104 protein-coding genes, 1 tRNA gene, 1 pseudogene and 1 riboswitch (2 of these 107 running past the window's edge) are annotated in these 113424 nt (G+C 66.0%); of the genes and pseudogenes, 41 read left to right on the top strand and 65 right to left on the bottom strand.

What is annotated here, in order from left to right; genetic code table 11:
- Positions 1 to 631, top strand: partial view of a phosphotransferase gene (locus ACETK3_RS00770; protein WP_373992354.1) — the 3' portion only. The gene continues 764 nt to the left of window position 1, outside the view; the window shows 631 of its 1395 coding nt (coding positions 765-1395); its start codon lies off the left edge, out of view; its stop codon occupies positions 629 to 631.
- 92 nt (positions 632 to 723) lie between these two features.
- Here ACETK3_RS00770 and ACETK3_RS00765 read toward each other — a convergent pair whose 3' ends face one another.
- The 3 genes from ACETK3_RS00765 to ACETK3_RS00755 form a co-directional block, all read right to left on the bottom strand.
- Positions 724 to 4248, bottom strand: a complete 3525-nt coding sequence (locus ACETK3_RS00765) for a UvrD-helicase domain-containing protein (RefSeq protein ID WP_373992353.1) — start codon at positions 4246 to 4248, stop codon at positions 724 to 726.
- Positions 4245 to 7463: an ATP-dependent helicase gene (locus tag ACETK3_RS00760; protein WP_373992352.1), complete on the bottom strand. Its 3219-nt coding sequence runs from the start codon at positions 7461 to 7463 to the stop codon at positions 4245 to 4247. Before ACETK3_RS00760 ends, ACETK3_RS00765 begins: the two co-directional genes overlap by 4 nt.
- Positions 7464 to 7624: 161 nt before the next feature.
- Entirely contained in the window at positions 7625 to 8041 is a 417-nt protein-coding gene (locus tag ACETK3_RS00755) for an MGMT family protein (protein WP_373992351.1), read from the bottom strand.
- A 63-nt stretch (positions 8042 to 8104) separates the two neighbouring features.
- Here ACETK3_RS00755 and ACETK3_RS00750 point away from each other — a divergent pair, with 63 nt between their 5' ends.
- From ACETK3_RS00750 to ACETK3_RS00735, 4 genes are all read left to right on the top strand, one after another.
- Entirely contained in the window at positions 8105 to 8815 is a 711-nt protein-coding gene (locus ACETK3_RS00750) for a 3'-5' exonuclease (RefSeq protein WP_373992350.1), read from the top strand.
- A gap of 325 nt (positions 8816 to 9140) precedes the next feature.
- The gene (locus ACETK3_RS00745) at positions 9141 to 10091 is read left to right on the top strand and encodes an ABC transporter substrate-binding protein (protein ID WP_236798953.1); all 951 of its coding nucleotides are present in this window, start codon (positions 9141 to 9143) and stop codon (positions 10089 to 10091) included.
- Positions 10092 to 10124: 33 nt separating this feature from the next.
- Positions 10125 to 10889, top strand: coding sequence for an amino acid ABC transporter permease (locus tag ACETK3_RS00740; protein WP_236820124.1), 765 nt, complete (start codon positions 10125 to 10127; stop codon positions 10887 to 10889).
- Positions 10886 to 11623, top strand: a complete 738-nt coding sequence (locus ACETK3_RS00735) for an amino acid ABC transporter ATP-binding protein (RefSeq protein WP_236820125.1) — start codon at positions 10886 to 10888, stop codon at positions 11621 to 11623. The genes ACETK3_RS00740 and ACETK3_RS00735 overlap by 4 nt, the downstream gene beginning before the upstream one ends.
- Positions 11624 to 11784: 161 nt before the next feature.
- On the opposite strand, the gene hemL is transcribed toward ACETK3_RS00735, so the two are convergent.
- From hemL to hemE, 10 genes are all read right to left on the bottom strand, one after another.
- Positions 11785 to 13116, bottom strand: a complete 1332-nt coding sequence (gene hemL, locus ACETK3_RS00730; protein ID WP_237428543.1) for a glutamate-1-semialdehyde 2,1-aminomutase — start codon at positions 13114 to 13116, stop codon at positions 11785 to 11787.
- A 68-nt stretch (positions 13117 to 13184) separates the two neighbouring features.
- The gene (locus ACETK3_RS00725) at positions 13185 to 14276 is read right to left on the bottom strand and encodes an LLM class flavin-dependent oxidoreductase (protein ID WP_237428544.1); all 1092 of its coding nucleotides are present in this window, start codon (positions 14274 to 14276) and stop codon (positions 13185 to 13187) included.
- On the bottom strand, positions 14273 to 15256 hold the full coding sequence (gene hemB / locus ACETK3_RS00720) for a porphobilinogen synthase (protein WP_236798958.1): 984 nt from the start codon (positions 15254 to 15256) through the stop codon (positions 14273 to 14275). Before hemB ends, ACETK3_RS00725 begins: the two co-directional genes overlap by 4 nt.
- Positions 15257 to 15315: 59 nt before the next feature.
- Positions 15316 to 16197 carry a uroporphyrinogen-III synthase gene (locus tag ACETK3_RS00715; RefSeq protein WP_237428545.1) on the bottom strand — a complete coding sequence of 294 codons (882 nt, stop codon included), beginning with the start codon at positions 16195 to 16197 and terminating at the stop codon, positions 15316 to 15318.
- Between the two features lie 7 nt (positions 16198 to 16204).
- Positions 16205 to 17203, bottom strand: coding sequence for a hydroxymethylbilane synthase (gene hemC, locus ACETK3_RS00710; RefSeq protein WP_237428546.1), 999 nt, complete (start codon positions 17201 to 17203; stop codon positions 16205 to 16207).
- On the bottom strand, positions 17200 to 18441 hold the full coding sequence (locus tag ACETK3_RS00705; RefSeq protein WP_237428547.1) for a ferrochelatase: 1242 nt from the start codon (positions 18439 to 18441) through the stop codon (positions 17200 to 17202). The genes hemC and ACETK3_RS00705 overlap by 4 nt, the downstream gene beginning before the upstream one ends.
- On the bottom strand, positions 18438 to 19139 hold the full coding sequence (hemQ, locus tag ACETK3_RS00700; protein ID WP_237428548.1) for a hydrogen peroxide-dependent heme synthase: 702 nt from the start codon (positions 19137 to 19139) through the stop codon (positions 18438 to 18440). Before hemQ ends, ACETK3_RS00705 begins: the two co-directional genes overlap by 4 nt.
- A gap of 113 nt (positions 19140 to 19252) precedes the next feature.
- Positions 19253 to 20323: a hypothetical protein gene (locus ACETK3_RS00695; RefSeq protein ID WP_237428549.1), complete on the bottom strand. Its 1071-nt coding sequence runs from the start codon at positions 20321 to 20323 to the stop codon at positions 19253 to 19255.
- 105 nt (positions 20324 to 20428) lie between these two features.
- The gene (gene hemG, locus ACETK3_RS00690) at positions 20429 to 21934 is read right to left on the bottom strand and encodes a protoporphyrinogen oxidase (protein ID WP_237428550.1); all 1506 of its coding nucleotides are present in this window, start codon (positions 21932 to 21934) and stop codon (positions 20429 to 20431) included.
- A gap of 4 nt (positions 21935 to 21938) precedes the next feature.
- Entirely contained in the window at positions 21939 to 23033 is a 1095-nt protein-coding gene (gene hemE, locus ACETK3_RS00685) for a uroporphyrinogen decarboxylase (protein ID WP_142133236.1), read from the bottom strand.
- A gap of 158 nt (positions 23034 to 23191) precedes the next feature.
- Between hemE and ACETK3_RS00680 the strand changes: the two genes are divergently transcribed.
- The gene (locus tag ACETK3_RS00680; protein ID WP_237428552.1) at positions 23192 to 24526 is read left to right on the top strand and encodes a glutamyl-tRNA reductase; all 1335 of its coding nucleotides are present in this window, start codon (positions 23192 to 23194) and stop codon (positions 24524 to 24526) included.
- An 83-nt stretch (positions 24527 to 24609) separates the two neighbouring features.
- Here ACETK3_RS00680 and moeB read toward each other — a convergent pair whose 3' ends face one another.
- Positions 24610 to 25809 (bottom strand): molybdopterin-synthase adenylyltransferase MoeB, encoded by a 1200-nt coding sequence (gene moeB, locus ACETK3_RS00675; RefSeq protein WP_236798966.1) that lies wholly within the window; start codon positions 25807 to 25809, stop codon positions 24610 to 24612.
- A gap of 84 nt (positions 25810 to 25893) precedes the next feature.
- Between moeB and ACETK3_RS00670 the strand changes: the two genes are divergently transcribed.
- The 3 genes from ACETK3_RS00670 (at position 25894) to ACETK3_RS00660 (ending at position 27171) form a co-directional block, all read left to right on the top strand.
- Positions 25894 to 26559: a TetR/AcrR family transcriptional regulator gene (locus ACETK3_RS00670; protein WP_236798967.1), complete on the top strand. Its 666-nt coding sequence runs from the start codon at positions 25894 to 25896 to the stop codon at positions 26557 to 26559.
- 61 nt (positions 26560 to 26620) lie between these two features.
- Complete coding sequence (locus tag ACETK3_RS00665; protein WP_142133232.1) at positions 26621 to 26845, top strand: DUF3107 domain-containing protein; 225 nt, start codon at positions 26621 to 26623, stop codon at positions 26843 to 26845.
- A 23-nt stretch (positions 26846 to 26868) separates the two neighbouring features.
- Positions 26869 to 27171 (top strand): hypothetical protein, encoded by a 303-nt coding sequence (locus ACETK3_RS00660; RefSeq protein WP_237428553.1) that lies wholly within the window; start codon positions 26869 to 26871, stop codon positions 27169 to 27171.
- A gap of 67 nt (positions 27172 to 27238) precedes the next feature.
- On the opposite strand, the gene ACETK3_RS00655 is transcribed toward ACETK3_RS00660, so the two are convergent.
- From ACETK3_RS00655 to thiO, 3 genes are all read right to left on the bottom strand, one after another.
- On the bottom strand, positions 27239 to 28054 hold the full coding sequence (locus tag ACETK3_RS00655; protein ID WP_272912518.1) for a thiazole synthase: 816 nt from the start codon (positions 28052 to 28054) through the stop codon (positions 27239 to 27241).
- A 4-nt stretch (positions 28055 to 28058) separates the two neighbouring features.
- On the bottom strand, positions 28059 to 28295 hold the full coding sequence (gene thiS / locus ACETK3_RS00650) for a sulfur carrier protein ThiS (protein WP_236798969.1): 237 nt from the start codon (positions 28293 to 28295) through the stop codon (positions 28059 to 28061).
- A complete protein-coding gene (gene thiO, locus ACETK3_RS00645) occupies positions 28292 to 29620 on the bottom strand; it encodes a glycine oxidase ThiO (RefSeq protein ID WP_237428554.1) in 1329 nt (442 codons plus the stop codon). Before thiO ends, thiS begins: the two co-directional genes overlap by 4 nt.
- A riboswitch (TPP riboswitch) is annotated at positions 29613 to 29732 on the bottom strand. Its footprint overlaps the gene before it by 8 nt.
- A 27-nt stretch (positions 29733 to 29759) precedes the next feature.
- Between thiO and thiE the strand changes: the two genes are divergently transcribed.
- The 4 genes from thiE (at position 29760) to ACETK3_RS00625 (ending at position 34887) form a co-directional block, all read left to right on the top strand.
- A complete protein-coding gene (thiE, locus tag ACETK3_RS00640; protein WP_237428555.1) occupies positions 29760 to 30509 on the top strand; it encodes a thiamine phosphate synthase in 750 nt (249 codons plus the stop codon).
- 39 nt (positions 30510 to 30548) lie between these two features.
- Positions 30549 to 32030 (top strand): RNB domain-containing ribonuclease, encoded by a 1482-nt coding sequence (locus tag ACETK3_RS00635; RefSeq protein ID WP_237428556.1) that lies wholly within the window; start codon positions 30549 to 30551, stop codon positions 32028 to 32030.
- 293 nt (positions 32031 to 32323) lie between these two features.
- A complete protein-coding gene (locus ACETK3_RS00630) occupies positions 32324 to 34006 on the top strand; it encodes a DEAD/DEAH box helicase (protein ID WP_237428557.1) in 1683 nt (560 codons plus the stop codon).
- Between the two features lie 8 nt (positions 34007 to 34014).
- Positions 34015 to 34887 (top strand): site-specific DNA-methyltransferase, encoded by an 873-nt coding sequence (locus ACETK3_RS00625; protein ID WP_237428558.1) that lies wholly within the window; start codon positions 34015 to 34017, stop codon positions 34885 to 34887.
- Positions 34888 to 34893: 6 nt separating this feature from the next.
- On the opposite strand, the gene ACETK3_RS00620 is transcribed toward ACETK3_RS00625, so the two are convergent.
- Positions 34894 to 35742 (bottom strand): PHP domain-containing protein, encoded by an 849-nt coding sequence (locus tag ACETK3_RS00620; RefSeq protein ID WP_237428559.1) that lies wholly within the window; start codon positions 35740 to 35742, stop codon positions 34894 to 34896.
- Positions 35743 to 35822: 80 nt separating this feature from the next.
- On the opposite strand from ACETK3_RS00620, the gene ACETK3_RS00615 reads away from it, so the two are divergent.
- Entirely contained in the window at positions 35823 to 37397 is a 1575-nt protein-coding gene (locus tag ACETK3_RS00615; RefSeq protein WP_237428560.1) for an aminopeptidase P family protein, read from the top strand.
- Positions 37398 to 37493: 96 nt separating this feature from the next.
- Here ACETK3_RS00615 and ACETK3_RS00610 read toward each other — a convergent pair whose 3' ends face one another.
- On the bottom strand, positions 37494 to 38459 hold the full coding sequence (locus ACETK3_RS00610; RefSeq protein ID WP_237428561.1) for a general stress protein: 966 nt from the start codon (positions 38457 to 38459) through the stop codon (positions 37494 to 37496).
- Positions 38460 to 38536: 77 nt separating this feature from the next.
- Between ACETK3_RS00610 and ACETK3_RS00605 the strand changes: the two genes are divergently transcribed.
- From ACETK3_RS00605 to ACETK3_RS00595, 3 genes are read left to right on the top strand one after another with little or no spacing between them, the layout of a single operon-like run.
- Positions 38537 to 39820: a magnesium transporter MgtE N-terminal domain-containing protein gene (locus ACETK3_RS00605; RefSeq protein ID WP_236798978.1), complete on the top strand. Its 1284-nt coding sequence runs from the start codon at positions 38537 to 38539 to the stop codon at positions 39818 to 39820.
- Complete coding sequence (locus tag ACETK3_RS00600; protein ID WP_236798979.1) at positions 39804 to 40496, top strand: DUF1003 domain-containing protein; 693 nt, start codon at positions 39804 to 39806, stop codon at positions 40494 to 40496. Before ACETK3_RS00605 ends, ACETK3_RS00600 begins: the two co-directional genes overlap by 17 nt.
- A 58-nt stretch (positions 40497 to 40554) precedes the next feature.
- Complete coding sequence (locus ACETK3_RS00595) at positions 40555 to 41712, top strand: Mrp/NBP35 family ATP-binding protein (protein WP_237428562.1); 1158 nt, start codon at positions 40555 to 40557, stop codon at positions 41710 to 41712.
- A 61-nt stretch (positions 41713 to 41773) separates the two neighbouring features.
- Here ACETK3_RS00595 and ACETK3_RS00590 read toward each other — a convergent pair whose 3' ends face one another.
- The 3 genes from ACETK3_RS00590 to sigE form a co-directional block, all read right to left on the bottom strand.
- Positions 41774 to 42178, bottom strand: coding sequence for a Sec-independent protein translocase TatB (locus ACETK3_RS00590; protein ID WP_237428563.1), 405 nt, complete (start codon positions 42176 to 42178; stop codon positions 41774 to 41776).
- 69 nt (positions 42179 to 42247) lie between these two features.
- On the bottom strand, positions 42248 to 43147 hold the full coding sequence (locus ACETK3_RS00585; RefSeq protein WP_373992349.1) for an anti-sigma factor: 900 nt from the start codon (positions 43145 to 43147) through the stop codon (positions 42248 to 42250).
- Positions 43148 to 43154: 7 nt separating this feature from the next.
- The gene (sigE, locus tag ACETK3_RS00580; RefSeq protein WP_237428565.1) at positions 43155 to 43769 is read right to left on the bottom strand and encodes an RNA polymerase sigma factor SigE; all 615 of its coding nucleotides are present in this window, start codon (positions 43767 to 43769) and stop codon (positions 43155 to 43157) included.
- 227 nt (positions 43770 to 43996) lie between these two features.
- Here sigE and ACETK3_RS00575 point away from each other — a divergent pair, with 227 nt between their 5' ends.
- The gene (locus ACETK3_RS00575) at positions 43997 to 44629 is read left to right on the top strand and encodes an O-methyltransferase (protein WP_237428566.1); all 633 of its coding nucleotides are present in this window, start codon (positions 43997 to 43999) and stop codon (positions 44627 to 44629) included.
- Between the two features lie 60 nt (positions 44630 to 44689).
- Here ACETK3_RS00575 and ACETK3_RS00570 read toward each other — a convergent pair whose 3' ends face one another.
- The 4 genes from ACETK3_RS00570 to ACETK3_RS00555 all read right to left on the bottom strand — a co-directional run bounded on the left by ACETK3_RS00570 (position 44690) and on the right by ACETK3_RS00555 (position 47643).
- Positions 44690 to 44857 carry a DUF3117 domain-containing protein gene (locus ACETK3_RS00570; protein WP_009357720.1) on the bottom strand — a complete coding sequence of 56 codons (168 nt, stop codon included), beginning with the start codon at positions 44855 to 44857 and terminating at the stop codon, positions 44690 to 44692.
- Between the two features lie 233 nt (positions 44858 to 45090).
- The gene (locus ACETK3_RS00565; protein ID WP_373992348.1) at positions 45091 to 46347 is read right to left on the bottom strand and encodes a hypothetical protein; all 1257 of its coding nucleotides are present in this window, start codon (positions 46345 to 46347) and stop codon (positions 45091 to 45093) included.
- Positions 46344 to 46817 (bottom strand): DivIVA domain-containing protein, encoded by a 474-nt coding sequence (locus ACETK3_RS00560; protein ID WP_306967658.1) that lies wholly within the window; start codon positions 46815 to 46817, stop codon positions 46344 to 46346. The genes ACETK3_RS00565 and ACETK3_RS00560 overlap by 4 nt, the downstream gene beginning before the upstream one ends.
- A gap of 43 nt (positions 46818 to 46860) precedes the next feature.
- Entirely contained in the window at positions 46861 to 47643 is a 783-nt protein-coding gene (locus ACETK3_RS00555) for a TIGR00730 family Rossman fold protein (RefSeq protein WP_236798987.1), read from the bottom strand.
- Positions 47644 to 47747: 104 nt separating this feature from the next.
- Here ACETK3_RS00555 and ACETK3_RS00550 point away from each other — a divergent pair, with 104 nt between their 5' ends.
- From ACETK3_RS00550 to ACETK3_RS00535, 4 genes are all read left to right on the top strand, one after another.
- On the top strand, positions 47748 to 48503 hold the full coding sequence (locus ACETK3_RS00550) for an amino acid ABC transporter ATP-binding protein (RefSeq protein ID WP_236798988.1): 756 nt from the start codon (positions 47748 to 47750) through the stop codon (positions 48501 to 48503).
- A gap of 70 nt (positions 48504 to 48573) precedes the next feature.
- Positions 48574 to 49461, top strand: coding sequence for a glutamate ABC transporter substrate-binding protein (locus tag ACETK3_RS00545; RefSeq protein WP_236798989.1), 888 nt, complete (start codon positions 48574 to 48576; stop codon positions 49459 to 49461).
- An 81-nt stretch (positions 49462 to 49542) separates the two neighbouring features.
- The gene (locus ACETK3_RS00540; RefSeq protein WP_236798990.1) at positions 49543 to 50193 is read left to right on the top strand and encodes an amino acid ABC transporter permease; all 651 of its coding nucleotides are present in this window, start codon (positions 49543 to 49545) and stop codon (positions 50191 to 50193) included.
- Positions 50190 to 51029 carry an amino acid ABC transporter permease gene (locus ACETK3_RS00535; protein WP_306967663.1) on the top strand — a complete coding sequence of 280 codons (840 nt, stop codon included), beginning with the start codon at positions 50190 to 50192 and terminating at the stop codon, positions 51027 to 51029. The genes ACETK3_RS00540 and ACETK3_RS00535 overlap by 4 nt, the downstream gene beginning before the upstream one ends.
- A 73-nt stretch (positions 51030 to 51102) precedes the next feature.
- On the opposite strand, the gene dapE is transcribed toward ACETK3_RS00535, so the two are convergent.
- Positions 51103 to 52239: a succinyl-diaminopimelate desuccinylase gene (gene dapE, locus ACETK3_RS00530; RefSeq protein ID WP_306967665.1), complete on the bottom strand. Its 1137-nt coding sequence runs from the start codon at positions 52237 to 52239 to the stop codon at positions 51103 to 51105.
- Positions 52240 to 52290: 51 nt separating this feature from the next.
- Between dapE and dapD the strand changes: the two genes are divergently transcribed.
- Positions 52291 to 53319, top strand: coding sequence for a 2,3,4,5-tetrahydropyridine-2,6-dicarboxylate N-succinyltransferase (dapD, locus tag ACETK3_RS00525; protein WP_306967666.1), 1029 nt, complete (start codon positions 52291 to 52293; stop codon positions 53317 to 53319).
- A 7-nt stretch (positions 53320 to 53326) separates the two neighbouring features.
- Positions 53327 to 54199 (top strand): hypothetical protein, encoded by an 873-nt coding sequence (locus ACETK3_RS00520; protein WP_306967667.1) that lies wholly within the window; start codon positions 53327 to 53329, stop codon positions 54197 to 54199.
- A 28-nt stretch (positions 54200 to 54227) separates the two neighbouring features.
- Here ACETK3_RS00520 and ACETK3_RS00515 read toward each other — a convergent pair whose 3' ends face one another.
- Together ACETK3_RS00515 and ACETK3_RS00510 are read right to left on the bottom strand one after the other, a co-directional pair.
- Positions 54228 to 54839, bottom strand: coding sequence for a hypothetical protein (locus ACETK3_RS00515; protein ID WP_236798995.1), 612 nt, complete (start codon positions 54837 to 54839; stop codon positions 54228 to 54230).
- Positions 54840 to 54942: 103 nt separating this feature from the next.
- Entirely contained in the window at positions 54943 to 55551 is a 609-nt protein-coding gene (locus ACETK3_RS00510) for a TetR/AcrR family transcriptional regulator (RefSeq protein ID WP_306967669.1), read from the bottom strand.
- A 99-nt stretch (positions 55552 to 55650) separates the two neighbouring features.
- On the opposite strand from ACETK3_RS00510, the gene galE reads away from it, so the two are divergent.
- Positions 55651 to 56664, top strand: coding sequence for a UDP-glucose 4-epimerase GalE (gene galE / locus ACETK3_RS00505; RefSeq protein ID WP_236798997.1), 1014 nt, complete (start codon positions 55651 to 55653; stop codon positions 56662 to 56664).
- 193 nt (positions 56665 to 56857) lie between these two features.
- Here the strand turns inward: galE and ACETK3_RS00500 are convergent, their stop codons facing one another.
- The 3 genes from ACETK3_RS00500 to fdxA form a co-directional block, all read right to left on the bottom strand.
- Positions 56858 to 58144: a citrate synthase gene (locus tag ACETK3_RS00500; protein ID WP_056334606.1), complete on the bottom strand. Its 1287-nt coding sequence runs from the start codon at positions 58142 to 58144 to the stop codon at positions 56858 to 56860.
- 225 nt (positions 58145 to 58369) lie between these two features.
- Complete coding sequence (dapC, locus tag ACETK3_RS00495; RefSeq protein ID WP_306967671.1) at positions 58370 to 59530, bottom strand: succinyldiaminopimelate transaminase; 1161 nt, start codon at positions 59528 to 59530, stop codon at positions 58370 to 58372.
- A 14-nt stretch (positions 59531 to 59544) separates the two neighbouring features.
- Positions 59545 to 59871, bottom strand: a complete 327-nt coding sequence (gene fdxA / locus ACETK3_RS00490) for a ferredoxin (RefSeq protein WP_013601705.1) — start codon at positions 59869 to 59871, stop codon at positions 59545 to 59547.
- 137 nt (positions 59872 to 60008) lie between these two features.
- Between fdxA and ACETK3_RS00485 the strand changes: the two genes are divergently transcribed.
- On the top strand, positions 60009 to 60251 hold the full coding sequence (locus tag ACETK3_RS00485) for a hypothetical protein (RefSeq protein WP_236798998.1): 243 nt from the start codon (positions 60009 to 60011) through the stop codon (positions 60249 to 60251).
- A gap of 79 nt (positions 60252 to 60330) precedes the next feature.
- Here ACETK3_RS00485 and typA read toward each other — a convergent pair whose 3' ends face one another.
- Positions 60331 to 62259 (bottom strand): translational GTPase TypA, encoded by a 1929-nt coding sequence (gene typA, locus ACETK3_RS00480; protein ID WP_373992347.1) that lies wholly within the window; start codon positions 62257 to 62259, stop codon positions 60331 to 60333.
- Positions 62260 to 62491: 232 nt separating this feature from the next.
- Between typA and ACETK3_RS00475 the strand changes: the two genes are divergently transcribed.
- Entirely contained in the window at positions 62492 to 63427 is a 936-nt protein-coding gene (locus ACETK3_RS00475) for an SGNH/GDSL hydrolase family protein (protein ID WP_237428573.1), read from the top strand.
- Between the two features lie 61 nt (positions 63428 to 63488).
- Here the strand turns inward: ACETK3_RS00475 and ACETK3_RS00470 are convergent, their stop codons facing one another.
- The 5 genes from ACETK3_RS00470 to ACETK3_RS00450 all read right to left on the bottom strand — a co-directional run bounded on the left by ACETK3_RS00470 (position 63489) and on the right by ACETK3_RS00450 (position 70935).
- Positions 63489 to 65195 (bottom strand): ABC transporter ATP-binding protein, encoded by a 1707-nt coding sequence (locus tag ACETK3_RS00470; protein ID WP_306967675.1) that lies wholly within the window; start codon positions 65193 to 65195, stop codon positions 63489 to 63491.
- Positions 65196 to 65206: 11 nt separating this feature from the next.
- Positions 65207 to 66151 carry an ABC transporter permease gene (locus ACETK3_RS00465; RefSeq protein ID WP_236820136.1) on the bottom strand — a complete coding sequence of 315 codons (945 nt, stop codon included), beginning with the start codon at positions 66149 to 66151 and terminating at the stop codon, positions 65207 to 65209.
- Positions 66141 to 67073 (bottom strand): ABC transporter permease, encoded by a 933-nt coding sequence (locus ACETK3_RS00460; RefSeq protein WP_373992346.1) that lies wholly within the window; start codon positions 67071 to 67073, stop codon positions 66141 to 66143. The genes ACETK3_RS00465 and ACETK3_RS00460 overlap by 11 nt, the downstream gene beginning before the upstream one ends.
- Positions 67074 to 67199: 126 nt before the next feature.
- Positions 67200 to 68888, bottom strand: a complete 1689-nt coding sequence (locus tag ACETK3_RS00455) for an ABC transporter substrate-binding protein (protein WP_236799004.1) — start codon at positions 68886 to 68888, stop codon at positions 67200 to 67202.
- Positions 68889 to 69162: 274 nt separating this feature from the next.
- On the bottom strand, positions 69163 to 70935 hold the full coding sequence (locus ACETK3_RS00450) for an ABC transporter family substrate-binding protein (protein ID WP_237428575.1): 1773 nt from the start codon (positions 70933 to 70935) through the stop codon (positions 69163 to 69165).
- 153 nt (positions 70936 to 71088) lie between these two features.
- On the opposite strand from ACETK3_RS00450, the gene ACETK3_RS00445 reads away from it, so the two are divergent.
- Both ACETK3_RS00445 and ACETK3_RS00440 read left to right on the top strand, forming a co-directional pair.
- Positions 71089 to 71514, top strand: a complete 426-nt coding sequence (locus ACETK3_RS00445) for a DUF3788 family protein (protein WP_237428576.1) — start codon at positions 71089 to 71091, stop codon at positions 71512 to 71514.
- Positions 71515 to 71637: 123 nt separating this feature from the next.
- A complete protein-coding gene (locus tag ACETK3_RS00440; protein WP_373992345.1) occupies positions 71638 to 72417 on the top strand; it encodes an alpha/beta fold hydrolase in 780 nt (259 codons plus the stop codon).
- A 294-nt stretch (positions 72418 to 72711) separates the two neighbouring features.
- Here the strand turns inward: ACETK3_RS00440 and ychF are convergent, their stop codons facing one another.
- Entirely contained in the window at positions 72712 to 73797 is a 1086-nt protein-coding gene (gene ychF, locus ACETK3_RS00435) for a redox-regulated ATPase YchF (protein ID WP_236799007.1), read from the bottom strand.
- 90 nt (positions 73798 to 73887) lie between these two features.
- Here ychF and ACETK3_RS00430 point away from each other — a divergent pair, with 90 nt between their 5' ends.
- The gene (locus ACETK3_RS00430) at positions 73888 to 75114 is read left to right on the top strand and encodes a DNA recombination protein RmuC (protein ID WP_373992344.1); all 1227 of its coding nucleotides are present in this window, start codon (positions 73888 to 73890) and stop codon (positions 75112 to 75114) included.
- 89 nt (positions 75115 to 75203) lie between these two features.
- On the opposite strand, the gene ACETK3_RS00425 is transcribed toward ACETK3_RS00430, so the two are convergent.
- Together ACETK3_RS00425 and ACETK3_RS00420 are read right to left on the bottom strand one after the other, a co-directional pair.
- Positions 75204 to 76283: a 4-hydroxy-3-methylbut-2-enyl diphosphate reductase gene (locus tag ACETK3_RS00425; RefSeq protein ID WP_237428578.1), complete on the bottom strand. Its 1080-nt coding sequence runs from the start codon at positions 76281 to 76283 to the stop codon at positions 75204 to 75206.
- A gap of 9 nt (positions 76284 to 76292) precedes the next feature.
- Complete coding sequence (locus ACETK3_RS00420; protein WP_373992343.1) at positions 76293 to 77144, bottom strand: hypothetical protein; 852 nt, start codon at positions 77142 to 77144, stop codon at positions 76293 to 76295.
- A gap of 160 nt (positions 77145 to 77304) precedes the next feature.
- On the opposite strand from ACETK3_RS00420, the gene xseA reads away from it, so the two are divergent.
- Together xseA and ACETK3_RS00410 are read left to right on the top strand one after the other, a co-directional pair.
- Positions 77305 to 78675, top strand: a complete 1371-nt coding sequence (gene xseA, locus ACETK3_RS00415) for an exodeoxyribonuclease VII large subunit (protein WP_373992342.1) — start codon at positions 77305 to 77307, stop codon at positions 78673 to 78675.
- The gene (locus ACETK3_RS00410) at positions 78672 to 78890 is read left to right on the top strand and encodes an exodeoxyribonuclease VII small subunit (RefSeq protein ID WP_236799012.1); all 219 of its coding nucleotides are present in this window, start codon (positions 78672 to 78674) and stop codon (positions 78888 to 78890) included. Before xseA ends, ACETK3_RS00410 begins: the two co-directional genes overlap by 4 nt.
- 102 nt (positions 78891 to 78992) lie before the next feature.
- On the opposite strand, the gene ACETK3_RS00405 is transcribed toward ACETK3_RS00410, so the two are convergent.
- The 6 genes from ACETK3_RS00405 to ACETK3_RS00380 form a co-directional block, all read right to left on the bottom strand.
- Positions 78993 to 79847, bottom strand: a complete 855-nt coding sequence (locus ACETK3_RS00405) for a polyphosphate kinase 2 family protein (protein WP_373992341.1) — start codon at positions 79845 to 79847, stop codon at positions 78993 to 78995.
- A gap of 49 nt (positions 79848 to 79896) precedes the next feature.
- Positions 79897 to 81117: a pyridoxal phosphate-dependent aminotransferase gene (locus tag ACETK3_RS00400; RefSeq protein ID WP_373992340.1), complete on the bottom strand. Its 1221-nt coding sequence runs from the start codon at positions 81115 to 81117 to the stop codon at positions 79897 to 79899.
- Between the two features lie 137 nt (positions 81118 to 81254).
- Positions 81255 to 82217 (bottom strand): ABC transporter substrate-binding protein, encoded by a 963-nt coding sequence (locus tag ACETK3_RS00395; protein ID WP_236799015.1) that lies wholly within the window; start codon positions 82215 to 82217, stop codon positions 81255 to 81257.
- Positions 82214 to 82960, bottom strand: coding sequence for an ABC transporter permease (locus tag ACETK3_RS00390; protein ID WP_237428582.1), 747 nt, complete (start codon positions 82958 to 82960; stop codon positions 82214 to 82216). Before ACETK3_RS00390 ends, ACETK3_RS00395 begins: the two co-directional genes overlap by 4 nt.
- Positions 82957 to 83679: an ABC transporter permease gene (locus ACETK3_RS00385; RefSeq protein ID WP_237428583.1), complete on the bottom strand. Its 723-nt coding sequence runs from the start codon at positions 83677 to 83679 to the stop codon at positions 82957 to 82959. Before ACETK3_RS00385 ends, ACETK3_RS00390 begins: the two co-directional genes overlap by 4 nt.
- A complete protein-coding gene (locus ACETK3_RS00380) occupies positions 83679 to 84779 on the bottom strand; it encodes an ABC transporter ATP-binding protein (protein ID WP_373992339.1) in 1101 nt (366 codons plus the stop codon). The genes ACETK3_RS00385 and ACETK3_RS00380 overlap by 1 nt, the downstream gene beginning before the upstream one ends.
- Before the next feature lie 235 nt (positions 84780 to 85014).
- On the opposite strand from ACETK3_RS00380, the gene ACETK3_RS00375 reads away from it, so the two are divergent.
- A complete protein-coding gene (locus ACETK3_RS00375; RefSeq protein ID WP_373992338.1) occupies positions 85015 to 86037 on the top strand; it encodes a pirin family protein in 1023 nt (340 codons plus the stop codon).
- 17 nt (positions 86038 to 86054) lie between these two features.
- Here ACETK3_RS00375 and ACETK3_RS00370 read toward each other — a convergent pair whose 3' ends face one another.
- Both ACETK3_RS00370 and ACETK3_RS00365 read right to left on the bottom strand, forming a co-directional pair.
- Positions 86055 to 87035, bottom strand: a complete 981-nt coding sequence (locus tag ACETK3_RS00370) for an N-acetylglucosamine kinase (RefSeq protein WP_373992337.1) — start codon at positions 87033 to 87035, stop codon at positions 86055 to 86057.
- A 93-nt stretch (positions 87036 to 87128) separates the two neighbouring features.
- Positions 87129 to 88103, bottom strand: coding sequence for a LysR family transcriptional regulator (locus ACETK3_RS00365; RefSeq protein WP_237428586.1), 975 nt, complete (start codon positions 88101 to 88103; stop codon positions 87129 to 87131).
- Positions 88104 to 88201: 98 nt separating this feature from the next.
- Here ACETK3_RS00365 and ACETK3_RS00360 point away from each other — a divergent pair, with 98 nt between their 5' ends.
- Together ACETK3_RS00360 and ACETK3_RS00355 are read left to right on the top strand one after the other, a co-directional pair.
- Complete coding sequence (locus ACETK3_RS00360) at positions 88202 to 89440, top strand: MFS transporter (protein ID WP_373992336.1); 1239 nt, start codon at positions 88202 to 88204, stop codon at positions 89438 to 89440.
- Between the two features lie 142 nt (positions 89441 to 89582).
- Positions 89583 to 90086 (top strand): Lrp/AsnC family transcriptional regulator, encoded by a 504-nt coding sequence (locus tag ACETK3_RS00355; RefSeq protein WP_373992335.1) that lies wholly within the window; start codon positions 89583 to 89585, stop codon positions 90084 to 90086.
- A 30-nt stretch (positions 90087 to 90116) separates the two neighbouring features.
- Here the strand turns inward: ACETK3_RS00355 and ACETK3_RS00350 are convergent, their stop codons facing one another.
- Positions 90117 to 91361: an MFS transporter gene (locus ACETK3_RS00350; protein WP_373992334.1), complete on the bottom strand. Its 1245-nt coding sequence runs from the start codon at positions 91359 to 91361 to the stop codon at positions 90117 to 90119.
- Positions 91362 to 91530: 169 nt separating this feature from the next.
- On the opposite strand from ACETK3_RS00350, the gene ACETK3_RS00345 reads away from it, so the two are divergent.
- Together ACETK3_RS00345 and corA are read left to right on the top strand one after the other, a co-directional pair.
- The gene (locus ACETK3_RS00345; protein WP_236799024.1) at positions 91531 to 92025 is read left to right on the top strand and encodes an Lrp/AsnC family transcriptional regulator; all 495 of its coding nucleotides are present in this window, start codon (positions 91531 to 91533) and stop codon (positions 92023 to 92025) included.
- Positions 92026 to 93021, top strand: a complete 996-nt coding sequence (gene corA / locus ACETK3_RS00340) for a magnesium/cobalt transporter CorA (RefSeq protein ID WP_236799025.1) — start codon at positions 92026 to 92028, stop codon at positions 93019 to 93021. It abuts the gene before it with no gap.
- Here corA and ACETK3_RS00335 read toward each other — a convergent pair.
- The 6 genes from ACETK3_RS00335 to galU all read right to left on the bottom strand — a co-directional run bounded on the left by ACETK3_RS00335 (position 92999) and on the right by galU (position 96885).
- Positions 92999 to 93754, bottom strand: a complete 756-nt coding sequence (locus tag ACETK3_RS00335; RefSeq protein WP_373992333.1) for a Pr6Pr family membrane protein — start codon at positions 93752 to 93754, stop codon at positions 92999 to 93001. The genes corA and ACETK3_RS00335 overlap by 23 nt on opposite strands.
- Before the next feature lie 101 nt (positions 93755 to 93855).
- On the bottom strand, positions 93856 to 94008 hold the full coding sequence (locus ACETK3_RS00330; RefSeq protein ID WP_236799027.1) for a hypothetical protein: 153 nt from the start codon (positions 94006 to 94008) through the stop codon (positions 93856 to 93858).
- A gap of 123 nt (positions 94009 to 94131) precedes the next feature.
- Positions 94132 to 94204, bottom strand: a tRNA-Ala gene (locus ACETK3_RS00325).
- 133 nt (positions 94205 to 94337) lie between these two features.
- Positions 94338 to 95249, bottom strand: a complete 912-nt coding sequence (locus ACETK3_RS00320) for a hypothetical protein (protein WP_373992418.1) — start codon at positions 95247 to 95249, stop codon at positions 94338 to 94340.
- A 105-nt stretch (positions 95250 to 95354) separates the two neighbouring features.
- Entirely contained in the window at positions 95355 to 95975 is a 621-nt protein-coding gene (locus tag ACETK3_RS00315; RefSeq protein WP_373992332.1) for a GNAT family N-acetyltransferase, read from the bottom strand.
- A 4-nt stretch (positions 95976 to 95979) separates the two neighbouring features.
- Positions 95980 to 96885, bottom strand: a complete 906-nt coding sequence (gene galU, locus ACETK3_RS00310; protein WP_237428593.1) for a UTP--glucose-1-phosphate uridylyltransferase GalU — start codon at positions 96883 to 96885, stop codon at positions 95980 to 95982.
- Between the two features lie 103 nt (positions 96886 to 96988).
- On the opposite strand from galU, the gene ACETK3_RS00305 reads away from it, so the two are divergent.
- The 3 genes from ACETK3_RS00305 (at position 96989) to ACETK3_RS00295 (ending at position 98849) form a co-directional block, all read left to right on the top strand.
- Positions 96989 to 97609 (top strand): 5-formyltetrahydrofolate cyclo-ligase, encoded by a 621-nt coding sequence (locus tag ACETK3_RS00305; protein WP_306967704.1) that lies wholly within the window; start codon positions 96989 to 96991, stop codon positions 97607 to 97609.
- Positions 97610 to 97720: 111 nt separating this feature from the next.
- Positions 97721 to 98005 (top strand): FmdB family zinc ribbon protein, encoded by a 285-nt coding sequence (locus tag ACETK3_RS00300; RefSeq protein WP_306967707.1) that lies wholly within the window; start codon positions 97721 to 97723, stop codon positions 98003 to 98005.
- A gap of 115 nt (positions 98006 to 98120) precedes the next feature.
- Positions 98121 to 98849, top strand: a complete 729-nt coding sequence (locus tag ACETK3_RS00295; protein ID WP_237428594.1) for an RcpC/CpaB family pilus assembly protein — start codon at positions 98121 to 98123, stop codon at positions 98847 to 98849.
- 102 nt (positions 98850 to 98951) lie between these two features.
- Here ACETK3_RS00295 and ACETK3_RS00290 read toward each other — a convergent pair whose 3' ends face one another.
- The 7 genes from ACETK3_RS00290 to ACETK3_RS00260 all read right to left on the bottom strand — a co-directional run bounded on the left by ACETK3_RS00290 (position 98952) and on the right by ACETK3_RS00260 (position 109973).
- Entirely contained in the window at positions 98952 to 103109 is a 4158-nt protein-coding gene (locus tag ACETK3_RS00290) for a DUF4011 domain-containing protein (protein ID WP_306967710.1), read from the bottom strand.
- Positions 103110 to 103238: 129 nt separating this feature from the next.
- Positions 103239 to 104828, bottom strand: coding sequence for a glutamine-hydrolyzing GMP synthase (gene guaA / locus ACETK3_RS00285; protein WP_306967713.1), 1590 nt, complete (start codon positions 104826 to 104828; stop codon positions 103239 to 103241).
- Positions 104829 to 104944: 116 nt separating this feature from the next.
- Positions 104945 to 105454 (bottom strand): DUF3817 domain-containing protein, encoded by a 510-nt coding sequence (locus tag ACETK3_RS00280; protein ID WP_236799035.1) that lies wholly within the window; start codon positions 105452 to 105454, stop codon positions 104945 to 104947.
- Positions 105451 to 106380: an SURF1 family protein gene (locus ACETK3_RS00275; protein WP_306967716.1), complete on the bottom strand. Its 930-nt coding sequence runs from the start codon at positions 106378 to 106380 to the stop codon at positions 105451 to 105453. The genes ACETK3_RS00280 and ACETK3_RS00275 overlap by 4 nt, the downstream gene beginning before the upstream one ends.
- 86 nt (positions 106381 to 106466) lie before the next feature.
- Positions 106467 to 106955, bottom strand: coding sequence for a PTS sugar transporter subunit IIA (locus tag ACETK3_RS00270; RefSeq protein WP_306967717.1), 489 nt, complete (start codon positions 106953 to 106955; stop codon positions 106467 to 106469).
- A 38-nt stretch (positions 106956 to 106993) separates the two neighbouring features.
- Complete coding sequence (locus ACETK3_RS00265) at positions 106994 to 108733, bottom strand: glycerol-3-phosphate dehydrogenase/oxidase (protein WP_306967719.1); 1740 nt, start codon at positions 108731 to 108733, stop codon at positions 106994 to 106996.
- Positions 108734 to 108836: 103 nt separating this feature from the next.
- Complete coding sequence (locus ACETK3_RS00260; protein WP_237428599.1) at positions 108837 to 109973, bottom strand: GuaB3 family IMP dehydrogenase-related protein; 1137 nt, start codon at positions 109971 to 109973, stop codon at positions 108837 to 108839.
- Between the two features lie 244 nt (positions 109974 to 110217).
- Here ACETK3_RS00260 and ACETK3_RS00255 point away from each other — a divergent pair, with 244 nt between their 5' ends.
- Positions 110218 to 110823, top strand: coding sequence for a hypothetical protein (locus ACETK3_RS00255; protein ID WP_306967722.1), 606 nt, complete (start codon positions 110218 to 110220; stop codon positions 110821 to 110823).
- Between the two features lie 144 nt (positions 110824 to 110967).
- Here the strand turns inward: ACETK3_RS00255 and ACETK3_RS00250 are convergent, their stop codons facing one another.
- Both ACETK3_RS00250 and ACETK3_RS00245 read right to left on the bottom strand, forming a co-directional pair.
- Positions 110968 to 112827, bottom strand: a complete 1860-nt coding sequence (locus ACETK3_RS00250; protein WP_373992331.1) for an ABC transporter ATP-binding protein — start codon at positions 112825 to 112827, stop codon at positions 110968 to 110970.
- Between the two features lie 41 nt (positions 112828 to 112868).
- Positions 112869 to 113424, bottom strand: a pseudogene (locus ACETK3_RS00245) (HNH endonuclease); it runs 1144 nt beyond the window's last position.

The raw sequence follows: 113424 nt of genomic DNA, 5'->3' as shown, positions 1-113424 counted from the left end.
GGACCAGCACCTGCTGCGCCGGGCCGCCCTGTCCGCGGAGTTCGCCCTGGCGCAGTACCTGGTCAAAGGCCTGGCCGCGGGTGATCCTGAAATGGTCAGCGAAGCGGAGGGAATGCTGGAAAGCCTCGCCAGCGACATCGCCGAGTACGGCGGGCAGCCCATCAGCGTCGAGCCGCTGCCGGCCAAGAACGGGCCGGATACGTCCGGAGCAGCAGCACCTGCCGCTGCCGGAGCTTCCGCAACAGCCCATGTAACGGGGAGTGGCGGTTCAGCCGTCACTCCCGCCGTTACTGTCATCCCCGTCCCCGCGCAAACCGGCCCTGGCCAACCTGGCCCTGCCAGCCCTGAGGGCACCCACGCCGATCCCGCCAGCCCTGCGGGCGCCCAACCTGCGACCGTTCAGCCTGGTCCGGCCACACCTTCCGGACAGGCACGGCCTGCCGTAGGCGCCCAGCCGGCAGCCCAGGCAGAGCTGGCAGGACGCCCCCGTCCTGCCGTGCATGTAGCCCCCATTCCGGTGGAACCACCCGCGGCCGAAGGCGAGGCCCAGGCGGGGCCGGGTAAGGAAGAAAAGGGTCCGGACGACACCTCAACTGCCGCTATTTCCGTCATCAACGTCAAACAGGGCTGAGCTTCGCAGGGAGCGGCCCGTGTCGGCTGGAGAGTAGGCCGCGACGCGTTCGTGCCGGTGCCCCCAGGCGCGGCGGTCCTGGCCCGCCGGTCCTAGGGGCGGCTGAGCGCCGCAGCAACGATTCCTTCCAGCTCAGCCGCCGTTCCCAGGTCGTGCGGCCGGACGACGGCGTTATCGCCAACGTAAAAGAATGCTGCCCGCACATCCTCCAGCGGCACATCCTTCAGTCGCGCCCACGCGAGCCGGTACACCGCGAGTTGGATTGAACGGGTCTTCAGCTGTTCCCCGGACGGGCGGCGTCCGGTTTTCCAGTCCACCAGGTCCCAGCGGCCATCGGCGTCCTGGAAGACGGCATCCACCCGTCCGCGGACCACAACCTCGCCCACCCTGGTTTCCACCGGGACCTCCACGAACGCGGGCGACCTGTCGGCCCACGGGGAGGCCTTGAAGGTGGCCACCATTTCGTCGAGGTTGTAAGCGGCATCGATGTGGTCGTCTGAACCCGGCGCTTCACCGAGGTCCAGCATCCCTGCCGTTCCAAAGTACTCCTCAACCCAGGCGTGGAAAGCGGTGCCCTTGCGCGCCGACATACCAGGTTCACGCGGCACGGGCCGGCGCAGCCGTCCCAATACGGCGCTGGGGTCGTCGCCGAGGTCAACCAGGGTTGAAGCGGAAATGTGGGTGGGCAGATGAATATCCTGGCCACCGGACCTCTTTGCCCTGCGCTCCAGCAGCAAGGCTGCTTCACGGGCCCAGCCTGCCGCCACACCCGCAAGCTCGGGCCGGGCCCCGGACAGTGGGCTGTTCTCCTTCCCGGGAGCGCTGTGGTTCCCTGCCACCTCTCCGGGAACCGGCCTGCCGGCGCCTGCCTCCAGGATCCCCCGCACGCGCTGGGCGGCTGCTTCCATGGCTGTACGCCGTCCGCGGGCCAAGCGAAGGCGTTCACCGCTCCGCGGATCCACCGGTCCTTCCAGTGGATCGTATGGCCAGCCTGCTTCTTCTGTTTCGAGGGTCAGCGGGCTCTGGTCAGGAAGGTCGGCTTCCGCCAGCGACAGCGGGTGGACCACCGCATTCGGAGACGGGACGCCGTCCGCCGGCTGGGTCAAGGCTTCAAGCTCGGCAAGGAAGGGTGACATCTCCGCCCGCCCGGCCCGTGAACCAACCCAGGCGGCGCTGGACACCCACAGCACGTGCTTGGCCCTGGTGTAGGCAACATAGGCCAGGCGCCGTTCCTCCGACTCGCCATGTGCCTGTACGCCGGCCTTGTAGTCCTTCTCGGCATCCAGCCAGCCTTTCTGGTCCGGCTGGTCAAGGTCCCACTGGGGGAGGTCCGCGCGGTCCCCGCGCAGGGGCCAGGGCAGCGCGGCGGCGCCGCTGCTCCAGCGGGAGTCCCTGTCGCTGGGGAAGGCGCCCGCATTCATTCCGGGCACAAACACCACATCCCATTCCAGGCCCTTGGACGCGTGCACGGTCAGCAGCTGCACCGCTTCCCGGTTGACGTCGCTGGCAGGAGCTTCCAACCCGTTTTCTTCCGCCGATGCAGCCTCCAGCCAGGACAGGAAGGCGAGGATGTCCACCCGCTGGGAGGTGCGGAGGAAGCCGGCAGCTGCATCCTGGAAGGCGTCGAGGTTGCGGCGGGCCTGGTGGATGCTGATCCCTGGGCGGGCCGCCACCTCGATATCCAGCAGCATGGCCCTCTCTACCTCACCCAGAAGTGTGGTCAGGTCGTCACCCAGATAGGCCCGCAGCTGCCGCAGCTCAATCGACAAGCGCGACAACCGGCTGCGCGCCCCCATGCTGAGGGTACGTCCAGTCGGCGACGTCCACCCGTCCCGGGGAAGGAAGTCCAAAGCTTCCACCAGGCTGGCGCCGTCAGTCAGGTCACCTTCGAGGATTGGCGCATCCGTCTCGTCGCTGTCGGTGTCAAGGCTGTGGTCGTCGAATCCCTGTGCAGCCGTTCCACGGCTCCGCGCCAGCTGGCTTGACCAGTCGCGCAATGCCATGAGGTCGGCGGGACCTATCCGCCACCGGGCACCGGCAAGCAGCCGCATCAGGGCATCGGAGCGGCCAGGATCGGCAAGCACCCGCAGGGTGGCAACAAGGTCGACGATCTCCGGGGTGTCCAGCAGACCGCCAAGACCCACGATTTCGTAAGGGATTGCCCGGGCTTCAAACTGCCGCCGGACGGTCTCCATCTGGGCGCGCCTGCGGCACAGCACTGCGATGGCCGGAGGTTCGGCAGTGCCGTCGGGTTTCAGCTCAAAGTCGGTGACCCGGTATTTCAGGACGTCGTCGGCCAAGGCGGCGGCCTCCTCCACGTCGCTGGCAAAGCGGCCAAGCACCACAGTCCCCTCCACGGCAAATGGACTCGGCTGCAATGGAGGGACCTCAGCGGCCGCGGCCTTGCCCCCGGCAGGTCCATTTTGTGCAGCTGCCCTGCCGAGGGACTGCGACATGACATTGGCGGCCGAGAGGATGGACCGGCCGTTCCGCCACGCTGTCGTCAGGTAGGAAGTTGGAGCGGGCGCCCAACCCGCTCCAGGTTCCGCCGCGCGGGTACGGACCGGAAACTCGCGGACGAAGTGGAACAACTGTCCGGCCGACGCGCCACGGAACCCATAAATTGATTGATTGGGGTCACCGACCGCTGTAACCGCATGGCCGCCGCCGAAGAGACGGGAAAAGAGGACCAGCTGCGCGTAGGACGTGTCCTGGAACTCGTCCAGCAGAACCACCTTGTACCGCTGCCGCTCCATTTGGGCCGCCAACGGGACATCCTGTGCCACCTTGGCGGCGAGCGCCACCAGGTCGCCGAAATCGAGTGCGCCCCGGGCACGCTTGGCCGCGGCGTAACGGCCTACCATGTCCGCGACGCTTGCGCGGGTCCGCAGCATACCCGCAAGGTCCGCGGCCGCTTTGGGCGGGTTCTTCATCTTGCCGGCCACGTAAGGCAGTGACTCAAACTCCGAAAGGCGCGCCATGAGCCACGCTTCGACGTCCTCGGGTTCCTGGAGGTGCTCGGCACACTCTCCCGCCAACTGGATGACGGCTTTGACCAAGGTGGATTTGGCGGCCCGGAAGTGGGCGTATTCGCCGTCGTACGCCTCCACCACTTCGCTTGCCAACTGCCAGGCCTGCGCTCCGCCCAGCAGTACCACGTCACGCTCCACGCCAAGCCGCAACCCATAGTCCGAGACGACGCCACTCGCGAACGAATGGTACGTGGACACCTTGGGCTCCAGGTCGTCGGTGCTCAGCAGGCCCTCCGGGAACATCCTGGTGTCCTTGGCGGCGAGGCGCTGCAGGGCCAGGAGCTTTGACCTGATGCGGCTGGCCAGCTCGCCTGCAGCCTTGCGGGTGAAGGTCACCCCCAGGACCTCCTCCGGGGTGACCCAGCCATTGGCCACCAGCCAAACCACCCGGTCCGCCATGGTGGCGGTCTTTCCCGATCCTGCTCCGGCGATCACCAGACGGGGTGCCAGGGGCGAGGAAATGATGGCCGACTGCTCAGGTGTAGGGGTGTTCTTTTCGCCGAGCAGCACGGAAAGTTCTTCCGGGCTGAAGCGTACGGGCAGTACATCCTGTGCCGCAGGCAGCGTGGAAAGTGCCTCTCTCATTCGGTCACCTGCCTTCCGCGCACACACAAGGGGCATACCTCGGGGAGCCGGCAACCATGGCCCCCATGGCTGCCCTTTGAGGGGTCGTGCCGGGCAATGAACTCGCTGCCGCCCATGACGGTGGCGGCGTCCTTGACCATGTCCAAGGCCCAGTTCTCCTCCGGGTTTAGTGGTTCCTGCTGCTGGATGGCGGGACTCTTGGCTGTGGTCCCCAGCTGTGCCAGCACCGCTCCCCCGGGCTGCCGGGCTCCGGCGGGTCCGGCGTCGAAGCCGCCGGCCAGTACTGCGGCCTGGTATGCACCAAGCTGCGGATGGCGGGACAGCTCGCCCTTGCCCGGCTGCCGCTTCCCGGTCTTGAGGTCCACCACCACCAGGCGGCCTTCGCCGTCGATCTCCAGCCTGTCCACTTGCCCACGGAGAACCGCTTCCCGCGGCGTCGCTTCATCCACCGCCACCTCGCCAAGGGCCACTTCGAAGTCCTGCTCCACGCCCAGAAGGCTGCGGCCTTCGCTCCTCATGGACAGCACATACTGCGCCAGCTTCCGCACCATGGCCTCGGCGCGCTGGAAGTCCAGCCTTCCCTCCCAGTTGTCCTTCATGCCCAGCACCGGCCAGCGGCGAACGAGTTCAGCCACGTATTCGGATCCGGATGCGTCTGGCATGTCCTGGGCGATTGCATGCACCAGGGTTCCCAGGCTCCGGGCGAAGTCGGTGGCCGGTTCGCCACCTGCTGCCTGGACAAACCAGTCCAAGGGCGACTTTTGCACCGTCTCCACCTTCGATGGGGATACAGAAACGGTCCCGCCGGGCGGAACCACTGCCTCGGAGGATGTCAGGGGGGCCAATCCCCACCAGCTGTCCGGGTGCGCGCCGGCAACGGCCGGTTGCGCGGCGGCAAGGTGTGCCAGGACCTTGGCTGCTTCCTGCGCCTGGGGCAAATCTCCATCCAGCTGGGCATGCTGCCGAAGTTCAGCGACCAGGGCGCGCAGAGTCATGGGCCGTTCCACTTGGGTGAACGGCCTTGCCTCCTGGCCGGGCACCAAGGGCGCAACGAAATCCAGGAAGGACGATGGCTGGTCGTCTTCCGAAGACACCGCGGTACACACCAGCAGTTCGCGTGCCCGCGAGACCGCGGTGGAGAAGCTTCGGAGTTCGTCGTAGCGGATGTCCCGCAGCCGGCTCAAGGGATCGCGCTGGAGGGCGTAGGCGGGACCGTGCTCCACAGCGTCCGCGTACAGGGTGCTTCCGAGAAGTTCACCCCTGAGCCTTGTATTGGGCCATACTCCCTCCTGCAGCCCGGCGATGATCACAACCGGCCATTCCCGGCCTGCCGCACTGGCAGGAGTCATCAGTTCCACAGCATCGTCGAGCTGGGCGCGGGCTGCGAGGGTGTCCATGGGAAGCTCCTGGTTCAGGAGGTATTCGAGGAATTGTTCGGGCCCGGCGCCGGGCATCTGGTCCACATAGCGCTCCGCCGTGTGGAAGAGCGCCATCATTGCGTCAAGGTCACGGTCGGCGCGGGCGCCATGGGGTCCGCCCTCCAGTGCCGCGGCTGTCCACACCCGCGAGAGCCCGGTGGAGTCCCACAGTGCCCACAGCACTGACTCCGCGTTGGCTCCGGGCAGGACTGCTGCCTCCCTCCCAGCATGGATCATGCGGGCAGTGCGGCGGGCGGCGCGGCCCTCGATACCCAACGCACCCAGCGCGCCCGGTTCGAGCAGTGCTTCGACCAACAGGGCGTCACTTGCCCGCCCACCCCCGCCCAGGAGTTCCTCCCGCCGCAGCGATTGCCGCAGCCTGCGCAGCTCAATGGAGGTGGCCCCGCCGATGCGGGAGGTAAGCAATGAAACCGCGGCCTCCGGCGTCAACAGCGCCGGATCCAGGGCGACGGCAAACGCATCAAGGAGGGGACGTACAGCTACCTCGTCCCGGACTGCGGACTCCGCCACCGGTACCCGTACGGCAATGCCCTGTCCGGCAAGGTACCGCTGCAGCTCGCTGACCTGGCCGCCGTTGCGCACGATGACGGCAATGTCCGCCAGGTCGCGGTCGTGGTTGATGTGCTGGTCCAGGATCCGCTGAGCAACATACCGCAGCTCGTGCACGGGAGTGGGGACCAGGTGGGCCTCCACGCTGCCCTCCGACGCCTCATCTGCGGTCTGTCCGGAATTTTCAGGCTCCCCTGCGTCTTCACCCTGCGCAGGCCACGTGGGTTGCTCAAGGCGGCGGGCCAGCTGCCCGCCCGCGCGCTGCGAGATGCGGCCTGCGACGTTCAACCAGGCCTGCGCCACGGCAGGCGCGAGGCCGTGGGCATTCCAAAGCGGGCGCTCGATGACGGCCCCCGTGGCCGAGAGCAGACGGGGCAGTTCAGCCACCAGATCGGGCCGGGCACCCCGGAAGCCCTGGACCACCGTGTCCGGGGATGACGTCACGTAGCAGTCCTTGCCGCCGGTGATGTCCGCCAGTAACTCGAAGATGGCCGGGTTGGCCTCCTGGATATCGTCCACCAGGACCACCTGCAGCCGGGCGCGCTCCGCCGCGAGGAAATCGGGTGAGTCCTGGAAGATCTGCCTGGCCGCCGTGATGATCCCAGCGGGGTCGAAGGCCTCCGGCATCCGCAGGTCCAGGACGTCCCGGTATTCGGCATAGAGGGCCGCTGCGGCCTTCCAGTCCGGCCGGTCGCAGTCATCCGCCAGCTGTGCAAGGTCTTCGGCTGTACGGCCTGATTCAATGATGCGGTCAAAGAGCTGGCGCACTTCCTGGCGGAAGCCGCGGGTCTCCATCGCGCCTTCCAGATCAGCAGGCCAGGGCAATTCCAGTCCTGGCAGCTGGTGGCCCCCTAGGAGTTCCTTGATGATGAGGTCCTGTTCCGGACCCGACAGCAGGCGCGGCGGCCTGGACAGCGGGATGACGCCTTCGGCCTTCGCCCGCCGGATCACGTCGAACGCATATGAAGCCCATGTCCTGGCCGGGGTGGTGCTCAGGCTCCTGTCCAGCCGGGCAGTGAAACGGTCGCGCAGGAAGTCCGCTGCCAGGCGGGTGGGTGCAAGGATCAGCATGCGTTCGGGGTCGACGCCGTCGCGAAAGACGCGCTGGGCGGCGGCCTCGACGAGGACGGTGGTCTTCCCGGTACCCGGGGCGCCAGGCACCAGTACGGGTCCCGAACCCTGCACGACGTCGACCGCTGCCTGCTGATCGGGTGTGAGCCGGGGCACTTCCACATGCAAGCGACGTGGCGGAAGCAGCCGAAGGGCCGGCGACCCCGGCAGGGCGCTGCTGGTTCCAGTGCCTCCTGCACCCGGTGCTGCCGGCTCCTGGCCAGTCCCAGGCTCTTGCCGGTGGGGGTCCCAGGGGCCGGTCAAAGGAATAGTTACGGTCACAAACTCATTCCATCATCAGCCACCGACAATCGATGGAGGCGGCGCTCCAGGTCCTCGGCAACTTCATCGATGGTGTCAAAATCACTTTCTGTCGGCGCCCAGCGCGCCGCGGCCAGATCCACCCGCCACCGCCCCTCCCCGCTGCGCAAGTACAAACTGTAATCCCCCAGAAGCGGGGTTCCTTCCTCAAGGTAAAGGAGCAGCGCCTCGGCTTCGTGGCCCTCGGGTGCATGGCCACTGGCTTTCAGGACACGCCACCATGGAACACCTCCGCCATGGTGGCTCATGACGGAACCGACCTGGCGCGGGCCTCCTGACCCCAGGAGCTCGGCGACGTCCCCGTACGACACTGCGGACCCTGCGGGCACCAGCCTCACGACGGCCAGGACCGCTTGGACGTACTCATTCCGCATTGATCCAATGTAGCCGCAGTGGCGCTCCCGGGAATTGTCGGCGGGTCCCCTTAGCGTTGAAGCATGAGCTCCTGGAACACACTCCCCCGCGCAGCCTTCGACCTTGAGACCACCGGCCGTAATTCACGGGCGGCACGAATCGTCACGGCGTCGATCACCGTGGTGGACCACGAAGGCCGGGTCATCAAGGAACACGAGTGGTTGGCCGATCCAGGCGTCGAGATCCCCACCGAGGCAAGCGACGTGCACGGCATCACCACAGAACAGGCCAGGCGGGAGGGCCGGCCCGCCCACGAGGTCACACGCGAAGTGGCGGCGGCGCTGCAGGAGCTCTTCGATTCCGGGACCCCGGTGATTGCATTCAACGCCAGCTACGATTTCACGGTCCTTGCCGCCGAGTCGGCCCGCTACGGAATCCCGCAGCTCACCCGCTTCCCGGTCCTGGACCCGTACATCATGAACAAGCAGGTTGACCGGTACCGCAAGGGCAAACGCACACTCACCGCGCTCTGCGAGGAGTACGGAGTGGTGCTGGACAACGCCCACACGTCGGCGGCTGATGCCTTGGCAACCCTCCGGGTCCTTGATGCGATGGCAGGGAAGTTCCCAAAGCTGATGATGCCCGCCAGCCAGCTCCACCAGCTCCAGGTGGATTGGGCCGTCAGCCAGGCCGCCGACTTCCAGGGGTATCTTCGGAAGACGAAGCCCGCGGCCGTCATTGAGGGAGACTGGCCCGTACTTCCGCCGCAGGATGCCACGGCAGGCGGCTTCTAGAACCATCGCCGTGCCTCCAAGTGGGAGGCATCTCACAGTCACGCCGGGAAACATAAAGCCTGCCCCTCGCTGAGCAGCGTTCGCCTGCAGGGACCACTAGCACTTCCCTTGACGCCTGAAAGCGTCGTGGAGCGCATTAAATTCGCCTCTAGACCGAAAGCTACTCTTTTTCTTCGGCGCCAGCCCGGTTCTGCCCTGGTGAGACAATAAAGTTTTGCAGTCACCCCTGTCCCGGAGAGTTGGATGAGCGCCGGGCAGGTGCCAGGCGCCCCAGCGCTGCCTTGCGGCCCGGTCGACTTACGACTCTCATGAAAGTGACAACCTGATGAAAATCAAAGCGATGAAGTGGCTCACTACCGCTCCCGTTGCACTTGCCCTCGCGGTTTCCCTCGCAGCCTGCGGCGGCGGGTCTTCCCAGCCCAGCGGCACCCCCACGGACGCCCTGAAGGGCAGCGACCAGCAGACGCTGGACAAGTACACCACTGCCGATGTCACCCCCCTCGACAAAATCGACAAGAGCAAGCTGGGCCTCGTTACTGAGGGCACCCTGCGCGTCGGAACCCTGTCAGACGCCCCGCCGAATATCTTCGTTGATTCGTCCGGCAAGTTCACTGGCTACGACAACGAGCTTCTGCGGGCTATGGCCGACAAGCTGGGGCTCAAGGTCGAGTTTGCTTCCACTAAATTCCAGGCGCTTCTCAGCCAGGTCAAGAACAAGCAGTTCGACGTCGGATCCTCCTCGATCTCCACCACGGACGCCCGCCGTGAAACAGTTGCGTTCACCAATGGTTACGACTTCGGTTACATGGCCCTGGTGACCAAGGAAGACGCCAAGGTCCAGACGTTCGCTGAACTGAAGAGCGGCCTGCGCATTGGCGTTGTCAGCGGCAGCGTCCAGGAAGATTACGTCAAGAACACCCTGAACCTTGAGCCTGTTTCCTTCCCTGACTACAACACCGTTTTCGCCAGCTTGAAGAGCGGGCAGGTGGATGCCTGGGTGGCACCGTCGCAGCAGGCAACCGGCCAGGTAAAGCCCGGTGACGGCACGAAGATTGCCGAGAAGAAGCTCAACACGCAGAACTTCACTGCCTACGCCGTTGCCAAGGACAACCCTGCCTTGCTGGAAGCGCTGAACTCTGCCCTTGATGCCGTAGTTGCCGACGGTACCTGGTCCAAGCTGACCGCCGAGTGGTACAAGGACCGTCCGACCGCTGCCGAGCAGACCCCCGAGGGTTGGAAGCCGGGCAGCAAGGCCGTCAAGGTCCCAGCAAAGTAGAAACCTGCCAACCACAAAAGATAGCGACGCCATATGGATTTCCTGACACGACTCGGAGAGACCTTCCTTGACTGGAAGCAGATCGCCGAGGTTCTGCCAAGCATGTTCGCGGTGGGCCTGCCCAATACGCTGGTCCTGGCGATCACCTCGGGACTGATCGGGGCCGTCGTCGGCCTGCTCCTGGCTCTCATGGGAATCTCAAGGAATCCTGTGGCGCGGTGGACTGCCCGGGTGTACACGGACGTGTTTCGTGGGCTCCCGGCGGTCCTCACCATCTTGGTCATCGGCCTTGGATTCGGACCGATCTTCCGCGAACTGACAGGCAGTAACAGCCCGTACCCCATGGGCGTCGCGGCGCTGTCACTCATGGCTGCCGCCTACACGGGTGAGATCTTCCGCTCCGGCATTCAGAGCGTGGACAAGGGGCAGCTTGAGGCATCGCGCGCCCTGGGATTCGGCTACGGTCCCTCGATGCGTCTTGTGGTGGTGCCACAAGGTATCCGCAGGGTACTTCCTGCCCTCATGAATCAGTTCATTGCCCTGATCAAGGATTCCTCCTTGGTCTTCACCTTGGGCTTGCTGGCCACGGAACGGGAACTGTTCCAGATCGGCCAGGACGCTGCCGCCCGCAGCGGTAACCTGTCCCCGTATGTGGCAGCTGCCATCTTCTACCTGGCCATGACCATTCCGCTCACCCACCTGGTCAACTACATCGATACCCGCTTGCGGACAGGCCGGCCGGAAAAGAAAGAACCGGACGAGGCAGCAGCCGTCGTTGGAAAGGGAGCCCAGGCATGAGCGAATTCGCATCGGGAACACTGAGCGCCAAGAACATCCACCTTTCCTTCGGCAGCAATCACGTCCTGCGGGGCATTGACCTGCACGTTCCGCAGGGCACCACGGCATCGGTCATCGGGCCATCAGGCTCGGGCAAGTCCACCTTGCTGCGGGTCATGAACCGACTGATCGAACCTGACCAGGGCGACATCCTGCTGGACGGACGGTCCGTGCTGAAGGACAATCCGGACGAGCTCCGGCGCCGGATCGGCATGGTGTTCCAGCAGTTCAACCTGTTCCCTCACAAGACCGTGGAGGAAAACGTCTCGCTGGCCCTGCGGAAACTGCGCAAGCTTTCCAAGGAGCAGGCCCGAGCCGAAGCGTTGGAGCAGCTGGACCTGGTGGGCTTGAAGCACAAGGCCGATTCCCGTCCGGCCAACCTTTCCGGGGGCCAGCAGCAGCGTGTGGCCATTGCACGCGCCCTGGCCATGAAGCCGGAGGTCATGTTCTTCGACGAGGCCACGTCCGCCCTCGACCCTGAGCTGGTCAAGGGCGTGCTGGCGCTGATGGCGGACCTCGCCACGGGCGGCATGACCATGGTGGTGGTGACCCATGAAATGGGTTTCTCCCGCAACGTCTCGGACTCGGTAACGTTCATGGACGCCGGAGTGGTGGTGGAATCCGGCCCTCCGGAACAGCTTTTCACCGAGCCGCGGACCGACCGGCTCAAGAGCTTCCTCTCGGACGTCCTGTAGCAGCTGAAGCACACAAGGAACCCCCGCCTGCGGCCTGCAGGCGGGGGTTCCTTTTGCCTTCCGCGAGATGGCATTTAACGGCAGTCCCATGCCCGGGAACTGCCGTTAAATGCCATCTCGCGAGCGGAGGACGACGGCGGGAGGCGCCTATCGCCGGGGGCTCATCCCTGTGCGGCGGCGGCTGCCTTCGCTGCCGCGGGAAGGGCGTCGTAGATACGGTTCATGGCGTCGTCGTCGTGGGCGGCCGAAAGGAACCAGGCCTCGAAGACCGACGGCGGCAGGTAGACCCCGGATTCCAGCATCGAGTGGAAGAACGGCGCGTAGCGGAACGCCTCCTGCGCCTGGGCGTCGGCGTAGTTGTGCACGCCGGTGGCCGAGGTTCCGAAGGCCACCGAGAAGAGGTTCCCGGCGAACTGGATGGAGTGGTCCACGCCCGCGGCATCCAGGGCGTTGGAGAGGGCGGATGACAGTTCCAGCGACCGGACGTCGATGAAGGAGTAGACGTCGCGGGTGGCATGGGTCAGCGTGGCAACGCCTGCCGCCATGGCCACCGGGTTTCCTGACAGCGTTCCGGCCTGGTACACCGGGCCTGTGGGGGCCAGGTAGTCCATGACGTCTGCACGGCCGCCGAGTGCCGCCGTCGGCATTCCTCCGCCGATGACCTTGCCGAAGGTGAGCAGGTCGGGCGTCCAAGGGTCCTCGGCGTCGGGCGCGCCGCCGGTGAGGCCCCAGTAGCCGGAGTAGCCGGTGCGGAAGCCGGTCAGGACCTCATCAACGATGAGGAGTGCGCCGTGCTCGCGGGTGATCCGGGAGAGCCCTGCATTGAATCCTTCGGCAGGGGTGACGACACCCATGTTCGCAGGGGCTGCCTCGGTGATGACGGCCGCAATGTTCTGGCCGTGGGCGGCGAAGGCTTCCTTGATAGCCGTGAGGTCGTTGTAGGGCAGCACCAGGGTCTCGGCGGCGGTGGCCTCGGTGACACCTGCGGAGCCGGGCAGGGCCAGGGTGGCCACGCCCGAACCGGCCGCGGCCAGGAGGCCGTCCAGGTGGCCGTGGTAGCAGCCCGCGAACTTGATGATGAGGTTGCGTCCGGTGAACCCGCGGGCCAGCCGGACGGCCGTCATGGTGGCCTCGGTGCCGGTGGACACCATGCGGAGGCGTTCGACGGCGGGAACACGCTCCTTGACGATCTCGGCGAGGTTGGCCTCGTCAGGGGTGGAAGCACCGAAGGACAGCCCGCGATCGACAGCGGCGTGCACGGCATCCAGGACGGCCGGGTGGGCGTGGCCCAGGAGCGCCGGGCCCCAGGAGCAGACGAGGTCCACGTATTCCTTGCCGTCGGCGTCCGTCAGGTACGGTCCCTTGGCGGAGACCATGAAGCGCGGCGTTCCGCCGACGGAACCGAAAGCCCGGACCGGGGAGTTGACGCCGCCCGGCATCAGCTGGCGGGCGCGGTCGAAGAGTGCCTCATTGCGAGGATTGCTGGAAGTCATGGTTCCTATTCTCTCAGTTTGCCGAAGAGCAGAGTTGGCAGGGCAGCTCAGTCAACCGGAAGGCCCGGTCAGCCGGCGAGCAGCTCCGCCGCCCGCGGCGCCACCGCGGTACCCATCAGTTCGATGGAGCGCATCATGGCCGCGTGCGGAAGCGGCCCATTGCTGTACTTGAGGTCGAAGCGGTCCACGCCGAGGTTCCGTTTGAGCCGGACGATCTTTTGGGCCACCGTTTCCGGCGATCCAACGTAGAGGGCACCTTCCGTGGAGCAGAGGGCGTCGAACTCGCCCCGCCCCGCCGGCCCCCAACCGCGCTCGGCTCCCAGCTTGTTGCGCAGCTTCAGCCAGTGCGGGAACAGCTCTTCCCGGGCCTGTTCGTCGGTTTCGGCCACATGCCCCGGCGAGTGGGTGGCAATCTGCTGCATCGGGTGCCCGTACTTGACCATCGCCTCGCGGTAGAGATCCGCCAGGGGCTTGAAGGCCCGCGGCTGGCCGCCAATGATGGCGAAGATGATCGGGTAGCCGTACTGGGCACAGCGGAGCACGGATTCGGGCGTTCCGCCCACCCCGATCCACGTTGGGAGCAGGTGGTGCTCCAGCGGCGGGTAGACGCTCAGGCCGGCGAGTGCGGGCCGGGTGCGGCCTTCCCAGTGCACGGGCTTTTGCGCCCGCACTTTGTCGAACAGCTCGAGTTTCTCCTCGAACAGGACCTCGTAGTCCGCCAGGTCCAGCCCGAACAGCGGAAAGGACTCCACGAACGATCCGCGGCCCAGCATCACTTCGGCGCGGCCGTTGGAGATGGCGTCCACCATGGCGAACCGTTGGAAAACCCGGATGGGATCGTCGGAACTCAGGACCGTTACGGCGGAGCCCAGCCGGATGCGGGACGTCCGCGCCGCAGCGGCAGCCAGGAAGACCTCCGGCGCGGACACAGCGTAGTCCTTGCGGTGGTGCTCCCCCACGCCAAATGCATGAAGCCCGACGGCGTCGGCCAGTTCCGCCTGCTCCAGCAGCTGGCGCAGGACCTCAGCGTGCCTTTGAGGACTGCCGTCGGGATTTTCGCCAACGTCGCCAAAGGTGTTCAGGCCCAGGAGGATCCGCTCCTCCCCCACCGGTGCGGTGGGTCCCGGTGCGGTGCGCCCAGCAGCAGGCCCGTCCGTCATCGGGATTCCTTGAGCCAGCCGGCCAGTTCGGCTGCCCAGTAGGTGAGGACGGTGTGGGCGCCCGCGCGCCGGATGCCCAGCACGGATTCGGTGATGGCGGCCCGGCGGTCGATCCAGCCGTTGGCGGCGGCGGCTTCGATCATCGCGTACTCACCGGAGATCTGGTACGCGGACACGGGCACGGGGCTCATCGCGGCCACATCCGCCACGATGTCCAGGTAGCTCATGGCCGGCTTGACCATGATGATGTCCGCACCTTCAGCGAGGTCGAGTTCGACCTCGCGCAGGGCTTCGGTGCGGTTGCCGGCGTCCATCTGGTAGGTCCGCCGGTCGCCCTTGAGCTGGGAGTCCACGGCTTCGCGGAAGGGACCGTAAAACGCCGAGGCGTACTTTGCGGCGTAGGCGATGAGGGAGGTGTTGACGTGGCCGGCCTCGTCCAGGGCCGAGCGGATCGCGGCGATCTGGCCGTCCATCATGCCCGAAGGGCCAAGCATGTGCGCCCCGGCCTCCGCTTGTGCAACGGCCATCCGGGCGTAGATCTCCACGGTGCGGTCATTGTCGACGTACCCGTCGGCGTCGAGCACTCCGCAGTGGCCGTGGTCGGTGAATTCGTCCAGGCACACGTCGCTCATGATCACCAGGTCGTCGCCCACCTCGGCACGGACGTCCCGGATGGCCTTGTTCAGCACCCCGTCCGGGTCCAGCGCAGCCGAGCCTTCCGGGTCGCGGGTTTCCGGGATACCGAAGAGCATGATGCCGCCGAGGCCGAGCTCAACGGCTTCCGCCGCGGCGCGCTTCAGGGTGTCGGTGGTGTGCTGGACCACCCCGGGCATCGACGTGATGGGGTTGGGTTCGGTGAGGCCTTCCCGAATGAAGGCCGGAAGGATGAGTTCGGCCGGTGCAAGGCGGGTTTCGGCGGTCAGCCGGCGCATCGCGGGGGTAGTGCGCAGGCGGCGGGGGCGTTGGTTGGGGAAAGTCATGGATCCTGTCCTTCGCATTGGTTGTGAAGCCTTTTTGGAGGTAAACGTGCCGGTCCCGGTCAGGGCGGGTTGAGTGCTTTGGCCACGGCCGCCACCAGCCCGTCCGGCGTCGGCTCAGCCGCCACCGCCGCCACGTCCAGGCCCAGGGCGGCGGCCTGGTCCGCCGTCGAGCGTCCTATGGCCACCAGCCTGCAAGCCGCCAGCGGCCCCAGCGCAGCGATCCGCCGGACGGCGCTCGGGGAGGCCGCGATCACGGCGGCGATCTTTCCGGCCGCGATCTCTGCCGTGGCGGCTTCAGGCGTCAGGAGGGAGTACGACGGCGGTTGCGGGCCGGCGTCGCCGTCCTCCGGATGCACGCCGAGCCTTCGCTCCGCTGCCGCCGGGTAGTCAACGGTGCGGTAGGCGGTTACCGCCTCAACGGCACTGCCCGCCGCTGTCAGGCCTTCCGCCAGGGTGGGTGCGGCAATGTCCGCCTGGGGCAGGAACACTGTGCCGCCGCCGGGCCACACAGCAAGCAGGCCGGCAGCAGACTGCTCGGCGTCCGGCGTGAGGGTTACCTGAACTCCGCCCGAGTCCAGCAGGCGGCGTGTTGCCGGACCGATGGCGGCGACCTGCGTACCGGAAGAAACCATCTGGTCCATGCGCAGGCCACGTTCGGCCGCCTTTTCCATCAGGACGTGCACGGTGGTGGCACTGCTGACCACCAGCCAGTCGAAGGCACCCGCTGCCAGGGCGTCGCAGGCGACATCCAGCGCGTGCTGGTCCGGGGCCCGTTCGAAGTCGATGAGCGGAAGCAGAACCGGCGAGGCACCGGCTTCCTGCAGTGCCGCGACCAGGTCTGCGGAGCGTTCGGGGCTGCGCGTGACCAGGACCCGGACTCCGCCGGGCAGCTTGCCGCCGTTCGGGTGGTTCTGTCCGGATCTGCTGGAAGGCTGCGTCATTGCCAGGTCAGGACGCCTGCAGGTCTGCGATGTCGGCGGCTCCGGCGGCGAGGAGGGCTTCGGCCAGTTCGATTCCCAGCAGGGTGGCACCGACTTCTGTCAGCCCGTCCGTGGCGCGCCTGTCCCGCACCATGTCCGTTCCGTCGACGGCGCACACCACGGCCTCCAGATGCAGCATGCTGCCCTTCCGGTAGGCGTAGGCGCCGACGGGGGCTGCACACCCTGCCTCGAGCCGGGCCAGCAGCGCGCGTTCGGCGGTGACGGCGAGGCGGGTGTCGGGGTCATCCAGCGCGGCCAGGGCCTGGGCCAGGACGGCCCGGGAGCCCTCGCTTGATCCCGGCTTTGGCGGGGCGTCGGCCGTGCGGCACTCGATGGCCAGGGATCCCTGGCCGGCGGCGGGCAGCATGACGTCGGTTTCGAGGTACTCAGTGACGGCGTCCAGCCTGCCGATCCGCTCCAGGCCGGCCGCGGCGAGGACCACAGCATCCAGGTCGCAGGACTTGCCGGGCACCACCTGGTCAGTGGAGTTGCCGGGCAACCCGGGGACACGGCCCAGGCGGGTATCGACGTTGCCGCGGATATCCACGATGTCCAGGTCCGCACGGGCGGCGCGCAACTGGGCTGCGCGGCGGGGCGAACCTGTGCCGACGCGGGCACCGGCCGGCAGGTCTGCGAGCTTGAACCCGTCGCGGGCGCACAGGACGTCGCGGACATCCACCCGGCGCGGGGTGGCGGCGAGAGCCAACCCTACCGCTGCCCCGGTGGGCAGGTCCTTGAGCGAGTGAACGGCCACGTCGCACTCATCGCGCAGCAGCGCGTCGCGCAGGGCAGCAACAAACACGCCCGTGCCGCCCATCTGGGACAGCGACCCCGTGAGGACGTCGCCGTCGGTGCGGACGTGCACCAGTTCCACCGGGAAACCTCCGACGGCGGCCAGCTGGTCTGCGGTCTGCTGGGTCTGGGTGAGCGCCAGCTTGCTGGCGCGGGTTCCGATCCGGACCGTCACAGCTGGGCCGTTTTCCCGGCTGCGTCGGCAGGGTACGGATCGTGGCCGGTGCCGACGGTGGTGTCTGCCCCTGCGATGGTGGGCTTTTCGCCGCGGAAGTTGGCGCAGCATCCCGGCCGGCAGACGTCGTACCAGGGGCCAAGGTCCGTGACGGCGGGCCGGTCGGCGATGTTGTTGGCAACGGTGCGTTCACAGATCAGGTCCACCAGGCCGTCGACGAATTTCCGGTGCGTCCCGGGCGTGGGGACGCGGGTGGCGGCCAGGCCCAGGTTGGCGCAGGTTTCCATCGCCTCGGTGTCCAGATCCCAGACAACTTCCATGTGGTCGCTGACGAAGCCGAGGGGAACAATGACGATGCCCTTGACGCCCTGACCGGCAAGCTCCTCGATGGCGTCGTTGATGTCCGGTTCCAGCCACGGCACGTGCGGGGCACCGGAACGTGACTGGTACACCAGGGACCACGGTGCGCTCTGCCCGGATTCGTCCTTGACCTTGTCCATGACGGCGCCTGCGTTGGCGAGGTGCTGGGCCACGTAGGCGGACCCTTCCTCGAACCCGCGCGGCTCCCCCTCGGACCGGCCCGCGGCCTCGGCGTCCCGGGTGGGGATGGAGTGGGTGGCGAACAGGACGTGGATCGGGGCGTCCGGCGTACCCGCTTCCGCGAGCTTGGCGCGGACGTCGGCCAGGCCGGCGGCGGTGCCTTCCACGAACGGCTCCACGAAGCCGGGGTGGTCGAAGTACTGGCGGACCTTGTCCACTTCCAGGCGGCCGTCCAGGCCGGTCTCCGTCAGCGCCATGCCGATGTCCTCGCGGTATTGGCGGCAGCTGGAGTAGCAGGAGTAGGCACTGGTGGTGAGCATCAGCACCCGGCGGTGGCCGGCGTCGTACGCTTCCTGCAGGGTTTCCGGGATGTAGGGCGCCCAGTTGCGGTTGCCCCACAGGACCGGCAGGTCGATGCCGCGGGCAGCGAGTTCGGCTTCCAGCGCTGCCTTGAGCTCGCGGTTCTGCTGGTTGATGGGGCTGACTCCGCCGTTGGCGCGGTAGTGGTGCGAGACTTCCTCAAGCCGCTCGTCCGGAATCCCCCGGCCGCGGGTGACGTTGCGGAGGAACGGAATGACGTCCTCCTGCCCTTCCGGACCGCCGAAGGAGGCGAGGAGGACGGCGTCGTAATTCTTGGGCGCCATGCGGCCGGCCTCGGTCACCAGGTTGACCGATGTTGCCTGCTGCTCGGGGCTCATGCCAGCACCTCGGCAACCTCGTCGGCGGAGACACGACGTCCGGTGTAGAACGGGACTTCTTCACGGACGTGGTTGCGGGCCTCCGTGGCACGCAGGTGGCGCATCAGGTCCACCAGGTCCACCAACTCCGGCGCCTCCAGGCCCAGGATCCATTCCCAGTCACCCAACGCGAAGGAAGACACGGTGTTGGAGATGACCTGCGGGAAGTCACGTCCCAGCAGGCCGTGGTCGCGGAGCATCTTGCCGCGCTCGGCCTCCGGCAGGATGTACCACTCATAGGAGCGCACGAACGGGTAGACACAGAGCCACTCGGCGGGAGCTACGCCCCGGGAGTAGGCGGGGGTGTGGTTCTTGGCGAACTCGGCCTCGCGGTGCACGCCCATGGCGGACCAGACAATCTCGGTGCCGGCAAAGAGGGTGCTGCGGCGGATGTCCCGGATGGCCTGCTGCAGCGCTTCCGGCTTGGAACCGTGGAGCCACACCATGACGTCGGCGTCGGCGCGCATGGCTGAGACGTCGTAGCTGCCCCGGTGCGTCACGCCGGCAGCGGCGAGCCGCTCCAGCAGCGCTTCAAAGTCGGCGGCGGCGTCGGCGCTGCGGACCACTGATTCCGACCGCTTGAAGACCGTCCAAAGGGTAAAGAACTGCTCGGCTGATTCTTCGGTTTTAGTGACAGATTCGGCAGAAGTGTGGCTCATGGTTACAAGTTTGCCCCCTCCCCGCCTCCAAGACGAAACCGAAGACTTCTACAACACGTAGAAGTGAGCAAAGTCACATTTGGCAGTGCAGCAGGCAGTCTCCAGGAGGACTGCTAGAGGCGGCGCATGCGCAGGAATACCAGCCCTGCCGCGGCCCCCACGCCGACCAGTCCAGCCCCCAGCCACACCATGGCATCGGGCACGTCCGGCAGCGGTCCGGTGGATGAAACGGCCCGGCCCGGCTCCGCGGGCTCACCGGCAGCCTGCGGGGCACGGGTGGGCAGGGACTGGCGGGCGTTGATGGACAGGGTGGTGGGGAGATCAGTCGGCAGCACCGGAGCCGATGCGCTCACAGGATCCGAAGATGCTTGGCTCGCGTCGGCTGCGGTAGATCCCGCAATGCCGGAAGCGGCTGCCCCTGGCATTCCTGCCGCCCCCGCCGTACCAGTCCCGGATGCCTGCGCCCCGCCGGTCTGCCCCACAGCCAGTGGGTCGGTTCCCGATGCGCCCGATGGAGGAACCGGTGCTGGGGCCTGCGCGCCTGCTCCAACCGGGGCGCCCACGGCAGGGGCGGTGCCGGATGCAGGCGACCTGCCGGGTGCAGGGGCAGTGCCTGGCACGGAGGCCGCGGAAGGCCCGGCCTCAGTTGGCGATCCGGGCGAGGCAGGCACTGGAGAAGACGGTGCCGGAGAAGATGTGGCCGTAGGCGCGCTGGCCTGCCCGCCCGTAACCAGCGGCGTGCCTGAGACGATCGGGAGCGGAAGGTCGGGAAGGGGAAGTGCCGTCATGGAGGCGGCGGCTGTGGCCCGAGCCGTTGCCGTGGGGATGGCGGTGGACAGGGAAGCCGTCACGGCTGGACGCAACGCCCCAGGCACTGCGGGGAGGGCGGGAGCCGTCGGACGCTGGGCGTCGGCGGCAGGCATCTTCCCATCCCCCTCTGAACCGCGCTGAACCGTCATGGCCTCCTGGCGTGGGGCGACACCCGCATCAGCAGTTGCCACCGGGGACGCCTGCACCGGCGGGTCCTGGGGAGTGGAAACTGCATCGTCAGCCAATGCTGCCTGGACGCCGGCGGAAAGAACCAGTACCGCTCCGACGGCCGCTGCTGCGGTGCCGCGTCGAAGTCCCCCATGGATACCGGTCCGGGACAGTGAAAGCTCGGACCTGTTTGAAACCATAGTCATCGACCCTAACCAGAATGGTGGGCCGTTTGAAAACCGGAAGGCTCGGCAGGGTGTGCCCTGGACGGCCCCGGAATCCCGGGGTGGCCGGTTGACCAGCAGCGATGCTCAGGCGGCGGCCAGTTGGCCGATTTGCTCACGTGTGTCGGCGACCACGGCAGCCAGTCCGTTCCCGGCCACCCAGCCGCCAACGACGGCCAGCCCGCCGGCAGCTGTGCAGGCCTTGCGGATTTCCGCTGCCCGCGCGCGGTGGCCCACGGCCGCGAACGGCAGGGCTCCGCGCCAGCGGACCACGTCCCAGCCCTGCACGTCCTCCTCCGCGATCCGGACACCGAGGAGTCCGGAGGCGTCCCGGAGGGAAGCCGCAAAAAGCTCATCATCAGTTTCGGGGCCGCCCGGCTGCACCGTTGTTTCGGATGGCGATGCCGCTGCCGGGGCAGGTTCGCCGTCCATCCGGCCGTAGGAGAGGCGCACCACGTGCCTCCCCGGACCGGCGGCAGCAGCGAGCCAGTCCCATTTGCCGGTGGCATGCGTCAGGGCCTTAGCCTGGATCCCAGGCGTTTGCGGGGCCACCAGGATTCCGGTTCCACGCGGCCTTGCGTCCAGGTCCGGTTTATCCAGGACCAGCGTCACGAGCTTGACGTCCGGCCCGGAGGCGGGCTTTTTCCCTGCGATGGCAGGAACCGCACCTTCCAGGAGTTCGACGGCGGCGGGTCCGTCCACGGCCATGACCAGCAGGGCGGCGCTATAGGAAGTTCCGGCCACTTCGACGCGCCAGCCGTCCCGGGTGCGGGCGACAGCCGTGGCGGCAGTGCCCGGCAGCAGCGTCACGCCCAGGCGCTGGAGATCCGATACCAGGGCATCCACCAGGGTGTGCATGCCGCCTTCGAGGCCGGCCACGGCGGAACCTGCCTTGGCCGGCTTACCAGGCTGCGGTGACTGTCCTTGCTGTGCCTGCTGGGCGGCCGGAGCACCGGCGCGGCGGCGTTGCGCCAACACCGCGGCAGCGAGCGAACCGTGTTTCCGCAGGCCTGCACGCAGGCCCGGAGCCACCATGTCGACGTCGAGCAGTCCGGGGTCGGCCGAGTGCACGCCGCCCACCACCGGCGAGACGAGCCGCTCCAGCACCCGCGAACCCATCCGGGCCCGGACCAGGGCGGCCACGCTGGTAACACCCGCACCGGCGCCTACGGAGGCAGGCAGGAAGCGGTCCAGGGAGGCGCGCAACGAGCCAAGCATGCCCAGGGTGCGGCGAACCTCAGGATCCCACGGGTTCGCCGGGATGCCCAGGACTCCTGTCCTGGGCAGTTCGCGGGGCCCGTCCGGAAGCTGGACCCACGCACCGCCTGGCCTCGGAGGAACGATCTTTTCGCCCAGGCCGAGCTCTACACAGAGCCGGGCAACGGCGTCGGACCTTGTGGCGAACGACTCGGCGCCGCTGTCCAGCGTGAGCCCGGCAACCATGTGGCTGCCCACGCAGCCGCCCCACGCCGTCCCCGCTTCAAGGACGGTCACCTCATAACCGGCCGCGGCAAGTTCCCGGGCGGACAGGAGCCCGGAGATCCCGCCGCCCACCACCAGCGCTGTGCCGGCCGCGGCCGGCGAGCTGCCCATGGGTTTACTCCGGCGAGATGGAGTGGATGAGTTTCACGACCCGGGTCAGGACGTCGGGGTCCGTTTCCGGGGGAACCCCGTGGCCGAGGTTCAGGACGTGGCCAGGAGCTGCCGATCCCGCGGCTATGACCTCGCGGACGTGGGCCTCGAGGATTTCCCAGGGGGCCGACAGCAGCGCGGGGTCGATGTTTCCCTGCAGCGGGACGGTTCCGCCCAGGCGGCGGTTTGCCTCATCGAGCGGCAGCCGGTAGTCAACGCCCACCACGTCCACACCGACATCGCGCATTGCAACGAGGAGCTCGGAGGTGCCGGTGCCGAAGTGGATCAGCGGGGCGCCGAGGTGGCGGACATGGTCCAGGGCACGGGCCGACGCCGGCGCAACATATTTCGTGTAGTCGGCCAGTCCCAGCGAACCCGCCCAGGAGTCGAAGAGCTGGGCGGCCGAGGCACCTGCCTCGAGCTGGGCCTGGAGGAACATGCCGGAGGCGTCAGCAGCCCAGTTGGCGAGGGCGGCCCAGGTCTCGGGATCCGCATGCATCATGGTCCGGGGGCCAAGGTGGTCGCGGGACGGCTTTCCCTCCACCATGTAGGCAGCCAGGGTAAACGGTGCACCGGCAAAGCCGATGAGGGGCGTCTTGCCCAGTTCCGCCACCGTGAGCCGGACGGCTTCGCGGATGGGCTCCAGCGCTTCCCAGGTGAGCTGCGGCAGGGCGGCAACGTCGGCCGCTGTGCGCACGGGCTTCTCCAGGACGGGCCCCACCCCGGGCACGATGTCCACTCCGACGCCGGCCAGCTTCAGCGGGATCACGATGTCGGAGAAGAAGATACCGGCATCCACGTCGTGGCGGCGCACGGGCTGGAGCGTGATCTCGGATGCCAGTTCAGGGCGGAGGCAGGAGTCCAGCATCGCGATGCCCTCGCGTACCTTCAGGTATTCCGGCAGCGACCGGCCAGCCTGGCGCATGAACCACACGGGACGGCGGGACGGCTTGCCCCCGCGGTACGCCGTGATCAGCGGGGAGTCGGCGGTGCGGCCGTCCATCAATGGATGGTCTGCGGCGAGGGCGCCGGCAGCTGAGACGGCGGGGCTAGGAGTCATGCTTTTGATTGTGCCCAAAAAGAGCAGCAAAAGATAACGACAACCTGTCGCTGTCCGGGCCCACTTCGGCAAGGTGGCGCGAATCACTGCAGAGTGTGGCGACTATCCTTTCCGGAGGTTGTTCTACCGGACAACGAAAAAGCTATGATTGGTCTGCTGTGGTTCTTTTCTCATTGGTGGCTACACACGCCGACATCGATCTCGAAACCGTTGCTCAGTTGAGCAACGGTTCCTCCGGGATTGCCGCATCCGCGCTGACCGAATCCCCTGCCGTGGCCGGGGCGGTGGTCCTTGCCACCTGCAACCGCTACGAAATCTACGGCGAAGCCCCCAACCCCAACGACGTCGAAGCGGCCCGGGCGGCCCTCGTATCCCGGATCAGCGAGGCCAGCGGCCTGGCCGAACCCCTCGTTTCGCGGTCCTTCAGCACCCGTACCGGACCGGAAGTCACCCAGCACCTGTTCGCCGTCAGCGCGGGACTGGACTCCGCCGTCGTGGGTGAACGTGAAATCGCCGGCCAGGTGCGGCGGGCGCTGATCAACGCCCAGCACGACGGCACCGCCAGCGCCGGCCTGGTCCGGCTGTTCCAGGCGGCCTCGAAGACCGCCAAGGACGTGGGCGCGCAGACCGCCCTTGGTTCCCGCGGGCTTTCCATCGTCTCCGTGGCGCTGGACCTGGCCACCGATCTTTCCGAAAGCCCCGACTGGTCCACCAAGAAGGTGGTGCTCTTCGGGACCGGCGCCTACGCCGGCGCCACCATGGCACTGCTGCGCGAGCGCGGCTGCACGGACATCTCCGTCTTCTCCTCATCCGGCCGGGCCGAAGGGTTCGTGGCCTCGCGCGGCGGCGTGGCCCTGGACGCGGACTCCCTGCGTCCCGCCGTGGCTGCTGCCGACGTCATGATCGGCTGCAGCGGCTCGGACACCCGCGTTGAGGCTGATGACCTGGCCCAGGTACGCGCCGACTCCGCGCAGCCCCTGATCGCCATCGACCTGGCCCTCACCCATGACTTCGACCCCGCCGTCGGCGAGCTGGAGGGCGTTGAACTGCTCACCCTTGAGTCGGTGCGGCTCGCGGCACCGCAGGAACAGGCGGAATCACTCGCCCAGGCCAGCGGCATCGTGAAAGGTGCGGCCAAGGCCTTTGAGCAGGAACGCGAAGCACGCTCTGTCGACTCGGCCATCGTTGCCCTTCGGCGCCACACGATGAACGTGCTGGACGCGGAGATGGAAAAGGTCCGGGCCCGGCACGGCTGCACCGCCGCCGCCGAAGAAGTGGAGTTCGCCCTCCGCCGCATGGTCAAGCAGTTGCTGCACGTTCCCACGGTCCGCGCCCGCGAACTCGCCGCCAACGGCCAGCAGGACGACTACGTGGCTGCGCTGGAGGCGCTGTACGGCATCACGGTCGAACAGCCCGCCGCCTCCCCCGCCGCTTCCGCTGCACTGGCCCAGGCCGAGTGCCCGGTGGACCACAAGGGCCGCGAAACCGCCTGAGGTCCCTTCAAGACCCAAGTTGCTCTATCAGATATGGCTCCCAAACCACCGGTTTGGGAGCCATATCTGATAGAGCATGCCGGTCAGTAGACGGGCTTTTCGGGTTCCACGTCGCGCACCCAGGCCAGGATCCCGCCGTCGAGATGGCTGACCCGCTGGTAGCCGGCCTGCCGTGCCGCCGCCAGCACGTTGGCGGACCGGGTCCCGGCCTTGCAGTGGAACACGATGTCCCGGTCCTGCGGAAGTTCGTCCCAGGCCTCACCGGCCAGGATGCGTCCCTGCGGGATGAGCCTGGCACCATCGATCCGGACAATGTCGTACTCTCCCGATTCCCGGACGTCCACCAGCTCGAAGTCTTTGAGCCCGGCCTTCCGGGACGCCAGCATGGTGGCCAACTGGGTGGCAGTGACGGTGTGTTCGATATCGGCCTGCGCTGCCGGGGCAATGCCGCAGAACGCCTCGTAGTCCGTAAGTTCGGTGATGGGTTCCGCGGCGGGGTCCTTGGCCACGCGGATCTCGCGCCAGCTGCCGCCCAAGGCGTCGAACAGTGCCACGCGTCCAAGCAGGGAACGTCCGACGCCGGTAATCAGCTTTACGGCTTCGGTCACCATCAGCGATCCCACGGCAGCGCACAGCATGCCGAACACACCTCCCTCACCGCAGGAAGGGACGGAGCCCGCCGGCGGCGCCTCCGGATACAGGTCGCGGTACGTGGGGCCGTGCTTTTCCCAGAAGACGCTGACTTGGCCGTCGAATCGGAAGATGGAACCCCACACGTAGGGCTTGCCCAGGATGGCGGCGGCGTCATTGACCAGGTAGCGCGTGGCGAAGTTGTCGGCACCGTCGAGGATGAGGTCGTAGCCGCTGAACAGCCCTAGGGCGTTGGACGAGTCCAGGCGCACGTTGTGCAGCCGGACGTCCACCAGCGGGTTCAGCTCCGCAATGGTATCCCGCGCCGATTCGATTTTGGGCCGTCCGACGTCGCTCACACCATGGATCACCTGGCGCTGCAGGTTGCTCAGGTCCACCACGTCGTCGTCAATGATTCCAATGGTGCCCACACCCGCTGCGGCAAGGTACAGCAGTGCCGGGGCGCCCAGGCCGCCGGCGCCGATCACCAGCACCTTGGCGTTCTTGAGCCTCCGCTGCCCCAGGGCACCAATCTCGGGAATGATCAGGTGCCGGGAATACCGTTCCACCTCGTCAGGAGTCAGGTCCGCAGCCGGTTCCACCAGTGGATCGAGGGAAATAGTTGAAACATTTGCGGTGAAAGACGAAGCCATACTTCAATGTATGCCCCGGGATACCGCCAGGTCATATTACCCCGCAGTAAAGTGAAGGTAACTGCAATGGAAAGAAGGATAACTGTGGTCCCTGAAGCACGGGCCGACCGCCCGCCCGCAGCCGAACCGCAAACTCCCTCCCGCCCCGCAGGCCAACGGTCCGCCCGGCTGCCCCGGGATGAGCGCCGTGCCCAGCTCCTTGCTGCGGCCCAGGAAGTGTTCGTTGCCAACGGTTACCACGGCGCTGCCATGGACGAGATCGCGGAAACCGCCCATGTGAGCAAACCGGTGCTGTACCAGCACTTCCCTTCCAAGCGCGACCTGTACCTCGCCCTGCTGGAAAGCCACCTGGCGTCCCTGACCGAACTGATGCTGGGGGCACTGAACTCCACCACGGACAATGACGAACGCGTCCAGGCCGTCATGCGTGCGTACTTCCACTTCATCGCCAGCGACGACCAGGCCCACCGGCTGGTCTTCGAATCGGACCTGATCAACGACCCCGACGTCAGCTCCCGGCTGGAAACCTTCAACCGCACCTTCGCCGACGCCATTGCAAGGGTCATCGCGGAAGACACCAAGCTCCCCCATCTCGAGGCGGAACTGCTGGGGCGCGGCCTGGCCGGAATGGCGCAGGTCAGTGCCCGGTACTGGCTGGAAACCGACGGCAACCTGGACCTCGATGTGGCCAGCGACCTCATCTACCGTTTAGCTTGGCGCGGAATCTCTCGCTTCCCCAAAGAGTCCTAGACTACAAATAAGACAACACCTCGTAGAGAAGTACGAGAACTTCACAGGCTGGGAGGCCCCCTTGGAAATTAAGATCGGCGTTCAGAACGTTGGCCGCGAAATCGTACTGGAATCGACCCAGGATGCCGAGACGGTGGCCAAGGTTGTCGGCGAGGCCATCAGCGAAGGCAATGAGCTGCGCCTCAAGGATGACAAGGGACGCCTGATCATCGTTCCGGGCAATGCCCTGGCGTACGTGGAAATCGGGGCAGAAGAGGTCCGCCGCGTGGGCTTCGGCCAGTTCTAGCCTGCGCCTGAAAGGGAGCATCCATGCTTTCGTTGACCATCGTGGTGCTGGTTGCAGCCGCCGGCGGTGTCATTGTCTGGGCCAATGACAAGCGCCATGCCAAGTACGGCGCGGTGCTGCCGGCGGGGGTCGCCGTGGCTGTCGCGGCGCTGGCATGGATCATCCTCATGGCGGCCGGTTTCGGCTACCTGCCCGGCCTGACCTGGCTCCCCTGGGTCCTGCCCATGGTCCTTGGCATTGCTGCCGCCATCGGTGCTGTGGTCTATCTTGGCCGCACCCGCACACGCCACGATATGGAGCGGCTGACCGCCATCCTGCGGCGCTAAGGCATCCGTAAACGGCCTGTGGCCGCCACCCGTCCGGGTGGTGGCCACAGCTGTTTAAGGTCCGCGGTCAGAGGAACTCCGCCCGGCCCTCCATTGCCGACGAGGCGAGGGCATGCTCCCTGCGGGGGATGCGCCCGGCCGCCCGGGCCATCCTGCCGGCGATCACGGCGTGTTTGAACGCCTCGCCCATAAGGGCGGGGTTCTGCGCCCGCGTCACGGCAGTGGCCAGCAGTACGGCGTCACAGCCCAGCTCCATGGCAAGGGCGGCGTCCGACGCCGTACCGATGCCTGCATCCAGGACCACCGGAACCGACGCACGCGAAACGATGAGCTCGATGTTGTGCGGGTTCAGGATCCCCAGGCCGGTGCCGATAGGGGCGCCCAGGGGCATCACGGCGGCGGCGCCGAGGTTTTCGAGCCGCAGCGCAAGTACGGGATCATCGTTGGTGTAGGCGAACACCTTGAAGCCTCGGTTCACCAGCTGCTCCGTGGCTTCCACGAGCTCCACGGCGTCCGGCAGGAGGGTCTGCTCGTCGGCGATGACCTCGAGCTTCACCCAGTCCGTTTCCAGGGCCTCCCGCGCAAGTTCCGCTGTGAGCACAGCATCCCTGGCGGTGAAGCAGCCGGCGGTGTTGGGCAACACCCGGATCCCGTGGTCCACCAGCAGCTGGAACAGCGAGCCGGTTTCGGCGGGTGAGTAACGCCGCATGGCCACGGTGGTCAGGGCGGTGCCGGAGGCCAGGAGTGCTGCGCCCAGGCCGTCCAGGCTGGGCGCTCCGCCGGTGCCCATGATGAGGCGGGATTTCAGGGCGACGCCGTCAATCACCAGGGCGTCGCCGGCACCGGTGTTCCCGGCGGGGTTGATGGTGCTGGTTTCGGTCATGGCGTCAGCCTCCCTGTACTGCTGTAACGAGTTCGATGTCGTCGCCCTCGGCGAGCGCCGTGGCGAACCATTGGCTGCGCGGCACCACCTGGGCGTTATGGGCGACGGCGACGCCCAGCTTCCCGCCGTCCGTCGCCTGCCCGTTGTCAGCCAGCGGGCGTCCGGTGACCTGGCTGACGAGTGTGGTGATGGAGGCGCCGTCGGCCACCGTGTGCGGGTTTCCGTTGAGGGTGATGTTCACGCTGTTTCCTTGGTGTGGGTGCCATTGTCGTGGAGGCCGTGGGTGGCCGTTCCCGGGCCGGAGAACCGGCCCGGGCGGAAGGGGACCCAGCGGGGGTCGGCTTTTCCGTCGAGCAGATCCGTGCAGATGGCTGCTGCAGCGGGTGTGAGCAGGACGCCGTGCCGGAAAAAACCGGTGGCGATGATGAGCCCCGGAACGTAACCGGCTTCCGTTGCGGATCCTTCGCTTCTTAAGGCCAGGTCCACCGGCACCCTTCCCAGCAGCGGCGCATTGTCCGGGGTTCCCGGGCGGGCCCGGGCCGTGCATTCCAGAAGTTCGAGCTCGGCGACGGCGGGCACCAGCGCCTGGGCATCGCGCAGCAGCTGGTAGACGCCGCCGGCACTGACGGCGTCGGACAGGGCGTCCTCGCGCTGGGTGGCTCCGATCACCACGGTCCCGTCCCGGCGCGGAACGATGTACACCGGAACTCCGTGCACCAGTCCCCGCACCGTTGCGGTCACCAGGGGCTGGAGGGGGCCGGGCACTGCAAGCCGGAGGATGTCCCCGTGGACGGGACGCAGGGGCAGCTCGAGGCCATGGGGGAGGTCCGCGAGCGCCCCCGCCTGCAGCCCGTTGGCCACCACGGTTTCCGCTGCCAGGACGGTGCCGCCACCGGCGAGCCGAACCCCCGTAACGATGCCGTCCTCCCACAACAGCCCGCTTGCCCGCTCCGGCACTGCGTAACCGTCCACTGCCCCTGCCACGGCGAGGTGGTGCGTTTCGCGGGCGCCGCCGGCCAGTGCCAGCCGCAGGGCCGCCACCAGCCGGCGGGGATCCACCTGGTGGTCCCCCGGGGTATCGAGGGCGCAGGCGATGGCGGGGCTGAGGAGGGGTTCGCGTTTGCGGGCCTCCCGGACGGTCAGGGGTTCCACGGACAGCCCGCTCGCCTGTTGAACTGTGCGCAGGTCCATCAGGGCGCGGCGGTCGGCGGCGTCGGCGCCCACGGCGAGTGTCGGCGTCGTGAGGTATCCGGAATCCGTGCCCGATGCATCGGCGACGGCGGCCGCGAATGCCGGCCACCGTGACGATGCCTCCAGCATGAGTTCCAGGAGGTCCTCCTCCTGGTAGTGCAGTTCGCTCACGGGGGCCAGCATGCCGGCGGCAGCCCAGCTCGCGCCGGAACCTGGCGCGTCGTCAATGAGGACGACGGAGCGTCCGGAACGCTGCAGTTCCCAGGCGATACCGTGTCCCACCACTCCCCCGCCAATGACGGCGACGTCGGCACGAAGGGTGGGGGGAATGGACGCATCAACGGACGAGGGCTGGGTGGTGCCGGGGGTACGCATCTGGGTTCCTTCCCTACGCCGGCATTAACCGGATCAGGTCAAGCGGTCGGCTCTGACGCCCTCTCAGCCCGGCGCTTTGTGACAGCTGCCGCGGGCTCCCGCAGTACCTCCCCAGTTTAGAGGAATTAGGCTTGCAGGCATGAATGCGACCACCCCTTCCCTTCCCGCAGGTTCCCACGCTCCGGCCGGCGGAGTTGCCAATGCCGAGGTTGTCAACGCCCGCGACAGCGAGGCCCTTAAGGCTGCCCGCCTGTATCTCTGCACCGATGCACGGCGGGACCGCGGCGATTTTGCGGAGTTCGTGGACGCGGCCTTTGCCGGCGGCGTGGACATCATTCAGCTGCGTGACAAGACCATCGAGGCAGCCGAGGAACTGGACCTTTTGGCTGTGCTGAAGGAAGTGGCGGTGCGGCGCGGCAAGCTGTGGGCGGTCAACGACCGCGCCGACATCGCCGTGCTTTCCGGGGCCCCGGTGTTCCATATCGGCCAGAAGGACCTGCCGCTGGCGGCCGCACGCACGCTGGTCGACGGCAACGCCGCCATCGGACTCTCCAGCCATACGCCCGAGCAGGTGGATGCCGCCCTTGCCGCAACTGCCGCACCGTCCGGGCTGGACTACTTCTGCGTGGGCCCTGTCTGGGCTACGCCCACCAAACCCGGCAGGGCCGCCGTCGGTCCCGAACTGGTCAAGTACGCGGCCGAGGCGTCACGGCAGGCTGCGGACCCGGTGCCCTGGTTTGCCATCGGCGGCATCGACCACGGCAACGTCCGCCAGGTGGCGGAGGCGGGTGCGCGCAGGATCGTGGTGGTCCGGGCCATCACCGAAGCCCCTGATCCCGCCGCAGCTGCTGCCTCCCTCCTCGACGCGCTGGACGCTGCCGGTTCCTGAGCCTGCTTAATCGCGGAACTTGGGGCTACGCTGAATTTTGTGTCACATCATCGGCTGGCTCCCAACGTCCACGACCATAAGAACGCCTTGGAAGAGGCGTTGGGCCTGCTGCGGACGGAGCTTGAGCTTCCGGGCCCGTATCCCGCAGAAGCCGTGGAAGACGCCCTGGCTGCCGTTGCGGCGCTGCAGCTGCCGTCCTACGACCTGACCGCCGTCGAGTTTGTCACCATCGACCCGGCATCCTCCACGGACCTGGACCAGGCAGTGTTTATTGAATTGGACGGGGACGGCTACCGCGTGATGTACGCGATCGCCGATGTTCCAGCCTTCGTTGCGCCGGGAGGCCCCCTGGACGCGGAGACGCGGCGGCGCGGACAGACGTTCTACGCTCCTGACGGCCGGATCCCACTGCACCCGGAGGTCATCAGCGAAGGGGCCGGGAGCCTGCTGCCCGGCCAGGAGTGTTCGGCCTTCGTCTGGGATTTCACGCTCGACGGCGAAGCAACCGTACTGACGGTCAGCGTCCGTCGCGCGAGGGTCCGCAGCCGCGACAAGCTCAGCTACCGGGGCGCCCAGGCAGCCCTCGACGCCGGGACCGCCCCGCCCGTGCTCCAGCTGCTCCGTGAGGTGGGCCTGAAGCGGGTGGCACTGGAACGGGCGCGTGAAGGTGCAAGCCTGAACATGCCTGAGCAGGAGATTGTCCAGCTGCCCGACGGCGGCTACCGGATTGACGCTGTTCCACAGCTTCCGGTGGAGGACTGGAACGCGCAGATTTCGCTGATGACCGGGATGGCGGCGGCGCAGCTCATGCTGGAGGGCAAGGTGGGCATCCTGCGCACCATGCCGGCCCCGGACGAACGGTCGCTGAAGCATTTTCGCCTGCAGACCGAGGTGCTGGGCAGGCCATGGGACGGCGAAGTCAGCTATGGCGAGTATCTGCGGTCCCTGGACCCCACCGATCCGCGGCAGCTGGCCATCATGCATTCGGCAGGCATGCTGTTCCGCGGAGCCTCCTACACCGCCTTCGACGGGACCGTCCCCGAGGATGGGATCCAGTCCGCCATCGGCGCTGCCTATGCCCACACCACCGCGCCGCTGCGCCGGTTAGTGGACCGCTTCGTGCTGGTCATCTGCGAGGCCCTGAGCAACGGCGGCGATGTTCCCGGCTGGGCGCGGGAGGCCCTGCCGCTGCTGCCGGGCATCATGGCAGGCTCGGACCAACTGGCGTCACGGATGGAACGCCTGGCCCTGGATACTGTGGAGGCGGCCCTGCTGCTGAACCACATCGGGCAGGAGTTCGACGCGATCGTGATCTCCGGGTCCAAGCCGCAGAACGGGAACACTAACGGCAACGGGAAAAACGGCAAGAACGGCAACGGCAGCTCCGGGATCATCCAGATTGCCGAACCCGCAGTGACGGCGCGCTGCGCCGGCGAGCTGGAGTCCGGCACCAAGGTCCGGGTCCGGCTGGTGTCCTCAGACATCACCACGCGGGAGATCCACTTCGAACTCGTCTCCTAAAGGGCCAGCGGAACGCCCCGGGCGGGAGGAAACCGTGGTTCCACGCCCATGCGGCTAGACTTGAAGGGTAGAACTGGATGCCCGGTCGTTGATTTCCTCGATTTGAAACCAACAAGCCCGCCCCTACGCGATCTTGAGATTTACCCGTTGGTCACCAGTGCCAGCATTTAGATAGCCCGCGATCGGCTTCCACTGGAATCGCTTGCGCGCCTGAGCGTGCTCCGGAGCGGCCAGCCTTGGCCGGCCCGTTGAGCAGGCAGCGCCATTGCCCAAATGAATAAGGAAACTCCCCTGTGAGTGAATTGCATACCCACCAGCTCCTCAGCGATGAGTCCGGCACGGAAACTATCGAGCCGGAAGAAACCATCATCTCCGACGAGACGCCGCACGAGATCGCGGAGAAGTCCTTTGCCGACTACAACGTGCGCGCGGACATCGTTGAGTCCCTGGCGGACGCCGGGATTACCCACCCCTTCCCCATCCAGGCCATGACCCTGCCGGTGGCTCTTGCCGGCCATGACATCATCGGCCAGGCCAAGACCGGCACCGGCAAGACCCTGGGCTTCGGTATTCCCGCACTGCAACGGGTCATCGGCCAGGACGACCCCGGATACGCCAAACTCGCCGTTCCCGGAGCCCCGCAGGCCCTCGTGATCGTCCCCACCCGCGAGCTTGCCGTGCAGGTGGCCAGCGATCTGCAGACGGCATCCCGCAAACGCAACGCCAGGATCACCACCATCTATGGTGGCCGCGCCTACGAGCCCCAGGTTGAGGCGCTCAAGCAGGGTGTCGAGGTAGTGGTGGGCACTCCCGGGCGCCTGATCGACCTGTACAAGCAGAAGCACCTGAGCCTGAAGAACGTGAAGCTCGTCGTCCTCGACGAGGCCGACGAAATGCTGGACCTCGGCTTCCTGCCGGACGTTGAGACCCTCATCGCCGGCACCCCTGCGGTCCGCCAGACGCTTCTGTTCTCGGCTACCATGCCCGGCCCGGTCATTGCCATGGCGCGCCGCTACATGACCCAGCCCACCCATATCCGCGCAGCGGATCCCGAGGACGAGGGCCTGACCAAGCGGGACATCCGCCAGCTCATTTACCGCGCCCACAGCATGGACAAGACCGAGGTGGTGGCCCGCATCCTGCAGGCCCGCGGCCGCGGACGGACCATCATCTTCACCAAGACCAAGCGCACCGCCGCCAAAGTGGCCGAGGAACTGGTGGACCGCGGCTTCGCGGCCGCCGCCATCCACGGAGACCTGGGCCAGGGCGCCCGCGAACAGGCTCTGCGCGCGTTCCGCAACAACAAGGTGGACGTCCTGGTGGCCACGGACGTGGCTGCCCGCGGCATCGACGTTGACGACGTGACCCACGTGATCAACTACCAGTGCGTGGAAGACGAGAAGATCTACCTGCACCGGGTGGGCCGCACCGGACGCGCCGGCAACAAGGGCACCGCCGTCACCTTCGTTGACTGGGACGACATGCCGCGCTGGGCGCTGATCAACAAGGCCCTGGGCCTGAGCGTTCCGGAGCCCGTGGAAACCTACTCATCCTCGCCGCACCTGTACACGGATCTTGACATCCCCGAGGGCACCAAGGGCCGCCTGCCGCGCGACAAGCGCACCCTGGCCGGCGTCGATGCCGAGGTGCTTGAGGACCTGGGCGAAACCGGCAAGAAGAACAGCCGCGGCGGCCGTGACGCAGGCCGCTCACGCGACCGGGACGGCCGTGGACGGGAAAGCCGAAGCGGCAACCGCGAAGGTGCCCGCAGCAGTGACTCCGTTGGCCGCTCAGGTGAGCGCCGCCGTCGTACGCCGGACTCTGCAGCAGCTCCTGCCGCCGAAGCTGCAGCACCCGCAGCGGACACCGAAAAGCCGAACCGCGCCCGCCGCAGCCGGACCCGCACCCGCCGACGCAACGGCGAAGTGGTGGCCGGCGCCGACAAGGGCACGCAGCCTGGCAACTCCGAGGGCTAACTGCCCCGATGACTGACACTGTTTGGGCGCCGGACGGCGGCAGCCTGGTGGTGCACGCGGACAACGCGGAGTACCTCCCCACGCTGCCGGACGGCGCCTTCACACTGATTTACGTGGACCCGCCCTTCAACACGGGCAGGCCGCAGCAGCGCCAGCAAACCCGGATGGTGGCCAACGCTGACGGCGGCGGGGACCGGGTGGGTTTCAAGGGCCGCTCCTACGACACCATCAAGGGCGCCCTGCACCGCTACGACGACGCGTTCAGCGACTACTGGTCCTTCCTGGAACCCAGGCTCGTGGAGGCCTGGCGGCTCCTGGCCGACGACGGAACCCTGTACCTGCACCTGGACTACCGCGAGGTGCACTACGCCAAGGTCATGCTGGACGCCATCTTTGGCCGGGAATGCTTCCTGAACGAGATCATCTGGGCCTACGACTACGGCGCGCGTGCGAAAAACCGGTGGCCCACCAAGCACGACAACATCCTGGTGTACGTCAAGAACCCGGCCAAGTACCACTTCAACAGCGCCGAGGTGGACCGTGAACCCTACATGGCGCCCGGCCTGGTGACCCCTGCCAAACGGGAGCTGGGAAAGCTGCCCACCGACGTCTGGTGGCACACGATTGTCTCCCCCACCGGCAAGGAAAAGACCGGCTACCCCACGCAGAAGCCGGAGGGCCTGGTCCGCAGGGTGGTCGCCGCATCGTCCCGCCCCGGGGACTGGTGCCTGGACTTCTTCGCCGGCTCCGGCACCCTCGGGGCAGTGGCCGCGAAACTGGGCCGGAAGTTCGTGTGCGTGGACCAGAACCAGCCGGCCATCGACATCATGGCCAAGCGGCTGGGTGCGCACGCCACCCTGGTAAGCCGCCAGCCCAGCTAGGTAACGTCAGGGGCGGACGACGGCAGTTCCCGTGCCGAGTTCCTCGATCCGCGCCAGCATGCCGGCGGCAGTGAGGTTCTCCCCGAGCAGGTTGGGTTTGCCGGTTCCGTGGTAGTCGGAGGAACCGGTGACCAGCAGGTCATGCTTCGCCGCGAGCCTGCGGAGGAAGTCCCGGCCCTCTTCCGGATTGTCCCGGTGATCGATCTCCAGGCCTGCCAGGCCGGCGTCGATCATCTCGCGGTACGTGCGCTCCCCCACGATCCGCCCCCGGGCAGAAGCCACGGGGTGGGCGAACACCGGCACGCCGCCGGCGGCACGGACAAGCTCGACGGCGGTGGCAGGGTCTGGAGCGTAGTGCGGGATGAAGTACCGCGAGCGGGAGGTCAAAATGGAGGCGAAAGCCTCCGAACGGTCCTCCACCACCCCTGCGGCGACGAGGGCGTCCGCGATGTGCGGACGGCCAAGGGTGGCACCGGGCGCGACGTGGTGGATCACGTCGTCCCAGGTAAGCGGGTAGTCCTCCGCCAGGATGGTGACCATCCGCTCAGCCCGGGTCTGTCGGGAATCCTTGGCTTTGGTGATCTCTTCCAGGAGGCCGGGATGGGTGGGATCGTGCAGGTAGCTCAAAAGGTGGACGCTGATGCCCTCCTCGGTCCGGCACGACACCTCCATGCCAGGAACCAGGGCCACGCCGTACGTTGCAGCGGCCGCGGAAGCCTCCGCCCAACCTGCCGTCGAATCATGGTCGGTCAGCGCCACCACGTCCAATCCCGCGCGGGCAGCAGAGGCCATGACATCGGCAGGGGTCTCGGTGCCATCGGAGACGTTGGAGTGGGCATGCAGGTCAATCCTCACTTATCCAGCGTAGTGGACCGGGGACAAGAGACCGGGGAGGCCTGTTCGCTTAGCCGCGAAGCTGGTGAGACGATGGTGCCGTGAACGATGCCGAAAACACCCAAAACTCTGCTTCCCAGCCGTTGGAAGAGCGCGTCAACAACCGCTCCCAGCGGCCCAGTTCCAACGCGTTCAAGGCCTTCATGGCCAGCAACTGGGCACCTTCCAGCCAAGAGCTTCCGCAGCTGGACGCCGTCGCCCCCTATGCCGCAAACCGGCGCAAGGCGATCTCCTCCCTGTTCAAGGGCGAACGCCTGGTCATCCCCGCGGGGCCGTTGAAGGTGCGGTCGAATGACTGCGACTACCGTTTCCGCCCGCACTCCGGCTTCGCGCACCTCACCGGGCTCGGGCTGGACCACGAGCCCGACGCTGTCCTGATCCTGGAACCGGTCAACGAGGGAACGGGCGACGACGGCGGGAACCACCGCGCCACGCTTTATTTCCGGCCACTGGCCGGCCGGGACACGGAACAGTTCTACGCGGATTCCCGCTCCGGCGAATTCTGGATTGGTGCGCGGCCCACCCTCGAAGAGTTCGAGGCCCGCCTGGGGCTGGCCACCGCGCACATCGACCAACTGGAAACAGCCGTCACCAAGGACGTGGGCGCCCCGGAAATCGGCGGCATCTCCATCCGCCTGGTCCGCAAAGTCGACGAGAACATCGACGCCCTGGTGGACACCGCACGGTACAACACTGCCAGGGACCCCGAGAACCTGGACCTGGGCGTCCTGGATGCCCTGGACGAGAAGCTCAGCGAGGCCCTCTCCGAACTGCGCCTACTCAAGGACGAGTGGGAAATCGAGCAGATGAAGATCGCCGTGTCCGCCACCGTGGAAGGCTTCGAAGAGGTTGTTAAGGCTTTGCCGCGCGCCCTCACGCATGCCCGTGGCGAGCGCGTGGTGGAGGGAGCGTTCTTTGCCCGGGCCCGGGAGGTGGGGAACGAACTGGGCTACGACACCATCGCGGCGTCCGGCAACAACGCCACCGTGCTGCACTGGACCCGCAACACCGGCCGCATCCATGCCGGCGAACTCCTGCTCCTGGACGCGGGCGTCGAGGCCGACTCCCTCTACACCGCAGACATCACCCGGACACTTCCGGCCAGCGGCGCCTTCAGCGACATCCAGCGCAAGGTGTACCAAGCGGTCCTGGATGCCGCCGACGCCGGTTTCGCCGCTGCCCAGCCGGGAACCAAGTTCCGGGACATCCATACTGCCGCCACCACGGTCCTGGCCGAGCGTTTGGCCGAGTGGGGAATCCTGCCCGTCACTGTGGAGGAAGCGATCAGCCCCGAAGGCCAGCAGCACCGGCGCTGGATGCCGCACGGCACCAGCCACCACCTTGGACTGGACGTGCATGACTGCGCGCAGGCCAAGCGGGAGCTCTACCTCGACGGCGTCCTCACCGAAGGCATGGTGTTCACCATTGAGCCGGGCCTGTACTTCAAGAAGGAAGACCTGGCGATCCCGGAGGAGTACCGCGGCATCGGCATCCGGATCGAGGACGACATCCTGATGACTGCCGATGGCCCGGTAAACCTCAGCGCCGCCCTGCCACGCAATGCGGAGGACGTGGAGGACTGGATGGCCGGCATCTACCGGACCGAAGAAGCCTGACGCGGCAGAAATTACAAAGAGCGGGACCGCCGGATTCTTTCCGGCGGTCCCGCTTTTTGTATGCCCTGCTGTCAGGCCCTGTAAATCTGTTGGCTGTTACAGCCGGTTTTCGCCCTGGTGCTGGTCGCCGTCGGACACGTGACGTTCTTCCGCACGATGTTCTCCACCGTGCTGTTCCGCACCATGTTCCGGGCTCTGACCCGGACTTTGCTGCCCGGCATCTGCGGCAGGTCCCTGCGGGAGCCGGACACCGTACTGCGGGCGTCCGTCCGGCAGGTCCGGATAGCGGGCCGAACGGACGGGCTGCTGCTGCTGACCGCCCCCATACTGCTGGCCGCCGTCGTGCGGGTGAGCCTGTCCGTCCTGGGACGATGAGCCGTGCTCTGATCCCTCGTGGGACGGGGACGTATCGTTGACCGCGCCTTGCCGCTGGCCGTAGGGATCGTTCCAACCGGCCGGACGCGCAGGCCCCTGCTGCTGCGGATGCTGCTGCTGATAGGGCTGGTTGTAGTAGTCGTTCTGCGTGTAGGGGCCATGGGCCGAGGCAGCGTCGGAACGGGACATCGGCAGCTGCTGCAGCAGGCGCCGGGCCTCATGGGCTGCTTCGGGGGCCACGATGACGTCGTAGCTAGTTGCCACCACCTGGCTGGTGGACGTGAAGTCGCGCTTGCCGCGCTGCATGGCGTAGGTGACGATGCCGAAGAGCATGAAGAAGGCGGCGCCCATCAGCACCGACGTCATGATCGAAAAGTATCCGGGGGAAGGCGCGAAAAACGACAGCATGACTCCCACGAACAGGCCAAACCACATGCCGCTCAGTGCCCCCGAAAGCGCCACCCGGGGGTAGCTCAGCCGCCCCGTCACCCGCTCCACCATCTTCAACTCATTGCCGACGATGGAGACCATCTGGACCGGGAACTGCTGGTCTGCCAGGTAGTCCACCGCTTTTTGGGCGTCGAGGTAGGAGGTGTAGGAGCCAACGGTGTCACCGGTGGGAACGGCCCGGGCATCGTCCGGTCCGCTCGGGGCGCCGGCCTTGGGTGCACCAAATAAGTTCGACATAGTCCCATTCTTGCCCATCAAGGTGGGTACTGCCTGTAAATTCAGCTAAAAGAGAGCAGACTCGGTAGCCTGTAGTGGTGAGCACAACACCTACACGCGTCTTCGTGGCGCGCCTTCTGGGCCTCGATGTCTTCGACCCGCTGGGCGACCGGCTGGGCCGGCTGCGCGATGTTGTTGTGCTGTCCCGGGGAACCCAGGGCGCCCCGCACGTGGTGGGCATCGTGGTGGAAGTTCCGGGCAAGAAGCGCGTCTTCGTGCCCATGACCCGCATCACCTCGATCGACCAGACCCAGGTCATCTGCACCGGCCTGGTCAACCTGCGCCGGTTTGAGCAGCGCGGCGCGGAAACCCTGGTGGTGGCCGAGATGTTCGACCGGCGCGTCACCCTCCGTGACGGCAGCGGCGACGCCACCATCGAAGACATCGCCATTGACCAGCACAGGTCCCGTGACTGGTTCGTGAGCAAGCTCTTCGTCCGGCGCGGACACTCGCTGTCACCCCTGAGCCGGCTGCGCCGCAACGAGACCCTGATCATCGACTGGGCGGATGCCCAGCAGGGCCAGAAGACCGAGCCGCAGGCCGCCACCCAGTTCGTGGCCAACCACGAGGACCTCAAACCCGCCGACTTCGCCGAGGCGCTCCAGGAGATGAGCGACAAGCGCCGCTTCGAGGTGGCCAGCGAACTGCAGGACGAACGCCTGGCGGACGTCCTCCAGGAACTCCCGGAGGACGACCAGGTGGAGATCCTCTCCGCCCTGGATGTCCAGCGCGCAGCCGACGTCCTGGAGGAGATGGACCCGGACGACGCCGCCGACCTCCTCGGTGAGCTCCCCTCCGCGCAGGCCGAGGAACTACTCCAGCTGATGGAGCCCGAAGGCGCCGAGGACGTGCGCCGCCTGCTCGAATACGACGAGGACACGGCCGGTGGCCTCATGACCCCCGTGCCGGTCATCCTCCCCCCGGAAGCCACCGTGGCCGAAGCCCTGGCCCACGTCCGGCGCGAGGAGCTCTCCCCGGCACTGGCGTCGTCGATCTTCATTGCCCGGCCGCCGCTGGAAACGCCCACGGGCCGCTTCCTGGGCGTGGTGCACATCCAGCAGCTGCTGCGCTTCCCGCCGTTCGAGGCACTGGGAAACCTGGTGGACAAGAACCTCGAGCCGTTGTCCGACCAAGCGCACATCAGCGAAGTGGCGCGGACCCTGGCTACCTATAACCTGAACTCCCTCCCGGTGATCAATGACGCCGGCCGGCTTGTGGGGGCGGTGACTGTTGATGACGTATTGGATCATTTGTTGCCCGACGACTGGCGCGCCCATGATGGCGAAGCCCCGATAAGAAGGCTCGGTGGCCGCATTGGCTGATATCAGTGCTCCGAAGAACCCCAACCAGCGGAACCTGGCCAAAGCGGAATCAAAAGGCAGCCTCGACACACCCCTGAGCGGCAGGCAGCGGATCCTGCCCACGTTCCGCCCGGACCCCGATGCATTCGGGCACGCCACCGAGGCCTTTGCCCGCTTCATGGGTACGCCCCAGTTCCTGGTCTACATGACGGTGTTCTGCATCTTCTGGCTCGGCTGGAACACGTGGGCTCCCGTGGAATGGCAGTTCGACTCGCGGGACCTTGGTTTCACCCTGCTGACCCTGATGCTGTCACTGCAGGCCTCCTACGCCGCACCCCTGCTGCTGCTGGCGCAGAACCGGCAGGATGACCGCGACCGCGTCTCGCTGCAGCAGGACCGCCAGCGTGCCGAGCGCAACCTGTCCGACACCGAGTACCTCACCCGGGAGCTTGCCTCCCTTCGGATCGCCCTGCGCGAAGTGGCCACCCGCGACTACGTCCGTGCCGAACTGCGCTCCCTCCTTGAGGACCTGCTCGAAGCCCAGGAGGAGCTGCGCACCCACGACGACACCGGCCCGGGTTCCCACGAACCACCGCGGGACAAGGTCAAGGACAAACTGCGCGAACAACGGGACCGGCAGCGCAGCCCGCGTACCCAGCAGATCCCCCGGGTCAAACCCGGCCACTCTGCCCAATGACCGTCAGGCCGTCCACTGACCGGCGGTCCGCAACCGCATGAAAGCCGAGGCTCCTCCCATGAGCGCCCCCATCGATCCCGCAACAGCAGGCAAGTCCCCGCTGCACCACGCCGTCAACGAGGCCCTGGCCACGGTTATCGACCCTGAACTGCGCCGCCCCATCACGGAGCTGGGCATGGTGGATTCCGTCCAGGTGTCCGACGACGGCAAGGTCACCGTAGCGGTCCTGCTCACCATCGCCGGCTGCCCGCTGCGGGACACCATTACCGCCGATTCCCAAAAGGCCCTTTTCGCTGTTCCGGGCGTCACCGCTGTCGACGTCGAACTGAAGGTGATGGACCAGGCGCAGCGCGACGCGCTCAAGGAGAAGCTGCGCGGCGCGGGCGGGCAGCGCAGCATCCCGTTCAATGAACCCGGCTCGCTCACCAGGGTCTACGCCGTAGCCAGCGGCAAGGGCGGGGTGGGCAAGTCCTCCGTCACCGTCAACCTGGCCAGCGCACTGGCTGCCCAAGGCCTCCGCGTGGGCATCGTGGACGCGGATGTGTACGGCTTCTCCGTCCCCGCGCTGATGGGGATCACGCAAAAACCCACCCAAGTGGACGATATGATCCTTCCCCCGGTTGCGTACGGGGTGAAGGTGATCTCCATCGGCATGTTCGTCAGCGGCAACAAGCCGGTCGCCTGGCGCGGACCCATGCTGCACCGGGCCCTGGAACAGTTCCTCACTGACGTCTACTTCGGCGATCTGGATGCCCTGTTCCTGGACCTTCCGCCGGGCACGGGTGACATTGCCATCTCCGTTGCGCAGCTGCTGCCCAAGGCCGAGATCCTGGTGGTCACCACACCCCAGGCCGCGGCAGCGGACGTCGCAGAACGGGCCGGTGCCATTGCCACACAGACCGGCCAGAAAATCGCAGGCGTCATTGAGAACATGTCCTACCTGGAGATGCCCGACGGCGGCCGGATGGAGCTGTTCGGAAGCGGCGGCGGGGCAGTCCTCACCGAACGCCTCAGCGCCACGGTAGGGGCGGACGTTCCGCTGCTGGGCCAGATTCCCCTGGACATCCAGCTGCGGGAAGGCGGGGACTCGGGGGTGCCGATCGTCCTGGGCCAGCCGGGCTCGGCGGGCGCGATGGCGCTGGAAGCCATTGCAGGCCAGTTGGCGGCCAAACCCCGTGGGCTGGCCGGGATGAAACTGGGGCTGCAGCCCCGGTAATCAGTAAGCCCCGTTGACCACTAATTGCCGCCGGGCAGTGAGCCCCGCTGGGCAGGCAGGCCTAGGTGGCTTCGGTGTCGAACGGGGCTGTCTCGCCCGGCGCCAGCCGCTCCACAACCCTTTCGGGCCGCGCAGGAGCCGACTCGGCGGCTGCCGCCGCGCCGGACACCGCAGCCACGGCGGCCGGGGCGCCTGCGCTGACGGGCTTGGTGTCGTCGTCGAGGAGTGCTTCCTTGATGATGCGTCGGGGATCGTACTGGCGCGGATCGTACTTCTTCCAGTCGACATCGTCGATGTCGATGCCCACTTCTTCCTTGATCTGCTCGCGGGCACCGTTGGCCATGCGGCGGACTTCCTTGACCAGGTTCGCCAGCTTCTGGGTATATTCGGGCAGCCGCTGGGGGCCGATCACCAGTACGCCAATGATCAGCAGAAGAATGAACTCCGGGCCGTTGATTCCAAACACTTTAGGAAGATTACCCTTTCCGGGCTGCGAGTGACGATTCCCGTCCGCGGGACGGAGCAACAGTTCGCGTCACTGGTTGAACAGGGCCGCGATCTTGCTGAACCCGCGCTCCAGCCGGGTCTCCAGTGGCTCGGCGGCCTGCCCCTCGGAAGTCTCCGGAACGGCGGCCGCCACCCCTTCTGCGGCACTGTCGGCGAGGCGTTTGAGGATGGGCAGGGCTTCGTTGGCCTGCGCCGCGGGCAGGTCGGAGCGATAGGTGATGGTGAGGCCTTCCGCGCGGTAAGTGGCGGCCCATGGCGATGTGGCCCAATCCTGCGACGGACCCGCCTTGCCGCCGGCTCCGGTGGCTTCCACCGGCACACTTCCGGCAGCCGCGGCCTGGGCTGCGGGTTGCCCGGTGACGGGATGCTGTTCAGTAACGGTGGCGTGGTGAGCGCCGTCGGTAAGCCGGAGCTCCACCGCAGGCTGGCCGTCAACAACCAGCGCCTTGGCCGATTCCACGTGGAATCCCATGGCCTGCAGTTCAGGGCAGGCCCAGCCCTCGGAGCGCAGCGTGGCGAGCTGTGCTGCGGTCAACGTCCTGCCGTCCGCCGGTGTCTGCGAGGAGACATGCGAAAAGGCCGCCTCGGTGGCCCCCGCCCCGCCGGCCGCGGGGTCTCCCGCCGCCGTGAACGCCCCGACGGCCAGCACTCCGGCAGCCGCCACCGTTCCGCCGGCCGTCAGCGCCAGGGCCCGGGCGGCCAGCGAGGTCCCGCTTTGGTGTACAGGCGCAGGCGGCTGGGCCGCCAGTTCACTCGTGCGCGCCAGCAGGCGTGCCGTCAGGTCACCGCTAGCGGGTGGAATGGGAGCATCCCGGAGGCGCTCAAGGTACTGCCGTTCCCGGCGCACGGTGGCGGCACACTCCTGGCAGGCCTCAAGGTGGCTGCCGGTGCGCTGATGCCTGCCGCCGAAAGGAAACTGGGACCTCATGCGCCGTTCAGAGGATGCCGGCGATGCGGGGCATCGATAGCTTGCGGCGGGACTGCTGCGGGCGCGGATCGCGGTGGGCGAGCTTCTCCCGGAGCATGGTCCTGCCACGGTGGATACGCGAGCGGACGGTACCCAGCTTCACGCCGAGAGCCTCCGCGACTTCGTCGTAGGACAGCCCCTCGAGGTCGCACAGGACCACGGCGGCCCGGAAGTCCGGCGGAAGTTCCTCCAGCGCGGCCTGCACATCCAGGTCCAGGTTGTTCAGTTCGAAGCTTTGCTCGGGACCCGGCTCACGGCCCGGCAGCCGGGACTCTGCGTCCTCCGCCAGCGCGTCGAAACGGATGCGGGTCTTCCGGCGGGCCTGGTCAAGGAACAGGTTGGTGGTGATGCGGTGCAGCCAGCCGTCGAGCGTCCCCGGTTTGAAGTTGTCCAGCGAACGGAAGACGCGGACGAAGACCTCCTGGGTGAGGTCCTCGGCGTCGAACTTGTTGCCGGTCAAGCGGTAAGCCAGCCGGTAGACCTTCGCCGAATGGTTGGTGACCACTTCTTCCCAAGTGGGACGGACCCACCCATCATCGGGATTGTTGACTGCAGGGACAGGTGCCACAACTGAAGATGACATCGTCCACTCCCCTCATGGAATGCTAACGCCCGGATACTGTTGACATCTCTGATTCGGCGCCGGTCACCTTTTGGATGAGCGGATACCAATCATGTCAAACTTCGCTGGGAATTTCCTGACTGCAGGCGAACTTCAGCCTTGGGCGCAACGGGTGCTTCCGCGGCCTGCCCGGCCAAACACAGTAGGCTTGGGGAGACATTCCCCCTTACGCCCAGAAAGCGAAATCCATGAGCGCCGACAAGTCCAGCAGCTGGTCCTATGCAGAAGATCTGCCCGCTGAGGATGAGGTAATGCTTCGGGCCCGGGAGCGTTCGTTTGAATTGGGCGTCAACGCGATCAGCCCCGGCGTAGGCGCCGTCCTTACGGTGCTGGCCGCTGCCTCCAAGGCCCAGACCGCGGTGGAGATCGGCACGGGCGCCGGGGTCTCCGGCGTGTGCCTCCTGCGCGGCTTGAGCCCGCATGCGGTCCTGACCACCATCGACGTGGACGTCGAACACTTGAGGGCGGCCCGCGAGGCGTTCGCCGAAGCCGGCAGTCCGGCCAACCGTACGCGCACCATTTCCGGCCGCGCCGGCGATGTCCTGCCGCGGCTGACTGACGGGGCCTACGACCTGGTGTTCATCGACGCGGACAAGCCAGGCCTCCCCGGATATGTGGAACAGGCCGTCCGGCTGCTCAAGCGTTCCGGGCTGCTGGTCATCAACGACGCCCTGGACAAGGACAAGGTGGCGAACCCCGCCGGGCGGGAGCCCAACACAGTGACCCTGCGCCAGGTGGGCAAGGCAATCCGCGACGACGACAGGCTGGCTTCCGCAATGCTTCCCACCGGGGACGGCCTGCTGGTGGCCGTTAAGAAGTAGGTATCCCCCGAAGACAGACAGGGTCCGCAGCCCGCAGGCTGCGGACCCCGTCCGGCACAATTATTCGGTAACGCCGACGAGGCATTCCTTGAGGTTGGCTGCTTCGGCAGCGTTCAGTTCGACCACCAAGCGTCCGCCGCCTTCGAGCGGGACGCGCATGATCAGGCTGCGGCCCTCCTTGGTGACTTCCATTGGGCCGTCGCCGGTGCGTGGTTTCATAGCCGCCATGAGGAATTCCCCTCCATTTTGTCCCAGGACTGATCAGCCCGGGCGGGCTGTGTCCGCATGTCGATCAGGCGGCTATGGCGGGGTGGTGGTTCCACCGCCAAGGCTGCGCGTTTTCTGAATGCTTTTGTCCTTGCTTACCTATCATTATCGCGGAATTACCCGCCCGTAGCTAATCGATGGACATTTTCCTGCGCGTGTTATTCCCGTCCTGACCTGCACAGAAGCACGTTTTGCTAGGGCGGATAATCCCCTCCGCCGGGCAGCGGCGCCCACGCCCACAGCCACACGATCCACACGACCTGGAGCAGCAGGAACATCACCACCACGGTCCCCCGGTACGCCCTTGACCGGGAGAGGAAAGCCGCGCCCAGGGCCAGCGGAAACAGCGGCAGCAGCATCCTGAAGGTACTGGTCTGCGGGTGGAGGAAGGCCAGAAGGTATCCCATGTAGCAGGCGCACCACACCCGCAGTTCGACGCCGAGCCGCACCACCGGGGGGAGGAACAGCATCGCGGCGAACAGCGCCACGAAAACTACGGGGGCAAGGACGCCCAGGACGGGGCCAAAAAGCTCGACGCCGGTGTCGAACCACGGTTTGAAAGGCACCAGATCCTGGCCACGCCACACGGTTTCTGTTTTGGTATAGGCCTGCGGGTCACCGGTGGCCACCCATGCGACGGCGGGCCAGGCGAGGGCGGAAACGCCCGCGACGGCGGTTAGCCCCGTCAGTGCGGCCAGGTCCCGGCCGGAATGGGCTGCTTCATTGCTGCCCCGCTGCGGGCTGGCACGGACGAATGCGATGGCCCGGAAGACCAGGAGCAGCCCCACCATGGCGGCAAAGGGGACACCCACGGGCCGGGAGAGGCAGAGCAGGACCACCACGGGCATGGCCGACAGGTACTGCCGGCGCACCACCAGCAGCAGGGCCCACGCGAGCAGCATGAGCGACAGGGGTTCGGCATAGGGGACCTGGAGGACGGCGGAAACGGGGAAGGCCGCGAAGAACGCAACACCCCACATGGCGGTGGCATGGCTGGCCTTCTGCCGGAACAGTTTGTACACCACCAGCGCTGCGCCCCAGCCAGCCAGCATGGCGATCAGCGTGAGCGAGGCGGCGGGGCTGAGGCCGGTGATGCGGCTGAGTCCACCGGCCAGGGCTGGGAAGAGCGGGTAGAAGGCCCACGTATTTTCCTGCACGTTGCCGGCACTGTCCGTGGGAAGGACCGACGGGTAGCCGTTGGCGATGACCTGGCCGTACCAGCGGGCATCCCAGATGTTGATGAAGTTCCAGTAGTCCGGCTTCGGGGGGAACCAGGGGTTGGGGCCCTGGTGGAGTGCCGCGGCCATGAAGATGCACGCGGTAACCACCCTCGCCGCCGCGTACAGGGCCGTCACCTGGAGCCAGGAGGGCCAGCTGCGGACGGCGGAAGCCGCACGGTGGGCTGCGTTGCCCGCGGATGCCAGCGGGCTGCGGCGGTCCACCGTGCTCACAGGCCGCCCTTCCCCGGGGCTGCATCCTCATGGACGGGAGTGGGGCCGCCCCGGAGGCCAGCCTCTCCGGCGCTTCCTGTGCCGGGTTCTTGCCCTGCCGCATCAGCAGCGGCGGTTCCGCCGTCGGAAGTCTGCTCAGAAGGTTCCTCAGGGGCCTCCAGCCGGCCGCGCAGCTCAGCTATTTCGGCATCCTTTGCGGCCAGCTGGTCCCGCAGCTCGTCCAGGACCTGGTCCACCTGGTCCATCCGGTAGCCGCGCAGGCCCAGCGAGAAACGCAGCCGCGTCACGTCCTCCGGAACGGCGTGCTCGGGAAGGAGCACCGGCGGAAGGTTCGCGGGCGGTTCTTCTAAACCACCGTCCAGGAGTGCAGGCAGCCCGGCGCCGCCCGGTGTGCGGGAACGCCCGCCCAGGGCGGCCCAAAGGACCGCCACCACCAGCACGACGGCGAGGAAAACGAGGAAGAAGCTCACGGTTCCATCGTGCCAGACCGCCGGCTGGAACCGTTGCGCCACGTTACTCCGGCCGCTGCTCGCCGTTCATGGAAGGAGTCACCGCGCCATGCAGGACGCGGTCCACGGCTTCCGCGGGGTCGTCCACCAGCTGGATGAGGTCCAGGTCCTTTTCGGAAACCATTCCCTCGGCCACCAGCGTGCCCCGGATCCAGTCGATCATCGGTCCCCAGAAATCGACGCCCAGGAGCACGATGGGGAAGGACGTCACCTTCCGGGTCTGCACCAGGACCATTGCCTCGAACAGCTCATCCAATGTCCCCAGGCCGCCGGGCAGCACGATGAAGCCCTGCGCGTATTTGACGAACATGGTCTTGCGGGCGAAGAAATAGCGGAAGTTAATGCCGAGGTCCACCCACTGGTTCAGGCCCTGCTCGAACGGCAACTCGATACCGAGGCCAACGGACACGCCATTGCCCTCCACCGTCCCCCGGTTGGCCGCCTCCATGGAGCCCGGGCCACCGCCGGTGATCACTGCTACTCCGGCCTCGGCGAGCTTGCGGCCCACTTCGACGCCCATCTCGTAGTAAATGCTGCCGGGTTTGGTGCGGGCTGAACCGAAGACGCTGACGGCTTTTCCAATATCCGCGAGCGCCCCGAAGCCTTCCACGAACTCGCTCTGGATGCGCAGGACGCGCCAGGGATCGGTGTGGACGAACTGGCCGGGGCCCTTGGTATCAAGCAGATGCTGGTCCGACATTTCCACTGCCGCCTGCTTGCGGCGCAGCTCAAGGGGCCCCTTACGGCGCGGCTGGGAATTCTTGGCCGGATCTGCGTTGATGCTCATTCCCCTAGGCTAACCTCCAACCACAGGTATCTCTTGAATCACGATCAGCATGAAGTTGGGGTGATTGGCGTCATAACCCACCGTTGTTCGCTAGATTCTTTCCTATGACTACTCATGTGCCCGGCGATGCTCTCGTCTCCCTGAACGCCGTTAATAAGCATTACGGCCAGCTGCACGTTCTGAAGGACATCAACCTCCAGGTCCGCAAGGGCGAGGTTGTTGTGGTCATCGGGCCCTCCGGTTCCGGTAAGTCCACCCTCTGCCGGGCCATCAACCGCCTGGAAACCATCGAGGGCGGAACCATCAGCATCGACGGGAAAGTCCTCCCCGAGGAAGGCAAGGAACTCGCCCAGCTCCGCGCCGACGTCGGAATGGTTTTCCAGTCGTTCAACCTGTTCGCGCACAAGACCATCCTTGAAAACGTGACCCTTGGGCCCATCAAGGTCAAGGGCGTTTCCAAGGCGGCGGCTGAAAAGGACGCCATGGCACTCCTGGAACGGGTAGGCGTGGGGCACCAGGCTCCCAAGCTCCCGGCCCAGCTCTCCGGCGGCCAGCAGCAGCGCGTCGCAATTGCCCGCGCTTTGGCAATGAAGCCGAAGGTCATGCTGTTCGACGAGCCCACGTCCGCCCTGGACCCCGAAATGATCAACGAGGTCCTGGACGTCATGGTCCAGCTCGCCAAGGAAGGCATGACCATGATCGTGGTCACCCACGAGATGGGGTTCGCCCGCAAGGCCGCCGACCGCGTGGTTTTCATGGCAGACGGCCAGATTGTTGAAGACGACACCCCGGAGGAATTCTTCACCAACCCGAAGAGTGACCGCGCCAAGGACTTCCTGTCCAAGCTGCTCACCCACTGATTCAACCGAACCAACACACTTCAGTTCGCATCCAGGCCGGAAACCCACGGCCATCAATGAAAGGAATGTCATGAAGACATTTATGTCCCGGCGGAAGTCCTTCGTCGTGGCGGCTACCGCTGCCCTCGCCTTGTCCCTCAGCGCCTGCGGCGGCGGCGACTCCGGCGGGTCCAGCAACCCCAGCCCGGTCGAAAAGCCTTCCTTCGCTGCCGGCACCACCATGGAGAAGCTGTCCTCCGCCGGCACCATCAAGATCGGCACCAAGTTCGACCAGCCGCTGTTCGGCCAGGTGGGCCTGGACGGAAAGCCGGTCGGTTTCGACGTTGAAATCGGCAAGCTGATCGCCGCCAAGCTGGGCATTCCCGCAGACAAGATCGAATGGTCCGAGACCGTTTCGGCCAACCGCGAGCCCTTCATCGAGCAGGGCAAGGTGGACCTGGTCATCGCCACGTACACCATCAGCGACAAGCGCAAGCAGGTTGTGGACTTCGCCGGCCCGTACTACCAGGCCGGCCAGGCGCTCATGGTGAACAAGGACAACGACACCATCAAGAAGCCTGAGGACGTCAAGGGCAAGAAGGTCTGCTCCGTCACCGGCTCCACCCCGGCTGCCACCATCGTGGACAAGTACGGCGCGGAACTGGTTCCGGCCGCCACCTACTCCGCGTGCCTGGAACCGCTGCGCAACAAGCAGGTTGAAGCGGTCACCACTGACAACGTGATCCTCGCCGGCTTCGTTGACAAGGAACCGGACGCCTTCAAGCTGGCCTCCGATGAAACCTTCACCAAGGAGCCCTACGGCATCGGCCTGAAGAAGGGCGACAAGGAATTCCGCAGCTGGATCAACGACCAGCTGGAATCCTTCGAAAAGGACGGCTCCTACAAGAAGGCCTGGGAAGCCACCGCAGGTTCGGTCATCAAGACCGCACCCAGCCTCCCGCCCATCGACCGCTACTAACCAGCGTCCAGCTGCCGGGGCTGCACAGCGGCCCCGGCAGCACAGCTTTTAATCCGTCCACGCTTACAGCCGAAGGATCCTATGGACGTCATCATTGAAAACCTGCCCCTTTACTGGACTGGTTTTCTCCGCACACTTTTCCTCTCCGTCGTCTCCGGCATCTTCGCGTTGATCCTCGGAACCCTGCTGGCGGCAGCGCGCGTTTCCCCGGTTGCGGCGCTGCGCGGTTTCAGCACCGTCTACGTGGAGATCCTCCGCAACACCCCGCTGACCATCGCCTTCTTCTTCGCAGCCATTGTGCTCCCCCGGCTTGGGGTCAAGTTCGAGCAGTTCGAGGTCGCCGCGATCATCGCCCTCAGCACCTACACCGCAGCGTTCATCGCCGAAGCTGTCCGCTCAGGTGTCAACAGCGTGCCCGTGGGCCAGGCGGAGGCCGCGCGCAGTATCGGCATGAAGTTCGGCCAGGTACTCACGCTCATCATCCTCCCCCAGGCCCTGCGGACAGTGATCCCACCGCTGATCAACATCCTGATCGCCCTGGTCAAGAACTCCTCCGTGGCCGGTGCCTTCTTCGTCCTGGAACTGTTCGGCTACGGTCGGCAACTGGCCAACGCCAATGGTGACGCCGTCATCACCGTCCTGCTGGGCACTGCGTTCTTCTATCTGCTCCTCACCGTTCCGCTGGGAATCCTCGCCAACACGGTGGAACGAAAGGTGGCGATTGCCCGATGAGCTCCGTTCTGTACGACGTTCCCGGCCCCAAAGCACGCCGGATCTCCCTGATTGCCTCAATCATCGGCGGCCTGTTGATTCTCGGCCTGCTGGCGTGGGTCGTCATGACCCTCGCGCAGCAGGGAATCTTCGAGGCGCGCCGCTGGCAGATCTTCACCCGCGCCGACGTGTGGCGGCTGCTCGGCAACGGGTTGGGTGCCACTCTTTCCGCAGCCGCCATCGCAGCAGTCATCGCATTCCCGCTGGGGCTGCTGCTGTGCCTGCTGCGGATCTCGGATGCTGCTGTCATCCGGATCCCCACCCGGATCATTTTGGAATTCCTGCGCGGCATGCCAGTGGTCCTGATGATGCTCTTCATCCTGCTGGGATTCCGCACCTCCGCGTTCATTGCCGTTATCGCCGGCCTGGTGCTCTACAACGGCGCCGTGTTCGCGGAGATCATCCGCGCCGGCATCCAGTCACTGCCCAAGGGACAGCGCGAGGCGGGGCTGGCCATCGGCCTGACCAGCTACAAGTCCCGCATGCTCATCGAACTGCCGCAGGCTATCCGCCGCATGATGCCGTCGCTCGTGGCGCAGATGGTGGTGCTCCTGAAGGACACCTCGCTGGGCTACATCGTGGCCTACGGTGAACTGCTGCGCGCGGTGCAGGTCATGGCAGACTTCCTGGGGCCGCAGTACCTGTTCCCCGTCTTCTTCGTGGCCGCCGCCATCTACATCGCCATCAACATTTGCGTATCGCGGCTGGCTGTGTGGATCGAGCGCCGCGGCTCCAAGAAGGCTGCCGGCGGTGTGGCCAAGGCCGAACCGGACGTCCTGGAGGCTGCGGCTCCCTAGTCCGCGAAGCCTTCGACAAAAGAGGGCCGGAACTCCCGCGGGAGTTCCGGCCCTCTTTTGTCTTTAAGCTCCCTCAGGCCGCCAGCCAGCTCTGCAGGGCGGCAAGGCATTTGCGGACGGCGTCGGCGTGCACGTGCTCGTTGTCCTTGTGCGCCAGCAGCGCATCGCCTGGGCCGAAGTTGACCGCCGGGATGCCCAGTTCGCTGAAACGCGCGACGTCGGTCCAGCCGTATTTGGGCTTGGGTGCGGCTCCCACGGCGGCAACGAAGGAGGCGGCGGCCGGGTGCTTCAGCCCGGGCCGGGCGCCGGCGGCGGCGTCGGTGCGGACCACGTCGAAGCCAGCCAGCAGTTCCCGGACGTGGGCCTCGGCCTCATCAGGCGTCTTGTCCGGGGCGAACCGGTAGTTGATCTCCACAACGCAGCGGTCCGGAATCACATTGCCCGCTGTGCCGCCATTGATCTTCACCGCGTTGAGGCTTTCCCGGTAGTCAAGGCCGTCGACGTTGATGGTCCGGGGTTCGTAGGCTGCCAGGCGGGCCAGGATGGGCGCTGCCGCGTGGATGGCGTTGCTGCCCATCCAGGCGCGGGCCGAATGCGCAGCCTCCCCCGCCGTGGTGGCCTCGAACCGACTGGTGCCATTGCAGCCGCCCTCCACGGTGCCGTCGGTTGGCTCCAGCAGGATGGCGAAGTCTCCCTGCAGCAGGTCTCCGTGGTTGCGGACCAGGCGCCCCAGGCCGCTCTTCACCGCCTCCACTTCCTCGTGGTCGTAGAACACAAAGGTGACGTCCCGCTTGGGCTGGGCGCCGCCGTCGAACATCCCTGCGGCCAAAGCCAGCTGGACCGCCACGCCGCCTTTCATGTCCGTGGCGCCGCGGCCATACAGGATGCCCTCGCCGGGAACCCCGGACTCCCAGCTGGAAGGGACGGTGCCCTTGGAGCCTTCTGTGAGCGGCAGCGGGACGGTGTCCAGGTGTCCGGCGAGGATGACGCGCTCAGGGCGGCCCAGTTGCGTCCGCGCGATGATCGCGTCCCCGTCGCGCACGACGCTGAGCTGGGGAATCTCCAGCAAAGCGGTTTCGACGGCGTCCGCCAGCTGGGTTTCATTACCGGACACACTGTTGATGTCCATCAGGGCTGCGGTCAGCAACGCCACATCCTGGCGGAGGTCAAGGACGGACAGGGCAGGTTCAGGGGCGGTTTCAGCAGTCACGAAGCCAGTCTAGTTCGAACCGCCCGCCCGGCCCTCGATAGACTGGGGCACATGACTGAGACCGCTTCCTCCGCCGTGCCCGAAACCTTGACCTCAACCGCTGATGACCGTTCCGCCTATGGCTTTGGCGTGGCCACCATCGCCACCGCCGGCGGTGACGCCACCGTCCTGGACGTCTGGTTCCCGGCACCGGCGCTTGGTGTTGCGGCGGAAGACCTCCGCTTGGTGGAGAACGCCGACGAAGCACTGACCCGCATCGCGGAGAACGGCGTCGACGAGGACCGCGGCACGGAACAGAAGGTGGTCTTCGTCCAGATCAACCTGGATGAGGCCCCCGCAGACACCGCTGATGCCTACCTGCGGCTGCACCTGCTGTCACACCGTCTGGTCCAGCCCAACACCATCAACCTGGACGGCATCTTCGGCAAGCTCCCCAATGTCGTGTGGACCAACTTCGGGCCGGCTGCCGTGGAAGGCTTCGAACTGACGCGCGCAAAGCTGCGCCGCCGTGGTGCCGTCACCGTCTACGGCATCGACAAGTTCCCGCGCATGGTGGATTACGTGGTACCCAGCGGTGTTCGCATTGCCGACGCCGACCGGGTCCGCCTTGGTGCGCACCTCGCCGCCGGCACCACGGTCATGCACGAGGGCTTCGTGAACTTCAACGCCGGCACGCTGGGCACCTCCATGGTGGAGGGACGCATTTCCGCAGGAGTAGTGGCCGGCGACGGCAGCGACGTGGGCGGCGGCGCCTCCATCATGGGCACCCTCTCCGGCGGCGGCAAGGAAAAGATCACCATCGGCGAGCGCGTCCTGCTCGGCGCGAACTCCGGCGTGGGCATCAGCATCGGTGACGATTCGGTGGTGGAGGCAGGCCTCTACGTCACGGCAGGCACCCGGGTCCGCGTTCCCGGGCCCAAGGACGAGGTGGGCGAGGACACCACCAAGATCGTCAAGGCTGCCGAACTCTCCGGCGTTCCCAACCTCCTGTTCCGCCGCAACTCCACCACCGGTGCGGTTGAAGCCCTGCCCCGCAAGGGCCAGACAGTTGAACTGAACGACGCCCTGCACGCCAACTAGTTCCTTCATGGCACCTCTGTCTGTGGCGCGCAGGCGCGGCCTGCGCCGCCTGGCGGTGCTGCTCCTCACCCTCGCGCTGGTAGCGGGAGGCATTTATACGGCGGTGTACTTTGTGCAGCGTTCCGAGACCCTCGTTTCGGAACGCTGCACAGCCAAGGCCGCGGGCCGGAGCGGGGAGCTGGCGCCTGACCAGGCGGCCAATGCGGCTTTAATCACCGCAGCGGCTGTCCGGCGGGGCCTTCCCCCGCGTGCCGCCACCATCGCCCTGGCCACGGCCATGCAGGAGTCGAAGCTGCGCAACATCGGCCATGGCGACCAAGCCGGACCGGACTCACGCGGGCTCTTCCAGCAGCGGCCGTCCCAGGGCTGGGGCACCGAGGCGCAAATCATGGACCCTTACTACGCCGTCAATGCGTTCTACGACGCCCTGGTGAAGATTCCCGGCTACGAGACGTTGGACATCACCGACGCAGCCCAGCAGGTCCAGCGGTCCGCCTACCCCAAGGCGTACGCGCAGCATGAAGAGATGGGACGGGCGTTCGCGTCGGGGCTCACCGGACAGACTCCGGCCGGAGTCCAGTGCACACTCCGCTCCCCCACCGCGGGCGGAAATTCCGCATCGGTGGCCACCGAACTTGACCAGGCCTACGGTGGCGTTGACAGCCGGGTGGATGGTTCCACCCTGGTGGTGGACGCCCAGGGGGCGCTGGCCTGGTCCGTGGCCCAGTGGGCAGTTGCCAACGCCAAGGACTTGTCCGTGGTGCGGGTCGAAGCGGAGGGGCACACCTGGCAGCGTGCCAGTGGCGACGGCTGGCAGGTCACGGGTTCCCCTGACGGCCAGGTGCGCATCACGGTGCGGACGGCCGACGGCGGCAGCTGAGTGCCGCCGTCGGCCTCCCGCCTGGGGGCTAGACCAGGATTTCCAGCACCGGTTGGACGTAGCTGCGGAACAGTTCAGGCTGGCTCATCAGTTCCTGGCTCATGATGATCTTGTCGGGCTCAAGGTACCAGGCCCGCTGCTCATCCAGCGGCAGTTCGATAATGGTCAGCTTGAAGTCCCGCGAATCCCGCCCCACTTCCATCAGCCTGTCGTCCACCATGTCCTGGAGCAGCTGGTCGGTTCCCGTGGCAACGCGTTCGGCTTCAAGCTCGGCATATTCGCTTCTGCGCTCCCTGGCCCAGGTGAGCGCGGAACCAAAATGTGCCTGCAGTACCCGCTGAAGGGCCGGAGAGTTGCCGAAGGCTTCGAAGCTGGGCGGCGATAGTTCGGGCGACGCCTGCGGATAGGCCTTGAGCAGCTGTTCCCACCAGGCCTCCCATTCGGTCTTCAGTGCGCTGAGGCCGCCCACGTCTGAAGTCAGGTGCCTGTGGTCGGCCGGGCGGATTTTGGGCGTTGCATGGGACAGCATGGGGCGGCCCACGCCGTTCAGGCCGGCCGCGTCCCGGACGTAGAGCGCAATCATCATCGGCCCGGACGTGTCCGTTGTGATCTGCCACCCTGAACCGCTTGCGTGCTGCATCCGAAGTCCTTCCCTGGCCTGCTTCTGCCGGGGCGCCATGACAGCTCCCGCGCACCCGGCTATCAGTCTATTCCCGCAGCCAATTCACGGAAGTGCAGGCCATTTAACGGACCAGCCCGTCCAGGTGCCGCTCCAGGACGTCGCGGCACATCTGCGCGGTCATCCACGCGGGTTGCAGCAGGGCATGCATGCACAGACCGTCCAGTGTGGCCAGGAGCCGTTCGGCCTCGACCACCAGGTTCTCCTGCGGTTCGTCATGCGGGAGCAGCGAGGCCACCACGCCGCCCACGATGGCCGCCACTTCACGGTGGCTCCGGTCCGCTTCGGCCGCAAGGAAGGGCCTGATCCGAGCGGCGTTCTTGAAAGCCAGCCAGGCGCAGGCGTCCACGGCTGTTTCCTCGTCCAGGGGAAGGACGCCGCCCAGGAGGGTTAAAACAGCGCCGCGCTGCTCAGGGCTGCCGGCGGCCGCGTCCCGCACCGGCGGCAGGAGTCCCTCCAACCGGGAAACGACCCGGTCAACCACCGTGCCGAAGGAGAAGGCCAGCAGCTCCTCGCTCCCCTGGAAGTAGTGCCGGACAGAACCAACCGCCAGCCCGGCTTCATCCGCCACCTCCCGCAGCGAAGCACGCTCCAGCCCGTCGACGGCGATAATGCGGAGAACCGCCTGGACAACATCCTGCCGCCTGGCGTCGGCGTCAACTATTTTGGGCACTATCCTTATTAGCACACATGTGCTTCCATCAAGGCACCCGGCCGCCCGGCATCCGGAACGCTGCGGCGGCGAGCGGTCCGCGTGGGATAGCGTTGAGGCATGAAAATCTTGGTTACCGGGGGCACCGGCTACATCGGTTCCCACACTGTTCTTTCCCTGCAGGAAGCCGGCCACGACGTGGTCGTCATCGACAACCTGGTCAATTCCAGCGAGGAATCGCTGCGGCGGGTGGCAGAACTCAGCGGCAAGCCCGCCGAGTTCCACCACGTTGACCTGGTGGACGAGGCCGCCGTCGAGAAAGTCTTCGCCGGCAGCGGCATCGACGCCGTCATCCACTTCGCAGGCCTCAAAGCCGTCGGGGAGTCAGTGCAGGAGCCGCTGAAGTACTACTACAACAACCTGGTGGGCACCCTGAACCTGATCCGCGTCATGGACAGGCACGATGTCCGGTCTATCGTCTTCAGCTCCTCGGCCACCGTCTATGGGGAGCACAATCCCATACCCTACGTGGAAAAGATGGAGATCGGCGCCAACAACCCCTACGGGCGCACCAAGGAACAGATCGAGGACATCCTCTCCGACCTCGGCGCCGCCGACTCGCGCTGGCACATAGCACTGCTGCGCTACTTCAACCCCGTGGGCGCGCACCCGTCAGGGCGCATCGGCGAAGACCCCCAGGGCATCCCCAACAACCTGGTCCCGTTCATTGCCCAGGTGGCCGTGGGCCGCCGCGAGAAGCTCATGGTGTTCGGCGGCGACTACGACACTCCGGACGGAACGTGCCTGCGCGACTACATCCATGTGGTGGACCTCGCCGAGGGCCACGTCGCCGCGCTGAACCACATCGCAGGGCGTACCGGCGTCTTCCGCTGGAACCTGGGCTCCGGCAAGGGCTCCTCCGTCCTGGAGGTCCTGCGGTCCTTCGAGAAGGCCGTGGGCAAGCCCATCCCCTACGAGATCACCGGACGCCGTGCTGGAGACCTTCCTGCCTTCTGGGCCGACGCTACCTCCGCGCTGGCGGACCTGAGCTGGTCCACCACCAAGACCGTGGACCAGATGTGCGAGGACCACTGGCGCTGGCAGAAGAACAACCCCCAGGGCTACGCCTCCTGACCATCCCCGTCGATTGCTCCCCACCGGCTCCCTGCCCTCGCAAGCTCGGGCCCGGGCCATCCCCGTCGATTGCCGCGTACTTGTCGTTTTGGTGCCCCAAAACGACAGTTACGGAGCAATGGATGGTGATTAACGCGCAACGGCCGCCCACCTTCGGAAGGTGGGCGGCCGTCGTCGTTAGTTCCGGCGGAGATCAGCGGGCCGGGTAGTCGCGCTCGGGCTCGCCGATGTACAGCTGGCGCGGGCGTCCAATCTTGGTGTTCGGATCGCTGATCATTTCGCGCCACTGGGCAATCCAGCCCGGCAGGCGGCCGATGGCGAACAGGACGGTGAACATCTTTTCAGGGAATCCCATGGCCTTGTAGATCAGGCCGGTGTAGAAGTCCACGTTGGGGTAGAGCTTGCGCTGGATGAAGTAGTCATCGCTGAGTGCCTTCTCTTCCAGGCGCATGGCGATGTCCAGCAGTTCGTCGTTGCCGCCGAGCTTGCTCAGGATCTCGTGGGCCGTGGCCTTGACGATCTTGGCGCGCGGATCGTAATTCTTGTAGACGCGGTGCCCGAAGCCCATGAGGCGGACGCCGTCTTCCTTGTTCTTGACCTTCTCCATGTAATCCTCAGGCTTGAGGCCCTCGGCCTGGATCTGCCGGAGCATCTTCAGGACGGCCTCGTTGGCGCCGCCGTGGGCAGGGCCGAAGAGGGCGTTAATGCCGGCGGAGACGGAGGCGAACAGGTTGGCGTTGGAGGAGCCCACCAGGCGCACGGTGGAGGTGGAGCAGTTCTGCTCGTGGTCAGCATGCAGGATGAGGAGCAGGTCCAGTGCCTTGACGATGACCGGGTCAAGCTCGTACTGCTCGGCCGGCAGGCCGAAGCTCAGGCGCAGGAAGTTCTCCACCAGGTTCATGGAGTTGTCCGGGTAGAGCATGGGCTGGCCGATGGACTTCTTGTGCGCGTACGCGGCGATGACCGGCAGCTTGGCCATGAGGCGGATGGTGGAGACCTCCACCTGTTCGGCGTTGAACGGGTCCAGCGAGTCCTGGTAGAACGTGGACAGCGCGGACACGGCCGAGGACAGCACCGGCATGGGGTGCGCGTCGCGGGGGAAGCCGCCGAAGAAGCCCTTGAGCTCCTCGTGCAGCAGGGTGTGGCGGCGGATCTTCTGGTCGAACTCGTCCAGCTCAGTGGGCGTGGGCAGGTTGCCGTAGATCAGCAGGTAGGACACCTCCAGGAAGCTGGAATGCTGTGCCAGCTGCTCGATGGGGTATCCGCGGTAGCGCAGGATGCCTGCATCGCCATCGATGTAGGTGATGGCGGACGTGGTTGCTGCGGTGTTCATGAAGCCGGGGTCAAAGGTAACGGCTCCGGTCTGCTTCAGCAGCTTGGAGACGTCGTAACCTTCGTTCCCTTCAACAACCTGGATGCGCGGGAGCTTCAGCTCGCCACCTGCGTGGAGCAGGGTCGCAGCATTGTTGGTCTCAGTCATGGAGTCCCCTTCATGAGGCGTCTTTGGCCTCTGTCGAAAGCTTGATCCAACATCAGGTGAGCCGTGCACGAAGCCTGAAGAGACAGGTTCCAACACCCGGGCTGCCTTCTTGTAGAAAGCCACCATTGATCAGTTAAAAAGTACCGCTCCTTGGCGGGTGTCACTAATCCGGGGCCCGCCCCTGCGGCCTAAAACACACCACATGTGGGGCGAGTCACACGAATATTACGTACCCTGGGAGCTAGCTTCGGCCAGCCGGGCTACCGCTGCATCGATCCGTTCATCCGACCCCGTCAAGGCAACACGGACGTAGCCGTTGCCGGCGTCGCCGTAAAAGACCCCTGGTCCCACCACGATGCCCCGCCCAGCCAGTCGGGAAACGGTCTCCCAGGTGTCCTCCCCTGCCGTCGACCAGAGGTACAGGCCGGCGTCGGATTCCTTGATCTCCAGGCCGAAGTCCAGCAGCGCCGGCAGCAGGCGTTCGCGCCGGCCCCGGTACAGCTCCTTTTGCGCCTCAACGTGGGTGTCGTCGCCCAGCGCCACCCGCATGGCTTCCTGGATGGGGTAGGGCACGATCATGCCTGCATGCTTGCGGCTGTTGACCAGGTTGGGCATCAGGTCCGGATCACCGGCGACGAACGCCGCCCTGTAACCGGCCAGGTTGGACTGCTTGCTGAGCGAGTAGACGGCGAGCAGGCCCTGGTGCGAGCCGCCCGCCACGCGGGGATCGAGGATGCTGGGGACCCGCTGGCCCCCGCGCTGGACGTCCCAGTCGCCCCAACCGAGCTCCGCATAGCATTCGTCCGACGCCACAACGGCACCCAGTTCGCGGGCCTGGACCACCAGCGCCTTCAGGGAGTCTGCGTCCCGCACGCTGCCGGTGGGGTTGCCGGGCGAGTTGACCCAGATGAGCCGGACCCGCGCGCGGGTGGCCTCGTCCAGTTCGTCCAGGTTGTCCGTTGCCACGGATGTGACCCCGGCGAGTGTTGCGCCGATATCGTACGTGGGGTAAGCCACCTTGGGACGTACGACGACGTCTCCGGGCTTAAGGCCAAGCAGCAGCGGCAGCCACGCAACGAGTTCCTTGGAGCCCACCGTGGGCATGATGTTGCGCGGATCGAGGCCTGGCACACCGCGCCGCCGTTCGAACCAGGCAGCGATGGCCTCCCGCAGCGCCGGAGTCCCATGGACCGTGGGGTAGCCGGGTGCGTTGGCGGCGGCCTTCAGGGCATCCTGCACCAGCTGCGGCGTCGGATCCACCGGCGTCCCGATTGAGAGGTTGACGGCTCCACCCGGATGCTCAGACGCCTTCGCCACATACGGTGCCATGGCCTCCCAGGGGTAGTCGGGCAGGTCCAGGCCAAACGAATTAACTGCTGCGGTCACGATGTCCGTCCGCTTTAGTGGTCTTGGTTCTGCGGGGGCAGGGCTGCGATCATCGGGTGGTCCTTGCCGGTGTTGCCGATCTTGGCTGCGCCGCCCGGGGAGCCGAGGTCATCGAAGAACTCCACGTTGGCCTTGTAGTAGTCGGCCCACTCCTCCGGGGTGTCGTCCTCGTAGTAAATGGCCTCAACCGGGCACACCGGTTCGCAGGCTCCACAGTCGACGCACTCATCCGGATGGATGTACAGCGAACGCTCGCCTTCATAGATGCAGTCGACGGGGCATTCTTCAATACATGCCTTGTCCTTGACATCCACACACGGCTGCGCGATTACGTACGTCACGTCCCTGGCCTCTCCACGTTGGGGTTCCGGCGTCCCGCCGGCTCTTGCATCCGGCGGCACAGCCGGAGTCTGACATCTGAGCCTATTATCTCCCAGCCCATTCCCGCGAACCTAGCCGGGCCCCCTAGTATGAACTGGTGAGTCAGCCAGTACCTGCGCCAGCGCGTTTCCTTGCCTCGGCTGAGCCGGGAACCCGGGTGGTGGTGCGCTACCAAATCGAGGGCGGCCTCACGGACGCCCTGGGACACCTGCTGGGTTGCGACGCCGGTTCCTGCACCGTCCGCACCCGGCAGGCCGACGTCGTCATTCCCCTTGAGCGCGTTGTGGCAGCCAAGCAAGTCCCGCCGGCTCCCCCGCGGCGCCGCCCGGCTGCACGCTAAACCGCCCCCGGCAGAGGGAAAAGAAAAAGCCGGAACGACGGCGGGGTCCCCGCCTGCCGTTCCGGCTTTCCTTGCCTTGCTAGGCCTTGGCGCGGGCGCGGTTGGCCTTGGCGCGCTCGTTGGTGTCCAGGATCACCTTGCGGATCCGGATGGCCTCCGGGGTTACCTCGACGCACTCGTCCTCGCGGGCGAACTCCAGCGACTCTTCGAGGGTGAGTTCCCGCGGCGGGGCCAGGTTCTCGAAGGTGTCGGAGGAAGCGGCACGCATGTTGGTGAGCTTCTTTTCCTTGGTGATGTTGACGTCCATGTCATCGGCGCGCGAGTTCTCGCCGACGATCATGCCTTCGTACACCTCGGAGGTGGGCTTCACGAAGAAGGAGCCGCGTTCCTGCAGGTTGATCATGGCGAACGGGGTGACCACGCCGGCGCGGTCGGCAATCATGGAGCCGTTGGTGCGGTACTCGATGGGGCCGGCCCAGGGCTCATAGCCTTCGGAGATGGAGGCTGCGATGCCGGCGCCGCGGGTGTCGGTGAGGAACCGGGTACGGAAACCGATCAGGCCACGGGCCGGAACGATGAACTCCATCCGGCACCAGCCGGTGCCGTGGTTGGCCATGTTGGTCATGCGGCCCTTGCGGGCTGCCATGAGCTGCGTGACGGCGCCAAGGTATTCCTCGGGTACGTCGATGGTCATGTGCTCCATGGGCTCATGGATCTTGCCATCGATGGTCTTGGTGACAACCTGCGGCTTGCCCACGGTCAGCTCGAAGCCTTCGCGGCGCATCTGCTCAACCAGGATGGCCAGCGCCAGCTCGCCACGGCCCTGGACTTCCCAGGCGTCGGGACGCTCGGTGGGAAGCACCTTGATGGAGACGTTACCGATCAGTTCCTTGTCCAGGCGGTCCTTCACCTGGCGGGCGGTAACCTTGGCACCCTTGACCTTGCCCGCCAGCGGGGAGGTGTTGATACCGATGGTCATGGAGATCGCGGGGTCATCCACGGTGATCAGCGGCAGCGGCTGCGGGTTCTCGACGTCGGTGAGGGTTTCACCAATGGTGATGTCCTCGATGCCGGCGACGGCGACGATCTCGCCGGGGCCCGCGGACTCGGCGGGAACGCGCTCCAGCGCCTTGGTGGCGAGCAGTTCGGTGATCTTGACGGTCTTCAGCTCACCGTTCTGGCGGGCCCAGGCAACCTGCTGGCCCTTGCGGAGGGTGCCGTTGTAGATGCGCAGCAGGGCAAGGCGGCCCAGGAACGGGGAAGCGTCCAGGTTGGTCACGTGTGCCTGCAGGACACCCTCGGGGTTGTACGTAGGAGCCGGGATGTGCTCCACGATGGTCTTGAAGAGCGGCTCGAGGTCTTCGTTCTCCGGGGCGGTGCCGTCAGCGGGCTGTTCGAGGGAGGCGCGGCCAACCTTGGCTGCAGCGTAAACGACGGGAACTTCGAGGATCTTGTCCAGGTCCAGGTCGGGCACTTCGTCCGCGAGGTCTGAGGCCAGGCCCAGGAGCAGGTCCATGGACTCGTGGACGACTTCCTCGATGCGGGCATCGGGACGGTCGGTCTTGTTGACCAGCAGGATGACAGGCAGGTGGGCGGCCAGGGCCTTGCGGAGGACGAAGCGGGTCTGCGGAAGCGGACCCTCGGATGCGTCAACGAGGAGGACGACGCCGTCGACCATGGACAGGCCGCGCTCCACCTCACCGCCGAAGTCGGCGTGGCCCGGGGTGTCGATGACGTTGATGGTGATGGTCTCGCCATTGGAGGACGGCCCGTTGTAGGCCACCGTGGTGTTCTTGGCGAGGATGGTGATGCCCTTTTCGCGCTCAAGGTCACCGGAGTCCATCACGCGGTCTTCGAGGTGGTTGTGCTCGGCAAAGGAATTGGTCTGCTTGAGCATGGCATCGACCAAAGTGGTCTTGCCGTGGTCAACGTGGGCCACAATCGCGACGTTGCGCAGGTCACTGCGCGATGCAGTGGCTACCGCGGTGTTGGTGGTGGTTTCAGACATGCGTAATGGCTCGATTCAGTGGAGTCAGCTGTTGTATCGCGACATTTCCAACTGGAACGCACGACGGACTTGGCCCTTAACACAGGGCGACTACTTCCAGTCTAAACGCTGCGGCAAGTGATGGCCTAAATCCGGGCGGCGGCGCCGCTGCCGCACGCAACCCGGAATCACCCCTGATCGCCAGGTCACACTCACTGGATAAATACCCGCCAATGCCCCATTATTGCTGTTGATGAGCAGCCCATCGCCCCGCAAAGAATCCCCCCGTCCCGCGCGTGTGCTCACGCGCGCTGCGGTGCTGGCACTTGCCGCGGGGCTGGTCCTTGCGGCGCCCGGTCAGCAGGTGGATGTGGCTCCTGGTCAGGCGTCGCCCGTGGAGGGGTACCTTCCGTCCGCGCTGCTCCGGGCCAGCGCCGTTGGCCAACCCAGTGCGACGGGATTCGCCTCAAACGTCGACCTGTCAACGGTACTTAACCGCCCTGCGCTGTTCCCTGGCGAGATTTACCGCAACCCGGTGTTTAAGCGCAACGAGGTTGTGGTGGCAAATGCCAGAAGCACTGCCGTGCTGATTGGCGACTCCCAGTCCGTCCCCGACGACAGCTGGCCTCGCAGGGCCCTGGCAGGCCTGGGTTACAGCGTCCACTTCTGCGGTTACGGCGGCACGGGGTTCACCGCTGCCAACGGCAAGGTGGGCAACTACATCGATGCCCTTGAACACGGCGACTGGCTGATGCCGGCCGGAGCACCCGGCCTGATCGTGATTGAAGGCGGCGGCAACGACGCTGCCCGGGGCGCCTCTGACGCGCAGATCAGTGCCAACGCCAACCGGCTCATCGACGCACTGAAAGCCAGATACCCCGACACGCGGATCGTCGTGGTGGGCACCCTTGCCCGCGGAGCCCAAAACGGCGGCGGCCGGCGAAGCCAGGTGGATGCACTGCTGGCGGGGATCGCAGCCCGGCAGCAGGTCACGTTCGTGAGCGCCGGCGACTGGCTGACCAAATACAACCTGACCCAGCACCTGGCCGACGCCGTCCATATGGATGCCGAAGGCCGGAAGCAGCTTGGCGGGGTCCTGGAGCGCCGCTTGCGTGAACTCGGTGTTCCCGCCGCGCCGGGTGGCGGGCCGTCGCTGGCAGCTACGGGAGCGAACGGCACAAACGGCTGAAGCCGGAACCCGAAGGTCCCGGCTCCAGCCGTTGACATGGGGCTTCCCCGCTACGCCACGGTTATGCCACCTCGGGCGGAAGCATCAGCTTCGCGCCGGGGATCGCATTGAGCAGGGCCTTCGTGTAGTCCTGCTGGGGCGACTCGAAAACCTCGTCCGTGGACCCGGTCTCGACAAGCCGGCCCTTCTCCATCACGCACACGTGGTCCGCGATCTGCCGCACGACGGCAAGGTCGTGGGTGATGAACAGGTAGGTCAGGCCGAGGTTGACCTGCAGGTCAGCCAGCAGATTCAGCACCTGCGCCTGCACCAGTACGTCCAGGGCGGAAACTGCCTCGTCACAGATGATGACCTCGGGGTCAAGCGCCAGTGCGCGCGCGATGGCAACACGCTGCCGCTGCCCGCCTGACAGCTCGTTCGGGTACCGCTGCATGGCGGACTGGGGCAGGGCCACCTGGTCCAGCAGCGTCCGCACCTTCTTTTCCCGGCTGGCCTGGTCCCCGATCTTGTGCACCCGAAGCGGTTCTTCAATGGTGCGGTAGATGTTGTACATCGGATCGAGGGAGCCGTACGGATCCTGGAAGATGGGCTGGACGCGCCTGCGGAACTTGAACAGTTCGGCAGGCTTCAGGGCCGAGGTGTCGACGCCGTCGAACAGGATCCTGCCTTCCGTGGGCTTTTCCAGCTGGAGCACCATCTTGGCCACCGTGGACTTGCCGGAGCCCGACTCCCCCACAATCGCCGTCGTGGTTCCCCGCCTGACGTCGAAGCTCACGCCGTCCACCGCCGCGAAGTCCGTCGCCTTGCCCAGCCCCTGGCGGAGCTTGTAGACCTTGCGCAGGTCCTGGATCTGCAGGAAGGTGTCCGACTTGGCCGTCTCGGCCGCCGGCGCCAGCAGGTCCGCAGTCTCCACGCCCTGCTCCTTGGCAGCCTGGATACGGCGGCTGGCCAGGGACGGCGCGGACTCTACGAGCCGCTTGGTGTACGGGTGCTGCGGGTTGCGGAGCAGTTCCAGCGACGGACCGGCTTCAACCACGCGGCCCTGGTACATGACCACCACTTTGTCTGCCCGCTCGGCTGCCAGGCCCAGGTCGTGGGTGATCAGCAGCACCGAGGTTCCCAGTTCGTTGGTCATCGTCTCCAGGTGGTCCAGGATCTGCCGCTGGACGGTGACGTCGAGGGCCGACGTCGGCTCGTCCGCAATCAGCAGGCGGGGCTGGCAGGAGAGGCCAATGGCGATCAGCGCGCGCTGGCGCATGCCGCCGGAGAACTCGTGCGGGTACTGGTTGGCACGGCGCTTCGCGTCGGGCAGCCCCGCTTCGGAGAGCACCTTGGCGATATCGTCCGGCCCGCTGGGGCGGCCGTTTGCCTTCAGTGTTTCCCGGACCTGGTAGCCGATCTTCCACACCGGGTTCAGGTTGGACATGGGGTCCTGCGGAACCATGCCGATGGTGTTGCCGCGCAGCTCGATCATGCGCTGCTCGGTGGCATGGGCAATGTCCTCGCCGTCGAGCAGGACTTGGCCGCCGGACACCCTGCCGTTGTTGGGCAGGAGGCCAATGGCCGCCAGCGCCGTGGTGGATTTGCCGGACCCCGACTCCCCCACGATTGCCACCGTTTCGCCCGGCATGATGGTCAGGTGCGCGTTCCGCACGGCCTGGACCTCACCGCCGCCGGTCTTGAAGGTAATGGCGAGGTCACGGATTTCGAGCAGCGGCCTGACGCCGGTGGTTTCGGCCTCATCAATGCGGACGTCTGGAGTTGTCATCTCATTTTCTCTCATCGCTGACGGCTCTTCGGGTCAAGGGCGTCGCGCACTGCATCGCCCAGCATGATGAAGCTCAGCACCGTGATGGACAGCGCCGCGGCCGGGTAGAGCATGATTTCCGGCCGGGTCCTGATCGAGGCCTGGGCGCCTGCGATGTCATTGCCCCAGGACATGATGCTCTGCGGCAGGCCAATGCCCAGGAAGGACAGGGTGGCTTCGGCCACGATGAACACGCCAAGTTCCAGCGTTGCCAGGACAATGATCGGAGCCAGGGCGTTCGGCAGGACGTGGCGCATCAGCGCACCGAACTTGGAAACACCCAGCGCGCGGGCTGCGGTGACGAAGTCGGAATTGCGCACCTCAATGACTGCACCGCGCGTGATGCGCGCCATCTGTGGCCAGGCCAGGAGCGAGATGACGAACACCACGGTCCACACGCTCTTGTTCTCGCGGAACAGCGGCAGCTGGGTGATCACCAGAGCGCCGAGTACCAGCGGCAGCGCGAAGAAGATGTCACCCAAGCGGGCAAGCACAGCGTCAATCCAGCCGCCGTAGTATCCCGCAAGGGCGCCAAGGGTCACGCCGATCACCAGGACGCACAGCACCGAGAGCAGGCCCACTGACAGCGAGGCCTGGGTGCCGTGGATGACCCTGGAGTACACGTCGCAGCCCTGGAAAGTGAAGCCGAACGGGTGTCCGGCGCTGGGCGCGCCTTCCGAGTTCCCGAGTTCGCAGCCTTCGTTGGGCGGCGTGGACGTGAAAAGTCCAGGGAACAGCGCAATGACGATCAGGGCAAGGATCAGCAGTGCCGAGATGATGAACAGCGGACGACGGCGGAGCTTGCGCCAGGCGTCGGCCCACAGGCTGAGTGGGGCCTGGTCAGTCTTGACGGCATCCGTTGCCTGCAGCGGCGTCTCTTCAATGGGGGCCACGAAGTGGCTGTTATTACTGGTCATAGCGGATCCTCGGGTCAAGCCAGGCGTACAGGAGATCGACAAGCAGGTTGGCCACGACGAACACCAGCACCAGCACGCTGACGATGGAGACGATGGTGGGCCCTTCACTGCGGAGGACTGCCTGGTAAAGCTTGTTGCCAACGCCGGGAACGTTGAAGATGCCCTCGGTAACGATGGCACCGCCCGCCATCAGGCCGCCAAGGTTGGCGCCCAGGTAGGTCACCACCGGGATCAGCGAGTTGCGCAGGATGTGTGCCAGGACCACCCGGGGACGTGACAGGCCCTTGGCCGTGGCGGTCCGCACGTAGTCCGCGTTCATGTTTTCGCTGACTGACGCGCGGGTCAGGCGCAGGACGTAGGCAAAGGAGACAAGCCCCAAAACAATTGCGGGCAGCAACAGTGTGCCCCAGTTCGCATTCGCACCCACCGTCGGCTTGGCCCAGCCCAGCTGCACACCGAAGACGAGCTGGAAGACGAAGCCGAGGACAAAGGTGGGAACTGCAATGACCACCAGCGAAGCCACCAGGACGGTGGAGTCGAACCAACCGCCCCGGCGCAGGCCGGCGAACACGCCGAAGGCCACGCCGAAGATGGCTTGGATCGCCAACGCCTCGATGGCGAGCATGGCTGTGACGGGGAAGACACGGGCCAGGCTGGCGGCAATGGGCTGGCCGGTGAAGTCATTGCCCAGGTTGAAGGTGAAGAGGTTCTTGAGGAACAGGCCGTACTGGACCCAGAAGGGCTGGTCGAGGTTGTACTGGCTGCGCAGGGTGTCGATGACTGCCTGCGGGGGCTGGCGGTCGCCGAACAGCGCGGCGATGGGGTCGCCGGGCAGGGCGAACACCATGTAGTACACCAGGAGGGTAGTGCCGAGGAAAACAGGGATCACCTGCAGGAGTCGGCGCAGAATAAACCGGATCACAGGATCACCTGCCTTCCGGTAAGGGGGAGAACACGTTCATGAATGCCTTCCTGCCGCTTGCAAGCCAATGGGGGCCCGGACGTAACCGGAACCCCCATCAGCTTGTCGGCAAGTTATTTCTTGGAACTACTTGGCCGTGATGCCGTAGTACAGGATGCCGCCGTTCCAGCCGGTTTCGGCCTTCACGATGTTGTTGCTCCAAACGATCGGGCGGGCCTGATCCCAGAGCGGCAGGCCGGGCAGGTCCTGGAACAGGATCTCCTGTGCCTGGTTGAACTTGTCGTTGGCTTCATCCGTGCTCTTGGCAGCCAGGCCCTCCTTGAGGAGCTTGTCGAACTCAGGGTTCGAGTACTTCTCGTAGTTGGAGGAAGCGTTGGTGGCCCATACCGGTCCCAGGAAGTTGTACAGCGACGGGTAGTCGCCCTGCCAGCCCGCACGGGTCAGGCCGGGCAGCTGCTGGGACTTGCGCAGGTTCAGGACTTCAGCGAACTTGGCGAAGGGCTGGATTTCAGCCTGGATGCCGAGGTTGTTCTTGAAGCCGTTGGCCACGGCGTCGATCCATTCCTTGTTGCCGCCGTCGGTGTTGGAGGCGATCTGAAGCGGCTTGGAGCCGTCGTAGGGCTGGATCTTGTCAGCCTGTGCCCACAGGTCCTTGGCCTTGGCGGCGTCGAACTTGAGGACTTCGCTGCCCTTCAGGCCTTCCTTGAATCCGTCGATGACCGGCGGGACGAATGCCTTGGCAGGGGTACGGGTGCCGTTGAAGACCACCTTGGCGATTTCCTCGCGGTTGATGGCGTAGGACAGTGCCTGGCGCCGCAGCTTGCCGGCCTCACCCTGGAAGTTCGGGTTGTACGGCGGGATGTTCAGCGTGGAGTTGGTGGCAACGGCCTTGGTGGCGTTGCGGTCCGGGAAGTCGGAAACGTAGGTCTTCAGTGCGTTGGACGGAAGAACGTCGGTGATGTCCAGGTTGTCCGACTGCAGGTCCGTGTATGCGGGGCCCGGATCCGTGTAGAACTTAAAGGTCACGCCACCATTCTTGGCTTCGCGCGGGCCCTTGTAGTCCGCGTTCTTTACCAGGGAGATGGACTGGTCGTGGACCCAGGAACCCTGCTTTTCGAACTTGTACGGACCGTTGCCGACGGGGTTTTCACCGAAGGTCTTGGGGTCGGTCAGCGCTGCCGAAGGAAGCGGGAAGAAGGCGGAGTAGCCGAGGCGCAGGGACCAGTCAGCCTCAGGCTGGGCCAGCTTGACCGTGATGGTGGAATCATCGGTTGCTGCAAGGCCGGACATGGTGTCAGCCTTGGGGGCCGGGGTGGTGGTGGTCTTGCCGTCAGCACCCTTTTGCGAGTTCACAGCCGAAACGTCTTCGTAACCGGCGATGGACTCGAAGAAGAATCCGTTGTTCTGCAGGTTCTTGGAGTTTGCAGCGAAGTTCCAGGAGTCAACGAAGGTCTTAGCCGTAATGGCCTCGCCGTTGGTGAACTTCTGGCCCTGCTTGACCTTGATGGTCCAGTTCTGGGCGTCGGACGACTCGATGGAATCGGCGAGGGCGTTGACCGGCTTGCCGCTGGCATCGTACGTGCGCAGGCCTTCGAAGAGGAGCTCGACCACGCGGCCGCCGTAAACCTCATTGGTGTTTGCCGGCAGCAACGGGTTTTGTGGCTCGTTGCTGTAGGCAGTGATGACCTTGTTCGGATCGCCGGCAGCATTGCTGGACCCTTCAGTGCTGCCGCCGCCGCCGGCGCCGCACCCGGTCAGGGCAAGCGCGGCGATTGCCACGATGCCCAGTGCTTTGGAAGTGCGCGTAAAACGCATTCCGCCTCCTATGAGTTGTGGGAGAGATATATAGGGGAATCTTGTGCTTCCCCTGCAGGCTGCACGCAGCTCACCGCTGTGACGAAACCTACACAATACGAGTTAGCCTAACCGCACGTAGTCCAGATATTGGTACTCCGTTGCCAAACCGTGACCGGCGCAGTACAATACCCCGGCAAATGGAGGGAAGTTAGGCACGTCACATGCTACTCGCCGGTAAGCCGTACGGCGAATCGGGCCAAAGAGCGCTGCGCAAGGGGCGAAAGACCCTAGGTCACCTGGCAGGGTTGGACAGCCGCCACTCCCAGACGTTCCACCAGATGCCGAGGGGGCCGGGGCTGGTCTTGATGCCCGCTACCCGGGAATTGAAGGCGGTTGTTCCCAGCGTTTGGTAGAGCGGGAGGCCATACGCGTCCTCCCAGATGTGCTTATCGATTTCCGCCAGGAGCTCATCCTGTTTGCCCAGGTCCGTGGTCACGGCCAGTTGCTCCATAACCTTGTCCGCGCCGCCGTCGGAATATCCCGTGAAGTTGCTGCCCGCACCGGTGCGGAAAATCTGCGGCACCCGGCTGACACCGGCCTCTGTGCCGATCCATCCCGACAGGGCGGCGTCATATCCGCCCCGGCTTAGCGCGGCAGCCCAGTCGGCACTGCCCTGTCCGCCGTCGACCACCCGGAATCCGGCCAGCGCGGCCGAGTCGCGGATCAGGGCGAACGCCTTGGCCCGGTTCGGGTTGTCCCGGTTGTAAAGTACGCGGACGCTGGGGGTGGTGTCCTTCAGGAGCTTCTTTGCCCCGTCAATGTCCACCTTGGCGTAGTCCGAAGAGCCGTTATTCTTCACGGTGTCGTCGTACTTCGGTTGTCCCGGCAGGAATACCTGCGAGTCCAATGGCTTGTTGTCCGGCACCTGGGTTCCCACCACGGCGTCCATGATTGCCTGCCGCGGCACGGTCTTGAGGAAGGCTTCCCTGACGTCTTTGTCGGCAAAGGTCCCGGAGAAGTTGAGATCCAGGTGGTCATAGCCAGACTGTTTGTACCGTTGCACGGTGATGCCCTGGCCCGACAGGCCGGTGAGGAGACTGTCCGTAGCGGCTGAGGGCTGCGGCGAAATGATGTCAGCCTGGCCGTTGCGGAGGGCATCCACTGCCGCCGGTACTGCCCCGGTGAACCTGACATTGATTTCGTCCAGCCAGGGTTCCGCGCCCCATGTGTAGTCCCGGTTGCGAACCAGCTTCATCGAGACTTCCGGGACGATATCGCGGACGATGTAGGGGCCGCTGGACAGGTAGAGTGCCGGATCATCCGGAACGGCCTTTGTATTGAATCCGGTGTTCCAGAAGTCGCCGATTTTCTTGAGTGCGGGGTTGGACACCGGCTTTTCCGGGTTGCCCCGAGGCGTGTCCTTGAGCAACGTCACCAGGTCTTCCTCATCGTTGAGTCCGCCCTTGGCAGCAACGACGTGGGCGGGGAGCCCGACGTCGAACGCCACTTCCCAGTCGGCGTATGGTGCCGCGTACTCAATGGTGATGGAACGCCCGTCGGATCCGATTTCCGGGAACAGGGTGCCGGCGAGCCCCGTGGTGTCGGAGGCAACCGAGAAGTACTTGGTTCCCTTGCCGGCAGCACGATCGACATCATCGTAGTAGCCGGACCCGGCGGCCCAGCTCAACAGGAGGTCGGCTGCGCCAATGGGCGCACCATCCGACCACTTAACGCCCTCGTTGACCGTGTACTTCACCTTGAGCGGCTGGTCGGATACCTTCTCGAAATGGCCGAACTTGTCGTTCCGGACAACCTTGGACGTGTCATCAAGGTAGAAGAAGCCCGAATGTGTGATGGCACCGATCTTCGAATTGATGTCAGTGTTGCCGTTGGCGCTGTAGGGGTTGAACGACGAGAAGGCATTGACCTCCGCCACCGTGACGCTGCCGCCGCGCTTCGCCTCCCCCACCACAACGGACGGGGCGCTGCCACCCGAGCAGCCGGAAAGAACAAGGGCGGCCGACAATGCGGCGACGAGCAACTGAATCAGACGCCGTACCGGCATGCCGCCTCCTTGTGTTTTTCCCTCTCCAGGAGGGGACCCGGGCCGCCCAATCGCGCCCTACCACTTCAGGATAAGCTGTCAGGCCGGTCAGTCGTTGATGTGGGGCATTGGACCCTGTAGTCCCCCCCCCCACCGGGCCGCTACTATGAACCCGTGCCTGGCCGTGTCGCTGTCCTGACCGATCCCGGCCGCATGCCCGACGACGAACAGATCCGCCAGCATCTGGGTGCTTCCTTCGCCGCCTGGCACGACCTCAAGGAGCTGTTGTCCCGACCCGACCTTGGCCTGGAGTTGTCGTGGCACCACTACCGGGACGGCGGATGGCTGTGCAAGGCTCTCCGGGGCAGCAAGAATATGGCGTGGTTGGCGGTCTGGGACGGCTACGCCACGGTCACGTGCTACTTCTCCGCCCGACACCGCAATGACCTCGCCGCGCTGCCCCTTCCTGACAACCTCCGGGCCCAGATCACCGGGGTGGAGATGTCCGGAGCGATGCTGCCGGTCGTCGTCCGGATCCGCTCGCCGGAGGATATCGGGGCCGCCATCGAGGTGGTCCGTTACAAGCTTCGGGCGCGGTAGCGGCGGCAGCCCCCCCAAGGAAGCGGGCACGTCATGGTGCCGTGGCCGCCACGGGCCCAGACGTTGACGCGGAACGAGGCCGGTGTTGGCCAGACACATTGCACCGCCCCCTAGAGTGAAGGCATGCTGCACTCAACCCGGCAAGGCTCCGGTAAGCCACTCCTCCTGATCCATGGACTCGGTTCCAGTATTGGTAACTGGAACCCGGTAATCCCGGCGCTAGCTGCTGAACGCGATGTGATTGCCATCGACCTCCCCGGTTGCGGCGAATCCGCGCCGCTGACCGGCGAAACCACCATTGCCACGCTGACCGATGCCGTCGAAGCCTTTATCCGCGACGAGAAACTGGATGACATTGATCTTGTAGGCAGCTCCATGGGCGCCCGGATGGCAATGGAAATGGCGCGACGAGGGCACGCTGCCACCACGATCGCCCTGGACCCTGGTGGCTTCTGGAATGACCGCCAGGCAGCGATCTTTGGGGCAAGCATCAAAGCATCCGTCGCACTGGTGCGCCGCATCCAACCGGCACTCCCCTTCCTCACGGGCAACCCCGTGGGCCGCACGGCCCTGTTGGCTCAGTTCTCCGCCCATCCCTGGAAACTGCCGCAGGATCTTGTCCTGCATGAGCTTCGCGGGTTCAAGACATCGACCAGCCTGGACCCGGCCCTCAACGCGCTGATTCACGGTCCCCGCCAGGAAGGCGCACCGGCGGGTTCACTCAAGGGCAAAGTGGTAATCGGATGGGGGCGGAAGGACAAGGTCACCCCTCCCAGTGAGGCGGCGCGTGCCGCGGAGCTGTTCCCGGATGCCACCCTCCACTGGTTCGAAAACTCCGGTCACTTCCCACACTGGGACCAACCAACGGAAACGGCACGCCTGATCCTCGATAGCACGGGCTGAGCTGCGCGGCGGAGTCATTGGCCTTGGGGCAGTGTTGGCGGGGTACATTGCTTCGAGCGCGGCAAAGAGCCAAGTCTCCGTCACGCCCCTGCTCACCAAACCTTGATTCCAAAACGCTCCTACTCATGCCCGGACGGGCGTAAGGGGAATGCTCGAACGACCCGCTTATCCCCGCCGAAAACGAGCCGCAATCAATTCTTGCCGGGATAGGTTTTATCGACCGTGGATACAGGCGAAGGCCGCCAAGAACAGTGTTCTTGGCGGCCTTCCCAGAGGTTTCACGAGGGTCAGAAACTACACATTGAACCGAAATTCAACCACGTCGCCGTCGGCCATGACGTATTCCTTGCCTTCGATCCGCACCTTGCCGCGGGACTTTGCCTCGGCCATGGAGCCGGCCTCGACCAGGTCATTGAAGGAAACAACTTCGGCCTTGATGAAGCCGCGCTGGAAATCGGAGTGGATGACACCCGCCGCTTGCGGTGCCGTATCCCCCTGCCGAATGGTCCAGGCCCGGGCTTCCTTGGGGCCGGCCGTGAGGTAGGTCTGCAGCCCCAGGGTGTGGAAGCCGACGCGGGCCAGCTGGTCCAGGCCGGACTCGTCCTGGCCGTTCATCTCGAGCATCTCGCGGGCTTCTTCCTCATCCAGTTCGACGAGGTCCGCTTCGAGCTTGGCATCAAGGAAAATGCAGTCTGCCGGAGCGACCATGGCCCGCAGCTCCTCCTGCTTCTCCGGGCTGCCCAGGATGCCTTCGTCGGCATTGAAGACGTAAATGAAGGGCTTGGCCGTCAGCAGGCCCAGTTCCTTGAGGTGTTCCATCTCCAATTTGTCGCTCTTGATGGAGGAGTAGATGGTGTCACCACGCTCCAGCACTGCCTGCGCGGCCTTGATGGCTGCGAGTTCGGCGGCTTCGCGCTTCTTGATCTTGACTTCTTTTTCGATCCGCGGGATGGCCTTTTCGATGGTCTGCAGGTCCGCGAGGATCAGTTCGGTGTTGATGGTCTCCATGTCCGAGCGCGGGTCCACCTTGCCGTCGACATGCACCACGTCGGGGTCGTCGAAGACCCGGACAACCTCGGCAATGGCTTCGGCCTCGCGGATATTCGCCAGGAACTGGTTGCCCAGCCCCTCCCCCTCGGATGCACCCTTCACGATCCCGGCAATGTCGACGAAGGACACGGCTGCGGGCAGGATGCGCTGGGAACCGAAGATGCCGGCAAGCTTCTGAAGCCTGGGATCCGGGAGGTTCACCACCCCCACATTGGGTTCGATCGTGGCGAACGGATAGTTCGCGGCCAGGACCTGGTTGCGGGTAAGCGCGTTGAAGAGGGTTGATTTGCCGACGTTGGGCAGTCCGACGATGCCAATAGTAAGAGCCACGAGCATTGATTCTACCCGCCGGGCCGCCGGGGACAGTACCGGGGAATGTCACTGCCGGTGAATGTCAGAGCCCCGTGCAACAGTGAAGCCATGGATGCTTTTGCCTTGATTCTGGCCCTTCTCATGCTGCTGCTGGGCGCCCTTGCCGGCGCCGCTGCCACCTACTTTTCCCTGCGCCGGAACTCGCATGGGCTGGAGGCAGACTTTGACCAGGTATCGTCCCGCCTTTCAGAGGTAACGGCCCAGCTTGCAGCGGCCGACGCCGAGCGGCGGCTTCTGGCTGCACAGAACCGTGAGCTGGGCGAGGCAAGGACGCAGGACGGCAGCGTGCTGCGCGCCCTGGCCCCGGTGGCCGAGAAGCTCTCTGCCGTCCAGCAGCAGGTGGCACTGCTGGAGCGGGACCGGGTTGAGCAATACGGCCAGCTGGCCCAGCAGCTGCAGGAGGCCAGGCTGTCGGATGAACAGCTCATCCGGTCCACGCATGCCCTGGAGTCGGCATTGCGCTCCAACAGCGCCAGGGGCCAGTGGGGCGAGGTGCAGCTTAGGCGCGTGGTAGAGGCCGCAGGCATGCTCCGCCACGTGGACTTCGTGGAACAGGTCCACAGCGCCGGCCACGACTCAACTGTCCGCCCGGACCTGGTGGTGCAGCTGCCGGGTGAAAAGCAGCTGGTGGTCGATGCCAAGGTCCCGCTCTCGTCCTACCTCGAGGCACAGGAACTGGGCGCCGTGGATCCAGGCACGGGCCGGCCGGCCGGACCCTCGGCGAGCGATGGCAGGAACCAACAGGCCCTGCTCGCCGCGCACGCCAAGGCCTTGAGGGCCCATGTCGATGCGCTGGGCACCAAGAAGTACTGGGACATCCCGGGGAATTCGCCGGAACTGGTGGTTTGCTTCATCCCGGCCGAGTCCATCCTGGCCGCCGCCCTGACAGCTGACGCCGGGCTCCTGGACCATGCGCTGTCCCGCAATGTTGTCCTCGCATCCCCAAGCACCCTGCTGGCCGTGCTGAAGTCCGTGGCTTTCACCTGGCGCCAGGACGTCCTGACGGACAGTGCACGCGAACTGTTCGAGCTCGCGCGGCAGCTGTACGACCGGATGGGCACGCTGGGTGAGAACGTCAGCAAGCTGGGTTCCTCACTGAAGACCTCCGTGGACCGCTACAACGCGATGGTCGGCACCCTGGAAGCGCGGATTTTGCCCACCGCGCGGAAGCTCAACAGCCTGGAAGAGTCGGGCCTCGCCGCGCCTCCGCTGGTGGAGGTAACCCCGCGCGCGCTGGTGGCGCCCGAACTTCAAGGTGATGACGAAGCCGCCTGAAGTGCCGGTGAAGGCAGGAGGGGCCGGGCAGTCGCTGACTGCCCGGCCCCGTCCGTTCTACGTACGCCGGCTATGTGCCGTGGTTGCGTTCAGTTGCGGGCCCTGCGGCCGCCCAGGGCACGGCTGACGTCACCGGACTGTTTCAGGGTTGCGCGGAGTTCCTTGGGCAGCGAGAACAGCAGGTCTTCTTCAGCCGTGACCACTTCCTCCACCTTGCCGTAACCGTAGTCGGCCAGGAGCCTCAGCACGTCCTGGACCAGCACCTCGGGAACGGAGGCCCCCGACGTGACACCCACGCTGGCGACGCCTTCAAACCACGCTTCGTCCACCTCGTTGGCGAAGTCCACCCGGTACGAGGCCTTGGCGCCGTATTCGAGCGCCACCTCCACCAGCCGGACGGAGTTGGACGAGTTGGCTGAGCCCACCACGATCACCAGGTCAGCCTTGGGCGCGATCTTCTTGATGGCCACCTGTCGGTTGGTGGTGGCGTAGCAAATGTCATCGCTGGGCGGATCCTGCAGGGTGGGGAACCGTTCCTTGAGCAGCCGGACGGTTTCCATGGTCTCGTCAACACTCAGCGTGGTCTGGGAAAGCCAGATGACCTTTTCGGGGTCGCGGACGGTCACCTTGTCGACTTCGTGGGGGCCGTTGATGATCTGGATGTGCTCCGGCGCTTCACCGGCGGTGCCTTCCACTTCCTCGTGGCCGTCGTGGCCGATCAGGAGGATGTCGAAATCGTCCTTGGCGAAGCGGACGGCTTCCCTGTGCACCTTGGTGACCAGCGGGCAGGTGGCATCGATGGTGCGCAGGCCGCGGTCTTCCGCGGACTGGACCACTGCCGGGGACACGCCATGGGCGGAGAAGATAACCAGCGCGCCTTCCGGGACTTCGTCGGTCTCGTCCACAAAGATGGCACCCTTTTCCTCCAGGGAGCTGACCACGTGGACGTTGTGGACAATCTGCTTGCGGACATACACGGGCGCGCCGTAGTGCTCCAGCGCCTTCTCGACCGCGATGACGGCCCGGTCAACGCCGGCGCAGTAGCCGCGCGGGGCAGCCAGCAGCACCTTCTTGGTGCCGTTGACGGGGGCTGCGGCTGCTACTTCCTCAGGCGAACGGCGCCTGCGTGGAATGGTTGGCATCGAAAGGGGTACGGCCGTGGTGGTCATCCCTCCATGTTACCGGCTGGTCCGCGCCCGTTTCCGGGATGCGAACAAGGTCACAATGCCCAAGGCCACCAGGACGCCACCCGTGATTGCGGCGGTGGTGATCCATCCTTGGAAGTCCGCGCCCGCGGCGGCCAGGAACTCGTCACGGAACATGTTGGCCACGGCATTGCCGGTGTCCGTCGACTGCACACGGGCCGAGCCCAGCTGCGAGCCAGCTCCCCACAGAGCGGCGAGCGCCAATCCCCCAAGGCCTGCTGCCAACAGAACGGTCCAGCGGCGCCGTGCAGCCACCAGCGCCAGCAGAAAGGCTACGGCCGAACCCATGGCCAGGATGTAGCCCATCGGCGCATAGGTGGCCAGCCGTTCCGTCCACTCCCTTTGCGCAGGCTGGCCTACGTTGATCAGGGTTTGCTCCGGTGGGTTGAGTGGAAGCCGCGTGGTCCGGGAGATTTCCTCCGAGCCGAGGGCTACCAAAGGGGCCACGTCCAGAGTCAGCGACGACGGCGAGGCGCCATCCTGGGGATCCGCCGAAGGCTCCGCAAAACTCAGGCGGTGGCTTCGGCGCAGCGTTTCCTCCCAAGCCGCCGGGTAACCGGGAAGCCCGGTCAACGACTCCGCCGCCTTCTCAAGCATCGGTTCGACCAGCCCCGAAAGAAAGCCCGGAACTGCTCCGGTGTCAATTGTTCCCACCGCCGCCGCAGCAAGCTTTCGCTGGAAGTCCGAGTCCTTGCCCAGCGGAGCCGCGAGGCGGACGAACCCATCTTCCTGGACGATGTTCCGATCCACCCATATAGCGGGAACGGCGACGGCGGCCAGGAGGATGCCCAGCACGGTGGCAATGGCAGAGACAAAGGTGCGCACAACAGGTCCTTAGGGGTTGGGGGCCTTTACCCATCCTAGGCAGGACGGAGGACTGTCCCTGTCAGCCCCCGGTGCTAGACCATATGGATAAGGTTGATTGAACGCCCCCAAGAGATGAAGGACCGCATGCCCGCAGCACCAGCTTCCCAATGGCATCCGCATGTCTGAGCAGGCATCCCTTCCGGGTACCGCCCCCACGACGCTGCCGGCTACCGCAGCTGAAACCAGCCCGGATAACCCGTGGCCCTTGCAGCTGCTGTCGCAGAAGCTGAAGGCCCACATTGACCGCACTCCGTCCGCATGGGTGGAAGGCCAGGTCATCGAGCTGAACCGGCGCGGAAGTAACGCCTACCTGACCCTTCGCGACGTGGACGCCGAGGTCTCACTGCCTGCCTCCGTATGGACCAAGGTGCTGGAACGCCAGAACCTTCCACTGGAGCGCGGGTCGCGGGTGGTGGCACTGCTGAAGCCGGAATTCTGGCTGAAAACGGGCAGGCTCAACATGCTGGTGCGGGACATCAGGCCCGTGGGACTGGGTGACCTGCTGGCCAGGATCGAGCGGTTGCGCCAGGCCCTGGCGGCGGAAGGCTTGTTCGCAGATTCCCGGAAGAAGCCCCTGCCCCTTCTGCCGCACCGGATCGGCCTCATCACTGGCCGCGACTCCGATGCAAAGAAGGACATCCTGCGCAATGCAGCCCTGCGGTGGCCGGCGGTGGAATTTGAGATCCGCGAGGTGGCCGTCCAAGGAAACACAGCTGTGGCCCAGGTGGTCCGTGCCCTGCGGGAACTGGATGCCCGGCCGGAGGTGGACGTCATCGTCATCGCCCGTGGCGGCGGTGCGCTGGAAGACCTCTTGCCTTTCAACAGCGAGGACCTGATCCGGGCGGTGGCTGCGGCCGCCACTCCCGTGGTGAGCGCCATCGGCCACGAGGCAGACCGCCCGCTGCTGGACTACGTCGCGGACCTGCGCGCCTCAACCCCCACCGATGCCGCCAAGCGGATCGTGCCGGAAGTCTCAGAAGAGCTTGCCGGAGTGCGCCAGGCGCGTGAACAGCTGCGCCGCTGCATGGAGCGGCTGGTGGACCGGGAATCGGACCGATTGGCGGCACTGCATTCCCGGCCGGTCATGGCGGCGCCCGAGGGCATGGTCTCGCTCCGGGCCGAGGAAATTGAACGGCTTCTGCGCCGTTCCTCCGCTTCAGTAAGTTCCACCGTGGTGCGGGCAGCAGACCAGCTTGAGCACCTCAAAGCCCAGGTACGCGCGTTGTCCCCGCAGAAGACGCTGGACAGGGGGTACGCCGTCGTCGAACTGGCAGGAGACCAGGCCGCACGGATCGCCGAAGCCGGGCACGCAGTGGTCCGCCGCCCTGCCGAGGCGCCTGCGGGTGCAGCCTTGTCCATCCGCGTGGCGGAGGGACGTTTCGGCGCCAGGTCCACCGGACCCGTTCAGTCCACCGGCGGATTCCAGGCAGGAAACCAAGACCACCACCAGAAACCAGACCACCACCAGGAATTGGAAGAAAAAGCATGACTGAACAAAAACCAGGGTCGGATGTCGCAGCACTGAGCTATGAGGAAGCGCGGGAGCAGCTCATCGCTGTAGTGGGCAAGCTGGAGGCGGGAGGCGCCAGCCTCGAGGAATCCCTGGCGCTGTGGGAGCGCGGCGAGGCGCTGGCGGCGCGCTGCGAGGAGTGGCTGGAAGGCGCCCGGAAGCGCCTGGCTGCAGCCCGCGACCAGCCGCTATAGGCAGCCCGGCCACTGTCGCCAGCCGGTCAACGCAGCCCAGTCAACGGACCGGCAGCAGCAGGCCAGCGGAACGATTACACAGTCGATTCACGGGAGCGATCCTCAGGAACGGGCCACCAGTTCCCGCTCTGTGGCGACGTCGAATTCAGCCTTTGGCCATTTGAGGTTCATCCCGGAGAGGGCGCCGAGCAGCAGTTGCTGGACCGCGATCCGGGCATACCATTTCTTGTTGGCCGGGACGACGTGCCAGGGCGCGACCGGCGTGCTCGTTTCGTCGATCGCAGCCTGGTAGGCACTCATGTAATCGTCCCAAAAAGCGCGCTCGTCCAGGTCGCCGTGGCTGTACTTCCAGTGCTTGGCAGGGTTGTCCAGCCGTGCCAGCAGGCGTTCCCTCTGTTCGTCCCCACTGATGTGCAGCATCACCTTGACCACCTTGGTACCGGAATCCGTCAGCCTCGCCTCGAATTCATTGATGGCAACGTACCGCCGCTTGATTTCATCCGGACTGGCCCAGCCGTGGACCCTGTGGATGAGGACGTCCTCGTAATGGGAACGGTCAAAGACACCCACCATCCCGGCGGCCGGCACTTCCTTCTCGACGCGCCATAGGAAGTCGTAGGACTTTTCCTCGTCGGTGGGGGCTTTGAACGCCTTGAAGTGGACGCCCTGCGGGTTCATCGATGCCATGACGTGGCTGACGATCCCGCCCTTGCCGGCGGTGTCCATGGCCTGCAGGATCAGCAGGACCCGTTTGGTTCCGCCGAAGCGGGACTCCGCAAAGAGCTTTTCCTGGAGTTCGGAAAGTTCGTCGTCCATCTCCGCGAGGAGCAGCTTGCCGTCATCCTTGGTTCCGCTGTAGCCGGGCGTTGAGTTGGGATCCACGGCGGCAAGGGAGAAACCCTCCCCCGCGCGAAGGGTTTGGGCAGGATGCTGGTCGAAGCCAACGACGCGGGCCATGAGAATCCTTTCGCCAAGGGTTGCACGGGCAGGGGCCCGTGAGCACAGGCTAGTTCCCCTGGTACCTGCTTAGGAAGTCCCCCATACGGCCAATGGCCTCCTCGATGTCCTTCACGTTCGGCAACGTCACCATCCGGAAATGGTCGGGGCGGACCCAGTTGAAGGCGCGCCCATGGGAGACGAGGATCTTTTGTTCCCTCAGCAGGTCGAGGACGAATTTCTCATCATCGCGAATGTGGTAGACGTCGGGGTCCAGGCGCGGGAAGAGGTAGAGCGCGCCCCTGGCCTGCTGGGTGCTGACGCCGGGAATGGCGTTGAGCATGTCATAGGCCTTGTTCCGCTGCTCCAGCAGGCGGCCGCCGGGGAGGATGAGGTCGTTGATGCTTTGATAGCCGCCCAGTGCGGTCTGGATGGCGTGCTGGGCCGGGACGTTGGCGCACAACCGCATGTTGGCCAGGAGGTTGATGCCTTCGAGGTAGTCGGCGGCCTCCTTCTTGGGGCCGGATATGGCCATCCAGCCAGCCCGGTAGCCGCACACCCTGTAGGCCTTGGACAGCCCGCTGAACGTCAAGCACAGGACGTGGTCGTCCGTGAGCTTGGCAAGGTTAATGTGGACGGCGTCCTCATACAGGATTTTTTCGTAGATCTCGTCGGCGAAGACCACCAGGCCGTGCTTTTCAGCCAGGGCAACAATGCGCTTCAGCGTCTCTTCCGGGTAGACGGCGCCCGTCGGGTTGTTCGGGTTGATGACCACGATTCCCTTGGTGCTAGCCGTTATCTTGGCTTCCATGTCCTCAAGGTCAGGCTGCCACCCGGATTCCTCGTCGCAAAGGTAGTGGACGGGCTTACCGCCGGCGAGCGCCACGGAGGCCGTCCACAGCGGGTAGTCCGGCGTCGGGATGAGGACTTCGTCGCCTGAGTCCAGAAGCGCCATCAGGGACATGGTGATGAGCTCGCTGACACCGTTGCCCAGGTAGATGTCATCGACGTGGATGTTCTGGATGCCGCGGGTCTGGTAGTACTGCGACACCGCAGTGCGGGCGGAAAAGATGCCGCGCGAGTCGCTGTAGCCCTGGGCGTGCGGCAGGTGGCGGATCATGTCCACGAGGATGGCGTCCGGTGCCTCGAAGCCGAACGGGGCCGGGTTGCCGATGTTCAGTTTGAGGATCCGGTGGCCCTCCGCCTCCATCTGCTGGGCGGCCTGCAGAATCGGTCCACGGATGTCATAGAGAACGTTGTGAAGCTTCGTGGACTGCCTGAATTCTGCCATTCCTCAAATATGCCACAGGAAGGATGCATCCCCGTTGAGACATCCACCACATGGCCGACGGCGGCTGCCGGACCTTTGAAAGTCCGGCAGCCGCCGTCGTCATTAAAGAAGCTCCCCTCGCCGGAGGGGCGTGATGCCTACTTGACGATGCCCTTCTCCTTGAGCCAGTTGGTGGCCGCCGTCTTGGCGTCCTGCTTCTGGCTGCCGCTGACCGCACGGTTGAGGTTGATCAGGTCATCGGTGGTGAGCGTGCTGGACACCGAGTTCAGAGCCTGCTTTGCCTTGTCCGTCATCTTCGCCTTGTTGTACAGCGGCAGGACCTGCTGGGCGATGAAGTTGTTCTTGGGATCATCCAGCACCACCAGGTCGTTGTCGGCAATGGAGGGCGTGGTGGTGTAGATGTCAGCCACCTGCACCTGGTCCTCCAGCAGCGCCTTCAGCGTCACCGGGCCACCGCCGTCGCTGAAGGGCTCCAGCTTCTTGGGGACGCAGTTGTAGTTCTTCTTCAGGCCCGGCAGGCCGTAGGCGCGCTCGGCGAACGTGGCGGGTGCCCCTACCACGATCTCGCTGCAGACCTTGGCCAGATCCTCGATGGACTTCAGCTGGTACTTTTCCGCGGTGGCCTTGGTGACCACCATGGCGTCCTTGTCTTCAGCCTTGGATGCGTCCAGCACGCCGAGCCCCTCCGGCAGCTTGCCGGGCAGTGCCTTGGCGATGTCGCCGGCGGAGACTTCCTTGGCTTCCTTGTCCACGTACAGCAGCAGGTTGCCACTGTAGTCCGGCACCACGTCCACGGAGCCGTCCTGGACTGCCTTGAAGTAGACCTCGCGGGAGCCGATGTTCGGCTTGGTGGTGGCGGTGATCCCGTTGGCGTTCAGCGCGCCTGCGTAGAGTTCGGCGATGATCTGGCTCTCGGGGAAGTCGGCCGAACCCACCACCAGGGAGGTGGCTTGGCCGGAGGCCCCGCTGCTCGATGCCGGCGGGTTTTTCAGGGGATCGGATGAACCGCCGCAGGCGGACAGCACCACGGCCAGGCCAACCCCGGCGGCGAGGCCACCGAATGCCCGCCTTCCGAGGCGCTGGGGACGGCTATCTTTCATGACTTACCTCCTTGTACAACAGTCTCCGCAACAACGGGGTCTGTGAGATCAACCGCAGCCTCCTGGCTGCGATAGGACAGCTTCGAGGGCCCCTGGGTCAGGAACAGCCTCTGGAACAGGGACAGGACGAGGTCGACGGCGATGGCCAGCACCGCGATGAGGAGGGAGCCTCCCAGCATCTGGGGGAAGTCGCTGAGGACCAGGCCGTCGAAGAGATAGCGGCCCAGGCCGCCGAGGTTGATATAGGCAACCACGGAGACAGTGGCGATCACCTGCAGCACGCCGGTCCGGAATCCGCCGAACATGACGGGGAGCGCATTAGGCAGCTCGGCCCGGAACAGGACCTGCAGTTCCGTCATGCCCATGGCACGGGCGGCGTCCACCACGTTCCGGTCCACACTGGATATTCCGGCATAGGTTCCGGCCAGAAGCGGCGGGACGGTGAGGATCACCAGGGCCCACACCGGGGGCATCAGTCCGATTCCGGCCAGCAGCACGAACAGGATCAGCAGGCCAAGGGTGGGAAGTGCACGGAGGGCCCCGGCCAGCGCCACGACGGCCACCCGGCCCTTTCCGGTGTGGCCGACGAAAAGCCCGACGGGAACGGCGATGGCGGTGGCGATGAGCATGACCAGGCCGGTGTACTGGAGGTGCTCGACCATGCGGGCAGGAATGCCCATGCTTCCGGACCAGTGCTCCGGGTCGGTGAGCCAGGCGAACGTATCGGCAAAGACGTTGCTCACGATGCTCCTCCCGCCGTTGACGCAGACCGCTCCGCAGCCGCCGGCACGTCCGCAGGGGCACGCCCAACGCCGCGGTCCCGCCGGCTGCCGGCCCGCTCCCACGGGGTGAGGATGCGTTCCAGCAGGACCAGGACAGCATCCATCAGCAGCGCAAGGACCAGGATGGCGATGATGCCCACCACCACCTCGGTGACAAAATCCCGCTGGAGGCCGTCGGTAAAGAGCATCCCCAGGTTGCCGACACCCAGGAGTGCCGCAACACTGACCAGCGAGATGTTGCTGACGGACACTACGCGAAGTCCGGCGAACAGGACCGGCAGGGAGAGCGGCAGGTCGACCTGAAGGAACCGGGCCAGCGGCTTGAAGCCCATGGCCTGCGCGGCCTGGCTGATGTCCGCGTCAACGGAGTCGAAGGCGTCCAGGGCGGCGCGGACCAGCAAGGCCACCGCATAGATGGTCAGTGCCACCACCACGTTGAGGGGATCCAGGATCCGGGTGCCCAGGATGGTCGGCAGGATGATGAACAGAGCCAGCGAAGGAATGGTGTACAGGAGCGAGGAGGCCGTGAGCACCACGGAGCGCAGTGCGCTGTTCCGCCGTGCCAGCTGCGCCAGCGGAATGGAAATCAGCAGGCCCAGGACCATGGGAACGATGGCCAGCACCAGGTGCTGGCCGCCGCGTTCCAGGATCATGCCGGTGTTGGCAAGGAACCATTCCATCAGAGGGCAGCCTGCCGCACCTGGCGCGCTTCTTCGATGAGCGCCAGCACCTCACCGCCGCGGACCACACCGAGTACCTTGCCGTCGGCGTCGACGGCAACGCCCAGGCCCGACGGCGAGGACAGGGCTGCGTCCAGGGCCCGCCGGAGGCTTTCCCCAGGGCGGAACAGCGAACCGCCGGGAACGAGCTCGGTTTCAGTGCCCGGCGCGGACCATCCCAGAGGCTGCATGTCCGCATCCACCACCAGCTGCCATCCGCCGGCTGCGCTGGAATCGGACTCGTATCCCCCTGCGGCGCGGATAATCGTGGGCACCGGGTGGATCACCACGCCGTCGGACGGGCTGAAACCCAGGTGCCGGAAGCCGCGGTCCCTGCCGACGAAGGACGCCACGAAGTTGTTGGCCGGCGCCCGGAGGATTTCCTCAGGGGTGGCGTACTGGGCCAGCTTGCCGCCGGTGGCAAAGACGGCAACCTTGTCGCCCAGGATGGTGGCTTCGTCGATGTCGTGGGTGACGAACACGATGGTCTTGGCCAGGTCCTTTTGCAGACGCAGCAGCTCGTGCTGGAGTTCGTCCCGGACAACCGGGTCCACTGCGCTGAACGGCTCGTCCATGAGGAGGATGGGCGGATCTGCAGCGAGGGCGCGCGCTACGCCTACGCGCTGCTGCTGGCCGCCGGACAGCTGCGACGGATACCGCGTGCCCAGGGAGTGCGCCAGGCCCACCACGTCCAGGAGCTCCTCGGCGCGCCTGCGGGCGTCAGCTTTCGAAACCCCATTCAGCCTGGGAACGGTAGCGATGTTGTCCAGCACCGAGCGGTGCGGCAGCAGCCCTGCCGACTGCATGACGTAGCCCATGGACCGGCGCAGTTCGGCCGCCGGCACGGAGGTGACGTCCCGGCCATCCACAGTGATGGTCCCGGATGTGGGCTCCACCATACGGTTGATCATCCGGAGGGACGTTGTTTTGCCGCAGCCGGAAGGGCCCACGAAGACTGTGACCGTGCCCCTGGCGATGGACATGGACAACCCGTCCACGGCGGGCTGGCCGCCCGGGTACTGCTTGGTAACGCTCTGGAACTCAATCATCGCCTGGTCCATGGTGCGGACTTACCTGTTCTCTTGGACGGGCTGCTTTCAGCACCGCGACACTGCCATCAGCACGCTGATAGTTACGGTAACCCAAACGGGGGCGGCCTTCAGCAGCTAAAGCCCCAATCCCCGCAAAGGAATCCCTACTGTGACCATTCGGTACCCTGTCCTGCACGGATGGGTGTCCGGAATGGGACGCGCACCACTCCTGTTGAGGTGGCATCAGCGCGCCTAGAGTAAAGGCGTGACCAACTTGGAAATTTCACCCCAGGAAGAGCTGTGCCCGCCTGCCGCTGCCGAAGGCACCCCGGGCCCGTGCCTGCAGCTGTGGCCGGAGCGCGAAGTGCCGCTGGGCGGAGTCCGCGCCATGAACGTCAAACGCACGCTGCCCCAGCGCGGACTGCCGACGATCGGTGCCTGGTGCTTCCTGGACAGCTTTGGCCCCGACCGGACCGCCATGTCTGTCCTCCCGCACCCCCACATTGGGCTGCAGACGGTCACCTGGCCGCTGGCGGGGCACATCCGGCACCGGGACAGTGTGGGCAGCGATGTGGTGGTGCGTCCGGGCGAGCTGAACATCATGACTGCGGGGCAGGGCGTGTCGCACTCGGAGTTCGCGGTGCTTCCTTCCGACGGCGGCCAGGAGTTGCCGTTGCAGCGGGGACTGCAGCTGTGGGTTGCCCTTCCTGACGGGGACCGGCACAGGGAACCGGCGTTCGAACAGCACCGTGAGCTGCCGCGCGCCGCCGGCCAGGGTTTCACCGCCACCGTGATGGTGGGAAAGCTTGCCGGAGTGGCGTCCCCGGCAACGATGTACTCGCCAATCGTCGGCGCTGACGTTTCCTGCGAAGGGGAGGCGGTGCTCCCGCTGGAGCCCGCGTTTGAGCACGGCATCCTGGTGCTCGACGGCGGCCTGGCGGTGGACGGGCAGGAACTGCCGGCGGGGCCGCTGGGCTACCTGGGCACCGGCCGCAGCGAGCTGCGGATGCAGGCGCATCCTGGCACGCGCTTCCTGTTGATCGGCGGTGAGCCGTTCGGTGAGGAACTGCTGATGTGGTGGAACTTTGTGGGCCGCACCCACGACGAAGTGGAACAGGCCCGGGATGACTGGGAAGCGCAGGCGGGGCTGCCGGACACCGAAACGGCCGCCGCCCGCTACGGCTTGGTGCCCGGGCACGGTCCGGACGCCGGGGCGGAGGCAGGACGCATCCCGGCTCCCCCGCTTCCCGGCGTTCGGCTGACACCCCGCAAACGGTCCGTCAGCTAGGAGTCCTGCCTAAAGGGTCAGGCGGGCTCTGCCAGGAGCTGCAGGACACCAAACACCGGTTCCTGGTCCAGGACCCGCACATCCATGATTCCGGCTGCGGCAAGGTTCCGGCGGAATGACTCCTGCAGGGGAGCAACATTCATCCCCAGCCCGCCTCCCAGGATCACCGGCCCGTCGATTTTCAGCTGGCCAAGCACCTGTGCCGCCAGGGCAGCAAGGTCCTGCCCGGCCTGGGCCAGCAGGGCTGCACTGTCCTGGTGCCCGGCAGCTGCCGCCTCCACCACGTGCCGGGCCTGCTGCGCCCAGAAGCGGCGCCCGGTGTCCGGGGAGTGGAACAGCGCAATCAGCTTGTTGGGGTGGTCCAGCCCGCAGGACCGCAGAAGGGCTGCGGTGAGCTGGTCGATGGGCAGGCCCTGGTTCATCCTGCGGAGGCTGTGCCGCACCGCTTCGCGGCCCAGCCAATAGCCGCTGCCTTCATCCCCCAGCAGGTAACCCCAGCCGCCGGCCCGGGCCTCGCCGCCGTCGGCATTGCGTCCCCAGGCCGCTGAGCCCGTCCCTGCGATGACGGCCACCCCGGTGCCGGCACGGCCTGCCGCCAGCAGCAAACGCGAGTCGTGGACAACGGTGACGCGTGCTTGCGGGGCCAGCGGCTGGATTAGGGCAGTCAGGGCTGCAGCGTCCTCGTCGGTATCGATTCCGCCCGAGCCCGCATACACCCGGTCCACACGTCCTCCGCCGATCCGGGCGAACAGCTCCGCCAGGTTGCGGGCCGCCTGTCCACGGGTGACGTTCTGGACGTTGGAGCTGCCTGCCGAGTCGTCCGCGACAGGCCGGCCGTCCTCAAAGCGGACCCCGTGGGTTTTGGTGCCCCCGATGTCCAGCCCGATCGTGATGCCGTGAAGCGGGTTTACAGGAAGCGGGTTGCCCGGCTGCGGGTCGCTTGGCGCTTCCGCGGCCGGCTCGACGGGATGAGCGAAAGGGTTCTGGGTGTTCGTCACGTCACAAGGGTACTTGCGGGGAGGGCGTGCCGTGCGGCACCCGGCCGCGCCTGGCCCTGGCCGGCGCGCTCCGCCGTCGGCCGTCTTACTTGCTCAGCGGCCCGCCCTGGTGACCAGCCCAGCCAACAGGCCCGGACCTTGGGAGACCACCAGTTCGCGGAAGAGCCTGGCTGGAACAGGTTCGCTTTCGGGCTTCCGGCGCCGCCAGCTCACGCCGACCTCCCTGAAGGCGAGCGGGGAATCCAGTGGCACTTCCACCCACCCCAGGTCGCCCGTTTCGGGGCGCAGTGTGCGGCCCGGCGCCTCACCGCCCGGCGGGAGGATGCTGACGCCGAGGCCTGCCGCGACCAGTCCGCGGACCGTGTGGGAATCCTGGCTTTCAAAGGCGATCCGCGGGCGGTAACCGGCCTCGCGGAACAGTGCATCGGTGAGGGACCGCAGCCCGTACCCGGGCCCCAGGGCAACGAACGGCTCGGTCCGGATATCGGCCACGGCCGCCATCCGCTTCCGCGCCAGCGGGTGGCCATGATGCACCACCAGCCGGAGCGGCTCACGGTAGAGCGGCGCCGAATCAAGGTTCTTCCCGGGTGGGGCCACGGGCGCGGTGAGGGCAAGGTCGGCTTCGCCGGAAGCAAGCTCCTCCAAACAGCTGTTCCGGGCGCCCTGGCTAAGCCGGAAGGCGGTTCCGGGGTGTCGGGTACGGAAGGCGCTGATCAGCAGGGGCAGGGTGGCTTCGCCGAATGTGTGCTGGAAGGACACAGACACAGTGCCCCTGACCACCTGGGACTCGTTCCGGACCAGGTCCAGCCCGGCCTGGAACTCCGCCAGCGCGTGCTCGATGTAAGGCAGAAGCGTGCGGGCAGCGGGAGTCAGGCGGACCCCGCGCCCGTCCCGGACTAGGAGTTCGGTGCCGACGGCGGCGCTGGCCCGGGCCAGTGCCCTGCTCACCGTTGACTGGGGTACTCCAAGCAACTCGGCTGTCTCCGTCACATGCTCGGTGCGGCCCAGCTCGGCCAGTACCGGCAGGAGCGGCAGCAGCTGCGCCAACTGTTTCCGGTCCGGTTCCATTGCTGCGTTACCTTTGCCTCGAATGACCCACTATTGATATCAGTTTGACAGGAAAGATGCATTGGAAGCATCCATTTCGGGAGGACTACGCTGGCTGGATGCGACAGAAGGCACCAGCCGGCACCGGCCCCTCACCCGTCTGGAGTGGGCATCCCAAGGGATCGCGTGACTACGGCCGCGTCCTCGCCGGACTGGCGTGCGCCGGTGTGGCCACTTTCGCGCAGCTTTACACCACCCAGGCGGTCCTGCCGCTCATGGCGGCCGACTTGGACATCACTGCTGCCGAGGCCGCCCTCACCATCTCCCTGTCCACCATGGGGCTGGCCGCCACGGTGATCCCCTGGTCCTTCCTGGCAGACCGCATTGGCCGGGTGAAGGCCATGATGTGGGGCATCACGGCGGCCACCGTCTTGGGCCTGCTGGTGCCGTTGTCCGCGAACTTCACCATGCTGCTTGTGCTGCGGCTACTGGAAGGGATGGCCCTGGGCGGCATTCCCGCCATCGCCATTGCCTACCTCAACGAAGAGGTCAGCAAAGCCCATGCCGCATTGGCTGCAGGAAGCTATGTTGCCGGCACCACCCTTGGCGGCCTGTCCGGCCGGCTCGTGGCGGGGCCGGTTGGTGAACTCTGGGGCTGGCGCTCGGCGGCCTTGGCCGTGTCCCTGCTGGCGACCGTTGCCGCCGTCGTATTCCTTGTCCTGGTGCCCCGGGCCCGGGGATTCGTTCCGGCCCAGGCCGCCGGCCTCCGGAACGCCATTCAGACGCTCGCCGCCCATCTTCGGAATGTCCGGCTGCTGGCCATTTACGCCCAGGCCTTCCTGATGATGGGCGGGTTCGTGGCCGTCTACAACTATCTGGGTTTCCGGCTGTCCGCTGCGCCGTTCGGGCTCCCGGCCACCGTGATCAGCCTGATCTTCCTGGCCTACCTGTCCGGCACTGTTTCCTCGCGCTGGGCTGCGGGCCTGACCACAAGGTATGGCCGCCGGAACGTCCTGCTCGCGGGACTTGCGCTTGCAGTGGCCGGCCTCTCCCTGACCCTCACCCCGTCCCTGGTGCTGATCCTGTCCGGGCTGGTGGTGTTCACCGGGGGCTTCTTCGCCGCCCACAGCATCGGGTCCGGGTGGACCGGTGCCATCGCCAGTACCGGCCGGGCCCAGGCGGCCTCGCTGTACAACCTGGCCTACTACCTGGGCTCCAGCCTCCTTGGATGGGCGGGCGGCCTGGTCTTCCAGGCGTGGGGCTGGGGCGCCCTGGCGGGAGCCGTCATGGCGCTGGCCTGCGTCACTGCCGCAACTGTCGCCGTCGTCCATCCCCGGGCCGAAGCAGCCCCTTCCTGAGGTCCGCCGCGCCGCCCGTGAATTAAGCGGCTTCCCGCGCCCTAAAAGGGGCTTGGATATTCGGCAGGGCACGCCCGTGCTGAGCGGATGGCGACGATTCTGCGGTCTAGGATGAACGAAAGATCGCGTGGAAGGAACCGCAGTGAGTACGAATCCCAGGAACCACAGGCCCGGGCCACATCTTGAACCGCTCGACGCCATCGACGAACGGCTCCTGGAAGCCCTCGTCTCTGACGCGAGGATTTCCAACAAACAGCTCGCCGAACTGGTGGGGATCGCTCCATCCACGGCCCTGATGCGCACCCGGGCGCTGTCTGAACGGGGCATCGTGCAGGGCTATGAGGCGAAGCTGAACCTGTCGGCCATCGGCAGGTCCGTGCAGGCGCTGGTGGCCGTGCGGCTCCGCGCCCACGACCGGGACCAAATCGATCGCTTCACCGCACGCGTCCCGCACCTGCCGGCCGTGCTCTCCACGTTCCACACCTCAGGTTCGGTGGACTACCTGCTGCACATCGCCGTCGGAAGCACCGAAGACCTGCGGGACTGGGTCCTGGACAACCTCGCCACCGATCCCGTGGTGGGGCACACCGAGACCACCCTGGTCTTCGAACACATCCAGGGCAACCACGGGCCACTACCCGACTAGCCCTGCCCTGCTCATTTGGGGAGGCGGGGGTCACTTTCGCCGCCGGACGGCCATGGCTGCGAGCGTCCAGGCTGACAGGCCAAGGGCCGCGACGCCACACAGCAGGACGAAGCCTTGGACGGCCGGCGCCATCCCGAACGCCGCACTGGCCCAGCCAAGGCCCAGGACCGGCACCGCACTCCCCAGGTAGGTGATGACGTAGACGGTGCTGATGATCTGGGCATGGCGGGCGGGCTCCACCCTGTCAGCAACGTCGTTGAAGACAATCCGGAACGACAGGCCCTGCCCCAGCCCGGCAGTCACGGCGGCCCCCACCAGCAGCAGGGGGCTGTGCCAGGCGCCGGCGGCCCCCAGCAGGATGACGGAGACGCCAAGGACTGCGAGCCCGGCCGGGACGGTCAGACGGCCCCGGACGGTGACCAGCTGGCTCAGTGCTGACGCGCCCAGTGGCAGGCCGGCCAACACACCGGTCAACGGCCGGGAGTCAGTGCCAAGGACCTGGGCAAAGTAACCCGGTGCCAGGGACAGCGAGAAGCCAAAGACTGCGAAGCTCAGGAAGCCGACGGCGGACGCCAGCCAGAATGCGCCCCTCGCCTGGCGGGAAACGGAAGGCCGGCGCGGGGCCAGGGCATGCAGCGGCCGGGACACTGCCGGCACCATGATGGCCGGGCGGGCACGGACCAGGTACAGCGGGACCAGGAGACCGGCAAGCAGCAGAGAGTGGACGACGTACGGGGCCGTGGTGGGGCCGGGAAGCAGCGACAGCAGCCCGCCGATGACGGGTCCGGCGGCCACTCCCCCGGATGAGGCCAGCAACGTAAAGCGCGATGCCCACTCCGGACGGGACGGGAGCAGTTCACGGAGGGCAGCGGCGCTTGCCCCGGTGGCCAGCGCGACAGCCATTCCCTGTAGTGCCCGGCCCGCGCACAAGGCGGCCAGTGTTCCCGCTTCCGCGAAGATCCAGCCGCCCGCCAGCCCGGTCAGCACGGCAACCAGGAGCGCAGCACGCCGGCCGATATGGTCCGACCAGTGCCCCGCGAGCAGCAGCGTTCCCACCAACGCCAGGACGTAGCTGGCAAAAGCGGCGGTCACATCAAGGCTGGACAGGCCCAGGTTGGCCTGCAGCAGCGGGTACAGCGGCGTGGCCAGGTTGGCGCCCACCAGGAGGAGGAAGATGGCCGCACCGGAAATTACCAGCCGCGCGGTGGTGGAGGCATTCCACCCGCTGGGCATGGCCGTTACCGGGCGCATCCGCAGTTCGCTGAAGACCGTCATTTTGCCGCCTTAGGGATCGCCACGGCAGGTAGTCCTTGTGGGAGCCCGGCGCGGATACAACATTGATGGTTCAAGAGTGCGGCACTGCTGCCCTATCCATCCATTACTGCGAGGATAATTGAGCAGAATAATCAATTTACGAAGCGCAGCGTGATGGAGAGTGACGATCTTGAACAAGTTGGATCCCACAGACCTGAAGATCCTCCTGGCCCTCATCAGGGATCCCCGGATCCAGATCGGCGAGCTCAGCGAGTCCCTGGGCATCGCCCGCAACACGGCCCAGTCCCGCGTGCGGCGGCTGCTGCGGGCCGGGGTGCTGCGCCCGGGCGGCCGCGAAGTGGACCTGGAGGCGGTGGGCTATGACGTGGTGGCGTTCGTGACCATCGAGGTCTCCCACCGTGAGCTCGACGGCGTTGTGGCGGCGCTGCGGCTCATCCCACAGGTCCTGGAAGTCCACGAGATCTCCGGACGCGGGGACGTATGGTGCCGGGTGGTGGCCACCGACACGCACAACCTCCAGTCGTCCCTCCGGCAGGTCCTGAGGATCAAGGGCGTGATCCGGACGGAGACGGTGCTGGCCCTGCACACCCACATCCCCTACCGCACCGAACCCCTTATCAGCGGCCTCAGCAGCGCGACAGCCCCGGCGGCTAGGATTTCCTGAATGACCATCATCGATAACGCCGTCTACGTCAACGGCGTCCGCCACGCAGAGCCTGAAAACCTGGAACAGACCTTTGAGACCCTGGCCCGGCACGGCGGCATGGCCTGGATCGGGCTCTACCGGCCCACCGCTGAGGAAATGGCTGCTGTGGCCGCCGAGTTCGGGCTCCATGCCCTCGCGGTGGAGGACGCTGTTTCGGCCCACCAGCGGCCCAAGCTGGAGCGTTACGATGACAACCTTTTCACGGTACTCCGGCCAGCGCGGTACCTGGATGAGGACGAGACGGTGGAGTTCGGTGAACTCCACGTCTTCACGGGCAAGAACTTCGTGGTGACCGTACGGCACGCCGAAACAGCTGGTGTGGCTACCGTTCGACGGCGGCTGGAGGAAAGGCCTGATCTCCTCCAGTACGGACCCGAAGCGGTGCTGTATGCCCTGCTGGACCGCGTGGTGGACGACTACGCGCCGGTGGTGGCCGGGCTGGAGAACGACATTGACGAGATCGAGGACCAGCTGTTCAGCGGCGACTCTTCCGTGTCCCGCCGCATCTATGAACTGGCACGTGAAGTCATCCAATTCCAGCGCGCCATCCACCCCCTGCCGGAGATGCTGGACCAGCTCAAAAGGGGCTTCGAAAAGTACCAGGTTGAAGGCGACCTGCGGCACCGCCTGCGCGATGTGGAAGACCATGTCGAGCGGGTGATTTCCCGGGCGGATTCCTTCCGGGACCTGCTCCAAAACGCCCTGACCCTGGACGGAACCCTCACGGCGAACCGGCAGAACGAGGCCAGCGCCGAGCAAAACGAGCAGGTGAAGAAGATTTCCTCTTGGGCTGCCATCCTGTTCGCGCCTTCCTTCGTCGCCGGCATCTACGGGATGAACTTCGACACCATGCCCGAGCTCCACTGGACCTTCGGCTATCCCTACGCCCTGGTCCTCATGGTTGCCGCCGGGGCGCTCATGTACGGGATCTTCAAAAAGAAGGGCTGGATTTAGGAACCCTGGCCCGGACGGCCTTCCCGGCTGCCAGCGCCGCCCGCGCGTTGCCCGCGGCGTGCACCAGGACCGCAACTGCCAGGAACGCGGCCAGGACCTGGCCGGTGGTTGCCAGCACCCTGGGCCAGCCGCCGTCGATGGTGGGGTCAAGGAAGTCGTAGACATACCACCCGTCCAGCCCGCCCCGGATCCACGAGAAGGCCAGGAACACTACGGGGTAGCCCAGCCACGCAGCCGGCCGCCACCAGGGGCCGCGGACCGTGCGGGTTACCAGGACCCAGTCAAGGGCTGCCACCAACGGGGCCAGGCGGTGGTGGACAAGCTGCGGCCAGTACAGGTCCCAGGTCCACCAGGGCTCCCCCGGCGGAGCCACGAGCACCACGTAGATGATCCCGGTCATGACCAGGTACAGGACCAGTCCGCCAAAGAAGTGGTCCCACCAGTACGGCAGCGAGCCGCGCCGCCGTACTCCCGAAATGATCAGGACAAGACCAAAAGCGAGGTTCCCCTGCACGGTGAATTCCGAATACAGCTGGGCGATGTCCACATCGTTGCCGGGCCGTGTTGCATCCACCGTCTTCTGGACCACTGCGGCGAGGACGGCCAGCCCTGTGAGGACCCGAAGGACACGGATCCACGGGCGGTCCGGGTGCAGGGCGTGGTTGGCGGCAAGGTTGCGCCGGACCGGAGGAATCAAGGGCGTCAGGCCGTCCGGCTTCGCTGCAAGGCTCATGGAGCCAGCGTGGCGCCGCCGGTACGAAAAGACCAGGGTCCTTGGGCGGTTGGTACCAGCCGCCTACCTGGCCGCACAGCAGCCCGGCAGGCGGATGATGATCAGGCGTTGGCCCTGCGTTTCAGCCAACCCCAGACGCCGGTGGCGACGAAGAGGACCAGGCCGATGATGGCGAGCCAGAGAAGGCCCTTCACGACGAAGCCAAGGATGGACAGGATGAGCCAGAGGACCAGAAGGCCGATGATGATTCCCATGGGCTTACTCTAGGCCTGTGCTGCAGGAAGCGCGCGCGCATTGCCCGGCGTTTCGCGGACAGGCTTCGCAGCATGGGGCAAGAGGCAACGAAAGAGCCCGCTGTTTCCAGCGGGCTCTTTTAGTGGAGCTAAGGAGATTCGAACTCCTGACCTCTTCGATGCGAACGAAGCGCTCTACCAACTGAGCTATAGCCCCGGAACCAGCTGCCTCCTGCAAGATATCCCAGGCTGGTGCGGAACCGGTGTCCCTAGGCTACAAATTTTCCATCCCCAACGCCAATCGACGCACACGGGCATCTGCCGGTAATGCGAAGCTCCCCCGCTTGGCCCTAGGCGCGGCGGCGCTGGAGGACGTCGTCGAGGTTACTCAGGGCGCTCTGTGCCTTGGACAACTGCTGGGCGCTCAACTGTTCCGTTTCGCCGCCCTCTGCTGCCGTTGCCTCCGCAGCCCCCTTCTTCAAGGACGGCTTGCCGACTGCTTTGGGCGCTTCCGGCAGCTCCAACGGCTCCGGCTCAGGGCGCTCAGCCTTGGCCGCCTCCACGTAAACAGGCTTGGGAACCTCCACGGGCTCCCAGGGCGTGCCCACGGGAATGGGGGACGGAGCTGCGGCGCTGGTGTCACCGGCAGCCACTGCGACGGCGAGGGCCGCTTCACGCAGCTCCACGGCCGTCAGCGGCTTCACCTTCGCCTGGCCCGCCTCCGCATCGAAGAGCGTGCTTTCCGGCAGCACGGGAGCCACCTCGGGCTTGGCAGGAATAACGACGGCGTCTTGCGGGCGGCGTGCCGGGGCACTCATGGCAGAGCGGAAGGCGGCGTTCACCTTCGCCTTGCGGTCACGGACAGCGAGCCAGCGCAGCAGTGCCACCGACGCGACGGTCACCAGGGTGCAGGTGAAGGGAAGAGCAGGCGATCCGATGCCGAACGGAAGCAGCACACCCGAGATGAAGGCGGTGACCAGGGACAGCAGTCCCACAAGGGCCAGGGCAGTGCGGCCGTAGCGGACGCGGAACCTGGGCGGGGGTGGGGTGCTTGCAGCGCCTGCGGCACTCTTCCTGGGTTCCATGGCTTTCTCCTGCTGGGCGGCGACGTTCAGGACCAGGCCGGGATGCGGGTCCGGCCTTTCATCGGCGGGGGCGTCTGCCAGGAAGTCGCCGGCGGGCTGGAACTGGTGCCTGCGGTTCCGGAGGACGTAAGGGGCAACCCATACAATCCAGAGCGCGACGGCAACCACAAGGATCACTGAGCTGCTAAGGGGGAAGTCCACACTCAAAACCGTATGAGCATCATGCCTGCTCAGGCCGCATTACCAAGGGTGTGTCGTGCCCCTGAGGGCAAACCATTGGATTTATGACCGGCGCGATGCCAGCCAAGGGCCCAACAGGCCCTCCGGGACTTCTTCCGCGGTGAGGGCGAACGAGCGGTGGTCGGCCCACTTGCCATTGATGTGCAGAAAACGTGGCCGGTACCCTTCGTCCCGGAAGCCCAGTTTCTCCACCACCCGCAGGCTTGGTCCGTTCTCGGGCCGGATGTTGATTTCCATACGGTGAAGGCCAAGCGCCTGGAAGCAGTGGTCGGTTACCAGCGCCACGGAGGTGGGCGCTATCCCCCGTCCTGCCCTGCCCCGGTCCACCCAGTATCCCAAGGTGGCCATCATGGCCGAACCCCAGACGATGGAAGATACTGTCAGCTGCCCCACGATGGCGGGTTTCCGAAGGCCCGGCTGCCACTCGGTGATGAGGAAAGGCAGAGCAGTGGCCTGGGCAGCCTGCATATTGAGCGAGCGGACCATGTGCCGGTAGTCAGGGAGGCCGCCCGCCGGGTCCGGGTTGGATGCCTCCCACGGCGCCAGCCATTCACTGTTGCGCGACCGTACCTCGGTCCACTCTTTCTTGTCGCGGTACCGGATGGGCCGCAGGACCAGGTCGCCCGACTCGAGGGTGACTGGCCAAATAGGACCTGTGTGCATTGGGTTACCGGGAAAGGTCGGCGGCGAAGCCGGGCAGCCATTCCCGCAGGCCCGGGCCCAGGTCTTCGCTGTCGACGGCCAACTGGACGCAGGCCTTGAGGTAGCTCAGCTTGTCTCCGGTGTCGTAGCGGCGGCCGCGGAACACCACTCCGTAGACACCATGCCCCTCGGCATCACCGGTGGCAAGCTCCTGGAGGGCGTCCGTCAGCTGGATTTCTCCACCCCTCCCCGGCTCGGTGTGCTCGAGGACTTCGAACACGGCCGGGTGCAGGACATAGCGCCCAATCAGCGCAAGGTTCGACGGAGCTTCCTCGGGCGTGGGCTTCTCCACCAGCCGGTTGACGCGGACGTAGTCTTCTCCGTCAATCTCCTGGATGTCGGCGCAGCCGTAAGCACTGATCTGCGACGGCTCCACCTCGATGAGCGCGACGACGGACCCGCCCGTTTTCGCCTGCACGTCGATCATGGTGCTGAGCAGTTCGTCGCGGGCATCAATCAGGTCATCCCCCAGCAGGACGGCGAAGGCTTCGTTGCCCACGTGCTGCTTTGCCCGGAGCACCGCATGCCCCAGTCCGTGGGGGTCGCCCTGCCGGACGTAGTGGATGTCGCCCAGTTGGCTGGCCGCCTGGATGGACGCAAGCTTTTCCGTGTCGCCCTTGTCCTCCAGCGTCGATTCGAGGGAGGGCACCCGGTCGAAGTGGTCTTCCAGGGCGCGCTTGTTGCGGCCGGTAATCATCAGCACGTCGTTGAGGCCCACGTGCACGGCTTCCTCCACCACATACTGGATGGCAGGCTTATCCACGACGGGAAGCATTTCCTTGGGCATCGCCTTCGTGGCGGGCAGGAACCTGGTGCCCAGGCCCGCGGCGGGAATGACGGCTTTGCGGACTCTGGGGTTACTGGTGCTCACCGGACTAATCTAACGTCAGCGTCAAGCATTTCAGTAACCACCGGCGCGGCAGGCTGGCATCCGGCCAGAAGCCGCTGAGTGCCGGCAACGCAGGAAGGACACCATGCTGCAGGAAACGAACGCGGTCAAGGACGATATCCGGGCCGCCCACCGACGCCGGCGCGCGGGGCTAACCCCGGCGCAACTGGAAGCGGCAGGCAACGCCTTGGCTGTGCACGGCGAAGCCTGGGCCGGGACGGTTACCGGCGGCCAGCCCGGCATAGCGTGCGTGTACCTCGGCGTGGGACAAGAACCGCCCACCCTGCCGCTCGTGAATGCTTTGCACAGCAGCGGACACAGAGTGCTGCTTCCGGTGTGTGAACCCGGCAGGGAGTTGAGCTGGGTGTTCTGGACGCCGGAAACCAGCTTTGAACGCAGCAAATATGCACCCATCCTTGAGCCCGCCGGACCCCGGCACGGGCCGGAGACGGCAGGCGCAGCGGCAGTGCTTTTCATTCCGGCCACCGCGGTGGATCGTGCCGGTAACAGGATCGGCCAGGGCGGCGGGTACTACGACAAGTTCCTGGGACACCTTGCGACAGCCGGGAAGGAAATTCCCCTGGCCGCTGTTATCTACGACGATGAATTGCTGCCTGCGGGGCGGATTCCTGCAGAGGAGTTCGACCGGCCGGTCCCGGCGGTCCTTGCGCCGTCCGGGTACCAGCCGCTCACAGGCGGCGCCTGACCCCGGCCCGTCCAGGGGCAGTGATAGAATTAGCACTCAGGCCCTGCGACTGCTAATGGTTTACCAAGTGGCAGCACGGGACCTTTCGTTTGCCCAAGAGGAGGAGCACCAGTGCCAACATATGCTTACGCCTGCAAGGATTGCGGCCACGCCTTCGACATTGTCCAGTCGTTTTCGGACAGCAGCCTGACGTCCTGCCCCGAATGCCAGGGCACGTTGCGGAAGAAGTTCAACAGCGTGGGTGTCGTCTTCAAGGGCTCCGGTTTCTACCGCACCGACTCGCGCGATTCCAAGGGCAGCTCCGTCTCCCCCGCGCCTGCCGCGGCTCCGGCTCCGGCTGCGCCCGCTGCCGCCCCCGCCGCTTCGGCTCCGGCTGCGGCTGCGGCAGCCAGCTAGACAGGCATAAGCCTTAAGTTCGACGGCGGTCGGCGCATTCCAGCGCCGGCCGCCTTTGTCCACATAGCGTTCGTTCTGGCTGCCCAGGTGCGGTTGCCGCAACTAGCGTGGGCGCATGCCCAGACTTCCCCGCCGTCGCCGCGACCACTACCGGCGTCCCGCCAGCCCCCGAAACATCGCACGCCGCGGCAAAGAGCGTTCCCCGGGGGCACGGTTTGCCAGCTGGGTGAACCGCAACCGCAGGCTCGCTGCGGCGTTGTTGTTATGCGCAGCTGCAGCCCTTGCGGTCCAGCAGCTCACTCCTGCCCCGCTCTCCACTGTCAGGGCGCTGGCCGCCGCCCGGGATCTTCCCGCCGGAAGCGCCGTCACCACAGCAGATTTGGCTCACGTCCAGGTGCCGCCGGGAATGGTGGCGGACGGCTTCCTGCAGGATGACGCCGCCGCAACGGGCAAGCAGCTGGCCGCGCCCATGCGCAAGGGCCAGCTCCTCACGGACGCCCAACTGCTGGGTCCCGGACTGCTGGCTGGCACTCCGCCCGGTTCAGCGGCTGTTCCCCTGCGCATGGCGGACCCTTCGTCCACACAGCTGGTCTCCCCCGGCCAACTGGTCAATGTGGTGCTGACATCAGCCAACGGGTTTGACCAGCAGGGTCCCTCCCAGGTCCTGGCATCTGCCGTCCCCGTCCTGTGGACGTCGAACAACGGCGGCCAGGGCGGGCAATGGCTGGGCACCACGGAGACGGATGGACTGATCGTGGTGGCGGCCAACGCAGAACAATCGTCCCGTCTGGCCGGAGCCTCAACCCAGGGCCGGCTGTTCTTCGTCCTTGTCGGGCCGCCGTGACATCAGCCATGCAAGGCCGAAGCGGGCGCTCCATCCAAACCAGACACGCAGTCCAACCCGGACCCGCAGTCCAAACTGGACACCCTGGTCAGCCCTGCGCGGTCAGCCCCAGTGCGGTGGTTTCTGTTCCTTCAACCACGTGTCGTGGTCGTCCTCCCGGTCTCCCCAGCTGCGCGCATCGTCCTCTGCGGCCTTGCTCGGAAGGATTTCCTCGCTGCCGCCCTGTGCCGCCCGCGCCGCAGGGGCATTCGGGCCGGGTGCCGCAGGCGCCCCCGACGCAGCAGCGTCAGTGCCAGGTTCAGGGTTTCCGTTCTTGTTTTCGTCGTAGTGCATGTCTTCCTCGGGACCGGCTTTCCCGGCCCTGTCTTCCTTGCCCAATTCTTCTCTGCTCAAATCTTCTTTGCCCACGGAAGCCGCCGATGATGCGGTATCGATTCCATTGAGCGCCTGGTGGACATCGTCGTCAAGGAAGCCCGTAGAGGTCGTGGTCCTACCAGGGAGCACGATGTTCTCAAGTCCCAGGTACCCCGCTATGCGGTCGGCGCAGGTCGAGGGGTCGGTGAAGACTTCGATGGTCCACAGCGGCATGTAGCGCCAGCCCAGGCGTTCCAGCAGTTCCGGGCGCAGCCGGCTGCGTTCACGCACGCTCATGGCGCGGTACTGGTTGGTGCCGTCGGATTCGATGGCCACAGGCCGGGGCAGGTCCAGGTCGTCCTGGCCCATGGTGTTCAGGGGGTCGGCCGCGGCGACAACGTCGATGGCGCCGTCGTACTGGTGCCACACCCGGGCGCCGCGGGCGCGCAGCCTGTCCCCCAGATCCGCTACCAGGGGATCCGCTCCGAGTGCCTGTTCGCTGGCAGCGGCACGGGACGCCGGAGTGCCCAGGTCCGTGTTGCCGGAGATTTCCCGGTTCAGCAGCGTGTAAAGGTCCACCGCCCCGTGGGTGAGGCGGGTGTGGTCCAGGTCTTCCGGCCGGAAGCAGGTCAGCACGTGCAGGGAACGCCGTGCCCGGGTCATCGCCAGGGCAAACTTTTCCCGGCCGCCCTCGGCGGACAGCGGCCCGAAGTTGTGGAGTGCACGGCCGTGGGGGGTCCGCCCGAATCCCGGCGAGAAGATGACGTGGTCACGCACCAGGCCTTGGGCGCGTTCCAGGTCAACCACCCGGAAGGACTCTGGGCCGGCCCCAAAGAATCCGGCGAGGCCGGGCTGGTTGGACAGCTGGAGCCTGATGGACTCGCCAATCCGGGCCGCGTGCCGGAGGCTGGCGGTTACGACGGCGAGGGACGTTCGGGGGCGCATCCTGGCGTGCTCGAAGACCAGTTCCACAACGCGGTTGACCTCCGCGACGACGGATTCCACACCCTCGTGGTCGGCACTGGGCAGGCCGGTGCCGTCCGGCAGGTACTCAACCAGCAGGGACCGGTCCAGCCCCGTGGCGGACTGCCCTTCCGGCAGCCGGCGCAGGCCGCCGTCGTAAAAGCTCTTACTCAGCTGGAGGACCAAGTCTTCGTCCACCGCGCGGTACACCACATTGAGCCGCCATACCGGCAGGACGGCGGAGAGCGCGGTAAAGGCGCTTTCCACACGATGGTGCGCCGACTCGCCGGGCGCCAGCCGCTCCACTCCCACGGTGAAGGTCCGCGGCGTGGCAATGCGGGAATCACCGAAGGCAATGACCTGCCGTGCACGGGCAATCGAGGGCAGGACGGCCTGCAGGGAGGTGGCCTCAGCATCGAGGATCACCACCGCGTCGAAGTGCTGTTCCGCTGGCAGCAGGCCCGTCATGAGGTAGGGACTGACAGACCAGACGGGAACCAGCGTCCCGATCAGGTCAGGCGCCTGTGCGGTCAGGGCGGGCAGGGAGACCCGCCCGTCCTTCAGCAGGCTGCGCAGGAGGCCGGCCTGCCGCGGCTGGGCGGCAATAGCGGTGCGCCACCGCTCCGCCAGGGCCCACCGCAGCCGGGCTGCGCCGCTGGCAATGTGCGCATTGTCTGCGAGGCGGTACTCTGCTTCGAGCCGGCGCAGTGCGTCGCCGTCGGACATGGCCAGGTAGTCGTCACCGCTGATCATTGCCTCGAGCGCGGACTGCCACCAGGCCAGTTCCAATTCGGCCGCGACCGATCCTTCGGGTACTTCCCGTTCAGCAAGGTCGGCAAGGAGTTCACCCAGGCCGTGTTCGCGCATGTTCTCGATGAGGAGTGTGCGTTCGGGCAGGGTCTTGAGCGTATCGGTGTCCGCCACCAGGCGCTCCAGGCGTTCCATCAGCTGCGGGTAGGGAACGCCGGTCAGCGACCCACCGTCTTCCGTATGCCGCAGCGCCTCGCCCAGCTGCGCCAACTCCTTGTCCAGGGAGCGGTACATGGCGTTCATTTCGGCCAAGCCCGATGGAACGGCAGGGTGCCGCTGCGTTGTGGCGTATCCCGCCCACAGGGCCCGCTGTTCCTGCACCAGCAGCAGGGACGAGTGCAGGTCCGCGATGTGGACGCCCGGACGCACATATTCCTTGGCCACCCGGCGCAGCCTGGAGCGCTGCATGGCCGTCAGCTCGATGCCGCGCTCACGCCGCCACGAGGACGGTGCAGTGGCGGAGATCAGGTCCGTCACCGGGCGGTCGAAGATGTCCGGGGTGAACTTGTCCAGGCTGCCGCGGACGGCAACCAGCAGTTCCAGCTGCTCGCCCCACTCGGCAAAGGATTCGCCCAAGCGGATTTCGGCGTGCTCGGCAACTGCGTCCATCCGGTCGCGGAGGATGGGAAGGCTCTTGGCCACGGACCGGACCAGGTCCTGGGCTTCCTCGGTTTCCTTGCGGGTCAGCAGCCTTGCGCCGTGCCAGGGGCTGGTGGTGGCCGCCTTGCTGAAGCTGCCCAGTTCGGCAGCACGGCGAAGCCGGCCGGCCAGTTCATCGCGGTCCCGGATGCTGTCCAGGACGCTGCGCTTAAGCCGGACGGTGGTGGCCGGTGCCGGGTGGATGGACGTGAGTTCGGCGAGGGACTGCATGGCCTGGTACGGCGAGCAGCCCCACCGGTCGCGGACGTTGTGCAGCGATGCCACGTGGTCCATCAGCGCATGCCGGTGCTCGGTGAGGGTGTTGTGCAGGTTCCCGAGCTGCGGTTCCAGCGACTTCTCGTTGCGGACGATCGCCCGGACCAACTGGCCCTTCAGCTGTTGGGCGGTGACATTCCCGGTGAGCTGGAACAGGATGGACTCCAGTCCCAGCGACTCCAGGTGTCCGGACACCTCATTGAGGCTGGCGCGCCGGTCGCCCACCACCAGCACGGTCTTTCCGGCATCCACCAGGGCACCGATGGTGTTGATCGCGGTCTGGGTCTGGCCGGTGCCGGGCGGGCTGGTGACCACCAGGGAGTCCCCGGCGCGGGCTGCATCGATTACGTACTGCTGGTCCGTGTCCGCGTCCAGCAGGAGCAGTTCGTCCTTGGGGTGCCGGTTGTCCAGCTGCGGGAAGCGGGACGGGTCCGGTTCTTCAATGTCCACCATCTCGCCGCCGGCGGCGGTGGCCAGTGCGGACACGATGGGGTGTGTGTCGTTGATCCAGGGGTCGTCCAGGTTGCCGGAGAGGTCGGCGAAGGTGGAAACGAGCAGGTTGTGCTGGGTTTCCGCCCCGTGGATGGGCCGGATCAGGGTGGCCAGCCGGTCCAGGACGGGCTGGGGGTCGAACCGGGCGGTGCTGTAGGCCAGGCGCGTCACGGCGTTGACGTCGAAGACGATGCCGTGGATGTTCTTCAGGTGCCGCACCAATGCCGGGTTGATCTGTGCCTGCTCGGTGAGCTGCAGTTCAAAGTCGTCCTCCCCTGGCCGAACCGTAAGGGAGATGGCGGTCAGCATCACGGGGGCGGACACACGCTGGGGTTTGCCCCCGACGGCGGATGTCCACACCACGGTGCCTGCGGACAGGTACCCGGCATCGATACCGCGGTCATTGGCGAGCTCAAAGATCTTGGACCGGATGTTGCGTGAAGCCCTTGCCGCGACCACGTACTGCTGCCGGTCCCGGATCAGCGTGGACAGCCGTGTGCGGCGCCCGGCCATGAGCTGGGCGAGTCCGGAGGGGTGTGCCGAGGTGAGGTCGATGGAACCTTCGGGCGTCTTGGTGAAGCGCAGCATCGTGTCCGCACCGGTGACGGGTTTGAGCCCGGACAGCCATTTACGAAGCTCTTCCGAGCCCTCCGGGTGGCCTTGACCAACTGACACTTCTGCCTTCTTTTCTGCGTTTGCACGTGACGTCCTGGACCATACCGGCATAGGTTCGAGAGTAGCCGCTTCGGCGCCGGACTTGAGCGACCGCAACACTGGAGCACGGGAAATTGCGGAGGATTCATTCGGGAAAAGCAGTGGCCGGCCCCCGCTGGCGGAGGCCGGCCACTTAGGAAGCTATTCCCACTCGATGGTTCCCGGCGGCTTGCTGGTGACGTCCAGCACCACCCGGTTGACGCCGTCCACCTCGTTGGTGATCCGGTTGGAAATCCTGGCCAGGAGGTCGTAGGGCAGGCGCGACCAGTCGGCGGTCATGGCGTCCTCGGACGAAACGGGACGCAGCACGATGGGGTGGCCGTAGGTGCGGCCGTCGCCCATGACGCCGACGCTGCGGACGTCCGCCAGCAGCACTACCGGCATCTGCCAGACCTCGTTGTCCAGGCCGGCCTCGGTCAGCTCGGCGCGCGCGATGGCGTCCGCCTTGCGGAGCAGGTCCAACCGCTCCTTGGTGACCTCGCCGACAATCCGGATGCCCAGGCCGGGGCCGGGGAACGGCTGGCGGCCCACGATCTCCTGCGGCAGCCCCAGCTGGGCGCCCACGGCGCGGACTTCATCCTTGAACAGGGCGCGCAGCGGTTCGACGAGCTCGAACTGCAGGTCCTCGGGAAGCCCGCCCACGTTGTGGTGACTCTTGATGTTCGCCGCACCTTCGCCGCCGCCGGACTCGACGACGTCCGGGTAGAGGGTGCCCTGGACCAGGAACTTGATCTTCTCGCCGTGCGCGGCAGCGTCGGCAATGATGGCCAGTTCGGCTTCTTCGAAGGCGCGGATGAACTCGCGGCCAATGATCTTGCGCTTGGTTTCGGGATCGCTGACGCCTGCCAGTGCCGAAAGGAAGCGCTCCTGTTCGTTGGCCACGTACAGCTTGACGCCGGTGGCGGCCACGAAGTCGCGTTCCACCTGTTCCGCTTCGCCCTCGCGCAGCAGTCCGTGGTCCACGAACACACAGGTGAGCTGGTCGCCCACGGCACGCTGGACCAGCGCTGCCGCCACTGCTGAATCGACGCCGCCGGAAAGCCCGCAGATAACCCGGGAATCCCCGATCTGCTGGCGGATCCGCTCCACCTGCTCCTCCAGGATGTTCCCGGTGGTCCAGTTGGGCTCAATCTTGGCGCAGTTGAACAGGAAGTTTTCAAGCACCTGCTGTCCGTAGGCGGAGTGCTTGACCTCCGGGTGCCACTGCACACCGAAGAGACCCTTTTCCTCGTTGGCGAAGGCAGCCACCTCCGCGCCCGCGGTCGTGGCCAGCACCTCGAAGCCTTCGGGCGCAGAGTGGACGGAGTCGCCGTGGCTCATCCAGGTCTTCTGGTGCTGGGGCATGCCTTCCAGCACGGAACGCCCCTCGCCCAGGATGGTGGTCTCGGTGGATCCGTACTCCCGCAGGCCGGTCTTGTCCACCTTGCCGCCCAGCGCGTTGGCCATGGCCTGGAACCCGTAGCAGATGCCAAAGACGGGGACGCCGGCCTCGAAGAGGTCGGCACCAACGCTCGGGGCGCCGTCGGCATAAACGCTGGAAGGGCCGCCGGAAAGGATGATGGCGGCGGGATTCTTGGCCAGGAGCTGCTCGGTGGAGTAAGTATGCGGAACCACTTCCGAATACACATTCGCTTCCCTGACGCGGCGGGCAATCAGCTGCGCGTACTGGGCACCGTAATCAACAACCAGCACCGGCTTCTGGGAAGTCTGGGATGCAGTGGGAGTAGTCACCGTAATAGCCTACTTGGCGCCGTTGCACCGGCGCACCTTGGGAGGCCGCGCTGTGACGGAGCAAACGTCCGACGGCGGCCGGTCGGCTGCCTGTGCGCAGCCCACTGCGGAGGGGATCAGTAGCGCTGCGGGGCCTGCGGGTTGGCGGCCAGCTCGGCCTCCACCTCGGCGTGGAACTTCTTCTCGACGATGAAGGACAGGAACGGCACCACGCCACCCAGTGCCAACAGGATTAGCTTCAGGAACGGCCAGCGCATGAGCGACCACAGCCGGAAGTTGGAGATCAGGTACACCACGTACATCCAGCCGTGCACGATCAGCACCGTGACGGAGACGTTGACGCCGTTGATCACCCCGGCCGGCTCGGCGTCGGCGAATCCGAAGCCGAACGGCTGGCCGGTCACTGCGTTGGTGCCGCCTGCGAACAGGTACTGCCCGAAGCCGTACCGCGCCACGAGTTCGGCGCAGAGCAGGAGCAGCATGGTGCCGGTGAGGTAGGCCATGACCTTGTAGAACTTCAGGGCCGACCGGATCTGTGCCTCAGTACCGCCGAAGCGGCGCTTCTTGCCGGAAGTCTTGCCGCCGGATGCCTGCGGGGATGGGGTGGCGGGTTTCGGATCAATCATGGCTGTACCTTCTGCTGGTGCTGGTCAGGCTGCTGCTGTTCAGGCTGGTGCTGGTCAGGCTGCTGCTGTTCAGGCTGGTGCTGGTCAGGCTGCTGCTGAAGAGGCTGTGTTTCGTGGAGGCCGCCTGCGGGGGCTTCATCGGCGTCCTCGAGGGCCTCCTCGAGATCGCGGTGGTAGTCGTCCTTGACCAGGCGCCACCAGATGAAGAAGGCGAAACCGGCGAAGACGACCCATTCGATGGAATAGAACAGGTTGAGCCAGTTGATGTGCTGCCCGGGGGGCTGCGGCCCGATATCCAGGGGCAGGAGCTTTCCAGGGACGGCTGAGGCGCTGACGTCCTGGCCGCCCACCACCTCGGCGGTGGCAGACACAAAGCCCGGGTAGCTGCTCACGTCCCAGTAGTTGATGAGCTCGGCGACGGAAACAGCCGTGGCCTCCCCCGGCTTGGGCGACTTCCCGGCCACCGGCGCCTCGGATGGCAGGAGGCGTCCGGTTAGTTCAACAACGCCCGACGGCGGTGCTGCCGCATCCCCCGGCTCGGCTACCCACCCGCGTGCCACTGGGATCCAGGTTTGGGGAGATGCGCCCGCGCCCGTCAGGGCCGGGGCACCGTTGACGGCGAAGGCGGACACCACCCAGTAGCCGCTTTTGCCGTCGTGGAGCCTGCCGGGAACCAGGACCTGCTTGTCCGGGCTGTACGTTCCCTGCGCCGTCACCATCTGGTCTGCGACGCTTCCGTGGAAGAACTCCCCGGGCTGCAGGGTGCTTGTGAGCTGTTGGACCTGTTCAGAAGCCGGGTTGACGGGCACCTCGGGTTGGGTGGAGCGCCCGAACTGCCACTGGCTCAGCAGCACGAAGACCCCGGAGAGAACGATCGCGAAGATAAAGCCTGCGATCCATCGGGGCTTAAGGGCTGTTTTCCACACGTCTTAACCGTACTTCGTACTTCTGTAGAACAACTAAACGCCAGGGCATCCGGACCGGAAACGGGACCGGCCCATCCCAGCCGCGCCTAGTGGTCGAAGAAGACCAGGCTGGAGTTGATGAGTTCGGCAATCACTTCGGCGTCGTACGCACGACGCAGCGACTCCCGGAAAGACTCCTTTGAGAGCGACCGGGCCAGGGTGGCCAGCACCTCCAGATGGTCCGAGAAGGAGCTGGCCGGGGTGGCAATCAACAGGATGACCGTGGCCGGACCGTCCGCGGCACCAAAGTCCAGCGCATGGCCGTACTTCGCGATTCCAACCGCGATGGACGTTTGGGAGACGAATTCGCTCCTTGCGTGCGGCAACCCGATGCCGCCCGGGAGCCCCGTGGCCAGTTGGTGCTCCCGGGCGTTAACGTTCTTCAGGAACCCGTCAAGATCTGAGATCCGCCCTGCCGCGTGCAGCCGCTCTGCCAGTTGGTTGGTGGCGTCGGTCTTGTCCTTGGCCACCATTTCCAGGATCACCATGTCGGCGGTGGTCAAATGGGCGTCATACGGGTCCAGTGGTTCCGCCAAGGCGTATCCCTTCGGTCAGCAGTGGGGCTAGCGGCCCCTCAACGCAAGGGCACGATGTCTTCCGCGCCCAGGCGGGCAGCGTCTGCGGATTCGTCGTCCGGCTGTTGCTGGCTAAGGCGTTCCGCCTCCACACGGGCAAGGTAGTGGCGGACTTCGTTTTCGCGCTGTGCCTCGCTCCAGCCAAGGACGTCACCCATCAGTTTAGCGACAACAGGGGCCGCGGACACGCCGCGGTCCCACGCCTCGATGGAGATCCTCGTCCGTCGGGTCAGGACGTCCTGCACGTGGCGGGCGCCCTCGTGCGTGGCTGCATACACGGCCTCGGCCTGAAGGTAGTCATCGGCTCCCGGGATGGGCTCAGCCAGTTCAGGGTTCTGCTCGATGATTTCCAGGACCTCAGGGGTCATGGACCCGTATCGGTTGAGCAGGTGCTCGATCCGCGCCACGTGCACCCCGGATTCCTCCGCGGTGCGGTTCCGCCGGTTCCAGGCCGCCCGGAAACCGCTGGCGCCCAGCAGCGGGATGGTCTCGGTACAGCTGGGCGGCACCCGCTCGTCCATGGTCCGGGTGGCCTCGTCGACGGCGTCCTTGGCCATGACCCGGTAGGTGGTCCACTTGCCGCCGGCCACCACCACCAGGCCGGGAACCGGATGCGCCACCACGTGCTCGCGGGAGAGCTTGGCGGTGGAGTCATTTTCACCGGCCAGCAGCGGCCGCAGCCCGGCATAGACCCCTTCGACGTCTTCCCTGGTGAGCGGCCGCTTCAGAACCTGGTTGACGTGTTCCAGGACGTAGTCGATGTCCTTGCTGGAGGCTGCCGGATGCGCCTTGTCCAGATGCCAGTCCGTGTCGGTGGTGCCAATGATCCAGTGCCTGCCCCACGGGATGACGAACAGCACCGACTTCTCGGTGCGCAGGATCAGCCCCACGGTGGACTGGAAACGGTCCCGGGGAACCACCAGGTGGATACCCTTGGAGGCGCGCACCTTCAACTGGCCGCGGTCCGTCACCATGGCCTGGGTTTCATCGGTCCACACACCCGTGGCATTGATGACCTGCTTGGCGCGGACGCTGAACTGCGTGCCGTCCTCGCGGTTCTCAACCTTGGCTCCGACCACCCGCTCCCCCTCGCGCAGGAAGTCCACCACTGCCATTTGGTTTACTGCATGCGCGCCGTAGTAAGCGGCCGTCCGTACCAGGTTTGCCACGTATTTCGCGTCATCAACCTGGCCGTCGTAGTACCTGATGGACCCCACGAAGGCGTCGTTCTTCAGGCTTGGGGCGGCCCGCAGGGTGCCGCGCTTGCTCAGGTGCTTGTGGAACGGCACGCCGCGGCTGTGTCCGCTGGAGATGGACATGACGTCGTACAGTGCGATGCCGGCGCCAACATAGGGGCGCTCGATGAACGGCTTGGTGAGTGGATAGAGGAAGGGCACCGGCCGGGCCAGGTGCGGGGCAATCTCGGAGAGCAGCAGCCCGCGTTCCTGCAGGGCTTCCTTGACCAGGGCGAAGTCCAGCATTTCGAGGTAGCGCAAGCCGCCGTGGATGAGTTTGGATGACCGTGAAGAAGTGCCCGCGGCCCAGTCACTGGCCTCGACGATGCCTACGCTCAGCCCCCGGGTCACGGCATCCAGCGCAGCTCCGGCGCCAACGATGCCGCCGCCGACAATCAGGATGTCCAGTTCCTGGCCGGGCTCGGTGGTGGCGCGCAGCCGCTGGATGGATGCTTCCCTGGCTTCGGGGCCAAGGGCCCCGCCGTTTGCAGGAACACTCTTCATTGAACGCCTCCAGTGCCTCTAGTGCCGGTAGTAACCCCACACTACTTGCAAGTGGCGTGCTTTGGGCAGGGCCGGGTGGTGCCCACCCGGCCCTGACCTGTGCTTAGTTTCCTTCGTAAGGCGATACGACGACGTCCACCCGCTGGAATTCCTTCAGGTCCGAATAGCCGGTGGTCGCCATGGAGCGCCGCAGCGCACCAATGAGGTTGGACGTGCCGTTGGTGTGGTGGCCGGGCCCGAAGAGGACCTCCTCCAGCGGCCCAACGGTGCCGACATTGGCGCGGTCCCCGCGCGGCAGCTCGGTGTGGTGGGCTTCCTGGCCCCAATGCCAACCCTTGCCCGGCGCTTCTTCTGCCCTGGCAAGGGCACTGCCCAGCATGACGGCGTCGGCGCCCATGGCGATTGCCTTGACGATGTCACCCGAGGTGCCCATGCCGCCGTCGGCAATCACGTGGACGTAGCGGCCGCCGGATTCGTCCATGTAGTCGCGGCGTGCCGCGGCGACGTCGGAGATCGCGGAAGCCATGGGCGAGTGGATGCCCAGGGCGCGCCGCGTGGTGGTGGTTGCGCCGCCACCGAAGCCCACCAGCACGCCGGCGGCACCGGTGCGCATGAGGTGCAGCGCCGGGGTGTAGCCGGCTGCGCCGCCCACGATCACCGGGACGTCGAGTTCATAGATGAACTGCTTGAGGTTGAGGGGCTCGTGGTCCTTGGAGACGTGTTCGGCCGACACGGTGGTGCCGCGGATGACAAAGATATCGACGCCGGCAGCCAGGACCGTCTTGTAGTGCTCCTGGGTGCGCTGCGGGGTCAGGGAACCGGCAACGGTGACGCCGGCCTCGCGGATTTCGGCCAGGCGGGACGTGATGAGTTCCGGCTGGATGGGTGCCTGGTACAGCTCCTGCATCCGACCGGTGACGACGGGGCTGTTGGTCTCGTCTTCAAGCGCCGCAATTTCATCCAGGACCGACTGCGGATCCTCGTACCGGGTCCAGAGGCCTTCCAGATCCAGCACTCCGAGGCCACCCAGCTTGCCCAGGGCAATGGCCGTGGCCGGGGACATGGCCGAGTCCATCGGAGCGGCGATCACTGGCATGTCGAACTGGTAGGCGTCGATCTGCCAAGAGACGGAGACGTCCTTGGGGTCGCGGGTGCGACGGTTGGGGACGATTGCGATGTCATCCAGGGAGTAGGCACGACGCCCACGCTTGCCACGGCCGATCTCGATCTCATAAGTCACTGCTCTAGGTTATCCCAGCAGGTCCGCTGGCTTTGCCCGGGCCGGATCCTGACGGAAAGCGCTGCCCGTGGCGGCGGCGCGGGGCAAACACGTAGCCTTCTCCGGAGTCTCGGTGGATGCTCCCGCGACCAGCTTACGATTGGGCTTCCTTCCGATAGGGAGGACCTGGCCCTCCTGGCGTGACCCTACGGCAACCCGGCTTCCGGACCTCTGTAAGGCGCACCCTTCCCGCTACAGTGGCGTGATGGGCAGCCGCTGGACATTTGACGGCCATATCGCCGGGATTGGTACGGCCTCCGGACTGCGCGCCGTGGTGGGGATCTGGCAGGACTCCCCCTTTGGCCCATTCGCCGACGTCATGGTGCAACAACCTTCGGGACACCGGCTGCTGCTGGCACCGACGCCGGACGTTGCCGGCTTCATCGCCGCCACCTACAGCTTTGACGAGGTGCAGGTGGTGGACGTTTCCGCCTCGCTCGCCGAGCGCACGTTGATGGTCGACGCCGGCCCGCTGGAGGTCAGGGCCGTCACCGGTCCCAGGACCCTCCTGGGTTCAGCGCTGCGGGCAGTGCCCCGGCGCCTTGCCGTCCATCCCCGCTGGCTCGCCGCGGTCAATCCGTTTGCCGCCCTTGCGGCACCCGGCGCCCGCACCTACGGTACTGCGGGCAGCGGAAGGACGGAGTTCTATGGGGTGACGGACCTGCACCACCTGACGTCCGCCGTCATCCGCTGGAATGGTGCCGATGCCGGAGCGCTGACCCCCGTCCGACCCGCCGTCACGTTCGGCTTCAGCAGCGTGCCGCCGCGGCCAAGTGTGGCCCGCGTGCGCACCACCGTGGTGGAAGCGTGATGGGGACGCCGGCGCCGAGGTAACCGTGATGCACAGGAACGGGCACGGGGTTGTGCCCATCGAAGGGCCCGTCTCTTCCGGTTTTGGTGGATGAGCATGGTCTTCGCCGTACCCTGCGCGGAGCGCGGGCTTCGACAACCTGCGTCAGACTCCTTCGGGTTCCTCCACGGAAAGCTGGGACTCGAACATCCGGAAATAGCGGCCGCGCAGTGCCACCAGCTCCTTGTGGGTTCCCTGCTCCACGATCTGCCCGTCCTCCAGCATGTACACCACGTCCGCCTTCTCGATGGTGGCCAGCCGGTGGCTGATGGCGATGATAGTGCTGCTGCGGTCGGCGAAGAGACGCGTAAAGATCCGGTGCTCGGCCAGCGCGTCAATGGCGGACGTGGGCTCATCCATGACCATGAAGGATGCGTCCCGGTAGAAGTTCCGGGCCATCGCCAGGCGCTGCCATTGGCCGCCGGAAAGGCCGCTCCCCTTCCGGCCGCGGGGGTCTTCCATCCAGTTGCTGACGTGGTTGTCCAGGCCGTTGGGCAGCTTGTTGATGAAGTCGAGTGCCTCGGCGTCGGCTGCGGCCCTGCGGATGCGGTCATCATCGCGAGGACTCTCCACATCGCCGAAGTAGATGTTCTCGGCGGCCGTGGCGAACTCGTACTTGAGGAACTCCTGGCTGAGAACCGCCAGGTGCCGGTGCCAGGAGGTGACGTCGACGGCGGCCAGGTCCACGCCGTCGAGCAGGACTTGCCCCGAGTCGGGACGGTAGAGGCCTGCGAGGATGCGGATCAGGGTGGACTTGCCGGCACCGTTTTCCCCCACGATGGCGATGTGCTGGCCCTGGCGGATGGTCAGGCTTATGCCCTTGATCACTTCAATGTCGCTGCCCGTGTACGTGAAGCGGATGTCCTTCAGCTCCACTTCCTTGGGTGCTTGCAGCAGAGGAGGCGCGTGTTCCGAGTGCATGGGCATCGCCATGAACAGCTCGTAGTCCTTCAGGTTAGCCAGGTCCTCATCGATGGAGCTCAGGGACGACACCAGGTTGTTCGCCGTGGACAGGGCGCGGCTGACGATCTGCTGAACGTAGAGGAACTGGCCCACCGGGGCGGCGCGGGCAATGATCTGCCCCACCACCCAGATCAGCGAGACCACCTCCGCGCCGTATTGGAGTGCGTCGGCGGCAAGCTGCTTGGGGATGTAGCGTCGCTGGTAATCCAGGCGCCGCCGCTCGTCCGCGTCGCGGAGCCGGGACCGAAGGCCCATGAGGAAGCCGACAATGCCGTAGAGCCGCATCTCGGCGATGTGTTGCGGCCGTAGGAGGTTGGTTTCAATCATTCGCCGCTGACGGCGTGAATCCACCTGCGTGTTCCAGTGCGCGATCTGCTCCCTGGACAGCTTGAACTGCAGGTACACGCTGGGGACGATCGCCACCAGGACGATGACGGCGATCCACCAGCTGACCAGCAGCAGGGCGCCGATGGCCAGGATGACCGAGACCAGCTGCGTGAAGATGGCGGCGATGCGGTCCAGGACGCGGGCATAGGAATCGGAGAATCGCTTTGCCCGGTCGTATAGGTCCACCGTCTCCTTGTCGTCGTAGCGCCAGAACTCGAGAGCAAGGAACCGCTCATACATCTGATCCCCCACGATGGCGCCAACCTTGAAACTCATCAACTGCTGGATGTAGCGGTCCACGCTGTTGAAGGCGCCCCAGAACAGCCCCAGCGCGGCCGTGATGATGACGTAGACGACAGCACTTCGGCCTGCTCCGCCGTCGCCCGCATATGCCGCGGCCAGCGCCGAGGTGGTGAGGGACGCGAAGTAGGTGGTGACCAGCGGCAGCACTGCGGAGATCAGGGAGCTGAGCACCTTCATGACCACAGCGCCTGGGGATGCCCGGAAGCTCACTCGGAGGACTTGGGCCACGGCCTTGGCATAGGGGCGCAAGGCAAGCCGCTTTTGCGGATCGCGCTTAGGAGTCAGCTCCGCCGGATGGCGTGTTGGAGGCATGGAATCAGCCTAGTGCTGGGAGTGCTCGAACAGGCCTGGAGTCATTTGGTGGAATGGAGACAGCGCCGCAAGGCGTCCTCTCCCGGGGACCAATCCAGGTAATGGAAGTCCGGGCGATGGCCAACCACCCGCAGCAATTCCCCATTAAGATTCACCCCGGTTTTAGGCTCGAATGTCCCGCCCGGAACATCTGTCCTGCCCTGCGCATGAATCTCTACTGGCCAGTGTGTGGGTTCTGGGTGGGGGTGTTCGGGTTTGTAGTGGCGGCCGGTGGGCGAGGTCCAGCCGGGTGATCCGTTGTTGGTGGCCGGGTCTGGTGTCCATTGGCTGTGGTGTTTGAGCCGGTGGTGTTCCGGGCAGAGTTGTGCCAGGTTGCTGGCCCCGGTGGTTCCGCCGTGTTCCCAGGCTTTCAGGTGGTCGGTTTCGTTGTCCGGGGTGCGGTTGGTGCAGCCGGGGAAGGTGCATTTGCCGTCTGCATCCTGATCCAGCGTTTGATGGTTTCGGTGAGCCGGTAGTTCTTCCGGCCGATCTCCAAGGGTGCCCCGTCGCGGGGGTCGACCAGGACGCGGTAGAAGGAGTCCGCACCGTCGGCGACCA

Source organism: Arthrobacter sp. E44 (assembly GCF_041877125.1).
Classification (GTDB): Bacteria; Actinomycetota; Actinomycetes; order Actinomycetales; family Micrococcaceae; genus Arthrobacter.
Note: the sequence above shows the minus strand (reverse complement) of the source record. Positions and strands in the feature narration are given on the sequence as shown.

Excerpts from the sequence above, each read along its gene's own strand:
- hemL (WP_237428543.1), bottom strand. The coding sequence starts at position 13,116 with ATGACTTCCAGCAATCCTCGCAATGAGGCACTCTTCGACCGCGCCCGC.
- hemE (WP_142133236.1), bottom strand. The coding sequence starts at position 23,033 with ATGACTCCTAGCCCCGCCGTCTCAGCTGCCGGCGCCCTCGCCGCAGAC.
- ACETK3_RS00555 (WP_236798987.1), bottom strand. The coding sequence starts at position 47,643 with ATGAGCATCAACGCAGATCCGGCCAAGAATTCCCAGCCGCGCCGTAAG.
- ACETK3_RS00740 (WP_236820124.1), top strand. The coding sequence starts at position 10,125 with ATGGATTTCCTGACACGACTCGGAGAGACCTTCCTTGACTGGAAGCAG.
- ACETK3_RS00695 (WP_237428549.1), bottom strand. The coding sequence starts at position 20,323 with ATGACTATGGTTTCAAACAGGTCCGAGCTTTCACTGTCCCGGACCGGT.
- hemG (WP_237428550.1), bottom strand. The coding sequence starts at position 21,934 with ATGGGCAGCTCGCCGGCCGCGGCCGGCACAGCGCTGGTGGTGGGCGGC.
- ACETK3_RS00405 (WP_373992341.1), bottom strand. The coding sequence starts at position 79,847 with ATGGCCCGCGTCGTTGGCTTCGACCAGCATCCTGCCCAAACCCTTCGC.
- ACETK3_RS00500 (WP_056334606.1), bottom strand. The coding sequence starts at position 58,144 with ATGACTGAGACCAACAATGCTGCGACCCTGCTCCACGCAGGTGGCGAG.
- ACETK3_RS00745 (WP_236798953.1), top strand. The coding sequence starts at position 9,141 with ATGAAAATCAAAGCGATGAAGTGGCTCACTACCGCTCCCGTTGCACTT.
- galE (WP_236798997.1), top strand. The coding sequence starts at position 55,651 with ATGAAAATCTTGGTTACCGGGGGCACCGGCTACATCGGTTCCCACACT.
- thiO (WP_237428554.1), bottom strand. The coding sequence starts at position 29,620 with ATGCGTACCCCCGGCACCACCCAGCCCTCGTCCGTTGATGCGTCCATT.
- ACETK3_RS00725 (WP_237428544.1), bottom strand. The coding sequence starts at position 14,276 with ATGACGGACGGGCCTGCTGCTGGGCGCACCGCACCGGGACCCACCGCA.
- ACETK3_RS00330 (WP_236799027.1), bottom strand. The coding sequence starts at position 94,008 with ATGGGAATCATCATCGGCCTTCTGGTCCTCTGGCTCATCCTGTCCATC.
- hemQ (WP_237428548.1), bottom strand. The coding sequence starts at position 19,139 with ATGAGCCACACTTCTGCCGAATCTGTCACTAAAACCGAAGAATCAGCC.
- ACETK3_RS00440 (WP_373992345.1), top strand. The coding sequence starts at position 71,638 with ATGCTGCACTCAACCCGGCAAGGCTCCGGTAAGCCACTCCTCCTGATC.
- ACETK3_RS00335 (WP_373992333.1), bottom strand. The coding sequence starts at position 93,754 with ATGAGCCTTGCAGCGAAGCCGGACGGCCTGACGCCCTTGATTCCTCCG.
- ACETK3_RS00750 (WP_373992350.1), top strand. The coding sequence starts at position 8,105 with ATGAGCTCCTGGAACACACTCCCCCGCGCAGCCTTCGACCTTGAGACC.
- ACETK3_RS00470 (WP_306967675.1), bottom strand. The coding sequence starts at position 65,195 with ATGACAACTCCAGACGTCCGCATTGATGAGGCCGAAACCACCGGCGTC.
- ACETK3_RS00570 (WP_009357720.1), bottom strand. The coding sequence starts at position 44,857 with ATGGCGGCTATGAAACCACGCACCGGCGACGGCCCAATGGAAGTCACC.
- ACETK3_RS00610 (WP_237428561.1), bottom strand. The coding sequence starts at position 38,459 with ATGTCGAACTTATTTGGTGCACCCAAGGCCGGCGCCCCGAGCGGACCG.
- corA (WP_236799025.1), top strand. The coding sequence starts at position 92,026 with ATGACCATCATCGATAACGCCGTCTACGTCAACGGCGTCCGCCACGCA.
- ACETK3_RS00535 (WP_306967663.1), top strand. The coding sequence starts at position 50,190 with ATGAGCTCCGTTCTGTACGACGTTCCCGGCCCCAAAGCACGCCGGATC.
- ACETK3_RS00380 (WP_373992339.1), bottom strand. The coding sequence starts at position 84,779 with ATGGACCAGGCGATGATTGAGTTCCAGAGCGTTACCAAGCAGTACCCG.
- ACETK3_RS00625 (WP_237428558.1), top strand. The coding sequence starts at position 34,015 with ATGACTGACACTGTTTGGGCGCCGGACGGCGGCAGCCTGGTGGTGCAC.
- ACETK3_RS00475 (WP_237428573.1), top strand. The coding sequence starts at position 62,492 with ATGAGCAGCCCATCGCCCCGCAAAGAATCCCCCCGTCCCGCGCGTGTG.
- ACETK3_RS00400 (WP_373992340.1), bottom strand. The coding sequence starts at position 81,117 with ATGGCAGAATTCAGGCAGTCCACGAAGCTTCACAACGTTCTCTATGAC.
- ACETK3_RS00430 (WP_373992344.1), top strand. The coding sequence starts at position 73,888 with ATGGATGCTTTTGCCTTGATTCTGGCCCTTCTCATGCTGCTGCTGGGC.
- ACETK3_RS00660 (WP_237428553.1), top strand. The coding sequence starts at position 26,869 with ATGCTTTCGTTGACCATCGTGGTGCTGGTTGCAGCCGCCGGCGGTGTC.
- ACETK3_RS00585 (WP_373992349.1), bottom strand. The coding sequence starts at position 43,147 with ATGAGGTCCCAGTTTCCTTTCGGCGGCAGGCATCAGCGCACCGGCAGC.
- ACETK3_RS00250 (WP_373992331.1), bottom strand. The coding sequence starts at position 112,827 with ATGCCTCCAACACGCCATCCGGCGGAGCTGACTCCTAAGCGCGATCCG.
- ACETK3_RS00545 (WP_236798989.1), top strand. The coding sequence starts at position 48,574 with ATGAAGACATTTATGTCCCGGCGGAAGTCCTTCGTCGTGGCGGCTACC.
- ACETK3_RS00515 (WP_236798995.1), bottom strand. The coding sequence starts at position 54,839 with ATGCAGCACGCAAGCGGTTCAGGGTGGCAGATCACAACGGACACGTCC.
- ACETK3_RS00265 (WP_306967719.1), bottom strand. The coding sequence starts at position 108,733 with ATGAAGAGTGTTCCTGCAAACGGCGGGGCCCTTGGCCCCGAAGCCAGG.
- ACETK3_RS00360 (WP_373992336.1), top strand. The coding sequence starts at position 88,202 with ATGCGACAGAAGGCACCAGCCGGCACCGGCCCCTCACCCGTCTGGAGT.
- ACETK3_RS00715 (WP_237428545.1), bottom strand. The coding sequence starts at position 16,197 with ATGACGCAGCCTTCCAGCAGATCCGGACAGAACCACCCGAACGGCGGC.
- ACETK3_RS00735 (WP_236820125.1), top strand. The coding sequence starts at position 10,886 with ATGAGCGAATTCGCATCGGGAACACTGAGCGCCAAGAACATCCACCTT.
- ACETK3_RS00755 (WP_373992351.1), bottom strand. The coding sequence starts at position 8,041 with ATGCGGAATGAGTACGTCCAAGCGGTCCTGGCCGTCGTGAGGCTGGTG.
- ACETK3_RS00595 (WP_237428562.1), top strand. The coding sequence starts at position 40,555 with ATGAGCGCCCCCATCGATCCCGCAACAGCAGGCAAGTCCCCGCTGCAC.
- ACETK3_RS00305 (WP_306967704.1), top strand. The coding sequence starts at position 96,989 with ATGCTGCAGGAAACGAACGCGGTCAAGGACGATATCCGGGCCGCCCAC.
- ACETK3_RS00410 (WP_236799012.1), top strand. The coding sequence starts at position 78,672 with ATGACTGAACAAAAACCAGGGTCGGATGTCGCAGCACTGAGCTATGAG.
- ACETK3_RS00280 (WP_236799035.1), bottom strand. The coding sequence starts at position 105,454 with ATGATTGATCCGAAACCCGCCACCCCATCCCCGCAGGCATCCGGCGGC.
- xseA (WP_373992342.1), top strand. The coding sequence starts at position 77,305 with ATGTCTGAGCAGGCATCCCTTCCGGGTACCGCCCCCACGACGCTGCCG.
- ACETK3_RS00295 (WP_237428594.1), top strand. The coding sequence starts at position 98,121 with ATGCCCAGACTTCCCCGCCGTCGCCGCGACCACTACCGGCGTCCCGCC.
- ACETK3_RS00550 (WP_236798988.1), top strand. The coding sequence starts at position 47,748 with ATGACTACTCATGTGCCCGGCGATGCTCTCGTCTCCCTGAACGCCGTT.
- ACETK3_RS00655 (WP_272912518.1), bottom strand. The coding sequence starts at position 28,054 with ATGACCGAAACCAGCACCATCAACCCCGCCGGGAACACCGGTGCCGGC.
- ACETK3_RS00395 (WP_236799015.1), bottom strand. The coding sequence starts at position 82,217 with ATGAAAGATAGCCGTCCCCAGCGCCTCGGAAGGCGGGCATTCGGTGGC.
- ACETK3_RS00255 (WP_306967722.1), top strand. The coding sequence starts at position 110,218 with ATGGGCAGCCGCTGGACATTTGACGGCCATATCGCCGGGATTGGTACG.
- ACETK3_RS00350 (WP_373992334.1), bottom strand. The coding sequence starts at position 91,361 with ATGACGGTCTTCAGCGAACTGCGGATGCGCCCGGTAACGGCCATGCCC.
- ACETK3_RS00705 (WP_237428547.1), bottom strand. The coding sequence starts at position 18,441 with ATGAGCCCCGAGCAGCAGGCAACATCGGTCAACCTGGTGACCGAGGCC.
- ACETK3_RS00385 (WP_237428583.1), bottom strand. The coding sequence starts at position 83,679 with ATGGAATGGTTCCTTGCCAACACCGGCATGATCCTGGAACGCGGCGGC.
- hemB (WP_236798958.1), bottom strand. The coding sequence starts at position 15,256 with ATGACTTTCCCCAACCAACGCCCCCGCCGCCTGCGCACTACCCCCGCG.
- ACETK3_RS00290 (WP_306967710.1), bottom strand. The coding sequence starts at position 103,109 with ATGCCGGTATGGTCCAGGACGTCACGTGCAAACGCAGAAAAGAAGGCA.
- ACETK3_RS00425 (WP_237428578.1), bottom strand. The coding sequence starts at position 76,283 with ATGACCACCACGGCCGTACCCCTTTCGATGCCAACCATTCCACGCAGG.
- thiE (WP_237428555.1), top strand. The coding sequence starts at position 29,760 with ATGAATGCGACCACCCCTTCCCTTCCCGCAGGTTCCCACGCTCCGGCC.
- ACETK3_RS00315 (WP_373992332.1), bottom strand. The coding sequence starts at position 95,975 with ATGCACACAGGTCCTATTTGGCCAGTCACCCTCGAGTCGGGCGACCTG.
- ACETK3_RS00450 (WP_237428575.1), bottom strand. The coding sequence starts at position 70,935 with ATGCCGGTACGGCGTCTGATTCAGTTGCTCGTCGCCGCATTGTCGGCC.
- ACETK3_RS00575 (WP_237428566.1), top strand. The coding sequence starts at position 43,997 with ATGAGCGCCGACAAGTCCAGCAGCTGGTCCTATGCAGAAGATCTGCCC.
- ACETK3_RS00365 (WP_237428586.1), bottom strand. The coding sequence starts at position 88,103 with ATGGAACCGGACCGGAAACAGTTGGCGCAGCTGCTGCCGCTCCTGCCG.
- dapD (WP_306967666.1), top strand. The coding sequence starts at position 52,291 with ATGACTGAGACCGCTTCCTCCGCCGTGCCCGAAACCTTGACCTCAACC.
- ACETK3_RS00540 (WP_236798990.1), top strand. The coding sequence starts at position 49,543 with ATGGACGTCATCATTGAAAACCTGCCCCTTTACTGGACTGGTTTTCTC.
- moeB (WP_236798966.1), bottom strand. The coding sequence starts at position 25,809 with ATGGCTTCGTCTTTCACCGCAAATGTTTCAACTATTTCCCTCGATCCA.
- sigE (WP_237428565.1), bottom strand. The coding sequence starts at position 43,769 with ATGTCATCTTCAGTTGTGGCACCTGTCCCTGCAGTCAACAATCCCGAT.
- ACETK3_RS00455 (WP_236799004.1), bottom strand. The coding sequence starts at position 68,888 with ATGCGTTTTACGCGCACTTCCAAAGCACTGGGCATCGTGGCAATCGCC.
- ACETK3_RS00520 (WP_306967667.1), top strand. The coding sequence starts at position 53,327 with ATGGCACCTCTGTCTGTGGCGCGCAGGCGCGGCCTGCGCCGCCTGGCG.
- ACETK3_RS00765 (WP_373992353.1), bottom strand. The coding sequence starts at position 4,248 with ATGAGAGAGGCACTTTCCACGCTGCCTGCGGCACAGGATGTACTGCCC.
- typA (WP_373992347.1), bottom strand. The coding sequence starts at position 62,259 with ATGTCTGAAACCACCACCAACACCGCGGTAGCCACTGCATCGCGCAGT.
- ACETK3_RS00465 (WP_236820136.1), bottom strand. The coding sequence starts at position 66,151 with ATGACCAGTAATAACAGCCACTTCGTGGCCCCCATTGAAGAGACGCCG.